This is a genomic window from Streptococcus hillyeri (genome assembly GCF_041081565.1).
In the GTDB taxonomy this organism is placed as follows: Bacteria; Bacillota; Bacilli; order Lactobacillales; family Streptococcaceae; genus Streptococcus; species Streptococcus hillyeri.
On the sequence record NZ_CP163513.1, the window covers coordinates 803,372 to 918,714 of the forward strand.

The window sequence follows — 115,343 nt, forward strand, 5'->3', positions numbered from 1 at the left end:
CGATTGCTGCAGAGGTTTCTGATAAAGCGATTACGCTTGTTAAAGCAAAACAAGAAGGCATTTTCCCAGTGACCCCAGAACGCTACAAACGTATCTTGTTAGTGGAAGTGGACGGCTATAAAGGTGGCTTTGGAGCCCTAATTAACTCAGGTAAAAAACGGGCATCAGATACGCTTAAAGAGCTTCTTGAAGCGCGTGAACATGAGGTTTCTATCTGGGAAAATACTGAAGAACGCATCAAAAAATTGCCAGAAGAAGAACGTCCAGCAGCCATTCAAAATGTTTATGCATCTAAACGCCCTATTTCACAAATCACTGACAACTATGATTTGATTATCAACCTTGTGGATGTCAATTCTGGTGGAACAACACAACGTATCATTTGGCCAGCTGCTAAAGGAACGCCAGATCAGCCATTCTATGTTCACGAAGTCCCAACCATTGTTGTTTCAGTGCAACATCCATTTGCCCTTGCAGATATGCCACAAGTTGGCACTTACATCAATGCTTACGATGGCATGCCAAGTACAATGGAAGCCTTGGTTAAGAAATTATCAGGGGAATCAGACTTTATAGGAGTATCGCCAGTTGATGCTTATTGTGGCTTGATTGACACACACATTTGGAGAAAATAGACTTCTAACAAGCTCTCATATTGATGGGGGCTTTTTAAAAACTTTTTACGATTTTACCAGTGAAGATTTTAAATATTAGCTATTTTAAACATGATTAGGAGAATAATGTTTTTATATGTTGGTATGTCATTTTATTCAATAGTAGGAGCATAATTTTTATAAATATGTTACAATAATGATTATTACTTGTAAAAGGAGAATACGATGTTTCAAGCTTATAAAAAGTATTGGTTAAATTATGCGAATTTTGAAGGAAAATCAAGCCGTGCAGATTTTTGGTGGGTTGTTTTGTGCAACACCTTGATTAGCTTACCGTTTTATTTAATTGGTTTCTTTTTATTCTTTTTTAATATGCTTAGTGTTATTGCTTCAGATCCTGTAACCTACGAATACATGTCTGATGAAGAGGCTGCGGCTTTTGTGTTAGAGATGTTCGGTTCAACCTTGCCAATCGTGGTTGTTTTTGTGATTTGGGGTCTGGCTATTTTGATTCCTAACTTGGCGCTAGAAGTTCGTCGCTATCGTGATGCTGGACTGAGTTGGGCTTTTATCTTTCTTAACTTAGGTGCTTTCGCTTTTGTTGTACCATTTTTTGGATGGTTGATTTCATTAGGATGTCAGATTGCCCGTTTGGTTCTTTTAGTTCAACCTAGTAAGGCGGATTTTGGAAATTCCTCACCAAAAGAAGATGCTTTTCAAACTGAAAACAGCAAAGATGCTTCGCTTTCAAACGTTTTTGAAGACTAAGAAGACTAATAAGGATTGTAACTCACTCTTTAAAATTGGAGTGAGTTTTTGTTTTCTTGTGTTAAATTATGGTAAAATAATAGTATGATAAATCGAATGAAACAGTTGGTTGAAGATCTCAACCGCTATGCCAAAGAATACTATACCAATGATGCTCCGAGTATCTCAGATAGCGAGTATGACAAACTCTATCGTGAGCTTGTTCAACTTGAAGAAGAGCATCCTGAGTTGATTTTGCCAGATAGTCCGACGCATCGTGTCGGAGGACGTGTCTTGGAAGGGTTTGAAAAGTTTGAGCATGAGTATCCGCTTTTCTCTCTTCAAGATGCTTTTTTGCGTGAAGAATTAGATGAATTTGATAGACGAATTAAGGCGGAATTTCCACAAGCTTCTTATTTAGCAGAGCTAAAAATTGATGGTCTGTCTCTTTCTTTGACCTATGTTGGTGGTGTTTTGCAGGTGGCTGCGACACGTGGTGATGGTAGTGTTGGTGAAAATATCACTGAAAATGTTAAGCGAATTAAGGATGTTCCTTTGACCTTGCCTAATGGTGAGACACTGACTGTTCGAGGTGAGGCTTATTTGCCGCGCGCCGCCTTTGCCAAAATTAACCAAGAACGTCAAGAAAATGGTGAATCTGAATTTGCCAATCCTCGAAATGCAGCCGCTGGAACCTTGCGTCAGTTGGACACAGCGGTCGTGGCGAAACGTAATCTTGCGACCTTTATCTATCAAGAAGCGGGTGAAACGACTTTCGAAACGCAAGAGGCCGTACTTGAGGGCTTTGAAGCCTTAGGTTTTGTGGTCAACCCACGTCGTCTTGTCACGTCGTCAATGGATGAGATTTGGGACTTTATCCAAGAAATCCAAGCAGAGCGCGATCATCTTGCCTATGATATTGATGGCATTGTGATTAAGGTGAACAGCCTTGCTATGCAGGAAGAATTAGGGTTTACTGTAAAAGCACCTCGTTGGGCAGTTGCCTATAAGTTTCCGGCTGAGGAAAAAGAGGCAGAGCTTCTTTCTGTGGATTGGCAGGTTGGTCGTACAGGAGTGATTACGCCGACAGCCAATCTCAGGCCAGTTCAATTAGCGGGGACAACGGTTTCTCGTGCGACTCTGCATAATGTTGATTACATTGCGGAAAAAGATATCCGAATTGGAGACACTGTCATTGTTTATAAGGCAGGGGATATTATTCCAGCAGTGTTAAGAGTAGTAGAAGGCAAGCGTACCAATCAAGAACCTATGGTTATCCCAAGCGCCTGCCCATCTTGTCAATCAGAATTAGTGCATTATGAAGATGAGGTTGCACTTCGTTGTATCAATCCGTTGTGCCCGAGTCAAGTGCAACGACGTTTAGAACATTTTGCGAGTCGTGATGCCATGAATATTGCTGGCCTAGGAAGTTCTATCGTTGAAAAATTGTTTAAGGCTAATCTCATTCATGATGTGGCAGATATTTACCGCTTGACGGTGGAGGATTTGCTGACTTTGGAAGGATTTAAAGAAAAATCAGCTGAGAAACTGTTTACAGCCATTCAAGCTTCTAAGACCAATTCAGCTGAGAAATTGCTCTTTGGATTGGGCATTCGTCATGTCGGTGCCAAAGCCTCAAAACTCCTTTTGGAAGTGTTTGGACACGTGACAGCCTTAGCAGAAGCAGATGAAGAAGCAATTGCCAAGATTGAAGGTCTGGGGGGCGTTATTGCTAAAAGCCTGCGCAGCTATTTTGATAAAAAGGAGAGCAAGACGCTTATCGAAGAACTAGCCAGTTACGGTGTCAACCTCTCTTATCTCGGTAAAAAAGTGGCACAAGATGCAGCCCTTTCAGGAATGACCGTCGTCTTGACTGGAAAATTAGAACAGATGGGACGCAAAGAAGCCAAGGAAAAATTGGAAAATCTGGGCGCTAAAGTAACAGGTTCGGTATCCAAGAAAACAGATTTAGTTGTGGCTGGTAGCGACGCAGGAAGCAAACTAACAAAGGCTCAAGACTTAGGCATCAGGATAGAAGATGAGGCTTGGTTGCTAGACTTATAGAAATAGAAAATGTGATGATATGGTAAAACAGCGTAAACGTGCCCGTTTGATTTACAATCCAACATCTGGGCAAGAAATTATGAAGAAAAATGTGGCTGAAGTTCTCAATATCTTAGAAGGTTTCGGCTATGAAACATCAGCTTTTCAGACAACTGCTGAAAAAAATTCAGCCATGGATGAAGCGACTCGTGCTGGTCTCATGGGCTTTGATTTGGTCATCGCAGCAGGTGGTGACGGCACGATCAATGAAGTGGTCAATGGTATTGCACCTCTTGAAAACCGCCCTGCCATGGCCATTATTCCAACTGGAACGACAAATGATTTTGCTCGAGCCTTAAAAATTCCACGCGGCAATCCAATTGAAGCAGCTAAAATGATTGGTAAAAATCAAACCATTGCAATGGATGTTGGTCGTGCCTACGGAGAACGGTATTTTATCAATATTGCAGCAGCGGGAAGTCTTAGTGAATTAACTTACAGTGTCCCAAGTCAATTAAAAACCATGTTTGGTTACTTAGCTTATTTGGCTAAAGGTGTTGAATTATTACCGCAGATACGCAATGTTCCTGTCAAAATCACACATGATGGTGGCGTGTTTGAGGGTGAAGTGTCAATGATTTTTGCTGCCATTACCAATTCGGTCGGTGGCTTTGAGCAAATTGCGCCTGACGCCAAATTAGATGATGGTAATTTTACATTGATTTTAGTCAAAACAGCCAATCTGATGGAAATTTTACACTTAACCCGCTTGGTTTTAGATGGTGGTAAACATATCACCGATAAACGTGTGGAGTATATCAAAACGAGCTACATCAAGATTGAGCCACAGAGCACTAAGCGAATGATGATTAACCTAGATGGTGAGTATGGTGGGGATGCTCCAATTACCTTAGAAAACCTCAAAAATCATATCACCTTCTTTGCCAATACAGATGATATTGCAGATGATGCTCTTGTCTCTGAAGATGACAGAGAGCGTGAAGCATTTGCCCAACGATTTACACATGAAATTGATGACTTTGAAAAGGAGAGTAACCAGTAGATGATGTTAGACAATGCGACAATTGTCCACTTTCATAGTCAGGAGGAAAATTACTTTGACCTTAGAGTGTGGCAATGGCAGATAGGTGGTCTTGGGCATGAGGCTTATTTTAACCTTTTTGATAGCTTTGGTGTCAAGGCGACATTGATTTATCCTGCGCCGCATTTTCTTGGAGAAGTTGGTGTTCTGGTCATGAAAAAAGACTGGTCTGCAAAGACCAAGGACTACCACGTTCAGCGTCATTACGGAGTTGATAAGACCGAAGTTTGGCTGGTAGACGGCGATGATACCGTCTATTATTCACGTCAGGCAGCAGTAGCTAGTCCTCACTATGGAAGGCGTCAAGCGCATGCTTTTGATATGGGAACCAATAGCAGAGCTTTTGATAAAAAATGGGGCTTCGATGGTTGGCTTGGCTTTAACTACCAGCAAGAGGCAACAGAGTTTAGACTTTGGGCACCAACGGCAGAATTAGTGGAATTGGTTCTCTATTCATCGACCAATCAAGATGCCAGTGTTGCACAAGTCTATCCTATGCGCCGTGGAGAGCAATACAATCCAGAAAAACATACTGAAAATACTCATGGTGTCTGGTACCTAAACCTCTCAGGGGATTACAATTACACAGCTTATAGTTACCGTGTTCATTACCGCAGACGGACATTTAGAGACAGCCGTGACCCTTATAGCATTGCCACAACAGCAGATGGTAAGCGCTCAATTGTTATTTCCAATGAAGACTTGAGACCGCAAGGTTTCAGAGTGACACACGGTGAAAAGGCGCCGTGGCGACTATCAAATCCAAACCAAGCCGTCATTTGTGAGATGCATATCCGCGATTTTACAAAATCTGAAACCTCAGGTGTTGACGAGGATAAACGTGGGAAATTCCTTGGTGCCATTCAGACAGGGACAAAAAATGCTTTTGGAGACGCCACAGGTTTTGATTATATCAAGCACATGGGCTATAATTACATCCAACTTCAACCTGTATTTGACCACCATCAGACCATTTTGGAAGATGGAAGCTATGCTTATAACTGGGGTTATGATCCTGAAAATTATAATGTTCCAGAGGCAAGTTTTACCTCTAATCCCGAAGAACCTGCAACACGTATTTTAGAATTAAAAGAGCTGATTCAGGCTTATCATGAAGCAGGGATAGGTGTGATTTTAGATGTGGTTTACAACCATACCTATGCCACGCAAGATTCCGTTTTTCAATTAGTTGTTCCTGATTATTATTATCGGATGAATGCAGATGGCTCTTTTCAAAATGGCTCTGGTTGTGGCAATGAAACGGCTTCTGAGAAGGAAATGTTCCGTAAGTACATAATTGATTCCTTGACTTATTGGGTTACAGAGTATGGTGTTGATGGCTTTCGTTTTGATTTGATGGGGCTTCATGATGTGGAAACTATGAATGCCATTCGCTCAGCAATGGACAAAATTGATCCTAACATTCTTCTTTATGGAGAAGGTTGGGATATGGGCGTTGGGCTGATGCCAGAGGATAAGGCGAAAAAGGAAAATGCTTGGCAGATGCCAAGAATTGGCTTTTTCAATGATGATGCCCGAGATGCCATTAAAGGTGCAGAAGTTTATGGCTATTTTGAAAGAGGATTTGTTTCTGGCGAGGCCACAGAGGATGTGCTTGCTAAGGCATTTTTAGGCAGTGATGAATTAAATCATTACCTAAGCCCTAGTCAAGTGGTGAATTATGTCGAAGCACACGATAATTATAATCTTAACGATTTGATGTGGCATCTTCATCCCTATGATGATTTAGAAACGCATAAAAAAAGAATAGCGCTTGCTAGTGAAATGAACCTCACCTTGCAAGGTATTTGCTTTATGCAATTGGGTCAAGAATTCATGAGAACGAAACTTTATCCAACAGGGGAAAATGGTGAACTCACTCAAGAAGATAGAGAGCGAGCGATGAATTCTTATAATGCCCCTGATGAAGTGAATCAAGTGGATTGGAACCTTGTGACTGAGCATGCGGATTTAGTCGCTAAAATTCGTCTTTTTATTTCCGAAAAACGTGAAAATATGATTTTTTCAATTGATGAATTTCCGAAAGTTCGTGAATTAGTTTTTGTAGAGCGTGCGGTACCTGGTAGTGGTCACCTGGTTGTTCGCTACGGAGATGAGAAGCATACCTCTCTAAAACTTAACAATATTGAAAAAGTTTTGGAAATTTCATGACAAATAAAATAAAATATGGTAAACTTATTTTAAAGCGTTTTCTTGATAGAAAATGTGTACATTGAAATGGGGATAATCTTAATACGTTAAGATTATCCCCATTTTTTGATCTATTCAACAATTTATAATATAGTCGAATGAATTAGTTTTAAGACAAAGAACTGAAATGCAGACAGTACTTGAGTATGGCAAGTCGAAAGTGACGATGTATTAAAGTTAATGTATATGACTATAAATGTATCAATTTTCAGGATTGGGGGTATTTATGGACGATAAAGATAGGCTTTATCAGTTTGGTATGGGAGAAAATTTTCATGCTCAGCATTATTTCGGTGCCCATCCTAAGGGAGAGGGGTACCAATTTAGAGTATGGGCACCCAATGCCAGAGATATTGCCGTTATCGGTGATTTTACAAACTGGACTGCTCAGCCTTTTTCTTTAGAAAAAAATGAAGCAGGTGTCTGGGAAGGCGTTATCCCAGAAGCAAAGACTGGTCAACTCTATAAATATCTGGTGACACGGCACAACGGTCAACAGGTTGAAAAATTGGATCCATTTGCGTATTACCTTGAAGATCGTCCGAGTACAGCGGCGATTTTAAGACCATTTTCAGAACACAAGTGGAAAGATGGTCTTTGGATGGGAAGACGGAAACGCTTTGGCTTTAAGAAACGCCCGGTCACTATTTATGAGGTGCATGCTTCATCTTGGAAGAAAGGGATGACCTTCAAAGACCTCACTCGTGAGTTAATTCCTTATTTGGCTAAGATGAATTATACGCATGTTGAGTTTATGCCACTGATGGCTCACCCTCTAGGAGCATCGTGGGGCTATCAATTAATGGGGTATTTTGCTTTTGAGCATACCTACGGGACACCAGAGGAATTCCAAGAGTTTGTCGATACCTGTCATCAACATAATATCGGCGTTATCGTCGACTGGGTTCCAGGGCATTTCACTCAAAATGATGATGCTTTAGCTTATTTTGATGGGACACCGACTTTTGAGTATCAGGATTCTGATCGTGCGAAAAATGTACGATGGGGAGCCTTGAATTTTGACCTCGGAAAAAATCAAGTTCAGTCCTTCTTAATCTCCTCAGCCCTCTTTTGGGTCGAGCATTACCACATTGATGGTATTCGTGTAGATGCTGTTTCCAACATGCTTTACAGAGATTATGATGAAGGACCTTGGACACCAAATGTTTATGGTGGCAATCGTAATTTAGAGGGGTATGATTTCCTTCGTCGTCTTAATGGTATCATGAAAGACAGACATCCAGATGTGATGATGATTGCTGAAGAATCAACAGCAGCAACGCCAATCACCAAGGATTTAGAAGAAGATGGCCTCGGATTTGATTATAAATGGAATATGGGATGGATGAATGATATTCTTCGTTTCTATGAAAGTGATCCCATCTATCGCCAATACGATTTTAATCTTGTCACCTTTAGCTTCATGTACTGTTTTAACGAACGGTTTGTCCTACCATTTTCACATGACGAAGTGGTTCATGGGAAAAAATCTTTAATGCATAAAATGTGGGGAGATCGTTATAATCAATTTGCAGGTTTGCGAAACCTTCTCGCCTATCAAATTTGTCATCCTGGTAAGAAACTGCTCTTCATGGGATCAGAGTTTGGACAATTTTTGGAATGGAAATGTGATCACCAATTAGAATGGCAAAATCTCTCCGAAGAAGATCAACTGAACCAGAAAATGCAAGATTTCACCAGCCACCTGAATCAGTTCTATAAAAATCACAAAGCACTTTGGCAAAATGATGAAACCTATGATGGCTTGGAAATCATCGATGCCGATAATACCGCAGAGACGGTACTGAGCTTTATTCGCAAAGATGATAAGGGTGATATCCTTGTCTGCGTCTTTAATATGACTCCAGTCGAACGTCAAAACTTTACGATAGGAGTGCCCTATGCAGGTATTTATGAAGAAGTTCTCAACACCGAAATGGAAACCTTTGGAGGTGTTTGGAAGGAGCATAATCCGCAAATGAGAACACAAGCTCATCAGTGGAAAAATTATCAAAATACACTTAGTTTCACCCTACCAGCTTTAGGGGCTAGTATCTGGAAGATTAAGCGTAAGTTGAAAAAATAATAGTTTTGGGTGATATTGTGTTTTAGCTTTAAAATAGTAAACTCGTTTAAGATAAAATGTCTCAGTCACAATGAATTCCTCTTCAATATATGGTTGTTTTATAATATTTTATTGCTGGTATTTTCTGCAATCATTACGAGCGACGAAGTCGCCACAACTAGCACTTTCCGCAGTGGTGATTACTCTAAAACTAATAAGTTTCAGCTTGAGCTTAGAAACCAGAGAGCGAAGGAGACCTAGGCTTGCCAAGAAGGAATGGAACTCTGTAGGAGGGGAGGTTCTGACACTGACTTCGTCAGCTTCATTTCCCACCTCAAAAGGTCTCCTAGACCTTAACGATTGAGACGAACTTCGTTCGCCTTATTCCCCACCTCAAAAGGTCTCTTAGACCTTTTGAGCGCCCCACACCACATTAGGAGAAGTGCTGACAAAAATACTAAATAAAAGCTAATTGACTTTAACTTTTGTTAGAAGGAATTCTGTGAAGAAATATCACTTTCGTCGCTCCATTTAGATTATGACGACAGTTGTCGTTATAGCTAAAGGTCAACTTGTAGAGATTAGTGATGTGATATTAAAAAATATCAGCAAAATCTCTTGAATATTACTTTCATTTAAGGAAGGAAACAATATGAAAAATGAAATGTTAGCTTTAATTCTTGCCGGTGGGCAAGGTACTCGTCTTGGTAAGTTGACTCAAAGTATTGCTAAGCCTGCTGTGCAATTTGGTGGTCGCTACCGCATTATTGATTTTGCTTTGTCAAATTGTGCCAATTCAGGGATTAATAATGTCGGTGTTATCACGCAATACCAACCCCTTGCACTTAATAGCCATATCGGAAATGGTTCTTCATGAGGGTTAGATGGTATTGATAGTGGAGCAACCATCTTGCAACCGTACTCAGCTACAGAAGGTAACCGTTGGTTTCTAGGTACCAGCCATGCCATTTATCAAAATATTGACTATATTGATAGCATTAATCCAGAATACGTTCTGATTTTATCTGGTGACCATATTTATAAAATGGACTACGATGACATGCTCCAAACGCATAAAGATAACCAAGCAAGCCTAACGGTTGCGGTTATCGATGTGCCGCTCAAAGAAGCAAGCCGTTTTGGTATCATGAATACCGATACTAACGATCGTATCGTTGAATTTGAAGAAAAACCTGCTAATCCAAAATCAACCAAAGCTTCTATGGGTATTTACATTTTCACCTGGGATAAACTCCGTAAAATGTTAGTAGACGCTGAAAAGAATGACGTGGATATGTCAGACTTCGGTCAAAATGTTATCCCAGCTTATCTTGATCAAGGTGAGGCTGTTTATACTTACAACTTTGCTGGTTATTGGAAAGATGTGGGTACCATCGAATCACTTTGGGAAGCGAATATGGAGTATATCGGTGAAGATAACGAGCTCAATAGCCGTGACCGTTCTTGGAAAATCTATTCTAAAAACCATATTGCACCACCAAACTTCCTTGCAGATACCGCTAATGTCAAAGACAGTCTCGTTGTAGACGGTTGCTTTGTGGCGGGTGATGTTGACCATTCAATCTTGTCAACAAATGTTAAAGTTGAAGAAGGTGCAGTGGTTAAAGATAGTTTTATCATGAGTGGTGTAACGATAAAAGCTGGTGCTAAGATTACACGTGCCATTATTGGTGAAGGCGCAGTGATTAGTGAAAATGTTGAAATTGATGGAACAGAAGACGTTCAAGTAGTAGGCTACAATGAAGTAGTGGGGGTGCCAAATGAAGATTGATAAATACACAGCTATTTTAGGAAATACTATCGGCTATCCAGATATGGAAAGCTTGACAGCAAATCGTCCATTGGCAAACCTGCCATTTGATGGAAAGTATCGCTTGATTGACTTCCAATTATCAAGCATTGCTAATGCGGGGATTAGAAGTGTCTATGGTATTTTCCGTGGGCAAAATATCCGCTCTATTTTCGACCACATTCGTTCAGGTCGTGAGTGGGGTCTCAATACCCTGCTTAGCCATTATTTCTTAGGATTTTATAATACGAGTGATGAAAGTAAAACCGCTGACGCTGATTACTATGATCAAATTCTGAATTACTTGAAACGCTCTGGCTCAGACCAAACGGTTTACATGTCTTGTGATATTTTAGCTAATATCAATTTAAAACAGGTTCTTCATGTGCATTCAGCCAATAAGCGTGAAATGACTGTTATTTATAAAAAAGTTGCGAAATCAAACCTCTCATCTGACAATGAGTTGCTTGCCATCGATGAAACAGATACGGTTGTTGGGAAAATTTCTGTTGAGAAAAGTGACGAGCCAGTTCCAATGTCAGCAGATATTTATGTGGTGAACACGCCTTACTTGATTGAAAAATTGGAAGAGGAAGCCCAAAAAGAAACCCCTCGTAAAATTCGTTTCGTGCTCCGCGATTTAATTGTAGAAGCTGGCGCTTTAGCCTTCGAACACACAGGATATCTAGCTAACATCACTTCTGTAAAATCATACTATGATGCCAATATGGATATGCTTGACCCACAGAAATTCTATACCCTTTTCTATGGCAATCAAAAAGTTTACACCAAAGTGAAGAATGAAGAATCAACTTACTTTGATGAACAGTCAACAGTATCTAATTCACAATTTGCTTCTGGCTCAATTATTAAAGGAAATGTGAACCGCTCGATTATTTCGCGTTCTTGCCGTGTTGAAGAAGGGGCAACCGTTGCTCACTCAGTAGTTTTCCCTAAAGTAAAAATTGGAGCTGGCGCGACAATTGAGTATGCTATCATTGATAAAAATGTTACCGTACCAGCAGGTGTAACGCTTCGTGGTTCAGCTGAAAAACCACTGGTAATCGCAAAAGGTCGTGAAATCACAGGAGATATTATTCAATGAAAATCATGTTTGTAGCGGCAGAAGGAGCGCCTTTTGCCAAAACAGGTGGTTTGGGAGATGTTATTGGAGCTCTCCCAAAATCCCTTGTTAAAAAAGGGCATGAAGTGGCGGTGGTTTTACCCTATTACGATCTTGTCGCTAATAAATTTTGGAATCAGGTAGAGGATGTTCTCTATTTTTACATCTCTTTAGGATGGCGCCGTCAATACGTTGGCGTTAAACGTATTATCCGAGATGGGGTTACCTTCTATTTTATCGACAATGAACAGTATTTCCACCGTGGAAAAGTTTACGGGGAATGGGATGATGGTGAACGCTTTGCCTTCTTCCAATTAGCAGCCTTAGAACTGATGGAAAAAGTTGCGTTTATTCCTGATGTCCTTCATGTTCACGATTATCATACGGCGATGATTCCTTATCTATTGAAGGAAAAATATCGTTGGATTAATGCCTACAAAGACATTAAAACAGTCTTCACAATCCACAACATTGAATTTCAAGGCCAGTTTGATGCAGGAATGCTTGGGGATCTCTTTGGTGTAGGCGATGAGCGCTATACTGATGGTACTCTACGTTGGAATGACTGTCTTAACTGGATGAAAGCAGCTGTGCTTTACAGTGATCGCGTGACAACTGTTTCACCAAGTTATGCTGAAGAAATTAAAACTCCAGCCTTTGGGAAAGGCTTAGACCAAGTCATGCGGATGGAATCAGGAAAGTTAACAGGTATTGTGAATGGTATTGATACGGAACTCTTTGATCCAGAAACGGACAAACTTATCCCACATCATTTTTCAATCAACGACTTATCTGGTAAAATCAAGAATAAAGTAGCCTTGCAAGAACGCTTAGGTCTGCCTGTCCGTGAAACTGTTCCTGTAATCGGTATGGTTTCTCGCCTCACAGATCAAAAAGGGTTTGATTTAGTGGTCAATGAATTGCATAACCTCCTACAACATGATGTGCAAATCATTTTGCTAGGAACAGGCTATGCGGAGTATGAAAATGCTTTTTCGTGGTTTGGACAAACCTATCCAGATAAGGTTTCTGCCAACATCACTTTTGACCTAGGATTGGCGCAGCAAATTTATGCTAGCTCGGATATTTTCCTCATGCCTTCGGCTTTTGAGCCATGTGGTTTATCACAAATGATGTCCATGCGCTACGGAACATTGCCAATCGTTTCAGAGGTGGGTGGTTTACGTGACACCGTTCAACCTTATAATGCCTATGATAAGACAGGAACAGGCTTTAGCTTTGGAGAGTTTTCTAGCTATTGGATGAGCAAAACGATCGAACTTGCCTTGGATGTTTACTATCATCATCCAGAAGATTGGAAACAGTTGCAAATCAATGCGATGACTAAGGATTTTTCATGGGATACCGCATGTGAAGCCTACCTAGACCTTTATAAAACGCTTAAATAACGAACATTGACATAAAAGCACCTCTCTTAAAAAGACAGCAGGTGCTTTTTTAGATATAATAGCTAGGAAAGTAATCTTTATTGCCAATGTCAGACTTGTTTTGCTAGCCCAAAGGAAAATTTCTGAACTAGTAGCTAATTTTACGGACAGGATATTTGATCGTCTACCTAAGGCTTTCAATTGAGAAATAAGAGTTAAAAAGAGATGTAGTGACAGCTTGACGCAATGGATTTTTTCAAACAGAGATTAAATATAAAGAAGTGATGAAGAATGGTTTTAAACCAATGTCTTCAGCTTCACTATCAAAAGATAATTGATTAGAAAGGGTTTTATGGAACTCAAACATTTAACAAAAGAACAATTTATTCGTGATTTTAAAGATACATTACATGAAGAGCAGTTGATTAAGGTCCCACGCGCAACACCTTCTGAGCTTTTCACAACTTTAGCTAAATTGATTCGCAAATATTATACAGACACTTGGATTGCCCGTAATCATAAATTATCTGGGAATCAGGAAAAAATAGCCTACTATTTTTCAATTGAATTCTTACCAGGTCGCATGCTTGAGACCAATCTTCTGAACCTAGGCATTCTGGACCTTGTTAAAGAAGGTTTTGCTGATCTTGAGGTTGATTTTGAAGAAGTGGTCCAAGCAGAGCATGACATGGCACTTGGTAATGGTGGTCTTGGTCGTTTAGCGGCAGCCTTTATGGATTCTTTGGCGACAACAGGTTATCCAGGTTTTGGTAATGGGTTACGCTGCCAGTATGGTCTTTTCAAACAACGCATTGTTAATGGCTACCAAGTTGAATTACCAGATTCATGGTTTGGGTCAATTGGAAATGTTTGGGAAGTCCGTAAAGATCATGATGTGGTAGATGTGAAACTTTTTGGGGATGTCTACCTTCAGGCCAATGAAGAGGGACGTATCGTACCAGTTCACAATAATGCTCAGGTACTTCGCGCTGTTCCCTACGACGTTCCACAAATTGGTTTTGAAAATAATGTCATTAACAATTTGCGACTCTGGGATGTTGAAATTCCAGAAGAGTATGAATTGTATTACCCAACCTTAGACGCTAGACGTCGTGTGCAAGATATCACAGCAATCTTGTACCCTGATGACACTAGCTATGAAGGTAAAGAGCTTCGCTTGATTCAAGAATACTTCATGACAAGTGCCGGTCTTCAGACAATTATCAAGTCTTATCTTAAAATGGGATTGCCACTGGAAAAGATTCACGAAAAAGTTTCTGTCCACATCAACGATACGCACCCAGCAGTCGCACCAGCAGAATCTATGCGCCTCTTGCTTGATGAATATGGATTAGAATGGGATGCTGCATGGAATGCGACTGTTCAAACCATGAGTTATACCAACCATACCATTTTGTCAGAGGCTTTAGAAAAATGGGACGCAGGGCTATTTAAACATGTCTTGCCACGCGTTTACCAAATTATTCTTGAAATTGATCATCGTTTTGTGTCAAACTTGGCTCAAAATCATGTTGATGCAGGTTTGATTGAACGCACTCGTATTGTGAAAAATGGTCAAATCCATATGGCAAATCTTGCCATTATTGGTGGGCACTCAGTCAACGGTGTTGCTAAATTGCACACGGAACTTCTAAAAGAGGATACGCTTCACGATTTCTATGTGCTCTATCCAGAGAAATTCAATAACAAGACCAATGGTATTGTGCAGCGCCGTTGGACCCAAATTGCAGCTCCAGAATTATCACAGGCTATTGACCAAACAATTGGCAAAGGATGGCGCAAGGATATCCATGAACTTGAGAAATTGACTGCTTATGCAGATGACGAACAAGTACTTAACACATTCTACCAAGTGAAGAAAGAAGCTAAGGCGCGTCTTGCAGCCTACATTAAAGAGACAACGGGTGTCGAAGTCTCTACTGATGCTATCTTTGATGTCCAAGTTAAACGACTCCATGCTTATAAGCGCCAACTTCTTAATGTTCTTCATATCCTCAAACTTTACCATGACTTGAAGGACAATCCAGAGAAAAATATGGTTCCTCGCGTCTTTATTTTTGGGGCAAAAGCTGCGCCAGGCTATCATTTTGCAAAATCTGTTATTAAGCTAATCAATGAGATTGCTAATCTTATTAATCACGATGCCTCACTTCAAGGAAAACTTAAAGTGGTCTTCCTTGAAAACTATAATGTGAGCCTTGCTGAGCTTATTGTCCCAGCAGCGGATGTCTCAGAGCAAATTTCACTTGCGTCTAAAGAAGCATCAGGAACATCTAATATGAAATTTATGATGACAGGAGCAGTTACCCTTGCAACCCTTGATGGGGCTAATATCGAAATCAAGGACGAAGTTGGTGATGAAAATATCGTTATCTTTGGTATGGATAAGGATGCGGTATATGCTCACTATGCAGCTCATGATTATTATTCACGTGGTCTCTATGAGAGTAATCCTGTTATTCGCCGTGTCGTTGACAGTTTTGTTAATGGGACTATCTCAAATGCTCAGAGCGAAGGCGCAGAGATTTATGAAGCTCTCATTACTCACAATGACGAATACTTCTTGCTTGAAGATTTCACGTCCTATGTCGCAGCTCAAGAACGTATTGATGCCCTTTATCGTGATCAAAAATCTTGGGCAAAAGTTAGTCTGATGAACATTGCAAAATCGCATAAGTTTACTTCAGATGACACCATTACTGAGTATGCTGAAGATATTTGGAATTTGAAAAAATAATTATTAGCGGATTGAGGGGCGGAACAAGTTTCCAGCCTCTCTTAGTTTGATATTAGTCAATGTTGGTCAAAGAACCTAGACTAAATCGAACCGAAAGCGCCAACAATTCTTATATTTCGTTGACATTTGAAGGAAATAGGACTAAAATGGCTAGGTAAAAAAATTTTTAAGGAGAAATTCTAATGAATCTTGGTATTTTGGCGCTCGGTTTAGCTGCTCTTGGGGGATCAGTCGGTATTGGTCTCTTGGTAAGTAGTGTGTTACAATCTTCTGCTCGCCAACCTGAGATGTTCGGAAAATTCCAAACAACAATGTTCCTCGGAATTGCCTTTATTGAAGGGATGTTCTTTATCACACTCGCTATGGCATTTGCTATGCGGTAGAGCAAAAGATGGTTTATAATAGATAAGGAGAACTGACAATGGATCATTCAACTCCAAGTGTCCACCTAGGCCCAATTGTCATTGACCTCACCATTTTAAGTATGTCTCTTTTAACGGTACTTTTAGCCTTTGGCTTTATTTTCTGGGCGAGTCGCAAGATGACCCTAAAACCTGTTGGTAAGCAGAATGTTTTGGAATATGCCTATGAATTTGTTTATGGTGTGGCTAAGGGAAACCTAGGAGAAACTTACGCTAGAAAATACTTGCTTTTTTTATTTAGCCTTTTTATGTTTCTCCTCATAGGAAATAATATTGGTCTAGTAACCAAGTTGGAATCTGGTTCGGGAGAAAATCTCTGGATGTCTCCGACAGCCAACATGATGTTCGACTTTGGTTTGTCTTTAATTGTTACAGTGGTTTGCCATGTAGAAGGAGTTCGCCAGCGTGGTTTTAAAGCCTATCTTAAGGGATTTGTGACTCCGGCATATATGACCCCAATGAATATCATTGAAGAGTTTGCCAATTTCTTATCTTTGGCCCTTCGTCTTTATGGTAATATCTTTGCAGGGGAAGTGTTGATTGGACTTTTGGTTCAGTTAAGTCAGGCACATGTTCTATGGCAGCCAATTTCATTTCTGCTCACAGTGTTGTGGATTGCCTTTTCAGTATTTGTCTCTTGTTTGCAGGCGTATGTGTTTACAATGCTGACGTCGCTTTATCTTGGCAATAAGGTCAATGGACACGGACACTAATAAAAGCATAAGGAGTTTTTCATGTTAATAATGCATGGTGTTTCATTCGGAACACTTTTAGGTAATTTTATCATTGTGACAGGTTCGTTTTTGACCTTGCTGGTTTTGATTCGCATTTTTGCTTGGTCGAAAATTACAGGTATTTTTGAGGAGCGTGCGAAGCAGATTTCTGATGATCTTGCAAAGGCAGAAGACGCGCGACTAAAGGCTGAGGATTTTGTTTCTGAACAAGAGCAGGTGCTAAAAGATAGTCGTTTAGAGGCTAGTCAGATTATTGGTCAGGCAAATGCACGTGCAGCACATGATAAGGAAGCGATTTTAGTACAGGCTAAGGAAGAAGCGCAAGCGATCAAGGATAAGGCGCGTGAAGATGCGGAAGCAATCAAAGTAGAAGCTGTTGAATCTGCTAAAGAAGAAATTGCAGCTTTGGCCATTGATTTGGCAGAGCGCATTCTTGTTAATAAATTAGATGCTTCAGAGAAAACGACTTTGGTTGATCGCTATTTGGACCGTTTAGGAGAAGACTAATGGACTTAAAAAAAGATGCTCTGGTTCATAAATATGCCCAGGAGTTGGTTCAGGATGCGAAATTCCGTGACCAATTGACTGTTCTTTATGAGAATACTTCTGGCCTTATTGATATCTTTGTTGAGACAAAGCTGGATGCTGTTCTAGGTTCAGATAAGTTTGATTCTTCTGAAAAAGCGGGGCTTCTTCGTCGTTTGAATCGTCCAGAGTCCCCTCTTCTGAATACATTTTTGGACACTGCTATTGCAGAAAAAGAATTTGGGATGATTTTACCAGTTTTACAAGAAGTCCTTGTTAAGATTGGTGAGGAAACTCAGATTTTTGATATGGAAGTGGTTGTTGCTCAGCCATTGACCCAAGCCCAAAAAGAGCGCATCCGTAAAATTGTGGAAACAAAATTTTTGATTAAGACCCATCATCTGATTGAAACCGTAGATGACAGTTTAATTGGTGGTTTTATCATTAAGGTCAATAATCAAATTATTGATGCCAGTGTGCGAACACAAATTCAAGATATTAAACAAAAATTGTAAAAAGAGGATGTTAGACAAAGAGTCTATCTTAGTTTCCAGCGAGATGTTATGACTATCATGATTGTGTAGGTAACTGTTATCTCAACATACATCCTAAAGCTCTCCTCAGGAGAGTTTTAATTCGTAGAAATAGCATTTCAATGATTCTCTAAACCATAGAATAAAACGATTTTTAGATAGAAAGTGGTGTAAGCTTGGCTATAAATGCGCAAGAAATCAGTGCCCTTATTAAGGCACAAATTGATAACTTTCAGCCAAATTTTGAAATTACCGAAACTGGTATTGTGACCTATGTTGGTGACGGGATTGCTCGTGCTAGTGGTCTCAATGCTGCGATGAGTGGAGAACTTTTAGAGTTTTCTAATGGTTCTTACGGTATGGCACAAAATTTAGAAACTTCTGATGTCGGAATTATCATCCTTGGAGATTTTTCTGATATTCGTGAAGGTGATATTGTTAAACGTACTGGAAAAATTATGGAAGTCCCAGTCGGAGAAGCTTTAATCGGACGCGTGGTTAATCCCTTGGGGCAACCAGTAGATGGCCTTGGAGAAATTGCAACGACTGGTTTTAGACCTGTCGAGACACCTGCTCCAGGTGTTATGCAACGTAAGTCTGTTTCTGAGCCGATGCAAACAGGCCTTAAAGCGATTGATGCCTTAGTGCCAATTGGTCGTGGTCAACGTGAGTTGATTATCGGTGACCGTCAGACTGGTAAAACCTCAATCGCTATTGATGCGATCCTTAATCAAAAGGGAAATGATGTTATCTGTATCTACGTTGCGATTGGTCAAAAAGAATCAACTGTTCGTACGCAGGTGGAAACCTTGCGCAAGTACGGGGCGCTTGATTATACAATCGTTGTGACGGCGTCTGCTTCTCAACCATCACCATTACTTTATATCGCTCCGTATGCTGGTGTGGCAATGGCTGAAGAATTTATGTATAACGGTAAGCACGTTTTGATTGTTTATGATGACTTGTCAAAACAGGCTGTCGCTTATCGTGAACTTTCTCTTCTTCTTCGCCGTCCTCCAGGTCGTGAAGCTTATCCAGGAGATGTGTTCTACCTTCATTCACGTCTTCTTGAGCGTTCTGCTAAGGTTTCAGATGAGTTGGGCGGTGGTTCAATCACAGCTCTGCCATTTATCGAAACACAAGCAGGAGATATCTCAGCCTATATTGCGACCAATGTGATTTCGATTACTGATGGACAAATCTTCTTACAGGAGAATTTGTTTAACTCAGGTATTCGTCCAGCGATTGATGCGGGTTCATCAGTATCTCGTGTTGGTGGTTCAGCGCAGATTAAGGCAATGAAAAAGGTTGCTGGTACACTGCGTTTAGACTTGGCTTCTTATCGTGAGCTTGAAGCCTTTACGCAATTCGGTTCAGATCTTGATGCAGCAACTCAGGCAAAACTGAATCGTGGTCGCCGTACGGTAGAAGTGTTGAAACAACCAATCCACAAGCCGTTGCCAGTTGAAAAGCAGGTTGTCATTTTATATGCCTTGACGCACGGTTTCCTTGATGACATCCCAGTCAATGATATTTTAAAATTTGAAGAAGAATTATATCACTATTTTGATATGCACTATAGCTATATCTTTGATACGATTCGTACGACAAAAGATTTGCCTGAAGATGGTGTTCTTGATACGGCTATTCAAGATTTCAAAGATCAGTCGTTTTTTAACGCTTAAGGAGGACTGACAGATGGCAGGATCTCTTAGTGAAATTAAGGCAAAAATTCTTTCAACAGAAAAAACAAGTAAGATAACTAGTGCTATGCGGATGGTGTCATCAGCTAAGTTGGTAAAGGCAGAGCAAGCTGCTAAAGATTATCAAGTTTATGCTGCGAAAATTCGTCAAATCACCACTGATTTTCTAAAGACAGAATTGACCTCAGGCTCAGACAATCCAATGCTTGCTTCACGTCCTATTAAAAAGACGGGATATATTGTGATAACTTCTGATAAGGGACTTGTTGGTGGCTACAATGCTAAGCTGCTCAAGGCTGTTTTAGAATTGATTGCAGACTATCACGAGCCTAATGCTGATGACTATTCCATCATTTCAATTGGGTCCATCGGTTCTGACTTTTTCAAAACAAGAGGACTACCTGTTTGTTTTGAAATGCGTGGTCTTGAAGACCAACCGTCATTTGATCAGGTGAGTCGTATCATTTCTCAATCCGTTGAAATGTATAAAGAGGAATTTTTCGATGAGCTCTATGTTTGTTACAATCACCATGTCAACAGTTTGACTAGTCAGGTTCGTGTACAGAAAATGTTGCCTCTTTCAGACCTTGTCGCTGAAGAAGCGACAGATGAAGGTGTGACAGGTTTTGATTTGGAGCCTAGCCGTGAAGCGATTTTAGAGCAATTATTGCCTCAATATACAGAGAGTTTGATTTATGGTGCGATTGTTGATGCGAAAACAGCAGAGCATGCTGCGGGGATGACTGCTATGCAAACGGCAACAGACAACGCTGAGAAAGTGATTAGTGACTTGACGATTCAATATAATAGAGCTCGCCAAACAGCTATTACACAAGAAATTACGGAGATTGTTGCGGGTGCGAATGCCCTGGAATGATTTTCTAATCGTGTGAAAGATAATAAAAACAGTTGTCCCAGTGGCAAAGTTTTTACAAAATTAACAGAAAGGATAGTTCAGCTAGAGTGCCAAGTGATGGTACAATAGACTGAACAACCCTCAAATAGTATTTCAGGAAAACAGGTGTATGGCTTAAAACATGTGCCAGTAACTTTATCTCTGAATACTATTTTGATGGGATTTGTATCTTAATTATGAGTTCAGGAAAAATTGCTCAGGTTGTTGGACCTGTTGTAGACGTGAAGTTTGCAGCTGGTGACAAGTTACCAGAGATAAATAATGCCCTTGTTGTTTACAAAAATGGGGATAAAAAGCAGAAGATTGTTCTTGAAGTGGCCCTTGAATTGGGAGATGGTCTGGTTCGTACCATTGCGATGGAATCTACGGATGGTTTGACCAGAGGACTTGAAGTTTTGGATACAGGTCGTCCCATTTCTGTGCCAGTTGGTAAAGAAACGCTAGGTCGTGTTTTCAACGTTCTTGGAGATACCATTGACCTTGAAGAGCCTTTTAGCGAAGATGCGGAGCGTGAACCCATTCATAAAAAAGCGCCAGCTTTTGACGAACTGTCAACCTCATCTGAGATTTTAGAGACTGGTATTAAAGTCATTGACCTTCTTGCGCCCTATTTAAAAGGTGGTAAGGTTGGTCTCTTTGGGGGAGCAGGTGTTGGTAAAACCGTTCTGATTCAAGAATTGATTCACAACATTGCTCAAGAGCATGGTGGGATTTCAGTATTTACTGGTGTCGGTGAACGTACTCGTGAAGGAAATGACCTTTACTGGGAAATGAAGGAATCTGGTGTTATTGAAAAGACAGCCATGGTCTTTGGTCAGATGAATGAGCCACCTGGGGCACGTATGCGTGTCGCTCTGACTGGTTTAACGATTGCGGAGTATTTCCGTGATGTGGAAGGCCAAGACGTGTTGCTCTTTATTGATAATATCTTCCGTTTCACTCAGGCGGGTTCAGAAGTGTCAGCGCTTCTTGGTCGTATGCCGTCTGCCGTTGGTTACCAACCAACATTGGCAACAGAGATGGGACAATTACAAGAGCGGATCACTTCAACGAAAAAAGGTTCCGTTACCTCAATTCAGGCAATTTATGTTCCTGCCGATGACTACACTGACCCAGCACCAGCTACAGCCTTTGCGCACTTGGATTCAACGACAAACCTTGAGCGTAAGTTAACACAAATGGGGATTTATCCAGCGGTTGACCCGTTGGCATCTTCATCACGTGCCCTTTCACCAGGAATCGTTGGTGAGGAACACTATCAAGTGGCGACAGAGGTTCAACGTATTTTACAACGTTACCGTGAATTACAAGACATCATTGCAATCCTTGGTATGGATGAATTGTCGGATGATGAAAAGGTGCTTGTCAGCCGTGCTCGTCGCATTCAATTCTTCCTGTCACAAAACTTTAATGTGGCGGAGCAATTTACTGGTCAACCAGGTTCTTATGTGCCTGTTGTTGAAACGGTTCGTGGCTTTAAAGAAATTCTTGAAGGAAAACATGACATGTTACCAGAAGATGCTTTCCGTAATGTTGGGCCAATTGGTGATGTGATTGAAAAGGCTAAGAAAATGGGTTATTAAGGAGAACTGTAGATGACGTGTATGACAGTTCAGGTCGTTACACCTGATGGTATCAAATACGACCACCATGCCAACTATATTTCTGTGAGAACTACAGATGGGGAGATGGGGATTTTACCTGGTCACCTTAATATTATCGCTTCTTTGGATGTTCACGAGATGAAAATTCGTCGGATTGACGATGATAATCACGTGGACTGGGTTGCCATAAATGGCGGTATCATAGAGGTCAAAAATGATTTTGTGACGATTGTCGCCAACTCTGCCGAACGTGAGCGAGACATTGACGTCAGTCGTGCTGAGCGGGCAAAAATCCGTGCCGAACGTGAATTGGAAGAGGCACAGTCTACCAAAGACATCGACCAAGTGCGTCGTGCCAAGGTCGCACTACAGCGTGCCCTTAACCGAATCAATGTCGGAACCCACCAATAAAGTAATGAAAAAAGCCATCAGATATCTTGCTGATGGCTTTTTTCGTACGTTAATTTTTAAGGAAGTTTATAAGTGATACTTAACAAAAATCAAAAATTACTTTTGTGCTTTTTTCTAAAAAGTGCGGACGCTCCAAAGGTCTGGGAGACCTTTAGAGGTGGGAAATAGAGTTGACAAAGTCAACATCAAAACCTCCTACGGAGTTTCGTTGCTACTTTTTGAACCTCTCTATCGCAGTAGATGATTGGCTGTACTTGTCGACTACTCGACAGCGCCCAACCTAATCAACCTTGCAGGGGAAATACCACTATAGCGAAAGAAACATTTTTTCTCGCTACGCTCGTCACTATCTCAATAATTGTAGAGGTTCTAAAATTCTAATTTTGATTTTGAATGAGTATGATAAAGGTTACAAACTGTTTTCATTGACTGAGAAGGTGTCTCCGTGTTGGATATCGCCGTAGTGATAACCTCGGTCAAACCAGCGTTTACGTTGCTCAGAGGTTCCGTGGGTAAAACTATCAGGTACTACGCGTCCGCTATGCTTTTTTTGTAAGTGGTCGTCACCAACAGCATGCGCAGCAGTCATGGCTTCATCAATATCTCCGATATCTAATAGCCCTTGACCGTCAACATAGTGAGCCCAGGCTCCAGCATAGTAATCGGCTTGAAGCTCTAAGCGGACGTTGAGCTTATTAGCTTCGGTTTCGGACAAGCCACGACGGGCTTTAGCATATTGGCTCATTGTTCCTAATTGATTTTGAACGTGGTGTCCGACTTCGTGGGCAATCACATAGGCCATGGCAAAATCTCCGGGTGCACCGTATTTGGTTTTTAATTCTTCGTAAAAACTTAGGTCAAGGTAAACCTTGTTGTCAGCAGAACAATAAAATGGTCCAGATGGAGCAGAACCCGCGCCACAACCTGTTTGAATATAATCTGTGTATAGAGCTAATTTTGGAGATTCATAGGTAAGTCCATTACGTTCAAATTCTTGTTTCCAATAATCTTCGGTAAATGCAAGAACTTTTGAAATAAATTCGCCATCTTCATCAGAAACTTCGGCAGAACCAGTTTTTGAGACTTGAGTTGACTGATAGTTGCTCGATGTTCCGCCGCCTAAGATATTTCCAAGACCTGATCCGCCACCGAGAAAGAGGAGGAGAAGGATAAGGACAATTTTGGTTTTCCATCCTGTGCGTGAGAAAAGGAGTTGGAGAAGTAGACCGCTACCAGCACCTCCCATATTTAAGCCCCCGCCAGAGGATGGTTGACCACGATAGTCTTCGATATTTTTACTTTTTCTTAAATCATCAATTTTCATAGTGTCGTGTGTGAGCCTATAAGGGGTAATGGCAACTTGTTTTCGATTGTTTGATAGCTACTGCCTTTCTTATAGGGCATGTTTTGTTTACGGGAAACGAAAACATTCCTTTCTTCATATTAATCCTCTTTATTATACTTGAATTTTAGGATTTCGCCTAGTAAAGTGCAACGTTTGACAACAGAAAAGCCAGTTAGTTTTTGTTATAATAGAAAGATAGAATGGGGGATCAGATGAAACTCTTATATACAGATATTAAACAGGATTTGACGGTTGTTTTAGCTAAAGAAGCAGAGCAATACGCCAAGCGTGGTAAGCGTGTGTTTTATATTGCGCCAAACTCACTGTCTTTTGAGAAGGAGAAAAAGGTTTTAGTCAATTTACCACAAGGGGCTTCTTTTCGGATTACGGTGACGCGTTTTGGGCAGATGGCCCGTTATTTTTTACTGAATCATGCTGGAGCCAAAGAGAGCATTGATGAGAATGGCTTGGCAATGATTTTTTACCGTGCCTTGTCTGGACTTTCAGAGTCAGAGTTACGGGTTTATGGCAAATTAAAGCAGGACACGTCTTTTATTGAACAGTTAGTTGACCTTTACCAAGAATTGAAATCAGCCAACATGTCCTTACTTGATTTGGAAGGTCTGGATAATGAAGCGAAGCGGTCGGATTTACTAACGATTTTTGCGGCTGTTGAGGACCTTTTGCGTCAGCATGACTTTGATAATCAAAGCAAGCTCAGCCATTTTGCCCAAGAAATCAGAAGTGGTGGTCTTGATAAAGCTTTGGCGGAGACGGTTGTGGTGATTGACGGTTTCTCACGTTTTTCAGCTGAAGAAGAGATGGTGGTAAACCTTTTGCATGAAAAGGGTGTGGAGGTTATCATTGGGGCTTACATGAGCAAGGAAGCCTATTCATCTAATCTCACCGTTGGAAATAGCTACCAAGCTTCTATTGATTTTATCCGTTCCTTAGCAAAAGCTTACACGACAAAGCCAATCTATCTCCCTAGTGAAGATTTGGAAGAGACTCCTTTTTCTCGTCTGAGTCGTCTGGTGGAGCACCAGCATGATTTTACCGAGACGGACGAGGTCTTTTTGGAAGAGGACAAGGCGGCTATTACCATCTGGGAAGTCGTTAATCAGCGTGAAGAAATCACTCAGGTGGCTAAACGGATTCGCTACCTTTTGGCGCAAGGGGGTCGCTATAAGGACATTTGGGTTTTACTTGGCGATGTGGAATCCTATCAGTTACAAGTTGGTAAGATTTTTGAAAAGTTTGATATTCCTTTTTACATTGGTAAGGCTGAGAGCATGTCTACCCACCCTCTTGTCAATGTGATGGATGCCCTGTGTCGTCTGAAACGTTATCATTATCGCTCAGAAGATTTGCTTAATCTTTTAAAATCAGGTCTTATTGGAAATTTTTCACAAAAAAGGATTGACCGTTTTGAACAGTACGTGCGCTATGCAGATGTTAAAGGCTATAGCCGATTTAACCGAGAGTTTACCGCTAATATTGTGCTGCGAACGCAATTAAATGAAGATGGCACTCAAACAGAGGTTTACCGCTACGATTTGACTGCTATCAATCAGATGCGCCGGCAAATTATGGCCTCCTTGACGAGTCTCTTGTCAGCTAAGAAGCAAAAAGGGAAGAATCTTTTGACTAAGCTCAGCACCTTTTTTGAAGACAGTCATTTGATGGCAAATTTATCTGCAATGACAGAAGAGGCAGGTGTTAAAGAACGGGATCAACATGAGCAGGTCTGGGCAACATTTTCGAGACTACTGGAGCAATTTTATCAGATTTTCGGTGACGAAACCTTGTCGGTTGAGGAATGTCTTTCTTTAATCACTACAGGAATGTTATCTGCCCAGTACCGAACAGTTCCAGCGACTGTGGATGTGGTGATGGTAAAATCCTATGATTTGATTGAACCGCACTCAGCTCCTTATGTGTTTGCCTTAGGACTGTCTCAGGCTAATTTTCCTAAAATTGCGGTTAATAAATCCCTGTTATCGGATGAGGAGCGCAGCCATTTGAATGAGGTGACGGGAGACGCCGCTAAATTTGACATTGCTTCACGTGAAAACCTCAAGAAAAATCATTTTACAGCCTTGTCGCTTTACAATTCAGCAACAAAAGAATTGGTTTTATCCAGTCCTCAGCTGTCAGGAGACAGCACTAATGAGTTGTCGTCTTACTTAAAGGAGTTGAAAGAACTTGGTGTTCCAAGTGAGGAGCGTGGTCTGCATTTCGAAGCAAAAGGTGAGGAAATTGGGCATTACAAGGATGTGCTTGCGACTGCATTAGCGATTAATCGTGGCGAGTTAGACCGTGAATTAACCAAGGAAGAGCAAACCTTTTGGTCAGTTGCCGTTCGTTATTTACGTCAAAAACTGACCGAAAAGGCAGTATTGGTTCCTAGTATTTTAGATGAGGTCAAGACCAAACGGGTATCACCTGAGGTGATGGAAGTCCGTTTTCCTTTAGAAGACCCGATTCGATTATCCATTTCAGGATTGTCTACCTACTACAACAACCAGTATCTTTACTTTATCCGCTATATTTTGGGGCTAGAGGAAAAACTGTCCATTCATCCGGATGCTAGTATTCACGGTCAGTATTTGCATAGGGTCTTGGAGCGCCTACTCAGCGAAGCGTCAGCTTCTGAGGATTTTGATGGGGCTTTGGAAAAAGCTATCGCAGATACCAATCGTGAGACCAGCTTTGCCTTTGTCTATAGTCCAGAGGACCAAGAAAGTCAACTAGCTAGAAGCATCTTAGAAGATGTCGCTAGAAGTACAGCCAGCCTTTTCAAGAATGAGCGTCAGCTGGAAATCTTGTCTCAAGAAGACCGCTTTAATTTTGACATTGGACATGAGATTACCGTCAATGGGATTATTGACCGAGTGGATAGACTTTCTGACGGTAGTCTTGGGGTTGTGGATTATAAGTCTAGCGAGACCAAGTTTGACCTTGAACGGTTTTATAATGGGCTGAATAGTCAGCTGGTGACTTATTTACAGGCTTTGAAAGAGCGTTACGGTATTGACACGGAACAACTTTTTGGTGCCATGTACTTGCACATGAAGACGCCTTCTGCCAAGTTATCAGATATGAAATCAGCGGATGATATTCTCTCTCAAAATATGACTAGTCTCATTTATCAAGGTTTGTTTGCAGAGGGAGAAAAAGAGCATTTGGTAGGCGGACCTTATAAAACAACAAATCAGCTCTATGACAAGGCAGAGCTTGATACCTTATTAACCTATAATCAAAAATTGTTCCAAGAAGCGGTGAAAGGGATTCGTTCGGGTAGCTTTGCTATTAATCCTTATACGACAGATTTGAAATCAGTACAGGGAGAACAGTTGAAAAACATAACGCATTTTGAAGCAGATCGCCATATGTTAACTCATGCGAGACGATTAGAAAAATTACCTCGCAAAGGAAGAACGATTGACAAGGCTCAAGCTTTATCACTAATGACAATGGAGGAGGACACAGATGAACTTTAAAGAATGGATTTGGACAAGAGAGCCCAAAACGTATCGTATTTCAGACAATGACATTACTGTAACTACCCAGCCTCATACCGATTTGTGGCAACGGACTTATTATCATTTTCGTAATGATAACGCTCCAGTTTTTCAGATGGAGACGGATGAGCAGTTTTTTAGCTTTGTCGTTAAGACAGATTTTTCAGGTGCTCACCATCGCTTTGACCAGTGTGGTGTTGTTATGTATTTGGACAGTGATAACTGGTTAAAGGCTTCTGTTGAGTATGAAAATGATGAGTTTCAGCATCTCGGTAGTGTTGTGACCAATGGAGGCTATTCAGACTGGGCAACCACAGAAATTGATACCTCTCAACGAGTGATGTGGTACCGTTTTAGCCGTCGTGGTGATGATTTTTGCATTGAAAATTCATTGGATGGTGTGACCTTTCATCAGATGAGAATCTGTCACATGGCAAAGGCACAGGGAACGATTCAATTTGGGATTTATGCCTGCTCACCAGAGGAATCATCCTTTGAGGCGGTTTTCTCTGACTTTGCCTTGTTAGATTGTCAATGGCAGGCACATGATGGGCAAGCACCTGATGCGGGAGAGGATGATGAGAATTAAACCCTTTTTAACATCTGAGGAAATTGCTGCGCGTGTAGCAGAGGAGATAAGTTCAGATAATCCACGTAAATTAACACCAGAACAAATTGAGGCCATTTATAGCAATGGGACTAATATTTTGGTTTCTGCCTCAGCGGGTTCAGGAAAGACCTTTGTCATGGTGCGACGCATTTTGGATATGATTAACCGTGGTGTGTCTGTTGATAGGCTCTTTATCTCGACCTTTACTGTTAAGGCAGCAGGCGAGCTCAAGGAGCGCTTGCAGACAGGCTTGATGGAGCTTTTACAAGAAACGACTGACGAAGAGACCAAGGTGTATTTGTCAGAGCAGTTAGCCCTTTTACCGACTGCTGACATTGGGACAATGGATGCCTTCACGCAAAAATTAGTCAGCCAGTATGGCTATCTCCTAGGGCTATCTCCTGTCTTTCGCATTATGGCTGACGCGTCTGAGCAGGCTCTGCTTCGTAACGATGTCTATGCAGACCTTTTCTCAGATTACATGACTGGCAAAGATGCTAATACCTTTAAGCAGTTGGTGAAAAATTTTTCTGGGACCAGCAAGAGTAGTAACAAATTTCGTGATTTGGTCTATCAGATTTATTATTTTAGTCAGGCGACAGCAAGTCCTAAACATTGGTTAGCTGATCAGTTTTTAGCCTCTAATCGTGTGCCAATAGCAGAGCAGGTTGAAACTTATTTGGCTGATTATATATCACCAACGGTTTTAGATAAGGTTATCTCTGAAGCGCTAGCTTTTTTCCAAAACCACTACGAAACGGTGACCAAGGAATTTCAAAAATCCTATAAGTACCTAACGGCTGTGGAGGAATTACTGGACCTGTTAAATGGGCTTGATATTTTGGGTCCACAGGAGTATTTATCAGACCAGCTAGAGAAAATCACTGCCCTATCCAGCCAGTTAACCATGCGGGTGGGGAATGTCAAGGATGAGGAACTCAAGCTCTTTGCCAAAGAATACAATCAAAATCGTCCAGCGTATCTTGCTCCGTTTTTAAATGCTAAGCAGGCCTTGATGGAAGCGACATTTCTAACCAAATACCAGCCAGAAACGATGCCGTTATTGGAACTCTTAAGAAACTTTGTGGTTGATTTTTCTGATCAATATTTGCAGGCAAAAATTCAGGAAAATGCCTTTGAATTTCATGATATTGCCCATTTTGCGATTGAGATTTTAGAAGAGTTTCCAGAGGTGGCTAGGTCTTATCAAGACCATTTCCACGAGGTCATGGTGGATGAGTATCAGGATAACAGTCACATCCAGGAACGTATGCTGGAACTTCTATCTAATGGTCACAATCGCTTTATGGTGGGAGACATTAAGCAGTCCATTTACCGTTTTCGTCAGGCAGACCCTCAGATTTTCAATCAAAAATTTAAGTTATTTCAGGAAAATGCAGACGCAGGAAAATTGATTTTGCTCAAGGAAAATTTCCGTTCCAGTTCAGAAGTTTTAGATGCCACAAATGATCTTTTTAGCCACATCATGGATGAAGAAGTGGGAGACATTCGTTACGATGACTTGCATTTATTAGTCGCAGGTTCTGAACAGCAAAAAGAAAAGCATCCTAACAACAAGACGCAACTGCTCATTTATAACACCGATAGTTGTGAGACCTCTGAGGAAGAAAATTCCGATGAGTCAACGATTTCTCAGGATGAAGTCGCCATTGTTATCAAAGAAATTATCCGTCTTCACAATGAACAAAAGGTCCCTTTTAAGGATATGACGCTTCTGGTAAGGTCCCGTACACGAAACGATTTGTTGTTGGCGACTTTTGAAGAACACGGTATTCCTCTGGTTGCTGACGGTGGTCAAAGTAACTATCTCCAGTCGCTTGAAGTCATGATTATGTTGGATACCTTGCGGGCGATAAATAACCCTTTAGATGACTACGCTCTAGTATCACTTTTACGCTCGCCCATGTTCCAATTTGATGAGGACGACCTCGCTAGGATAGCCATTCAAGCTAAGCACGGTGACTTTTATGACAAACTAGAGCTTGCTCAGGAGAGACGCGGTGCCCATGCAGACTTGGTGACAGATGACCTCAAGAAAAAGCTGGATATCTTTATGGAGACCTTCCTTTCTTGGCGGTCTTTGGCAAAAAGGCTGGCGCTTTATGACCTGATTTGGACCATCTATAATGACCGTTTTTACTATGATTATGTTGGAGCCCTACCACGTGCAGAGCAGAGACAGGCAAACTTGTATGCCCTAGCCCTTCGTGCCCATGCCTATGAAAAATCAGGTTTCAAAGGTTTGTCTCGCTTTATTACCATGATTGACCGTATCTTGGAAAATGACCATGACTTGGCAAATGTAGAAGTTGCCCCACCTAAAAATGCTGTCCAGCTCATGACCATTCACAAATCGAAAGGGCTGGAATTCAAGTATGTCTTTATCTTGGGAGCAGATAAACCGTTTTTCAATGCCCAAACCAGTGACCAATATCAGGACATTATCCTCAGTCGTGAGAAGGGGATTGGCATCAAATATCAGGCAGATGTAAAATCTGAATTTCCAGATGCTGTATTACCAAAAGTCCAAGTCAAGCTAGAGACGATTCCTTTCCAAGCGAACAAGAAAGAGGCAAAAATTGCCGCCCTGTCTGAACTGATGAGGCTCCTCTATGTTGGTATGACACGTGCTGAGAAACGTCTTTATCTTGTCGGTAAAGGCAGTCAAGAAAAATTGACTAACAAATATGATGGCGAATCCCAAAATGGCTTTATTCCAGCTTCACTCCGAGAAGAAATGTTGACCTTCCAAGATTGGTTTTTAGCGGTAGAAGCAGCCTTTGGAAAACAAGATTTGGCTTTTGATGTGGTTTATAGTGATCAAGCAGAGCTTACTGGTGATAAGATTGGACGATTAGAGATGACCGAGGAAATTAATCCTGATGACCTGTCTCAAAATCGTCAGTCAGAAGACATCAAACAAGCCTTAACGGTACTTGAATCAGTAGATGAGCTTAATCAACAATACCGCTCTGCTATTGGCCTACCAACTCTAAGAACGCCTAGTCAAATCAAGCAATTCTACGAGCCTGTGATGGATACGGATGGTGTGGAAGTGATGGAAGAAGCCAGTGCTGAACGTAAACAAGAAAGGTTAACTTTTGCTCTACCTGACTTTGGAAATAAGGCTTCACACAGTGCTGCTGCAGTTGGTTCAGCTACCCATGAACTCATGCAACGCCTAGATGTGACTCAACCAATCACCGAAAAAGCTATCAAGCAAGCTCTTCAAGAAGTGCAAGCGGATAAAGAGGTGAAAGCGAAGGTTAAGGTTGATAAGATTTTAGCCTTCTTTGAAACGGATTTAGGGCAGGAAATCTTGAGGAATACTGAGAACCTGTATCGTGAAGCGCCTTTTGCTATGCTGACTAAGGATAAGAGTAGCGGTGAAGCATTCGTTGTCCGTGGGATTGTTGATGGTTATCTTCTCTATGAGGATCATATTGTCCTCTTTGATTATAAGACAGATAAATTCACAGACAGCCAAGTCATTGTCCAACGCTATCAAAATCAAATGGCCCTTTATGCCCAAGCTCTCAGCCAATCTTATGGGATTGCTAAGGTTGACAAATACCTAGTGTTATTGGGTGGTGAGACTTTTGAAGTCGTGAAGGTAGACTAATCAAAAAATCGAGCTGTATAGCTCGATTTTTTAATGTAAGACAAAGTGTTCGATATGGATATCGTGGTCAGGATAGTTGTTGTGGAGGTGGTCAGCAATTTCTTCGTAGAGGGCTTTGACTTCCGCAATTTTTTCTGGTTGGTCTGAACCGATATAGTGGAATTGACACTCGATAGTCAAGAAGAGCTGATGGAAGAGGTCGTTCATTCTTTCTAACTGATCAAGGAGTTCCTGGTCGTTTTGGATAAAATCAGGGATTGCCTTGCGTTCGTCAGCATAGGCATCCTTTGGGGTTAATGGGTAGGTACCGTATTCTAGGCATAGTTCATAAGTCATGGGAATATCTCCTTGGAATTTCTTACTTCCACTATACCACAGGCGGTGGGGAATGTGAAACTATCTGCTCTGCTTTTTCCAAAACCAAAAGAAGCATTGAAAGAATATGACATCTGGTAGGTGACTATCCTCTTTGAAAAGAATGCGCTTTATTTTTGTGAAAAAAACCACAAGCAAAACCCTTTGGAAGAGAGTGAAAGCACGGTATAATAGAAACCTATTATGAACTCGTATGAGAAAAGGAGACTAACATGTCAAACGACATTCGTGTATTACTTTACTATAAATATGTTCCAATTGAAAATGCTAAGGAATATGCTGCTGAGCACCTTGCTTTCTGTAAATCTATCGGACTTAAAGGTCGTATCTTAATTGCAGATGAGGGAATCAATGGTACCGTATCTGGTGACTACGAAACCACTCAGAAGTACATGGACTGGGTGCACTCTGATGAGCGTTTTGCGGATCTCTGGTTTAAAATTGACGAAGAGCCACAAGACGCCTTCAAGAAAATGTTTGTACGTTATAAAAAAGAAATCGTTCACCTTGGTTTAGAGGACAACGATTTTGATAGTGACATCAATCCGCTTGAAACAACTGGTGAATACCTTAACCCGCAACAATTCAAGGAAGCTCTGCTTGATGAAAACACAGTGGTTCTTGACACACGTAATGACTACGAATATGATCTTGGTCACTTCCGTGGCGCAATTCGTCCAGATATCCGTAACTTCCGTGAGTTACCACAATGGGTCCGTGATAACAAAGAAAAATTCATGGAAAAACGCGTTGTCGTTTACTGTACAGGTGGTGTCCGCTGTGAGAAATTCTCTGGTTGGATGGTTCGTGAAGGATTCAAAGATGTTGGTCAGCTCCACGGTGGTATTGTCACTTATGGTAAAGACCCAGAAGTGATGGGTGAACTTTGGGATGGGGCAATGTACGTCTTTGACGAGCGTATCTCAGTCCCTGTAAATCGTGTGAATCCAACTGTTATCGGTCGTGACCACATTACTGGTGAAGAGTGTGAGCGTTATGTCAACTGTGCAAACCCATACTGTAACAAACAAATCTTCATGTCAGAAGAAACAGAAAGCAAATACGTTCGTGGTTGTTCAGCAGAATGCCGTGCGCATGAACGTAACCGCTACGTGGCTGAAAATGGCTTAACACGCCAAGAGTGGGCAACACGTTTAGAAGCGATTGGTGAAACATTGCCAGGAGTGGTTATGGCATAAAGTAAAAAATTAAAACTGAGATGGACATTCATGAGAGCTGAGCAATCATGAGTGTTTGTCTCTTTTTTGTTTTTATCTCAATAATTTTTAATGCAGAATGTCAAAAATGCTATAATAAGTTTTAACGTAATCAAAGGAGATGGAGACATGAGATTAGAAAAGGCACCTTTGGCAACTTCTGGACTGATTTTAGGATTGTTAGGGTTGGGAAATTTGTTAAAAGAATTTTCTGTTTTGGCAACTGCCGTATGTGCTATTGTGGCGGTGCTGTTATGGTTATACTTGTTTTATTCGATGTTGTCCGATCGTAAAAGTGTTCAAAACCAGTGGCGAAGTTCTCTTGTGCAATCAGTTTTTACGACTTTTTTCATGTCAGGTTTGCTCAGTTTGACTTATTTGAAGCATTTCTTTGGGGGTTATGAACCAATTGCTGAGCTCTTGAAACCGCTGTGGTTTATATGGCTAGTAGCATTAATCGGTCATATGGTACTCTTTTCTAAGAAGTATCTCCTTAACTTATCACTCCAAAACGTTTTTCCCTCATGGACAGTCCTTTATGTTGGTATTGGTGTGGCAGCTTTAACAGCACCACTCAGTCAACAATTTTTCATAGGAAAACTTATTGTAATTTATGGCATTGTGGCAACTATTTTAGTTTTACCGCTCATTTTCTATCGGTTGAAAAAGCATCCGCTGGAAACAGCGATGAAACCAAACACGGCAACAATTTGTGCCCCATTTTCTCTTGTCACAGCAGCTTACGTTAGCAATGTTGAAACTCCTAATAAGCTAGTTTTAGGAATTTTATTGGTAGCAGCACAGCTTTTCTATTTTTATATCTTGCTCCAATTACCCAAACTGCTTAAACGACGGTTCACACCAGCTTTCTCAGCTTTTACCTTTCCATTGGTCATTTCTGCGACAGCTCTAAAAAGTAGTGTCAAGATACTGGTTTTACCTGTGCCAAGTATCTGGCAGATGTTAGTCTTATTTGAAATAATTGTAGCCACATTTATGGTTAGTTACGTTTTGATGGGTTATATTGGATTTTTGACGGGGCAAAAGCTACGCTAGAAGCATAAAAAGCACGAAAACGTGCTTTTTTACTTTTCAAATTCTGCCTTGCTTTTAACGTCTCCGTATTCTTCAGCGACTTCTAGGCTGAGAATATCTTGATAGCTAGGCAAGGTGATATCCTGACCGTATTTATTACGAAGTGCTGTTGTGACTAAGCGATAGGCTAAGTTAGCATTGCGTGACAGAATAGGACCGTGGAAATAGGAACCATATACGTTTTTGTAGTGGACACCTTCAGTACCATCTTCGTTATTATTTCCTTTACCATAAATCACTTTACCAAGTGGCTTTTCATCATCTGAGAGGAAGGTGCGGCCTTGATGGTTTTCAAACCCGTAGTAGGTTTCGTTAAATTCTTCATTGTGAATTTTGACATCACCGATAAAACGATTATTTTCCTGATTGAGGGTATAATGCCCCATCACTCCAATGCCATCAATGCGAACACCATTTGCCTGAATATAATATTGTCCGAGTAACTGGAAGCCACCACAGATGGCTAGGATAACCTTGTCATTTTGAATGAAACGGTCAATTGGTTCACGTTTGCTTGGTAAGTCTTTGGCAACGATTGATTGTTCATAGTCTTGCCCACCACCGAAGAAAACCATATCGTAGTAATTGTCATCAAATTCATCACCGACAGACACAATATCAAAGGTCATTTTTGCCCCTAATTTTTCCCCGACGTACTTCATCATGAGAACATTTCCATTATCACCATAAGTATTGAGGAGATTTCCGTAGAGATGGGCGACATTGAGCTCGTATTGGTAATCCTTGTCGGCAGGAGATTGTAGTGAGGTATAAGTCATTAGTTCATCTCCTTTCCAACAGCATGGCGCTGAGCTAAGAGCTCTCGGAATTCTAGCATAGCAGTGTAAGTAGCAAGAATATAAGCATAATCACTCTCTTGATTTTCAATCAAGGTCATAATGTCTTCCAGTTTCTCAGCTTGGGTAATTTTAGTTTCATTGTAACCAGTCACGCGCAAGCGACGAGCAATTTCAGAATGACGAACACCACCAGCGTTGATTTCTGTAATATCCATCTCATTGATGAGTTCAAAATTAGCATCCCAAATCCAACTGGTATCAATGCCATCAGCATAGTTTGCATTGAGAAGGACTGACAAGCTAAAAGGATAATCAGCTAGTTTAATCATCTCGAGAGCTTGGCTTGCTCCGACCGGATTTTTAATGAGAACCAGTGTACATGATTTGTTACCAATCTTAAAGGTTTCTTGACGTCCAAAAACGGCACGAGATTTGTCAAAACCAGCCTTGATTTTCTCTGGAGATACCCCGAAATATTCAGCGACAGAGACAGCGGCAAGGGCATTGTAGATATTATAAAGTCCCCCGACATTGATTTTGTAATCCTGCCCATCAATGACAAATTCAGAAGCAGTATTGGTGATTGTTTTTAGTTCTGTTAATTTGTAATTGAGTTCAGGTCGTTTGAAGTTACAGTTGGGACAGATATAGTCACCTAGATTCGCATAGGTATTAAGAGTGTACTGCAGGATGCCTTCACAGTTTGGACAGACAATTCCTTCTGTGTTGTAGTGGGCCAAAGCTGGCGCAGCTTTTTCAGTATCAAAACTGTAAAATTGAACGGGATTTACCACTTTTTTAGAATTGAAAAGTGGGCTGTCGCCATTAGCCAAAATCGTCGCTTGAGGTGCTTTTGCTGCACCATCTAAAATCATTTGGTAAGTGGTATAAATCTCTCCATAGCGATCCATCTGGTCACGGAAAATATTGGTAAAGACGAAAAGGCTTGGTGTGATGTATTCGGTAATCTTTGGAAGGCTAGCTTCGTCAATTTCGAGCACCGCAATTTTTTTACCAGATTTTCCTTTTTTAGCAGTTAAAAAAGTTGACGTAATCCCTGTAATCATATTAGCACCGCTTGGGTTAGTCACAATCTCTCCGAAGGCTTCTTTGAGAATACCGACAGTGAGAGCAGTTGTGAGAGTTTTACCATTAGTGCCTGTGACAACAACGATTTCATAATCTTGAGCTAAGCTATTTAAAATATCTTTATCAAATTTAAGGGCAATTTTTCCAGGAAGCGTTGAACCGCGTCCCAATTTTGAAAGGATAAAATGAGCTGATTTACCAGCTAAAATTCCTAGAGTTGTTTTTATAGTCATGAGCATATTTTACCATAAAAGATGTAGAGAGTTAAGGAAAAATGGTCTGATTTGTGCTATAATTAAGAAAGAATTTTTGAAAGAACAAGTGACGACAGATGAAATTATTATCACATATTGATGCTAATTATTGGGCATCACTGGTTTCAAGTCCTTGGGTTTTGGCGATTAATATCTTAGATATTGTCATTGTTGCCTATTTGATTTACCGTTCGATAAAAGCCTTGGCGGGAACCAAGGTGATGACACTTATTCAAGGAACGGTATTTTTTGTTCTGACCAAATTTGTGGCAGAATGGCTAGGCTTTGCGACGATTTCTTATTTGATGAATCAAGTCATTACCTATGGAATTATCGCAGGTGTCGTGATTTTTGCTCCTGAGATTAGGGCAGGATTGGAACGCTTTGGACGAGCTACGAATGTTTTTATTGGGACACAGGTTGTTAAAGATGAGGAAAAAGTGATTGAGGCTTTGGTCAAGTCAGTCGCTTATATGAGTCCTCGGAAAATTGGGGCTCTGATGTCCATTGAGGGCACACAGACCTTAAGAGAGTATAAAATGAGTGGGATTCCCCTCAATGCTGATATCTCAAGCCAGCTTCTTATCAATATCTTTATCCCCAACACCCCATTGCATGATGGTGCTGTCATTATTGAAGGAAATAAAGTAGCTACTGCATGTTCCTATCTCCCACTCTCAGAATCTCAAGCCATTTCTAAAGAATTTGGGACAAGACATAGAGCAGCAATCGGTTTATCAGAACATTCAGATGCTTTAACCGTCATCGTCTCAGAAGAAATGGGGGCCATTTCGGTTGCTTACAAGGATAACTTTATCCATGATTTAAGTGTTGAAAAATTCGAAGCCTTGCTCAGAAGTCTTTTGGTTACTGAGGAAGTTCAAGAGAGTTTCTGGAAACGGTGGTTTGGAGGTAAGAAGGTATGAGAAAACGACTTTTTACAAAAAACTCTGGTATCGGGCTCGTTTCGTTATTATTTGCCCTGTTGCTTTTTTTTGCAGCAACATCTAGTAACTATAACAGCACTCAAGGGCAGTTTGATCGAACCACAGAGACTTACAGTCATACCTTAGAAAATATTCCGATTGATATTAAATATGATAGTGATAAATACTTTATTTCAGGTTATTCTTATGAAACGGAAGTGTACCTCACTTCAACCAATCGTTTGAAGCTTGATTCAGAGATTAATAAGTCAACACGAACTTTTAAAGTTGTTGCCGATTTGACCAATTTGAGCGAAGGGACAAGTAAGGTAACGCTTCAAGTGAAAGATTTACCAGATGATGTCTCTGCAACAGTTTCTCCAGTCAGTATGTCGGTTACCATTGGTAAGAAAAAAACAGAAACATTTCCTGTGAGAGTTGAATTGACTGAGGACCAGTTTGAAGATGGTTATGCATTGGAGTCTTATGAATTAAGCTTAACAAAGGTCAAAGTCACAAGTGATGAGACAAATATTGGTCAAATTGACCATGTGGTGGCTGCTCTTCCAGATGGAACGCGACTTGATGAGGATTATAACGATGGTGTAACCCTACAGGCAGTTTCTCAAAATGGTATGATTTTACCAGCAGTCGTTGAACCTGCTAGTGCAAATCTGAAAATCAAAGTCAAACCAGTGACGAAAACTGTTCCTATCAGGGTTGAGTATATCGGTAATATGAGCAGTGAAGTATCAGATATAAAATATGGCTTATCCTTTGATAAGGCAGTGATTCAAGGAACTCAAAAAGCAATAGAGTCTATAGATGAACTGGTTATCTTTGTTGATATCACTGATTTAAAAGAATCAGCGATTCACACCATGCCTCTTGAAGCAGACGGTGTCAGTGTAACACCAGAAGTAGTAGATGTGACACTTAATGTTGTGAAGAAGAAATAGTTTAGTTATCTTTTTGACACACAGAAAGTTTAGACTAAGATGGTATTTATAAGAGTGGATTTTCATAAAAGGGAGTTTAGGCTCCTGATTGTGTGAAAATTATGTCGACATTCTTATGGAAACTTGAAGGGTAATGAGGTTGTTAGGCTAGACATTTGAACTCAGTCTACGCCTCAAACTTTTCGCAAGAGAATTTAATTAGTAATATAATAGAAAATTAGAGAAAGGAAATGTTTGATACCAGCTAATTGTGGTTGGAATTGAACACGGGACGCTAAAAAAAGTGTCTTATTTCCGAAGTGATTTAGCCAATAACTGGCAAAAAATTAATATAAAAGAAAGGTAATGAGGTTGTTAGGCTAGACATTTGAACTCAGTCTAAAAGCGTCGAGAAAATGATAAACTCTCCTAGTGTCTCTAGGACACTTCGTTGAGTTTCCTATTTTCTTCTCGCTTTCTTAACGACCTCTGTATCATAAAGATGGGTAAATATTTTGGGACGGATGGTGTCCGTGGTGAAGCTAATGTTGAATTGACGCCAGAATTGGCTTTTAAGCTTGGGCGTTTTGGTGGTTACGTTCTTAGTCAGCATGAGACAGGGCGTCCGAAAGTTTTTGTGGCGCGTGACACACGTATTTCAGGTGAGATGCTTGAGTCTGCTTTGATTGCAGGTTTGCTTTCAGTTGGTATTGAAGTTTATAAGCTAGGTGTTTTAGCGACACCAGGTGTTTCTTATTTGGTGCGTACGGAAAATGCTAGCGCAGGAGTCATGATTTCAGCTAGTCACAACCCAGCATTGGATAATGGAATCAAATTCTTTGGTGGTGATGGGTTTAAGTTAGCTGATGATCAAGAAGCAGAGATTGAAGAACTTCTTGATGCTGCAGAAGACACTCTCCCACGTCCATCAGCAGAAGGGCTAGGAACTCTTGTTGACTATCCGGAAGGGCTTCGTAAATATGAAAAATTCATGGTTTCAACGGGACTTTCTTTAGATGGCATGAAGGTTGCCCTTGATACGGCAAATGGTGCTGCGGCAGCTTCGGCACGCAATATTTTCTTGGATTTAGGTGCAGAAATTACGGTGATAGGTGATAAACCTGACGGGCTTAATATCAATGCTGGTGTCGGTTCAACTCACCCTGAACAATTGCAAGAAGTGGTGAAAGAATCTGGCTCTGCTATTGGCCTTGCCTTTGATGGTGATAGTGATCGTCTGATCGCTGTTGATGAAAATGGGGAGATTGTTGACGGTGATAAAATCATGTACATTATCGGTAAGTACATGTCTGAAAAAGGTCAGTTGGCACAAAATACCATTGTCACGACAGTCATGTCCAACCTTGGTTTCCATAAGGCGCTTGATCGCGAGGGAATTGCTAAGGCTGTAACGGCTGTTGGTGACCGATATGTGGTCGAAGAAATGCGTAAAAATGGCTATAATCTCGGTGGTGAGCAGTCTGGTCATGTGATTATCATGGATTATAACACGACTGGTGATGGGCAATTAACAGCAATTCAGTTGACAAAAGTGATGCAAGAAACTGGGAAATCTCTTTCTGAGTTGGCTTCTGAAGTGACGATTTACCCGCAAAAATTGGTTAATATCCGTGTTGAAAATAGCATGAAAGATAAGGCGATGGAAGTCCCAGCTATTGCAGCTATCATTGAAAAAATGGAAAACGAAATGAATGGCAATGGTCGCATCTTGGTACGTCCAAGTGGAACTGAGCCTTTGCTCCGTGTCATGGCAGAAGCACCAACACATGAGCAAGTAGATTACTACGTTGACACCATTGCAGATGTTGTCCGTGTAGAAATTGGAATTGATTAATAGGAATTGAAAGGTTGGTATTGCCCAGCCTTTTTACTATGGTGTATAGGATATTTTCGTTTTAGGATTGTTTCAGATGTTAGCTCTGCCTTTTTCCAAATCTATGATATAATAGAAGAAATCTAACAAAGAAAAGAGAAATTGAAATGACATTCAAATCAGGATTCGTAGCCATTCTTGGTCGTCCAAACGTTGGGAAATCGACCTTTCTAAACCACGTCATGGGGCAGAAAATTGCCATCATGAGTGACAAGGCGCAAACAACGCGCAATAAAATCATGGGGATTTACACGACAGAAACTGAGCAAATCGTCTTCATTGACACCCCAGGTATTCACAAGCCAAAAACGGCGCTTGGCGATTTCATGGTGGAATCTGCCTACTCAACCCTTAGAGAAGTTGAAACCGTGCTTTTCATGGTGCCTGCTGATGAGGCGCGTGGTAAAGGGGATGACATGATTATTGAGCGCCTAAAGGCTGCTAAAATCCCTGTTATCCTTGTGATTAACAAGATTGACAAGGTTCATCCAGACCAATTGCTAGCGCAGATTGATGATTTCCGTAGTCAAATGGACTTCAAAGAAATTATCCCAATCTCAGCTCTTCAAGGTAATAATGTGGACACCTTGCTCCGTATCTTGACAGATAATCTGGAAGAAGGTTTCCAATATTTCCCAGAAGACCAAATCACAGACCACCCAGAGCGCTTCCTTGTGTCAGAAATGATCCGTGAGAAAGTCTTGCACCTAACTCAACAGGAAGTTCCACACTCAGTAGCCGTAGTGATTGAATCAATGAAGCGTGACGAGGAGACAGATAAGGTTCACATCCGTGCAACAATCATGGTTGAACGTGATAGCCAAAAAGGCATTATCATCGGCAAACAAGGCGCCATGCTCAAAAAGATTGGCAAAATGGCACGTCGCGATATCGAAATCATGCTTGGTGACAAAGTTTACCTAGAAACTTGGGTCAAAGTTAAGAAAAACTGGCGAGACAAAAAACTCGACCTCGCTGACTTTGGCTATAATGAGAAAGAGTATTAAAGATTAACTCTATATCTTTATTTAGAAAGAGATGAAAGATGACAGTATCACTAGAAGCAGAGCAAGTTTTAAAAGATATCATTGATAATGAGGATACGGGTAATTACTGGCGTAATCGATTTGAAAAGTTGAATAGAAAAGACGATACCATCCTTCGAGGATGTTTTAAAGAATTAAAAGAAGCTGGATTGATTTCAGTAACTTGGGCTGATAACATACCTTATTATCTCCAAGTTTTAAAAGATGGTTACTCTTATGAGAGAACTAAAGAAATGAAAGAAGTAAATATGTCTTACAAAACTACCTCTGCCTATGATGTTTTTCTATCACATGCGAACAAAGATAAACTAGATTTTGTTGATGAATTAAATCGCTCTCTGGAGAAGTTCGGTGTCAATATTTTTTATGATAAGAATTCTTTAGAGTGGGGAGATAATTGGAAGCAACGCATATTAGATGGTGTAAAGAAAGCAACTTTTGCAATTATTGTTATTTCTGAAAATTTTTTTGATAGAGAGTGGACTGAAAAAGAGTTAAATGAGTTTTTAACTAGACAAACTAGCGAGGGACAAAAATTAATTTTGCCTATAATTCATAATATTTCTCATGATGATTTACATGATAAATATCCCGAAGTTGGAGAGATTCAAGTAATCTCTTCTAACTCGTATAGTTCTGATGAAATTGCATTATTATTTGCTAAGCAATTAATTAAGCGACTAAAAGGGCGATAGCATTGAAGAAATCGACCAGCTAGAGTCTGTATCTACTAAACATCGCCTCATGTTGGAGGAGTATGTCACAGGCGGGTTTGCCTTGGGGCATTAAACGAATCAACGCACCAATTTTGGTGCGTTTTTGTTTTTTATGATATAATAAACCTTGAATAGAGGAGGGACTTATGATTGGAGAAAATATCAAATCCTTACGAAAAACACATGATTTGACACAACCAGAGTTCGCTAAAATAGTGGGGATTTCACGTAATAGCCTTAGCCGTTATGAAAATGGAACGAGTTCTGTCTCGATAGAGCTAATAGATTGTATTTGTCAGAAATTCAATGTTTCTTATGTCGATATTGTAGGAGAAGAAAAAATGCTAACACCAGTAGAAGATTATCAATTGACGCTAAAAATAGAAGTCATCAAAGAGCGTGGCGCAGCTATTTTATCTCAACTATATCGCTATCAAGATAGTCAAGGAATCGCTTTTGACGATGAGACCAATCCTTGGATTTTAATGAGTGATGACTTGTCAGACCTTATCAATACCAAGATTTACCTTGTTAATACGTTTGATGAAGTGGAGCGTTACAATGGTTATTTAGATGGTATTGAGCGAATGTTGGAGCTTGCTCGTCATCAGGTGGTGGCTTAATGGCACTGGCAGACTATCATCAAGATGATTTTGACTTTGCCTTAAAACGAACCATTCGTTCCTTAACTCGTGGCAAAGAGACATCAGTTAACCCAAAAGCTATCTTACTTGGTGGGCAAAGCGGAGCAGGTAAGACAACGATACACCGTATCAAGCAGAAAGAGTTCCAAGGGAATATCATCATTATTGACGGTGATAGCTATCGCTCTTTACACCCGAATTATCTAGCCTTGCAGGAAGAATACGGTAAAGATAGCGTGGATTATACCAAAGGTTTTGCAGGAAAAATGGTGGAACACCTTGTTGATGAACTCAGCAAGCAAGGTTATCATTTGTTAATTGAAGGAACCTTGAGAACGGCAGAAGTCCCACGAAAAACAGCTCAGTTATTGAAATCAAGAGGCTATCAAGTCTCGTTAGCTTTGATAGCAACCAAACCTGAATTGTCCTATCTCAGCACCTTAATCCGTTACGAGGAAGTCTATGCCGTAAATCCAAGCCAAGCTAGAGCAACTCCTAAAGAACATCACGATGGTATTGTAGAGCATTTAGTCGATAATCTAAGAGAGTTAGAAAACGATAAACTCTTTGACCAGATTCAAATCTATCAGAGAGATAGAACATGTGTCTATGATTCTGAAATGGATGATGGTCCAGCGGCAGAAGTGCTACAAGAATGCCTCTTTGGAAAATGGAGTAGGGTGGAGGAAGAGATGATGAAGGTGGGTAAAATTCAACTTAATGAATTGATTGAGAAAAATAGACATTGATATTTTACAGATAAAAATTACCTAAGAAATATTGAGAGCTATCCAGTTCTCTTTTTTCTTTCTCAATTTCTAGAATAGGAATTTTCTCCTTCAAATAAAAAACAGTCGATTATAAAAATGACTGTTTTTTTGTTGCGCGTGTTCAATCCGCTTGAATAATGGTGGTGCTTTGTCCGAATTCATCCAGCTGTTCTTGGGTGATTTGATTATCGGTAATGATAGCATCTAGCTGGTCTAATGTATAAAAGTTAAAGAAGTCATAGCGGTTAAATTTTGTACTATCAACCAACAAGATTTTTTCAACAGCATTATCAAGTGCTAATTGTTGAATTTCTCCTTCAACATCACTATAAGTAGCAATGGCGTTATCTGAAACAGCATTGGCACTTACAAAGGCTTTAGAGAATCGCAAGGTTTTTAAGTTAGCTGTTGCCATTGAGCCAATAAAAGCACCGGTGACTTCTCTATACTCTCCACCAATTAATAAAAGGTCTATGGTTTGACTATGGTTGAGGATAAGGAAAACTGGAAGACTGTTGGTGATCACGCGGATATTGCGAGATTTTAACTCAATAGCTAAATGTTCAAGGGTAGTACCTGGTCCAATAAAAATGGTTTCGCCATCTGTGATTAGTGAGTTAGCTTTTTGAGCAATGCGTTTTTTCTCTTTGGTTTGAAGTACTTTTTTTTCAATATGTGTTTTTTCATGAGGTTCTTCAGGATTATAGATACGTTGAGCTCCTCCATGTGTACGGGTCAAAAGACCTTCTTCGGCTAAAGCGTCCAAATCTCTACGGGCAGTCATATCAGAAATGTTTAATTCTTTTATCATTTCTTTAACAGTGATAATACCGTCAACTTTTAACATATCTAAGATACGTTCATGCCTTTCTTTTTTTATCATAATTTATTCCCTTTCAATTGTATTAAAAGATTTATTGTTACTATTTTACCATAAAACAAACAAATAAACAATAAAACGAAACAAAACAAACACAAAAGAAAATTAATGATACGTTGTAGTTAACTATAAGTAAAAATCGAATTATTTCTAGCTTTCAATTAATAATGAATATCAATGTTAAATGAAATTCTAACTAAAAAACACATAAAACTAACAAAACAAACATAAAATATTAAAAAAGATAAAAAATAAACAAAAAAGTGTTGACTTTTGTTTTTGTTGGTGATATTATAATGCCATAGAAATAATGAAAGCGTTATTTCAAACAGTTTTGCAAAAATTTATCGTCGATGTAGCTACATTCAATTATTTTCTAATGTAACAGGAGAAAGAAAATGGCAGTAATTATTGGTGCTGATAAAGCAGGTACAGAACTTAAAGAGACAGTTAAATCATACTTGATTGAACTTGGTAAAGAAGTTGTTGATGTGAGTAAAGTTGGTCAAGACTTCGTAGATGTAACTTTAGCAGTTGCTAAAGAAGTGACTTCTAACGATTCAAACTTAGGAATCGTAGTTGATGCGTATGGTGTGGGACCTTTCATGACAGCAACTAAAATCAAAGGGATGATTGCTGCGGAAGTTTCAGATGAACGCTCTGCTTATATGACACGTGGTCACAATAACTCACGTATCATTACCATTGGTTCTGAAATTGTAGGACCTGGTGTTGCCAAAAATATCGCTAAAGGATTTGTTGAAGGTGAGTACGATGGAGGTCGCCACCAAATTCGTGTTGATATGTTGAATAAAATGTGCTAAAGAATCAAAAGTTAAAATTAGAGGAGAAAACAAATGAAAATTGCAGTAGGCTGTGACCATATTGTTACAAACGATAAAATTGCGGTAGTAGACTATTTGAAAACTCAAGGTTATGAAGTGATTGACTGTGGTACTTACGATAACATTCGCACACACTACCCAATCTTTGGTAAAAAAGTTGGTGAGGCAGTAGCGAGTGGTGAGGCCGATCTTGGTGTATGTATCTGTGGGACTGGTGTTGGAATTAACAATGCTGTCAATAAAGTTCCTGGTATTCGCTCAGCTCTTGTTCGTGATATGACATCAGCTATCTATGCTAAAGAAGAATTGAACGCTAACGTCATTGGTTTTGGTGGTAAAATCACTGGTGGTTTATTGATGACAGATATTATTGAAGCGTTTATTCATGCAGAATATAAACCAACAGAAGAAAACAAAAAACTGATTGAAAAAATTCAACATGTTGAAACTCTCAATCAAGGACAAGCTGATCCACACTTCTTTGATGAATTCCTAGAAAAATGGAATCGTGGTGAATATCACGACTAAGAGGTAAGGTTATGATTCTGACAATAACAATGAATCCGTCAGTTGACATTTCTTATCCGCTTGAACAATTCAAATTAGATACCGTGAATCGTGTTGCTAAAACGCACAAAACACCTGGTGGAAAGGGCTTAAATGTTACTCGAGTTCTTTCCCAACTGGGAGATGATGTGATTGCAAGTGGCTTGTTAGGCGGTAAAATTGGAGAATTCATAGAGAGTGAACTAGATAAGTCAAGTGTAAAACATTCGTTTTATAAGATAGCCGGGGAAACAAGAAACTGTATTGCTATTTTACATGATGGCAATCAAACAGAAATTCTTGAACAAGGTCCTACGATTAGTGAAGAAGAAGCAACAGGGTTCTTAAACTATTTTGAAAAACTGGTTCCAGATTTAGGAATTGTAGCTATCTCAGGTAGTCTCCCAAAAGGTCTTGATACAAACTTTTATTCTCGTATGGTGGGAATTTGTAATAAATATAATATCCCAGTTGTATTAGATTGTTCAGGAGAGGCCCTTCTAAATGTACTTGATGGACAAGAAAAACCAACAGTTATTAAACCAAATACTGAGGAACTTTCTCAACTAGTAGGAACGGAAGTGACTGATGATATTGATAGTTTGAAATCAGTTCTTCACAATTCTCTTTTCGATGGGATTGAATGGGTGATTGTTTCACTTGGTTCAAAAGGAGCCTTTGCAAAACATCATGATGTTTTCTATAAGGTATCTATCCCTAAAATTGAAGTGGTCAATCCTGTTGGCTCAGGAGACTCAACGGTAGCTGGTATTACATCTGCTTTAGTTCATAACGATAGTGATGAGAATTTATTGAAAAAAGCAAATGTACTTGGTATGTTGAATGCTCAAGAAGCGCTAACAGGTCATGTCAATCTTAACAATTACGATAATTTATTTAATCAAATAGAAGTAACAGAGGTATAAAAATGGTATTAACAGCACAAAAACGTTCATTGATGGAAAAAGTCAGCGATAAAAATGGTGTTATTTCAGCATTGGCTTTTGACCAACGTGGAGCTCTTAAAAAAATGATGGCAAAACATCAAACTGAAGAACCAACGGTTGAACAGATCGAAACATTGAAAACAATTGTTTCAGAAGAATTGACAAAGTATGCGTCCTCTATTCTTCTTGATCCAGAGTACGGTTTACCAGCATCTAAAGCTCGTGCAGACGAAGCAGGACTATTACTTGCTTATGAAAAAACAGGATACGATGCAAGCACAACGAGTCGTTTACCAGATTGTTTGGATGATTGGTCAGTCAAACGCCTTAAAGAACAGGGTGCCGATACACTGAAATTTTTGCTATACTATGATGTAGATGGTGATGAGCAAGTAAACCGTCAAAAACAAGCATACATTGAACGTATTGGTTCTGAATGTAAGGCAGAAGATATTCCGTTCTTCCTTGAAATTCTGTCTTATGACGAAGGTATTGCAGACAACACAGGTGTTGAGTTCGCCAAAGTAAAACCTCGTAAAGTGAATGAAGCGATGAAAGTCTTCTCAGATGAGCGTTTCGGTATTGATGTTCTTAAGGTTGAAGTTCCAGTCAATATGAATTTCGTTGAAGGTTTTGGTGATGGTGAAGTTGTTTACACTAAGGAAGAAGCAGCACAACACTTCCGTGACCAGGAAGCTTCAACACACCTACCTTATATCTATTTAAGTGCGGGTGTTTCTGCTAAATTATTCCAAGATACCTTAGTATTTGCGGCAGAATCAGGTGCAAAATTCAATGGTGTTCTTTGTGGACGTGCAACATGGGCTGGATCAGTTCAAGTTTTCATTGAACAAGGGGAAGAAGCAGCTCGTGAATGGTTACGTACAATTGGATTCCAAAATATTGATGAATTGAACAAAGTTTTGGAAAAAACTGCTAGTCCTTGGACTGCAAAAGTATAATCATAAAAATTTTCGGAGGAAAATATCATGAATAGAGAAGAAATCACTCTTTTAGGATTTGAAATTGTTGCTTATGCTGGAGATGCGCGCTCTAAGTTTTTAGAGGCTCTCAAAGCAGCTCAAGCAGGCGACTATGCTAAAGCTGAAGAATTGATTGCAGCTGGTGGTGAGTGCTTAAATGATGCACACAATGCTCAGACAAGTCTTCTACAAAAAGAAGCAGCTGGTGAGGATCTTGCCTTTAGTGTTACCTTAATGCATGGTCAAGATCACTTGATGACTACAATCTTACTTCAAGACCTAATGAAACATATGATTGAGTTGTATAAGAGAGGAGCCAAATAATGAAAGGGTTGATTGCTCAAATTGAGAAAGGGAAACCTTTCTTTGAGAAGATTTCTCGGAATATTTACCTCCGTGCTATTCGTGATGGCTTTATCGCTGGTATGCCAGTCATTCTTTTCTCAAGTATTTTCATCTTAATTGCTTATGTTCCTAATGCTTGGGGATTCAAATGGAGCGCTGATATTGAAACACTTTTGATGACTCCATACAATTACTCAATGGGAATTCTTGGATTGTTTGTTGCTGGTACAACTGCAAAAGCATTAACCGATTCAATGAACCGCTCATTGCCTAGTACAAATCAAATTAACTTCATTTCTACAATGCTTGCAGCAATTGTTGGATTCCTGTTGATGGCTGCTAATCCAGCAAAAGATGGTGGTTTCTTAACTGGATTTATGGGTACTAAAGGTTTGCTTACAGCCTTCATTGCAGCCTTTATTACAGTGAATGTTTACAAGGTTTGTGTGAAAAATAATGTTACCATTCGTATGCCTGATGAAGTTCCACCGAATATTTCACAAGTATTTAAAGATTTAATCCCATTTACTGTCTCAGTCGTATTGCTTTACGCTATTGAACTTCTTGTACATAATGCACTAGGTGTAAATGTTGCGGAATCAATTGGTAAATTATTAGCTCCGTTGTTCCAAGCAGCAGATGGTTATGTTGGTATTACCATTATCTTTGGTGCCTTTGCATTCTTCTGGTTTGTTGGTATCCACGGACCTTCAATTGTTGAGCCAGCTATCGCAGCTATTACCTATGCCAATGCTGAAGCTAACTTACAATTGCTTCAAGCAGGGGAACATGCTGATAAGATTTTGACATCAGGTACTCAAATGTTCATCGTTACGATGGGGGGTACTGGTGCAACATTGGTTGTTCCGTTCATGTTTATGTGGTTGACGAAATCGAAACGTAATAAAGCGATTGGACGTGCGTCTGTTGTTCCTACTTTCTTTGGAGTTAACGAACCAATTTTGTTCGGAGCTCCACTGGTATTGAACCCAATTTTCTTCATTCCATTTATCTTAACTCCAATTGTTAACGTTTGGATTTTCAAATTCTTTATTGATAGTCTAGGAATGAACAGTTTTACTGCAAACTTACCTTGGACAACACCAGCTCCCCTAGGACTTGTACTAGGTACTAACTTCCAGGTTCTATCATTCATCTTAGCTGCTGTTTTGATAGTTGTTGATGTTGCCATTTACTACCCATTCTTGAAGGTTTATGACCAACAAATTCTTGAAGAAGAACGAACTGGTAAATCTTTAGATGAGTTGAAAGAAAAAGTAGCTGCAAACTTCAATACAGCAAAAGCTGATGCTATTCTTGAAAAAGCAGGAGCAACTGAAACTGTGGAATCAAAAGAAATTACTGAACAAACAAATGTTTTGGTTCTCTGTGCTGGTGGAGGAACAAGTGGACTTCTTGCAAATGCTTTGACAAAAGCAGCTAAAGAATATGGTGTTCCAGTTACTGCAGCAGCAGGAAGCTATGGTGGTCACCGTGAAATCTTGCCGCAATATCAACTCGTTATCCTTGCTCCTCAAGTAGCGTCAAACTATGAAGATTTGAAAGTAGAAACAGATAAACTTGGTATCAAATTAGCTAAAACTGAAGGTGCACAATACATCAAATTGACTCGTGATGGACAAGGCGCATTGGACTTTGTTAAACAACAAATGGAAAATTAAAATATGATTTAGGGAAGGTTTGGGGAGTAAAACTGTCTGTTAGACAGTTTTAGCCCGAGCCTTGAAATGAGGAAGCGAGGGAGCTTCCTTTTCTAAAACAAACAAAGAGGAAAAATAAATGTCAAAAACATTACCTAAAGATTTTATTTTCGGTGGTGCAACAGCAGCATATCAAGCCGAAGGTGCTACTAAAACAGACGGTAAAGGTCCAGTTGCTTGGGACAAATACCTAGAAGATAATTACTGGTATACGGCTGAGCCAGCAAGTGATTTCTATAATCGCTATCCTGTTGACTTGAAGTTATCTGAAGAATTTGGTGTTAATGGAATCCGTATTTCAATCGCTTGGTCTCGTATTTTCCCAACAGGATTTGGACTAGTCAATGAAAAAGGTGTTGAATTCTATCATAATCTTTTTGCTGAGTGTCATAAGCGTGGCGTTGAGCCATTTGTAACTCTTCACCACTTTGATACTCCTGAAGCTTTACATTCAAATGGCGATTTCTTAAACCGTGAAAATATTGACCATTTTGTTAACTATGCAGAATTCTGTTTTAAAGAATTTACAGAAGTTAACTATTGGACTACTTTCAACGAGATTGGACCAATTGGTGATGGACAATATCTTGTTGGTAAATTCCCACCAGGTATCAAATACGATCTTGCTAAAGTCTTCCAATCACACCATAACATGATGGTTTCTCATGCTCGTGCTGTGAAACTGTTTAAAGATGGTGGATATAAGGGTGAAATTGGAGTAGTACATGCTCTACCTACAAAATATCCGTTTGATAAAAACAACCCAGATGATGTTAGAGCGGCGGAACTTGAAGATATTATCCATAATAAATTCATTCTTGATGCAACTTATTTAGGTGGTTACTCAGAGAAAACATTGGAAGGTGTTAATCATATTCTTGCACTTAATGGAGGTACACTAGATCTTCGTGATGAAGATTTTGAAGCACTTGAAGCTGCAAAAGATTTGAATGATTTCCTTGGTATTAATTATTACATGAGTGACTGGATGCAGGCTTTTGATGGACCAACGGAAATTATCCATAACGGTAAAGGTGAAAAAGGAAGCTCTAAGTACCAAATTAAAGGTGTCGGACGCCGTGAAGCACCAGTTGATGTACCTAAGACGGATTGGGACTGGATTATATATCCGCAAGGTCTGTATGATCAAATTATGCGAGTAAAACGAGACTATCCAAATTACAAGAAAATTTATATCACTGAAAATGGTTTGGGATATAAAGATGAATTTGTTGATAACACGGTGTATGACGATGGACGTATTGACTATGTGAAGAAACACTTAGAAGTCATTTCAGATGCGATCGAAGATGGAGCCAATGTTAAAGGATACTTTATTTGGTCCTTGATGGATGTTTTCTCATGGTCAAATGGTTATGAAAAACGCTATGGTCTCTTCTATGTAGATTTTGAGACACAGGAACGTTATCCGAAAAAATCAGCCTACTGGTATAAACAAGTAGCAGAAACTCAGGTTATTGAATAGATAGTATTCTTCTTAAAAATTTCTAACGCAAGATAAGAGTGTGGGTTTAATACTGACGCTCTTGTTTTGTATAACGGAGGGAAAGATATGGTTATTGAATTAAAAAATGAACAGTTAACAGTACAGTTTTCGGAGTTTGGTGGTGCTTTATCTTCTATTAAAGATAAAGATGGAGTTGAATACCTTTGGCAAGGTAATCCAGAATATTGGAGTGGACAAGCGCCAGTTTTATTTCCGATTTGTGGTAGTGTAAGGGATGATAAAGTGTTTATAGATGAAAAAGTGAGAAATATCCCGAGACATGGATTGGTTAGAAAGGAAAATTTTGATTATTGTAAGATAGATGACAGCACAGTGTCCTTTAGTTTTAAGGCTAATGAAAAAACACTTAAAGAATATCCTTATCATTTTGTGTTGAATATTATATATAAATTACATGGTTCAACAATAACAACGGAATATCAGGTGACAAGCAGTGAAATTGAACGTTCAATTCCTTACTTTATTGGAGGTCACCCAGGATTTAATTGCCCTTTAGAAAATAACGAGAAATACGAAGATTATTATTTAGAATTTTCTGAACATGAAACATGTAGCATTCCAAAGAGTTTCCCAGATACTGGATTACTTGATTTACAAGATAGAACCCCTTTTCTTGAAAATCAAAATAAACTAGATTTGAATTATTCTTTGTTTTCACACAATGCTATTACCCTAGATCAACTAAAGTCACGTAGTGTCAGTTTGAAGTCTAAAAAAAGTAATAAGGGAATTAAGGTGGATTTTAAAGATTTTCCACATTTAATTATTTGGTCTACCACTAATCAAAGTCCATTTATAGCCTTAGAGCCATGGAGTGGATTATCAACATCATTAGAGGAATCAGATATATTGGAAGAGAAACAGGGGGTTACAGTTGTAGAACCAAGTCAAACGAGTATTAAATCATTTGCTATTACAATATTGTGACGAAAGTGTTGTTTGAAAAAAACTTTTCTTGTAAAAATGACAGATAGCAAGTATGATAGAAAACCTCAACTCGAATCGGTATCTGGCAAACACCGCCTCAGTTGGAGGAGTATTTTACAGGTGAATTTGCTTTGGGATGTTAAGAAAGATGAAAAGTTAGCTCAGCTTTTTAGTTATTCGTGTGAACAAGTATCGAACTATTCCCACTGTTCTTCCTCCCAGTCCTATCAAACGATTGGAAGACTATAAAAATAAAAATCGTCACATGATATTAACGTTTTAGCTTATCAACTTATAGAAGAATATCCATTTTTCAAAATTATCGCCACAAAGTTTTGGCGTTTTCAGATATAAAGGTAATTGAAATTGTTGGTGTAAGGACAGTTGGATCGCGCATAATATGGGTTATTTGGTTGTTTTTTCAAATAATTGACTTTTCTATCCTGAAATCACTCATTGAAATTAGTAACTACGGGAATGATTCGTATCAAAGTCAAGTTTTTGCATAGCAATATCCATGTTTTTTGACATGGATTTTTTTTATACTTAGTGTACAAATTAAGAAAGAGGTGTTGACATGGAAGGAATGATTCTATTTTCCTTATCTGTTTTTATTGCTGGGTTACTTTCATTTTTCTCTCCCTGTATTTTCCCCTTGCTTCCAGTGTATATGGGCATTTTATTAGACTCTAGTGAGGAGAGACAGGTGCGTTTCTTAGGTCTGACCATTAATTGGTATAGCCTTATCAAGACACTTAGCTTTATGCTTGGCTTATCGTCTGTTTTTCTGATTTTAGGGTTTGGTGCAGCCAGCCTAGGTCAAGTTTTAAATAGTCCAATTTTTCGTATCGTCATGGGAGCTATTATGTTGCTCTTAGGATTGCACCAGATGGATTTACTGACAATTGCTCTTTTGCAAAAACAAAAGAAATTGCAACTTTCCATTCAAGATAAAAAAGGAGCATGGTCTGCCTTTCTATTAGGGTTAACCTTTAGTTTTGGTTGGACTCCTTGTGTTGGTCCCATTTTAGGGTCAGTTTTAGGACTTGCAGCTTCTGGTGGTGGCAGTTCGCTACAAGGAGGGATGTTATTACTGATTTATACCTTGGGGTTATCTTTTCCATTTTTACTGCTCAGCCTTTCTACAACAGTAATGATGCGCTATTTTACAAAACTCAAGCCTCATATGTTACGGATGAAAAAAATGGGCGGAGCGCTTATTATCATTATGGGACTTTTACTCATGCTTGGAAAAGTTGATACTATAACAGCATTTTTTGAAACATTATTTTAAATGAATAAAAGGAGAACACACATGAAATCAACAAAAACACTCACAACAATGGCACTATTACTTATCTCAACAGGTCTATTAACAGCTTGTTCGACAACACAAAAGATGGAAGATAAAAAAGCTGAGACCACAATGATGGAAAAATCAGATAAAATGATGGACGACAAGAAAATGTCAGGAGACAAAATGATGGACGACGAGAAGATGTCAGAAGATAAAATGATGGATGGCAAGAAATAAGCCTCATCATAAAAGAACGACATGACAAGTTAGAAAATCTTGACTCAAAGGAGGAGGAAGAAATGAAGAAATTACAGTTACTAGCAACCGTAGTTGCGTGTGCAGGTGTCATGACTGCCTGCTCGGCACAGTCAGGTAAGGGCGACGAAAATGGTGCTAAAATGTCTAAAACAATGCCTACACAGTCAGATAAGTCTCAGAAAATTGTTGCAGAAGGTATGGATTTTCAATTGACCGGTATTGATGGAAAGACTTACCACTTGTCAGATTATAAAGGAAAAAAAGTTTATCTTAAATACTGGGCCTCTTGGTGTCCAATCTGTTTAGCAGGTCTTGAAGAATTAGATCAGCTTGCTAAAGAGGCACCAGAAGATACAGTCATTCTATCAGTGGTATCTCCTGATCATAAGGGAGAACAATCCACAGAAGACTTCAAAAAATGGTACAAGGAACTTGGTTATAAGCATTTACCAGTTCTTCTTGATCCTGATGGCACGCTTATTTCTGAACAAGGTGTAAGGGTTTACCCGACATCCAGTTTTATCAATGAAAAGGGAGAATTTGTCAAGACCCAACCAGGTCATTTAGAATCTGATGACATTTTGGAACAATTAGCAAATTTGTAATGCTATCTATAATCAGTGAAGGAGTTATCCCATATGGTACTTAAACAGTTACTTGCCAGTTTAGCACTGGTCATTATCCTTATCCTAGGTTATCTAACGCTTCAGACGAAAGGAAATACGAAAACAATGTCAAAATCAGAGATGACTCTTCCAAAAGTGGAGAAAATGGCTCAAAAAGTAAAACCTGTTGCACCAGAAAACCTGAAAGATATTTATCTAGCAGGAGGGTGTTTCTGGGGCGTTGAAGAATATTTTGCGCGTGTGGATGGTGTGGTTGATGTCACTGTTGGTTATGCGAATGGAAAGAGTGAGACGACCAACTATAAGCTTATTGGCCAAACAGGTCATGCCGAAACGGTTCATGTTCAGTACGATAAGAGTTGCATTTCTTTACGTGATTTATTACTTCATTATTTTCGTATCATCAATCCTACGAGTGTCAATAAGCAGGGCAACGATGTAGGTGCCCAATATCGAACCGGTATTTATTACACCGATGATCAGGATTTACCAATTATCGAAAAAGCTTTAGCTGAATTGGCTAAGAAGTATGATAAACCCATTGCGATTGAGAAAGAACCTTTGAAACACTATATTTTAGCTGAGGATTACCATCAAGATTATTTAGCAAAAAATCCGAATGGCTATTGTCATATCAACGTGAATGCGGCAGCTTATCCAGTGATTGATGACACCTTATACCATAAGCCTAGTGACGAAGAATTGAAAACCTTATTAAGTGCTGAAGAATATAATGTAACCCAGAAAAATGGGACAGAACGCGCCTTTTCAAATCGTTACTGGGACCAATTTGAACCAGGTATCTATGTTGATGTGGTAACAGGTGAACCCCTCTTTTCATCAAGAGATAAGTTCGAATCAGGTTGTGGGTGGCCAAGTTTTTCTCGCCCGATCAGTCCTGATGTGATGGTTTATAAGGAAGATACGAGTTTTAACATGACACGTACAGAAGTACGTAGCCGTGTGGGTGACTCTCACTTGGGGCATGTCTTTACAGATGGTCCAGAGGACAAGGGAGGTCTTCGCTACTGTATCAACAGCTTGTCTATTCGATTTATTCCTAAAGCAGAAATGGAAAAAAATGGCTACGGTTACTTACTAGACTACGTTGAATAAGTTAAGAGACTAGGTAACCAATGTGCTATCTATTAGAAAGGGGTTGAACATTAAACAGCTCCTTTTCTTTATATTATCTTAATAAAACTATGATAAAATAAATTGGTTTAAGAGTTATGGCTAAGATACTTTATGTGAGGTGAAGATGTATTCAATTTTAATTGTAGAAGATGAGTATTTAGTCCGTCGGGGGATTTGTTCACTCATTGATTTCAAGTCTTTTCAGATTGATCGTGTAGCTGAAGCTGAAAATGGACGTAAGGCTTGGGAATTATTTCAAGCGGAGCCTTTTGACATTGTCCTGACAGATATCAACATGCCTAAGATGAATGGGATTCAGTTGGCTCAAGCGATTAAAGAAAAACACCCTTCTTGTCATGTTATTTTTTTGACTGGTTATAATGAGTTTGATTATGCCTTATCGGCTGTTAAACTTGGAGTGGAAGATTACCTCTTAAAACCCTTTAGTAAAGAAGATGTTGAGAAGATGTTGGTAAGTGTTCTTGAAAAATTACAAGCAGAGCAGAAAAGACATCAAGTAGAGACCTATATTGTTCATGATGAAGCTAGTGATTTGAAAAAACGTATTGAAAAACACTTGGGAGAAAGTGATTTCTCTTTGAAACAGTTAGCGGAAGAGCTGGGCTTTAGCCCGAATCATCTGAGCGTGCGTATCAAAAAAGAATTAGGAATGACTTTTCAAGATTACCTCATTCAAGAGCGTATGCGTCAGGCAAAATTATTATTGCTGACGACAGAATTAAAAATTTATGAAGTGGCAGAGAGTGTTGGTTTTTGGGACATGAATTATTTTTCGCAGCGCTTTAAGCAAGTCGTTGGAGTGACACCTAGACAATTCCGTAAGGGGGAGGGGAAATGAAACGGTTATCCTTAGCCACTCAGTTTTTTGTTTATAGTTTTCTGGTGATGTTGCTTTTGTTAGGGGGTGTTGGAACTTTTTATTATCAGACCAGCTCGTCTGAGATTAGTCGCTTGATTGATCAGAAAACGCAGGATAGCTTGCAGCAGTCGAATCAATTCATCAGTTCCTACTTAGACAAATTAAAGCAAACAACCACTAGCCTCACTCAGAATCATCTGTTACATCGCTATATCACAACACCTAATGAGGTTAATAAGGAAAGCCTCTTGTTTCTGATGTCAAGCGTGGTGGCTAGCGATACTGATTTGGTATCAGCGGTCTTGGTGACTAAGCAAGGAGAGGTTGTGTCAACAGATGATAAGATTGTGATGAAAACCTCCCAGGATATGATGTCTGAGGCATGGTATCAGGCGGCAATTCATCAAAAAGCCATGCCTGTTTTGACACCTGTTCGTAAAGAAGCCTTATCAAAAGAGGGGGAGCAGTGGGTTATCTCAGTGACGCAAGAAATTGTAGATTCTTCTGGGCAAAATCAAGGAGTATTGCGTTTGGATATTGCCTACAAGAGCTTGGAGGACTATCTGGATCGTCTCAAATTGGGTAAGTCAGGGTTTACCTTTATCATTGATGAGAAGCAGGAATTTGTCTATCACCCCAAACAGTCGGTCTATTCGTCACCTGAGGAAATGTCTGAGATGAAAGCCTATCTTTGCTCAGAAGATGGCAAAACCGAAGGGGAGCGGGTATTGGTTTACCAGCTGTCTATTCCCAACAGTCATTGGACCTTGGTTGGTGTCGCGTCGTTAGATGAATTGCACATGGTGCAGCAGCAAATGCTTTTAACCTTTGTGGTAGCAGGTCTTGTTGCGTTGCTTATCTCAGCTATTGGAAGTGCTTTGGTCATTCGGATTTGGTTGAAACCCATACGAGATTTGCAGGAGGTCATTGTAGCAGTTGGAAATGGTAACTCTAAGTTCAGAGCCAAGGAAGTGGGGACGGTTGAAGTGTTAGACCTCTCTCGCTATTTTAATCAAATGTTAGACCAAATCGACCAATTGATGTTCTCTATAAAGGAACAGGAGCAGAATATTCGTGAGTATGAGCTTATTGCCCTTGCGAGCCAAATCAATCCGCATTTCCTCTACAATACGCTAGATACGATTATTTGGATGACCGAATTTAATGATCGTGAGCGTGTGGTTGCTCTGACCAAGGCTTTGGCTAACTATTTCCGACTGGCTTTAAATAATGGAAATGAGCAAATCGCCTTAAAGGATGAGTTAGAACACGTGAAACAGTATCTCTTTATTCAAAAGCAACGGTACGGAGAACAGTTACAATATGACTTCCAAGAGTTACCAGCTTGGGATAATTACCAAATTCCTAAATTGATACTGCAACCAATTGTGGAAAATGCGATTTATCACGGTATTAAAGAGGTTGACCGTCAGGGGATGATTAAGATAGCAGTTTCTGATACCGAAGACCATCTCATCGTCAGTATCGAAGATAATGGGAAAGGTTTTGATAGCCTGACTAAGTCAGATAGTGATGAGCCTAAAATGAAGCAAGGTGGTGTTGGCTTAAAAAATGTTGACCAGCGCTTACGTTTACAATTTGGAGAAGCCTATCACATGGTTATTGCTTCAGAAAAGGATTGTTTTACACGAATTGAACTCTTTTTATCTAAAATGGCAGTAAAAAATGAGATAATAGGCCATTAGCAGAGTGACTTAATAATTAATGTTTCTCTGGTAATGAGTATTTCAGTCTGAAAAAATGAAGAGTTAGACAAGATTATCAAAACTGAAAAGTTGGGCTTTGCTCAGCTTTTTTGGTAGAATGGTGTATAGAAAGAAGAGAGAAAGGAGCGAGCTAGCGAGCTCAACTGAACTCGCCTACAAGGCTTGGAAAAAAGATAAGATATCCTAGGTGTAAGCACCTGCGTCATCTTCCTATTTTTCTGTGCCTTGCTTAACGGCTCTGTATCTTAATTTATGCCAGAGTTACCAGAAGTAGAGACGGTTCGCCGTGGTTTGGAGCGGTTGATTGTGGGTCGGACGATTACAGCTGTTAAGATTTTATATTCTCCCATGGTCAAGACAGGTGCCGAAGAGTTTAGCTTATATTTGTTGGGGTTACAGATTGAGGCGATGCGCCGCCGTGGCAAGTATTTGATTTTTGATTTGGGACAAGCGGTGCTGATTTCTCATTTACGGATGGAAGGGAAGTACTTGGTCTTTTCAGATAAGGATCAGGTACCTGACAACAAGCATTTTCATGCCTTTTTCACTTTGGACAATGGCGCTGTGCTAGTTTATCAAGACGTCCGTAAGTTTGGAACGATGGAGCTCTTGGCAAAGGCTGAGGAAGCTGATTATTTTATCAAAAAGAAAATTGGTCCTGAGCCGACCAAAGAAGCCTTTAAGCTGAAACCTTTTGAAGAAGCTCTGCTATTGTCCCAAAAACTCATCAAACCCTATCTCTTGGAGCAAAGTCTGGTCGCAGGGCTTGGCAATATCTATGTGGATGAGGTCTTGTGGGCGGCTAAGGTGCATCCTGAGCGGGTGGCGAGTAGTCTCAAAAAGACGGAAATCAAGCGGCTGCATGATGAGACGATTCGTATCTTGCAGCTGGGGATTGAAAAAGGTGGCTCAACCATTCGGACCTATCAGAATGCCTTGGGGCTTAATGGAACCATGCAGGAGTATCATCAGGTGTATGGTAAGACAGGCGAGCCTTGTGCCCGTTGTGGCCGTGAGATTGTGAAAATTCAAGTGAGAGGGCGGGGCAGTCATTTCTGTCCAAGGTGTCAGAAGTTATGAAAAAAGTGATTGGTCTGACAGGAGGGATCGCTTCTGGAAAATCAACGGTGTCCGCTTATTTAAGAGAGAAAGGCTATGCAGTGGTTGATGCTGATCAGGTGGTTCGAGACTTGCAGCAAAAAGGCGGCGCTCTTTATCAGGTTTTACTGGAGTGGCTTGGAGAAGGGATTTTACAAGCAGATGGTGAGCTGAATCGTTCGGAAATAGGGAAGCGACTGTTTGCTTCTAAGGAAATGTTGGCAGCGTCTGCAGAGCGTCAAAATCCGATCATTAGACAAGCCTTGTGGGAGCAAAAAGAAGCACTTCTAGCGACGGAAGCGGTGGTTATTCTTGATATTCCGCTCTTATTTGAACAAGGGTATGAGAGTTGGTGTGATGAGGTTTGGTTGGTCTGGGTTGACGAACAAACTCAGCTAACCCGCTTGATGGTACGAAACGGTTATACCGAAGCAGAAGCGAAGCAACGGATCGCAGCGCAAATGCCTTTAGCTGATAAGAAAGAAAAAGCCAGCCACTGGATTGACAATAATGGGAAGCTGGCAGAAACCTTTGCACAGGTAGATGCTTTATTGCGATAGAAGAGGGAGTCAGCTCCCTCTTTTGTCTTGTTTGTTTTGTATGACTTTGCTATAATAACGTTAAAAGAAAAGGAGATGATGAGATGAAATTGATTGTTCGGGAATTGCAAAAATCATTTCAAGAAAAAGACGTGCTCAAGGGAGTCACTTATACCTTTTCATCAGGAGAGATTACGGGGCTTTTAGGGAGAAATGGTGCTGGAAAGACAACTTTCTTCAATGTGCTTTACGGGGATCTTATGGCTGATGGCGGTGAGCTCTTTCTTGAAGAAAATGGGGTTGAACGTCCGCTACAAGTTGAAGATGTAGGCATGGTATTTTCGGAAAATTACCTGCCAGAATTTTTAACAGGGTATGAATTTATCACCTTTTACATGGACTTGCATGTGACAAATCCGCATAAGCGAGGGCAAACTGTTGATGACTACCTTGACTTTATGGAGATTTCTGAGGAGGACCGTCATCGGATTATCAAGGGGTATTCTGACGGTATGAAGAGTAAATTATCCCTGCTCTGCCTATTGATTTCACGCCCTAAAGTTATTTTACTGGATGAGCCTTTGACGGCCGTAGATGTGGTGTCAAGTATTGCCATCAAGAGGTTATTGTTAACCTTAAAAGATGACCATATTTTGATTTTATCGACGCATATTATGGCACTGGCAGAAGATTTGTGTGATACGATTGCTCTTTTGGATAAAGGGGAAATGTCGCCTCTTGACTTGGAAGGGCACAAGGAGCAATTTGAAGAGAAAGTTTTGGAAGCCTTGCAAGGAGGTATTTATGAAACTTAGTCAGATGATGAGAGTTTTGTTTCAGGTTAACAATGCCAAGCAGTACAATTCATTGATTCATTTTTTACAAAAGATGCCATGGTTAGGTAAAAAGATTCCTAATCGCTGGTATAGAGCCAATGACGTTAAGGTCGTGATGATGATTCTTAAGGGCTTACTGATACCAGTTGACCTCTTTGGCAAGTCGATTATCTATATCTTTTTTTGCCTAGGCTCTGGTTTCGTCTTGAAGGAATTGCTCCCTAAATTTTTGGATTTGGAAAAAGCTTCCGCAGATCACTATTCTTTAACCTTAATGATTATTTTTTCAGTCCTATTTGCCACCATTTTTGAGATGAAATGGGTTGAAAAATCAGATGTGGAATCCAGTCAAGCCATCCGTATTTTTAAGATTCTTCCTAGAAACTATTTACTGGCTCGAGAAGTAATGGCATTTGGGCGGGGACTGATAGCAAGAAGTGTTGTGTTTGGTGTTTATTTTGTGACACTTGGAATGCCTTTTTGGTACGGTTTGACGTTTGCCCTGTTGCTCTCTGGATTTCGTATTGGTGTAAAAGTGATGGGCATTCCTTTTTATGTTTGGAATCACGAAAAAGCTGACAAGCTGATAACGAGGGGACAAATTATTGGAGTCTTCGTTGTACTTGGTCTTGGGGGAGCCTTAGTTTTTCTAGGAGAACAGTTTTCACCTCAGATATTTATGGGGTTACCTGCTGGGCTAATTGGGTTAGTGATGTGGTCATTTTCTTATCACTATCTTAAAAATCATCCTCAGATTAATCAGCTAACGCGCAGCCTTTTGACCCATGCAGCTCTAAAAGAAAGTGCAACAGCTGTTGAAAATATCGAAACTGCTGCAATGGAGGTCAAGGATAAGGATTTTGAGATTGATCATCAGAAGGTAATCAGAGATGATTTAACAGGAGTTGCTTATCTCAATACCATTTTCATGCAACGTCTTGGAAAACACCTCAAAAGAGAAATTAAATGGCGCTTGATTATTATTGGTGGGATAGGTGCTCTGATTTTAATCGTTAAGACGTTTTTTGAATCCAATAAACAAGTCATCACAGATGATACATTTTTCTGGCAGAGTTTATTTGTGACAGTGGTGATTGGCTACCTTCTTTATGTGGGGGAATCCTATGTCAAGTTTTGTTTCTATCATCTAGACAGACCGCTTCTAAAATACCATTATTACCGTAGAAAAGATGTGATTCTAGCAACTTTCCTAGAACGGTTTAAAAGCTATCTACGCCATAATTTTCCTATCTTTTTATTGCTGTCGGTCATTTATTGTCTGATTTACATGGCATTTTTTGATTGGAAAATATCAGGGCTTCTGATGATTATTGTCGGTCAAATCTTATCGGTTACCTTTTTTAGTCTGTATTTCCTTTATTTTTATTTCCTCCTTCAACCATTTAACGATGGCATGAAATTAAAAAGTAAGGTATATAATATTTTAACGGGAATCATTTATTACGCAGGTTATCAGATCATCCGACTGGCGAATCATATGACATTCCCAATTTTGATGGGGATTTTGTTAGGAATTGCCATTTTTCTTATAGCTGGTTTCTTTGCGGTGCTCCGCTTTGCTCCCAAAACCTTTAAATTAAGGTCTTAAGGAAATTTATAATGTGAAAGTTTGGCTAGTCAAATATCAGAGATGGGAAAATGGGGCGAATACCTGTTTTCCCATCTCTATTTTTTAACGCTATCTTAAATATGTGTTATAATATAAGAGTTGATAAGCAGAAGATAAGGTGTTTGTCTCATCATGAGGTGATGATTACTGACCTTTTCATAAAAATTTATAACATCAAGGAAGTAAACGGATGTCTACAGTAAGGATTGCTAAAAATGAAACCACAGATGTTGCCATCCAGCTGGCAATGCTCAATCGTCACGGCCTCATTGCAGGTGCCACAGGAACAGGTAAAACGGTCACGCTAAAAGTCATTGCGGAACAGCTTAGTTTAGCAGGGGTTCCTGTCTTTTTAGCCGACATCAAAGGGGACTTGACCAACCTTGCGAAAGAAGGCGAGGTGACAGAGAAGTTAGCCGCGCGTCTTGACAAACTTGGGATTAGTGACTACGAGCCACAGGCCTTTCCTGTGCGTCTTTGGGATGTCTTTGGTGAGCAGGGGCATCCTGTGCGTGCCACCATTTCTGAGATGGGACCGCTCTTGTTGTCTCGCCTACTTGGGCTTAACGATACGCAAACTGGCATTTTAAACATCGCTTTTAAGATTGCGGATGAAAAAGGCTGGCTTCTGATTGATCTGAAGGATTTACAGTCTCTTTTACGGGAAATAGCAGAGCATGCCAGTGAGTATTCCGCAGTATATGGGAACATTGCTAAACAGTCTGTAGCAGCTATTCAGCGAAGCTTATTAGTATTAGAGCAAGAGGGTGGTGAGCTTTTCTTTGGAGAACCTGCCTTGGACTTGAAGGACTTTATGAGCCTTGACGAACACGGTCAGGGAGTCATTAACATTCTTAATGCGACCAAACTCTTCCAAGCCCCAACACTCTATGCGACCTTCCTCTTATGGCTCTTGTCAGAGCTCTATGAAAACCTACCAGAAGTTGGTGACCTTGACAAGCCAAAATTTGTCTTCTTCTTTGATGAAGCTCACTTGCTCTTTAAGGATGCTCCAAAAGTCTTTGTGGAAAAAATCGAGCAGATGGTTCGCCTCATTCGCTCCAAAGGTGTGGGAATTTTCTTTATCACCCAAAATCCGATGGATTTGCCAGAAACGGTCTTAGCTCAATTAGGAAATCGTGTCCAGCACGCTCTTCGTGCCTATACGCCAAAAGAAATCAAAGCCGTTAAAACAGCTGCGGAGACCTTCCGACAAAATCCAGAGCTTGATGTTGTGACGGCTATTACCGAATTACAGGTTGGTGAAGCCTTGATTTCCCTTCTGAATGAAGAGGCTCAGCCAACAGCAGTCGAACGTGCCTTTGTCATGCCACCTAAGAGTAGCTTTGATGTTCTTAGCGCCCTAGAAGTACAGGCTATCGTTGGCAATTCACCATTTGATGAGAAATACCGTGAGATTGTTGATCGAGAATCGGCTCACGAACTGTTGGCCAAAAAAGTTTTGCAAGAAGCAGAAGCAGCTAAACAAGCTGAAGAGCGCAAGCAATTGGAAAAAGAAAAAGCAGCTTTGGAAAAAGCGAAAGCTAAAACGGCAAGTGGGGCTGGACGTCAACGAAAATCAACGGTTGAAAAAGCAGCGGATGCTTTTTTAACAACAGCCGTTCGTACCATTGGTCGTGAGCTTGTTCGGGGACTTTTTGGAAGTCTTAAAAAACGCAGATAAGAGAAAGTGTGACTATTATCGCCAGTATCAATTGGAAAAACAATATGCGAATTGCCTGGTTAGGCAATTTTCTAACAGGGGCAAGCTATTCACTAGTTATGCCCTTTATGGCGCTTTATGTGGAAGAACTTGGAGCGCCACAAGGAACGGTTGAATTTTACGCTGGATTGGCAGTAGCTCTAGCAGCTCTAGCTTCGGGTGTCTGTGCCCCTATTTGGGGGCGTTTGGCAGATCGTTATGGGCGTAAAATCATGATGGTCAGAGCGGCTTTTGTCATGACCTTTACCATGGGAGGGCTCGCCTTTGTGCCTAATGTTTTTTGGCTTTTGGTCTTACGGCTGTTAAATGGGATGTTTTCTGGCTATGTGCCAAATGCCAATGCGTTGGTTGCTTCTCAAGCGCCAAAAGATCAATCAGGTTATGCCCTTGGTAGTCTGGCGACAGGAGTGATTGGCGGCAGTCTAATTGGTCCTATTTTCGGTGGTCTCCTTGCTGAGGTCATGGGTATTAGAAATGTCTTTCTGTTTGTGGGAGCTTTACTTTTTGTTGTGACCCTCTTGACTGTTTTTTTCGTGGAAGAGGAGTTTACCCCTGTCACTCGTGACCAGCAGTTATCAACAAAACAGGTTTTCCAATCTGTCAGAGACAGGCAAATGTTAGTTGGACTTTTCATCACAAGCATGATTATCCAAATTTCAGCTCAGTCAGTTTCTCCGATTCTATCCCTCTACATTCGCTATCTTGGAACGACGGAAAATCTCATGTTTGTTTCTGGCGCAATCGTATCAGCTATGGGGCTTTCCAGTATGATATCCAGCGGTCGTCTCGGACGTGTGGGGGATAAAATTGGCAATCATAGGCTGATTTTAGCAGGCCTTTGCTACTGTGGTGTCCTCTACCTCTTTTTAGCTCAGGCGGAAAATGCCGTGCAGTTAGGGATATTACGTTTTCTCTTTGGATTTGGAACAGGTGCACTCATGCCGTCTGTAAATGCCCTGCTGACAAAAATTACTCCAAAAGAACATATCTCAACTATTTTTAGTTATAATCAAATGATGACCAATTTTGGTCAAGTCATCGGTCCATTTGTTGGGGCTACAGAGGCTACCATTTTAGGGTTTAGATGGGTCTTTTACGTGACCGCAGCCATCGTCTTTTTTAACCTTATCTGGAGCCTTATCAATTTTAGAAATTATCTTGGAAGTCGAGAAATCTAGTGCGTGTAAAAATAACTCTTAAATGTCAGGAATGTGGTAGTAAAAATTACTTGACCAGTAAAAATAAAACGAACCACCCTGATAAGATTCAAGTTTTAAAATATTGTCCAAAAGAGAGAAAAGTGACCTTACATGTTGAAAACTAAGGGAACTTATGGTAAACTATTAGAGACTATTCTAGGGGGAAACTCATGTATAATACACTATTGACCATTTTATTGATTTTATCAGTCGTATTGATTTTTGCTATTTTTATGCAACCACAAAAGAATCCAAGCTCAAATGTTTTTGACAGCAGCGGTTCAGAAGCGCTTTTTGAACGTTCAAAACCTCGTGGTTTTGAGGCTTTCATGCAACGTTTAACAGCTGTATTGGTCTTCTTGTGGCTAGCAGATGCTTTAATCTTGGCAATCTTGTCAAGTCGTTAATGATGAAGATAGATAAAAATGGGCTGACAAAACAGTCCATTTTTTACGATTTTGTCCCTTGATTTACTAATGAAAGGATTATTCAGTTCGTTATCTTCGAGCTGAACAAGGGCTACATGCTGATAAAACATTTCTAATGATTGTTTTTGGAAAGGAACCCTTGATATACATAAATGAAAGAACACATTATAACTTATTTAAAGGAGCAGGGCAGGTCAAATGTGAATGACCTTGCCGAGGCTCTTGATATGGCAGGAAGTCAAAAATTTCCTGTCTTGATTAAAGAAATTTCTAAGATGGAGAGCCAAAAAGAGCTCCGCTTTTCAGACGATGGGACCATCAGTCTCCGTCCGAAGTCAGATAAGAAAGAGCAAATTACCATCCAAGGTACTTTTCGTGCTAATAAGGCCGGTTTTGGTTTTCTTTTTGTGGATGAGAATGAAGACGATATGTTTATCGGTCGCAATGATGTTGGCTATGCCATTGACGGTGATTTGGTTGAAGTGGTCATTAAAAAGCCAGCAGATCGTCTTAAAGGCACAGCGGCAGAAGCGCGTGTCGTCGGCATTGTCGAACGCAGTCTCAAAACAGTTGTTGGGAAATTCATTTTGGATGATGAAAAGCCTAAATATGCCGGTTACATCAAGTCTAAAAATCAAAAAATCCAGCAAAAAATTTACATCAAAAAAGAACCTGTGGTGTTGGACGGAACTGAAATCATCAAGGTAGATATTGACAAATACCCAACACGTGGTCACGATTACTTTGTAGGAAATGTCCGTGATATCGTGGGTCATCAAGGTGATGTCGGCATTGATGTCCTTGAAGTGTTAGAGTCCATGGATATCGTGTCTGAATTTCCAGAGGATGTTTTGGCGCAAGCTAATAGTATCCCTGAGGCACCGACTGAAAAAGATTTGATTGGTCGTGTGGATTTAAGAGGAGAAATTACCTTTACCATTGACGGTGCCGATGCCAAGGACCTAGATGATGCGGTGCATATTAAGTTGCTGGACAATGGGAATTTTGAACTTGGAGTTCACATTGCGGATGTTTCCTATTATGTGACGGAAGGCTCTGCCTTGGACCGTGAAGCGATTGTGCGTGGTACATCGGTCTATGTGACTGACCGTGTGGTACCAATGTTACCAGAACGTCTGTCAAATGGGATTTGCTCCCTTAATCCGAATGTTGACCGCTTGACGCAATCTGCCTTGATGGAAATTAACCGCCAAGGTAAGGTGATTAACTATCAAATTTGTCAGTCTGTCATTAAGACCACTTGCCGTATGACCTACAGCCGTGTTAACGATATGCTTGCGGGAGATGAAGAAGCTCTTGCAGAGTATGACGCTATCGTTCCGAGTGTTCGTTACATGGCGGAGCTACATAACATTTTGGAAGACATGCGTATCCGCCGTGGCGCTTTGAATTTTGATACTTCTGAGGCTAAAATTATCGTTAATGATAAGGGAATGCCGGTTGATATTGTGGTGCGTCAGCGTGGCATTGCCGAGCGGATGATTGAATCCTTTATGTTAGCCGCCAATGAGTGCGTTGCTGAGCATTTTTCAAAACACCAACTGCCATTTATCTACCGTATTCACGAAGAGCCTAAGGCAGAGAAATTGCAGAAGTTCATTGATTTTGCGAGCGTGATGGGGGCTCAGGTACATGGGACAGCGAATAAGATGACCCAGTCTGCCTTGCAACAATTCATGGCAAGTTTTGATGGTAAGCCAGGGACAGAAGTCCTCAATATGATGTTATTGCGATCTATGCAACAGGCACGTTATTCTGAGCACAATCATGGTCACTACGGGCTTGCGGCTGAATACTATACGCATTTTACGAGCCCGATTCGCCGTTACCCAGACCTTTTAGTACACCGCATGATTCGTGAGTATACTAAAAATTCCTCTCAAGAAGTTCAAGACCACTTTGCACAAGTTGTTCCAGAATTGGCGACGTCATCTTCAAATCTTGAACGCCGTGCCATTGATGCGGAACGTGTCGTTGAAGCCATGAAAAAAGCTGAATACATGGAGGAGCATGTTGGCGAGGAATTTGAAGGTATTGTTTCTAGTGTTGTTAAATTCGGCTTGTTTGTGGAATTGCCAAACACCATTGAAGGCCTGATTCATGTGACAAGTCTCCCTGAATTTTATCATTACAACGAACGAAACCTCACACTTCAAGGCGAGAAGTCAGGCGTTGTCTTCAAAGTCGGTCAGCCGATTCGTGTCAAATTGGTCAAGGCGGATAAGGAAACTGGTGATATTGATTTTGAGTATCTGCCTAGTGATTACGATGTCGTTGAAAAGACTGCTAAATCTGATAGACGTGATCGTCGTGGCGGTCGTTCTAAGGGAAATAGCAGAGCTAATCGTGATGAGAAGTGTAGTACCGAAGAAAAGAGCAACCACTCTCGAGGTGGTTCTGGCAAGCGGAAATCATCTGATAAGCGTAGCCATTCTTCCAAAACAAAATCTAAAAAGAAAAAGCCTTTTTATAAGGAAGCGGTCAAAAAATCAAGTAAGAAAAGGAAAAAATGATGCCAAAAGGACTTTCTGATAACGTTCTTGCGCAAAATAAAAAAGCAAGGCATGATTATAGTATTGTAGATACTTTTGAAGCAGGAGTTGTGTTGACGGGGACAGAAATCAAATCTGTTCGTGCAGCTCGTATCCAGCTTAAAGATGGTTATGCTCAAGTTAAAAATGGTGAGGCTTGGCTTGTTAATGTTCACATTTCTCCTTTTGAACAGGGAAATATCTGGAACCAAGACCCAACCCGCACCCGCAAACTTCTTCTTAAGAAGAAGGAAATTGCCAGATTGGAAAATGAATTAAAAGGAACAGGTATGACCCTCGTTCCTCTCAAGGTTTATTTAAAAAATGGCTTTGCTAAAATCCTTATCGGATTAGCTAAAGGGAAGCACGACTATGACAAACGCGAGTCTATCAAGCGTCGTGACCAAGAACGTGACATTAAGCGTGTCATGAAAAGTGTCAATGCGAGATAAACGTATTTTTAGCATTAAAAACCTCACTAGATTTATCTAGTGAGGACTTTTGTCATTCTACTTATTTCTTAAAAATTAAAAATTTGCTGATGAGATAATTAGTGAGCATAATCAAGACTTGGCCGATTAAGGAGACGATGGAGTCAACAGTACCAATCTTGTGATTAACAAATTGGCCGATGATTTCAGGATATTTGTCAACTAAAAAGAAAGAAAGTAAGACATCAATTCCCATAGAAGATAGTCTGGCAATAAAAAATTTGATTAGGCGTGCAAGCCAGCCTTTTCTTTCTTGAGTAAAGACCCAAATATCATTAAGAACAAATGCCACTAAGATAGCAAGACCATTTGCTAGAGTTGTCGAAAAAATCACATGATGGCTAAGTCCAAAAAGGATTTTTCGTGTTATAAAATAAAAGATGGTTGTGATAACACCTGCAACTAAATATTTAAAGGCATCATTTTTGAGAAGGGATTTTAAATAGTTCATGATATAAGCATACCAAAAAATGACATAAAAGACGATAGGGAAGTCCAAAAAATGCTTGAAAATAAAAGAGAAGGTACAAAAAGCTGATAATTGTCAAAGAAATTCAAAATATGCTATAATGACTTAGTATTAAGGCGTATAGATAAAGGAGTTAAATGAAATGAAAAAAATTCTTACCTTAGTATTTACTGCAGCAGCTCTGCTTTTTTTAGGAGCATGCTCAAATGACAAAACAAGCCAGGCTGTATCATCAAAAGAAACAACAACAGTTAGTGATAATACAATGGCTACAGAAGTAACGGAGACTTATAAAAAGACACAAGAAATCAATGGTGGTAAGCAGGAGATTTATATTGACGTTACCTATACAGGTGATACCTATCAATCTCTTGTATTACGCTATGAAACCATTTACGAAGGCGATGCTTTAGTGAATTTTCAAACTCAAGGGCGTGAAGCTGTCGAAGCGAATTTCAATGAGCACCTTGATGCCTTGATTCCGGGGGTTAATGCCATCAAAGATTTAGAAGGTGTTGACGTGACATCGACAGTTGATGAAAACTTCATTTGGAAATTGTCAGTCAGTTTAGACCCTAATGTTGTTAACTTTGAAGACCTTGCAACAAAAGGCGATAACTTTGCTTACTTGGCAAAAATTGAAAAGATGCCACCAAGTCAGTTGATTGCAGGTTTTAACATCATTGGATTTGAAAAAATAACGCAGTAAAGTGTAAAAAGCAACGGTAAAGGTTGCTTTTTAATTTGTTTTTATGATAGAATATTCAAGTTGCTTAGCAACCCTTGGTGCTTAGTTCTTCTTTCGCCAAGCATATTACACGCGGTTTAGCCGCTAAAGAGGAGAAATTTATGTCAAAATATACTGTTCGTGATTACGTGCAAATTGCTTTGGTTGCTGCCATTTATGTGGTCTTAACCATCACCCCACCGCTCAATGCCATTTCTTACGGTGCTTATCAGTTCCGCATTTCTGAAATGTTGAACTTCCTTGCTTTTTATAATCGTAAGTATATTTGGTCGTTGACAATTGGTTGTATGATTGCAAATTTCTTTAGCTTTGGTATGATTGATGTTGTGGTAGGTGGGCTATCTACCCTAGTTTTTGTCACTTTGGGTGTTATTCTACTAGAGCGATTTAAAGGTCAAGACGTGTTTGGTGGTCTATTTGATAAGGCTCACTTTTACTTTGCCTTCTTTTTTGCGGCTAGTATGTTTACTGTAGCCGCAGAGTTAGCAATCATTGCTGAATTACCATTTTTCTGGACTTGGTTTACCACAGCAGTGGGAGAATTAGCTTCTCTCTTAGTTGGAGCAGTAGTGATTAAAAAAATAGCAGAGCGTATTGATTTAACAAACTAAAAAGATTTGGAGAAGCTTCTCCAAATCTTTTTACTTACTCTTATTTTTGATGTAATCTAATTTTTCTTGTCTGCTTTTACGTTTTTTGAACAAGGCTTCCGCAGACATTGCTTCTTGTTTACTCGGAAAGGTTTCTTGGTAAATGAGTTTGACTGGCAAGCGAGGCTTGGTGTACTTGGCTCCTTTACCGGCATTATGAGCTTTTAATCGCTTTTCGACATCTGTGGTATATCCTGTATAGAGCGTTCCATCGGCGCATTCTAGGACATACATATAGGCTTCCTTGTCAGCTTTTGGCTCTGCCTTTTTTCCAAAATAAATCTCAAAAATCTCATCGGTATAGTCGCCATTTTCTTTGTGAACAAAGAGTGGAGGTAGGATTTTTAGTCCGTCTGTTGAACCATCTTTAATGGCTTCAATGAGGAGCATATTTGCGTCTTTTCCTTCCTTAGGATAGACAAACTGTACTCGCTTGGGGGCAAGGTTATAGCGACGCAGGGTATCAATGATATCCAAGAAGCGGTCGGGACGGTGTACCATGGCAAGGCGACCATTGGATTTAAGGGCGTGACGAGCTACCTCGCAAATCTCTTCTAGATTAGTTGTGATTTCGTGGCGAGCAAGGAGATAATGCTCAGAAATATTCTTTTTGGAGGTTTCAGTTGCCTTGAAGTAAGGTGGATTGCAGAGGATAAGGTCAACTTGGCTACGCGGTACATGGTCTAGAAGATGTTTCAAATCATCGTTAATCATCGTCACCTGATCTTCTAGCTGGTTCAGCTGAATCGAACGCTCTGCCATGTCAGCCAAACGAGGCTGTAATTCAACAAGTTTAATCGGTGCCTTGGTTTTTGTGCTGGCAAAGAGTCCCACGGCACCATTGCCAGAGCAGAGGTCAACAATCAGTCCTTTTTTAGGGATTTTTGGGAAGCGAGAAAGCAGAACGCTGTCGATAGAGTAACTAAAGACAGCCTTGTTTTGAATAATTTTGACATCAGTTGAGAAGAGCTGGTCAATGCGCTCTCCGTCTTTTAAAATCTTAGTAGTCATACTTAACATTATAGCAAAAATTTGGTAAAATATACCATTAGATGACGTAAAGGAAAGGACAATCATACATGTTTTACGCTTACCTTCGTGGGCTAGTCATGTTTTTGCTTTGGGTAGCAAATGGCAATGCACACTTTCATAATACCGAAAAAATCCTAAGTGAAGATGAGAATTATATCTTAGTGGCACCCCATCGCACTTTTTGGGACCCTGTTTATATGGCTTTTGCGGCGAGACCTAAGAAATTTATTTTTATGGCTAAAAAAGAACTGTTCAGTAATCGGATGTTTGGCTGGTGGATTCGTATGTGCGGTGCTTTTCCGATTGACCGTGATAATCCTGGGCAAGAAGCTTTGCGCTATCCAATCAACACCTTGAAAAAAGGTGATAGAAGTCTGGTCATGTTTCCAAGTGGAAGTCGTCATTCTTCAGATGTTAAAGGCGGTGTCGCTGTGATTGCTAAAATGGCTAAGGTCAAAATCATGCCAGCTGCTTATCAAGGACCTCTGAAATTTGGTGACTTTCTAAAAGGTGAGCGCGTGGATATGAACTTTGGTAATGCCATTGATATTTCAGATATCAAAAAGATGAATGATGAAGGGATTGCAGAAGTTGCGAATCGTATTCAGTCTGAATTTGACCGCTTAGACGCTGAAAATGCTAGCTATTCTAATGGTAAGCGCGTGAACCCATTAACTTACCTCATCCGTATCCCAGCAGGCGTCATTGCTTTTGTGCTGGTTCTTCTAACCGTTATCTTTAGCTATCTCGCTAGCTTTGTTTACAAACCTTGGGAGAAAAAGAACTAAGCTACACTCAGTGAGTATCTCTTTCAAAATATAAAGGAAAATCTTCTAGTTTTAGGAGATTTTTTTATTTATTTTCGAATAATAAGGTAAGGAGGCTGTTATGCGAGACAAAAGTGTCAGTGTCATTGTTGGTTTGTTGCTGCTGGTCATTCTATCTTATCTAATAATCGCGCAGTTGGGGACGATGGTGTTGCTACCTTCTCTGACTCCAAATGTGGTATTAACTTAGGAGGGATTATGGAAACAATCATTGAAAAGGTAAGAGAACACGCTATTCTCTCTGGTGTGGGTGGAGGCTTGCTCATTTTGGTGTGTATCATTGGGTTTCTGATGTTGAAACCAAAGGAGGAAGCGCCAGCCTTTCCAGTCGTAGAAGAAGTCACACAAGTGGTCACAGAAAAGGAAGAGGAGAGTAGCTCTGCCTTTTCTCAGGAAAGTGAAAAAATCCTTGTCGATGTCAAAGGTGCTGTCGTATCTGAAGGAGTCTATGAATTGTCGCTGGGAGACCGTGTGCGTGATGCGATTGAACTGGCAGGTGGTCTGTCTCCTCAAGCTGATAAGCAGTCGGTCAATTTTGCGCAGAAACTAACTGATGAAGCTGTTGTTTATGTGGCCAAGATTGGCGAAGTTGAACACTCAGCACCTGCAGTTGCTGGGGACCCACAGGCAGCGTCTGGCAAAGTCAATATCAATAAAGCGACCGCGGCAGAATTAACAACTGTCTCTGGTATTGGTGAAAAGAGGGCTCAAGATATTATCGCTTATCGTGAAGAGCACGGGAAATTTTCTAGTCTTGATGACTTGACCAATGTTTCTGGTATTGGTGCTAAGACTCTTGAAAAGCTGAAATCGGAGCTGACCATTGATTAGGCGCCTCCCTCTTCCAGCTATCTATCTCGCCTTTCTACTGGTGTGGCTTTATTTTGCTATCGTCTCTGGTGAAAAGCTGGCGCTGTTGGGTTTGGTATGCTTATTGGTATGTTGCTTTCGGTTTTATCCTTTGAAAAAAGTGGGGCAGTTGCTCCTTATCCTAACTCTCTTTGCTTCATATATCAGTTATCAAGAATGGCTACAGACTATAAAAGCCGATAGCGCTCCGCAGACGATTCAGAGGATACAGGTACTTCCAGATACCATTTCTGTAAATGGCGATAAGCTGTCTTTTAGAGGTCATTGGGATAATCAGACCTACCAAGCCTTTTACAAACTGACTTCTGAAAAGGAGCAGCGCTTTTTCAAAACATTAACTCAGAGTGTCGTTTTGGATATAGAGGCTGAATTGACAGAACCAGAGGGACAACGAAATTTCAAAGGATTTGACTACTCGACTTATTTAAAAAGTCAGGGAATTTATCGCTTAGTACAGATTGATACGATTAAAACAGTTCATAAGGCGAAGCGGTTAAGTTTGTTTGAAATCATCAGGGGATGGCGACGAAAGGCTCTGGTGCATATCTATGACCATTTTCCGTCCCCAATGAAACATTACATGACTGGTCTTCTTTTTGGACATCTTAGTAAGGAATTTGAGGAAATGAGTGATCTCTATAGCAGTCTTGGGATTATTCATCTTTTTGCCTTATCTGGTATGCAAGTCGGCTTTTTTGCGGGCGCTTTTCGTTATCTCTTTTTATGGCTGGGACTACGAAAGGACTGGGTTGATTGGCTGACGGTTCCTTTTTCGCTAGTCTATGCAGGCATGACAGGTTTTTCAGTTTCTGTTATTCGTAGCCTAATTCAGCTTAATCTATCTAGCTTAGGATTTAGAGGGCTTGACAATTTTGCGGCTACCGTTATGGTGATGTTTCTCATCATGCCAAATTTTTTATTGACCACAGGTGGTGTTCTAAGTTTCGCCTATTCTTTTATTCTAGCCATGACAGATTTTAAGGAAATGAAGCACCCGCGCTTAGCTGAGATGCTGACCATTAATCTTGGCATTTTACCGCTATTGATGTGGTATTTTGCCAGTTTTCAACCTCTCGCCATCTTGCTGACAGCGGTAGTTTCGATTGCTTTTGATAGCTTGATTTTACCCTTGCTGAGCCTAATATTCATCTGCTCGCCCTTGGTTAGGATTGACTTTGTTAATTTTCTCTTTGTATTTTTGGAAAAAGGGCTGACGCTGATTGGACAGTTTTTTAACAGACCAGTTATTTTTGGCAGTCCTAGTTTAATTGTCTTAGTGCTCGTCTTAGTCTGTCTAGGCTTGCTGTACGATGTTCTCCGTTGTAAGAAATGGGCTATAGGACTGAGTCTCATGGTAGCTCTGCTATTTATCATCACCAAACACCCTATTGAAAATGAAGTGACGGTTGTTGATATTGGTCAGGGGGACAGTATTTTTCTACGCGATATGACTGGGAAGACTTTGCTGATTGATGTTGGTGGCAAGGCTGATTTTGCGCCTAAGGAGGCTTGGAGAAAGGGAAAAAGTGATGCCAATGCGGAGCGGACCCTAATTCCATATTTGAAAAGCCGTGGGGTTCATCAGATTGATCAGCTTTTATTGACCCATACCGACACAGACCATATTGGAGATATGGAAGTAGTTGCTAAAGCTTTTTCTATTGGAGAAATTATTGTCAGTCAGGGGAGTTTGACTGTTCCTAGTTTTGTGGAGAGACTGAAAGCCTTACATGTTCCTGTTAAGGCGATGGCTGCTGGTGATAAAATTTCCATCATGGGAAGTCAGCTACAAGTGCTTTACCCAGCTACCGTTGGAAATGGTGAAAATAATGATTCCTTGGTCTTGTATGGAAAACTCTTGGACAAACGATTTTTATTTACAGGAGACCTTGAAGAGGGGGAGCTAGACTTGATTAAAAGGTACCCAAACTTACCTGTTGATATTTTAAAAGCAGGGCACCATGGCTCAAAAGGATCATCCTATCCTGAATTTTTAAACCACATTGGAGCGGAAGTAGCGCTTGTCTCTGCTGGTAAAAATAACCGGTACAAACACCCTCATCAAGAAACCTTAGAACGATTTAAAAAAGAAAATATGACAGTCTATCGCACAGACCAACAAGGTGCCATCCGTTTCCACGGTTGGCAGAAGTGGCAAGTCGAGACAGTGAGGTGAGAAAATGCCCCCCAAAAGCATGACATCAGACCCGATGTTGTGCTTTTTTCTGTTTAGTGAAATTATCCAGTAGATCGTTTCAGCCTGCATTTAGAAATCAAAAGGAGAAGTAATTCGCTTGATAAGAATAGATTTTTGGGAGAACTACTGAGAAAGAAACTCAAGTAATTTTGTTACAGAATGTAGACAAGACTATTTCGTTCAATAGGAATAATCCTCGAGGCTCTGCAGATTTTTTTATTAAGTTCCTATTTTTACGAGCGATAGCGAGCAAAAAAAGATACTTCCGCGTGATAAAAGTGTCAGAAATCGCTAAAATTCAATATTTCTGACACTCGGAATATTTGAGACTAATTGAACACGCCTACAATGCTATGAATTTAGACTCACTTTCCTAGATACTTACGGCATCTTCGTCAAGCTCCCTAAAATTTTTTGCATTGCTTAACAGCTTTGTATCTTAAATTAGGATCAAATATTAGTCATGTTCAAATAGTCCAGTGGACTATTTGAGGTTGGAAATAAAATAGGCTACAGCCTGTGTCAAATACCCGTAGGAAGTCTGCTTGTGTCTGTTAAAACTGTCCAGTGGACAGTTTTAAGTTTGATCTTAGAAATTAGAAAGCGAGAAAAGATACAAAGGAAAGTATCAAAAAAACTTTTTCTTCAATCTAGAACAAAACGTCATTTTTGTTAAGTATTACGCGATACAACTCCAGTGATTTTGTTAGAATTGTTTAAATAATAATAGGATTGACAATATTCTGAAAATTAATTAATATGTTAGATATTAATGAGAAAAGGAGTGTTGGATGATAGAAAAATTATAAGTGATAGGGAGAAGTACATTAGGCTTTGTTTTTGATATCATTGTCAAAATTGAAGGCAGTGTTACTAGGAGAGTTCGTTCCACTCTTAAAAAAGGACGACATCAATTATTAAGGAGAAACGATGGAAAAGAGAAAACGAAAAAGAGAAGGCTTACTCCTGCTATCGTCAGCTGTGCTATTGGCTTGGACCTTGTCCAGTCAATCTGTTTATGCTTCCGAGTTTGTTCAGCCTCAGGTTGAACACACAAGTGTTGGAGTAGCAGAAGTAACAACAGTTGAGATTGGTCAACCTATTCTAGAGGAGACAAGCAGAGCAAGTGAAGATAGCCCAGCTATTTCAGGGGAGACGCTTTCTACAGAAGCAAGTATCTCAGTGGCTACCGAGGAAAAAGTAGCAGCTAGTGAACCAGTAGCTGAAGACAAGACTGACATGGATACCACAGAAACGGTTACAGACACGGTGGTGTCATTGTCGGTAGAACAACCCTTGTCAAAGAAGAGCAATGCTATTGTCAATACGCAACCTCTTTGGGATTCTAATATTAAGGGTCAGGGAATGGTTGTTGCGGTCATTGACACTGGCTTAGATGTGGACCATGATGTCTTACACATCAGTGATATGACCAAGGCGAAGTATCAGAAACCAGAAGATATTGAACGTGCCAAACAGGAAGCAGGTATTGGTTACGGGAAATGGTACAGTGATAAAGTTGTCTTTGGTTACAACTATGCAGATTCAAATGATATCTTAAAACAAAAAGATGTCGAGTCTCACGGCATGCACGTGGCTGGTATTGCAGTTGGAAATCCTACCAAATCTCATAGTAGTGGGGATTACATTTACGGTGTTGCACCAGAAGCACAGCTAATGTTCATGCGCGTGTTTTCTGATAAAACAGGTGGTGGTACTAGTCCCTTCTTATATGCGCGTGCTATTGAAGATGCCATCAAACTTGGTGCCGATACCATTAACCTGAGCCTAGGTTCTGCTAATGGTATCTTAAACGATTGAAGCTGCTATCAAAAAAGCAAACGAAGCTGGGATTACCGTTGTTATCGCAGGAGGAAATGACACGGCATTTGGTGAGGGACATGCCAATCCAGACGCTGATAAACCTGACTATGGTCTAGTTGGTGACCCTTCTGCTGCTAGAGATAGTCTCTCAGTGGCTTCATATAATAACACTCATGTCACCAATGAAGTGCTAACGATTAATGGGGCAGAGACGACAGAGGTAGTATTTTCACGCCCTAACCTCGAAACGCCAGCATTTGATGCCACGAAACATTACAACTATGTCTTTGTTGGAAAAGGCACAGAGAACGATTTTGCAACTTCAGGTGATGTAACTGGAAAAATTGTTGTCATTGAGCGTGGTGATATTACATTTGGTGCTAAAGTTGAAAATGCTCAACGCCATCAAGCAGCAGGTGTCATTATTTTCAATAATACAGATGGTGACGCTCATTCCGTCCGCATGACACTGACTGAGGAAGCGACCAAAATTCCATCCCTATTTATTGATCGTAAATCAGGACAATTATTGGTTTCCAATGCAGCTGATGGCAAGTATACCATTACAGTAGATGGGAAATATCGTCTAGAAAGCAATCCCAAAGCTAATCGCATGTCAGATTTCTCAAGTTGGGGACTAACAGCGGATGGTGAATTAAAACCGGATATCACAGCTCCAGGTGGCGATATTTTTTCTTCCATTAATGATAATAAATATGGCACGATGGGCGGAACAAGTATGGCAGCCCCTCATGTTGCAGGCTTGTCTGTTTTAGTGAAGCAAGTATTGGCAGAGCGTTTCCCTAACATCAAAGGAAAAGAGTTGTCTACTCTCATTAAGCACCTATTAATGAGTACAGCTGTTCCTCATATCAATGATGAGACGAAAGCGCACACTTCTCCACGCCAACAAGGTGCAGGGATTGCCAATGTTTCAAAAGCAGCGCATTCAGATTTTTACCTTACAGGCGATGAAGGCTTGAGCAGCATTTCTTTGGGAAATGTTGGTGAAACCTTTACTTTCAATGTTACCATCCATAATTTGTCTGACCAAGAAAAGGTTGTCAAATATGTTACCGATGTTAATACTGATCAAGTGGAGAACGGTAAGGTAACCCTTAAACCTCGAAAATTGGCTGAATTTGCAGGTGAAACCATCACTGTTTCGGCTAAAGGGAGTGTGACAGTTCCTATTTCAGTGAACACAGCTCAGTTTACCAAAGAATTGACTGAGTTAATGACCAATGGTTACTATCTTGAAGGATTTGTCCGCTTTTTGAATACGGAAGATGATGGCGAATTGGTCAGTCTTCCTTATGTCGGCTTTAAAGGAAAATTCCAAGATTTAGCCATTATTGAAAAGCCTGTTTATGATTATAAACCAGGTGAAAACCCATTCTACACTGATTTGACTAAGGTTACATCTTATACACAGGAAGAGGATTCTCATTACACAGCAGTCTTAATCGGTGAAAAAGAATTTAACCATTTGACCAATTCTTACACAGACACCTTAGGTTTAACAGCTGGTGCCTTTAAAGATGAGAACGGGAACTATGTCATTCGTCGTGATGCTGATGGAAATCCTATTATTGCCATTTCACCAAATGGTGACGGTAACCGAGATGCTCTTGCTTTCCGTGGAACCTTTTTAAGAAATTATAAAGAGCTCCGCATTGCCATTTACAAAGCCGAAGATACAGCATTTGAAACGCCATTGTGGATTAGTGATAAGGCGTCAGGCGATAAAAACTACTATAGTAGCAACCCATCTAATCCTAAGTCAACACTTATTGATACCAGTGAGTGGGCCGGTAGAGATTCAGAAGGGAAATTGTTACCTGATGGTAAATACAAATATGTGGTTGAACACTATTCTGTTGTACCGGGGGCACAAAAACAACGCCTAGTATTTGATGTGGTCTTGGATACCTCAACACCAGTTGTTGTGACTGGTGTTTATGATGAAGCAACACGTCGCTTTAAACCTCGTGCAACTAAGGAAGAGGGAGTGGGTGTTTATCGTGAACAAATGTATTATGTGTTAGATAAATTTTATATTGGAGATGAAGCCTTTGATGATTCATTCTTCATCACAGATCCAACTCGTAAAGAATACATCAAGAAAAATGCTGACGGAACTTACACGATACCAGAAAAAGATTTATATGATAGACCAATTTCTGATGAAAACATTTGGTTTATGGTAGAAGATTTTGCTGGAAATACCATGCGTACAAACCTTGCAGAATTTAAAATGATTGGTAATACTTCTGGCGTGGTTAACGTTAGACTGATGGATAATAAACTGAATATGTCCCTAGACATGCTAGGCTACCGTTACAGCATTAAAGATGAAGCTGGAAATGTTGTGACAGATAGCACATCTGTCGGAAGAAATCTACACATTTTACCATTTGGAACCTATACAGTTGAACTCATTTTATTTGATGAAGAATATGCTAAATTATTGGATAATGAAACGGTCAAAACGATTGTGGTTGATGAAAACCATACCGAACTTGCTGTTGATTTTGCCACTAAATTAGTGTTGTACAGTACTTTAACTGTTGACTTTGATACAGAATTACCAGCTGGTGTGCAGGTTTATGCTATTGATTCAAATGGCAACCGTACGGTGCTAACCAAAGGACGCTACATCACGGATGTTTTTGAAAAACGTCTGGTGTACAATGAAAAATACACCATTGTTGTCGAAACGCCTAAAGGCTACTTTGTCGCTGGAGAAGATATGACCGCAGATATGGTAGAAAATCATGTGGTGAAAGTCTTGTCGCTTTGGGCTAAAGGGGATATTGAGCAGGATGGTAAAGCTCTAGAATTAGAAACTAAGCCAGAAATCGATCTTACAGCAGACCCTGACCAAGATGGCTTCACAACTGAGGAAGAATTGAAAGGTCAAAGCGATCCATTTGATGGGACTTCGGTACCAGAAGTGAGTGAAACAGGTGCCGGAGTCACAGCTGACGCCAAACCCGAAATTGACCTTGCATCAGACACCGACCAAGATGGTTTCACAACCGAGGAAGAATTAAAAGGTCAAAGCGATCCATTTGATACGACTTCAGTGCCATTTATTTGGGAGACAGGAACAGGGGTTACGGCTTCTGAGAAACCAATCATTAGTTTTGAAACTGAGAAAAAAGGTCACCTAGAATATCAGCCATTATCAGTGTCAAATACAAAAGATGAGGCGCCTGCTGATGTCGAAACAGTGTCACATACCCCAATGAGTGAGAAATCTTTAAATCAATTTTCTAAATCATTGACTAAAGAAGCGTTACCAAAAACAGGTCAAACCGACTCATTCTTGACAATCTTATGTGGAACAATGGTTATCATCTCAGCTATGGTAGTTATTAAACTTAAGTCAAAAAATGACTAATCTTTAGAAAATATCATCATTTAAAAAACGAGTAAATCCAATAAGGACTACTCGTTTTTTTTTTATTTAAATGAGTATTAATATAAATAACTATAGCAGGGTCAATAACTAACATGATATTGGAAAAATGACAGTCAAAATGTATAAAATAATCAGTCCTACCTCAAATTCTTTTGTGCGTTTGTCTGGTAAAAATAATTATGCTATTGATTTGTTTGTTCGCTTTTTGTATAATGTAACCGTATTAACTATTTGGAGGAAATAAAATGTTCGGAAAAAGAGCGATTCGAGATAATGCCCAACGCTTTTCGATTAAAAAGTACAGCATTGGTGTTGTCTCTGTCCTTTTAGGATTAGCTTTCCTAGGCGGAACAGTTGTTCAAGCAGAGGAGTCAGCCAATTTAGGAAGCCAGCTTGTACAGCCTAGTGATAACACCTCTCTACAAGGTTTGGAAGAAGCTCAACCTGTTTCTGTGGTGCCAGATTCTAATGCGGTATCAGATAGTATTTCTACAGAGGTAGCTCCAGAAACGCTCACTACCCCAGCCCCTGTTGCAGAAGCAGAAGTTAGTCAATCATCAGTTGTTAGCGTAGAAGACTATCAAAAAATGACAGCTAACAAGCAAGAGGTTACTGTCGAGGGCTATATTACAGGGTCTTTAAAATTAGGAAATGCCTATGGCAGTGAGTACTCCAACCTAGCTCTTGGTGCAACCAAAGACGCAGCAGCTAAAGATACGATTCCTGTTCAATTAGTCGGTAAGTCAGATGTTAGAAAAGCCTATAATGTCAAGGATAACCCTCAGTACATCGGTAAGAAGGCAAGAGTAACAGGAATTTCAGAAAACTATTTTAATAAAATTGGTATAAAATCTACGAGCAAGATTGAAATTATTGAAGATGATAGTATTTCTGAGGAAACAAAACCTGTTGAAACCCCAGCACCACTAGAACCAGCGAGTCCAGACCTTACCCCAATTGCTCATTTGAGAACATCTGAACAGGGGAAAGAATATAGCTTTGCAGGAAAAGTTATCAGTCCTATCAATGCTTGGGGCGGTCAAGGCTTTTACGTTCAAGATAAGTCTGGCGCAGGCATTTATGTTTATCCGAAAAAAGACTTATCCTTAAAACAAGGTGATGTTGTTGAACTAAGCGGAAAATTATCGCAATACGGCAGCGAGTTACAAGTTGTTGACATCACAGCAAGTAAAAAAATTGCAGACGACATTAACACGCCACTGACTACCTTAACCATTCCCACATTGAGTGCTGACAAACAGTCTACGCTAGTCAAATTAGAGAATGTCAAAGTTGGAACGATTTCAAGTGATTCCTTTGATAATGCGACTTTTGATGTCACTGATAAAGATGGTAATGTTGTGTCTATCCGTCTTGACAGTCGTTCTGGCATTACAGCAACTACTCTAAAAGAAAAAATCACTACCAATGATGAGATTAATGTCACAGGCATTTTATCTAGTTTTAAAGAAGCTAATCAAGTAAAACCTTTCTCTCTTGGACATTTTGAAATTGTGAAAAAAGCAGAAGCAATTCCAGCTGTTGAAGCAAGAGTTTCTGATATTCAGGGGGAAGGCCATGTCTCTCCACTGGTAGGCAAAGCAGTCACTGTTAAAGATGTCGTTGTTACCTATGTTGAAAAAGATAATAAATTCTATGTGCAGGATTTAGTCTCTGATGATAACGTGAAAACTTCTGATGCTATCGCTGTCTTTTTGCCAAAACACAAGGTCAAAGTTGGTGATAAATTGGAAATTACTGGTGAAGTTGAAGAATATTTAGGAGACGGCTATTCAGATAAATCCGAAACAGACCTTACCGTTACTCAAATCAAAGCTAAAAAAGCAACAGTTGTAGGGACAGCAGAAGTGCCAAAATCAGTTGTTTTGGGAGTAGATCGTGTGGCTCCGACAAAGGTCATTGATGACGATGCCTTCAAAGACTTTGATCCAGAAAATGATGCCCTTGATTTCTGGGAATCGCTAGAAGGACAGTTGGTTACAGTCAAAGGAGCAAGAGTCTTAGGCCCACAAAGATATGGTGAAATCTATGTCGTACCAGGAAATGACACCACTAAGAAAAATAATTCTGGTGGTATCACCTTGCAAACACTAACTATAAATTATTAGTTGATAATAAGGCCTTGGATTCTCATCAAGATGGCGGATTGAAACCTGAAGTTAGTCGCATTGTTAAAGACCCTGAAAAATTAATGATTGCTTCTTACAATATTGAAAACTTCTCTGCCAATAAAAAAGGCACCAAAGATGAAAAAGTAGCAAGGATTGCAAAATCGTTTGTCTCTGACTTGCATTCACCAGACATTATTACTTTAATTGAAGTTCAAGATAATAACGGAGAAACCAATGACGGTACGACAGATGCGACGAAATCTGCACAACGTTTGATTGATGCCATTGCGGCTTTAGGCGGCCCAGCTTACAAGTACATTGACTTTGCACCTGAAAATAATGCCGATGGTGGGGCACCTGGTGGTAACATTAGAACAGGGTTCTTGTACAATTCTGAAAGAGTTAAATTATCTGATAAACCAGTAGCCCAGCCAAATGAATCAGCAACTTGGGAAAATGGGGAGCTGAAATACAGTGTCGCAAGACTCAACCCAACAAGTCCTGTATGGGAAGGCACACGAAAAGTTCCAGTAGCTGAATTTGAATTTAATGGTGAAAAAGTTGTTCTGCTAGGGCTTCACTTAAATTCTAAACGTGGTGATATGGGCGTCTTTGGCAAGATTCAACCACCACAGTTCAAGTCAGAAGCCAAACGTCATCAGATGGCAGAAGACATTAAAGCATTTGTCGAAACTGGGTTTTCTCAAAATGAACGAGCGAATATCGTTATCCTAGGTGATTATAACGATTATGAGTTCACTAAGACTCTGTCTATCATTGAATCAGCAGGACTAAGAAATCTCGTCAAAAATCATGAAGAATCAGATAGATATTCTTACTTCCATCAAGGAAATAATCAAACTTTGGACCAAGCTATGATTTCAGGCCACCTAGCTGATAATTATGAGTTTGATATGGTTCATGTGAATGCTGCCTTTATGGAAGAACATGGCAGAGCTTCGGATCATGACCCATTATTGCTACAAATTGACATCAGAAAAGTCAATGAAGTGCCAAAAGATTTTCCAACAGTGGATAAGAAACCTGAATTGACATTGCCATTATCTTTGACACCTAAAAACGAGAAAGCTAATACTCCTCGTACGCAAACAGAGGTGAAACCATCACCAGTTACGAAAGAAGGGCAACAAACAGCAAGTGGAGCGAAACAAGATATCTTTAACGATTCAAAAGCAGAAAGCCTACCAGCGACATCAGATTCTGACACTCAATTGATAACAGTCATGGGTGGAGGACTTATCTTGTTGAGCAGTCTTGCAATTGCAAGCCATAAACGTAAAGAATACTAAGCAGTTTCTAAGAAACACTATTTGTGTATCTGATGGTAGCATAACTAAAGAGACCAAATTCTAAATCAAGAATAAGGTCTCTTTTTTATGTTTGTGAGAGATTAATTGTTTAGATCTGTCAACATTTGAGTTGTGGCTTTGGACTTTTATTGGTCTGCACCTGCTTTTTCCAATAGAAAATGAGGAATAAAAAGACTTGCTATGATACTAGCCAAACCAAACCAAGTGATAATAGCCATGATCCACGTTCCAGGAGAAAAAATAAATTGCCCAAAGAGGATAGCCAAAACACCACCCCAAAACGTTAGAGCGTGCATAGTATTATCTTTAATAATAACGATATCACTATTTGAGACAGAAATTCTAGATTTTTTACTGCCACGAACGGTGAGCAAACTTTCAGAAGTAGGAAGACTCAAGTCAACCTCCTCATTTTCCATAATACGAGCAACAGTTTTCCCATTCAGTTTCAGGTAAATAGGAGCAAAGGCGCGAATATACTTCGTACGACGTTTAATGGTAATAGACATGATAAACCTTTCGAGATTACTTTTCCTTATTATAGCGTGAAACGAAAAGGAGGGCAAGGAAGAGGGTGACGTCGTGAGGAGGCATGAGAAATTTAGTGCGTAAATTTTTAGAAGAATTCTTCATTGTATACTTTGCGGAGTACGCTATTTTTGCTTTTTATATGTTACAATGAGGGATAACGAAACAGGAAGTACTTAACAGGATAATAGATGATTATTTGCTTTGTACGAGGTGACTGATGAACACACATTTAAAGAAATATTTAGAAATCTATGAAAAATTTCCTTTAAATGCTTATTTTTCCAAAGAGCAAAGGAAAGTTCGTCACAAGATGATGACTAGTTGGGAAAAGGAAGCAGTAGACGAGTATCCAAGTTTAGACGAGCTGATGGATTTTGTGACTCAGTATAAAAACAACATTCACATTACGCCACAGTTTTTTCAAAAATTTCAATCTGTGTGGAGAGAAGATTTTAACCATGGCTATCAGTTTTCTGAATTTTTATTGGAAATGGATTTAGAGGAATTGATATGGAAATTTGACCTTTCATCTATGCATTTGGCAAATCAAGTCTTAAAACGTCATCAAAATCATGTCAAAGCCTTAAAACTTAAATTAAAATTGTTAGTCCGTTACCACGATTTTTGCTTACACGAACTTACTTGGGGAGTATTAGCAGAAGGAAATAGAGAAGAAGAATTAAACTCAGTAACAGAGATGGAAGAAACGGCTAAGAAACTCAATTTTCAAGCTAAAAACTTTGAAATATTATGCCATAATTGTAAACGGTATTATCCACTCTGGTTTGAATATTTAGAAGAAAAAACTAAATGTGGCTTTAAAGAGTTTTTAGAGCTAAAAGGTGTAGATACCGAGAGTATTTATCTACCTTACATAATGATTTAGAAATGTTAACCTTTGGGATGAATAGTAGGAATAAAAAGTGATTTTTATCCGCAAATGTTTCTTTTTCGAGAGCTTGCCTGAGGTGCGCTTTTTTAACTTTTTATATGTTATAATGGAAGTTAGAAAGCGGATGCGAAATTGGCATTCCTAGAATAGAAATTGGTGATATTGTATGATTAAATTGATAGCAACAGATTTAGACGGTACTTTTTTGACGAAGCAGCATACTTATGATAAGGCTTTATTTGCAAGGGTTTTAGATAAGTGTGAAGAGCAGGGAATATTATTTACGGTGGCTAGCGGTCGTCCGATGCTGAGTGTGCAAAGGTTATTTGCAGATGTTTTGGATAGGATTGCGATTATTGCTGAGAACGGTGGTGTTGTTTCCTACAAGGGTAAAGTGATTTCAGAGCACCTGATGACTTCCGAACAGTACCTGTCTATGGCTGGTCAGCTAGAAGTCCTTGATGACTGTAAGGGCTACTTATTATCAGGGCGTGTAGGGGCATATGCGCCACTAACAATTGATGATGTTTATTTTAATCATGTTTCCAATTATTATGAAAACACTCAGAAAGTACACTTAGCTGAGGTGACAGACGATATTTATAAGCTAACGGCTCAATTTTCGGATGAGTTTATTGCGGAACATAGCAGAGCTTTAACGGAGGCTAATCCTGGTTTGGCGGCTGTTGTCACAGGATTTGGTGGGATGGATATTATCTTAGAAGGCATTACAAAAGCTACTGGACTGTCAGCCTTATGTGAGCGTTTAGAATATACCCCTTCTGATGTGATTGCATTTGGAGATAATTTTAACGACGCAGAGATGTTGTCGTTTGCAGGCACAGCTATTGCTACCGCCAATGCGCGTGAAGGGATTAAAGAAATGGCTGATCAAGTAATTGGTTCTTGTGAAGATGGAGCCGTATTGACTTATTTAGAAGGAATGTTAAAAAATGACTGAGATTAAATTACTAGCCTTAGATATGGATGGCACCCTTTTTACAACTGAAAAAACCATTACTGAGGAAAATAAACAAGCTTTGAAAAAGGCACAAGAAATGGGGGTCCAGGTTGTGATTACCACAGGTCGTCCTTTAAAAGCGATTTCTTATGTTTTAGATGAGCTGAATCTTAACAATGCAGAAAATTATAGCATCACCTTTAATGGTGGACTCGTTCAGCGTAATAATGGAGAGATTTTGGATGCCAGTGCTCTATCTTTTGATGAGTTAGACATCATCTATTCAACTTTGGAACCCCTCAGTTTACCGATGGATGTCATTAGTGATGGGACAGTATATAGCATTCCTAGTCATGGAGTGCATTCCCAATATTATCAGGCAAATCCGATGCTTACCTTTGTGGAGTTGGACACGCTTAATGACTTACCAAGAGATATTAGTTATAATAAAGTAGTCGTTGTGACAGAGGCTGACTTTTTAGATACTCAGATTCCTAAAATTCCTTCAGAGTTGCATAAGGCTTTTGAGATTTTTAAATCACGTGAGATTATTCTTGAAATTATGCCTAAAGGTATTCATAAAGCAGTTGGGCTTGAGATTTTGACAAAGCATTTAGGGTTAAAGGCGGAGCAGGTGATGGCAGTGGGGGATGAAGAAAACGATGTCACCATGCTAAAATGGGCTGGTTTAGGCGTTGCTATGGCGAATGGCTCTGCTATTGCTAAAGAAAGTGCTAAGGCGGTCACAACGAAAACGAATGACCAATCAGGAGTCGCTGAAGCGGTCGAAAAATATATCGTGAATGGAGAATGACATGGGCTTATTTGATAAGTTATTTGGAAACAAAGAAGAAAAAGCTGTCGAGGAAGTGGCAGAGGTAGCGAGTGAAGAAGTTGTCAATGCTGATAATGACCAGCAAGATGAATTAGTAATTGAGGAAACATCAGAAGAAGTCTCTGAAGAAAACATTGAAGTATCAGCTGAGCAAACGCAAGCCGTTGATAATGCCTTTTCATCAGTCATGGCAGATTATTACGCCAAAAAAGCCGCTGCCAAAGCCGCAGCTGAAAAGGGTGAAGAAATTCATTTTGAAGCTATAGAAACGAGACAAGTAGAGCGTGAACCAGAGCCAGTTATAGAAGTTCCAGCTGTTGAAACAACAGAGGAAAAATATAATCGCAGTTTAGAGAAAACACGTACTGGTTTTGGTGCTCGTCTCAATGCCTTTTTGGCAAATTTCCGTCGTGTGGATGAAGACTTTTTTGAAGAATTAGAAGAATTATTGATTTTATCCGATGTTGGGGTTAGCGTTGCAACAAACCTAACTGAGGAGCTCCGCTATGAAGCGAAGTTAGAAAAAGCTAAGAAACCAGAAGAACTCCGTCGTGTCATCATCGAAAAATTGGTGGATATTTACGAAAAAGACGGTAACTTTAACGAGAAAATCAATTTCCAAGATGGTTTGACAGTCATGCTCTTTGTTGGGGTTAATGGCGTCGGCAAGACAACTTCTATTGGTAAACTTGCCCATAAATATAAGTCCGAAGGAAAAAAGGTGATGCTTGTAGCAGCCGATACCTTCCGTGCAGGTGCCGTTGCCCAGCTTGTTGAGTGGGGTCGCCGTGTGGATGTCCCAGTTGTCGTTGGTCCAGAAAAAGCTGATCCTGCCTCAGTTGTTTTTGACGGTATGGAAAAAGCTGTCGCAGAAGGAGTAGATGTCCTCTTGATTGACACTGCTGGTCGCCTACAAAACAAAGATAACCTCATGGCAGAGCTTGAAAAAATTGGTCGTATCATTAAACGTGTTATCCCAGAAGCGCCACATGAAACCCTATTGGCTCTAGATGCTTCAACTGGTCAAAACGCCCTTAGCCAGGCCAAGGAATTTTCAAAAATCACACCATTGACAGGACTTGTCTTAACTAAAATTGACGGAACTGCAAAAGGTGGTGTTGTTCTTGCCATCCGTGAAGAATTAGACATTCCAGTGAAACTCATCGGCTTTGGTGAGAAAATTGATGACATCGGACAATTCAACTCAGAAGACTTTATGACAGGACTTCTAGCAGAAATTCTATAAGAACTAGAAAAAGATTGCTTCGGCAGTCTTTTTTGGCTAAAACAATGAATTTTATAGGAAACAAGAGCTTTGTAACAACTGAAAACATTTACATAAAGATTAGAACAGTCATTTTTTAAAAATTGTGATACAATAGTTAGGTTAAAAATAAGAGTAAGAGGATTTTATGACAAACTTAAGAAATGATATCCGTAACGTAGCCATTATTGCCCACGTTGACCACGGAAAAACAACCCTCGTAGATGAGCTTTTGAAGCAATCACAAACACTTGATGAGCGTAAAGAGCTTGAAGAGCGTGCGATGGACTCAAACGATATTGAGAAAGAGCGCGGTATTACAATCCTTGCCAAAAACACAGCCGTTGCTTATAACGATACTCGTATCAATATCATGGATACCCCAGGACACGCGGACTTCGGTGGTGAAGTTGAACGTATCATGAAAATGGTTGATGGTGTTGTCCTTGTTGTTGACGCTTACGAAGGAACAATGCCACAGACTCGTTTTGTGTTGAAAAAAGCCCTTGAGCAAAACTTGACACCAATCGTTGTTGTTAACAAAATTGATAAACCATCAGCTCGTCCAGCAGAAGTTGTTGATGAAGTGTTGGAACTTTTCATCGAGCTTGGTGCGGATGATGATCAGCTTGAATTCCCAGTAGTGTATGCGTCAGCGATTAATGGAACATCATCACTTTCAGATAACCCAGCTGATCAAGAAAAAACAATGGCACCAATCTTTGATACTATTATTGAGCACATTCCAGCGCCAGTTGACAATTCAGATGAGCCACTTCAATTCCAAGTTTCCCTTCTTGACTACAATGAGTTCGTAGGACGTATCGGTATTGGACGTGTCTTCCGTGGAACGGTCAAAGTTGGTGACCAAGTTACCCTTTCAAAACTTGACGGGACAACTAAAAACTTCCGTGTGACAAAACTTTTCGGTTTCTTTGGTCTTGAGCGTAAAGAAATTCAAGAAGCTAAAGCTGGTGATTTGATTGCTGTTTCTGGTATGGAAGATATCTTCGTTGGAGAAACTGTAACACCAACAGATGCAATCGAGCCACTTCCAGTTCTTCGTATTGATGAACCAACGCTTCAAATGACTTTCTTGGCAAATAACTCACCATTTGCAGGTCGTGAAGGTAAGCACGTGACATCACGTAAAGTTGAAGAGCGTCTCATGGCTGAGCTTCAAACAGACGTTTCTCTCCGTGTTGAAAACACAGAGTCACCAGATAAATGGATCGTATCAGGTCGTGGTGAGCTTCACTTGTCAATTCTTATCGAAACAATGCGTCGTGAAGGCTACGAGCTTCAAGTATCAAAACCAGAAGTTATCATCAAAGAGATTGATGGCGTGAAATGTGAACCATTTGAGCGTGTTCAAATCGATACACCAGAAGAATACCAAGGTTCAATCATCCAGGCCCTTTCAGAGCGTAAAGGTGATATGCTTGATATGCAAATGGTTGGTAATGGACAAACTCGTCTTATCTTCTTGATCCCAGCGCGTGGTTTGATTGGATTCTCGACAGAGTTCTTGTCAATGACACGTGGTTATGGTATCATGAACCACACCTTTGACCAGTACCTTCCATACATTGATGCTGAAATCGGTGGACGTCACCGCGGAGCTTTGGTTTCAATTGACCAAGGTAAAGCAACGACTTACTCAATCATGCGTATCGAAGAACGTGGTACAATCTTTGTCAACCCAGGTACAGAAGTATATGAGGGAATGATCATCGGTGAGAATGCCCGTGAAAATGACTTGACTGTTAACATCACAACTGCAAAACAAATGACTAACGTTCGTTCAGCAACAAAAGACCAAACAGCAGTGATTAAAACACCACGTATCTTGACACTTGAAGAATCTATCGAGTTCCTTGACTACGATGAGTACATGGAAGTAACCCCTGAGTCAATTCGTCTTCGTAAACAAATTCTTAATAAAAACGAACGCGAAAAAGCCAATAAAAAGAAAAAACAAGCTGAATAGTAGCTCTCAGAGTTATAGGTACCAGCTAGAAAGGAATGACAACGAGTTTTCAAGAGCGTCAGTTGTAGCGCTATTAAAGGGGAATGATGGTGATTATTGCTAGGCAGAGATAACTCGTTTAACCTTTGTTATGTTTTATCTGATTATTGCGATATTAATTGTACTTTATTACTTTTTCCGAGCACCTAAAACCATTAAAAATACGCTGAGTATTATCTTAGTCGTTGGTTTAATCGCTCTGTTGCTAGTTTTAGCAAGCATGACCTTTATGAAAATTCTACAATCCCCACCAGAACTTTTCATAGGAATTGGCATGCTAGTGCTAGCCCATCGAACCTTAAAGGATATTAATAATCTTTCAGAAAAATAAAGGCTTTTGTAACTTAGTAGGAGTTCTTACGACAATTATAGAGCCATAAAAAGGCGCTCTTCCGAAAGGATGGGCGCTTTTTAAAATCTCAAGATGATATTAAAAAAAGCCGTGCAGAAATAGCACGACTTGGCGTAATCTAAAAACTTATACTCATTCAAAATCAAAATTAGATTTTTATAGCCTTTATTTTGATGGGTTAGTGAAAGTAAGGGGGTAAACCGTTTCTTTCACCACAGTGGACAGTTCCCATAATATCTACTTTGTCATCTTGGACACTGTAGCCGTATAAGTAGAAAGCGATAATTCTCAACTCTCCTAGTAGCTAAAGCTATAAATCCACAGTTTTGTTGGAGTGCCAGCCGCATGAGAAGACTTTAGAGAAAAGAAAATATTTTTGTATCCATCTAATTTTGATTTTTATAGAGTATTATTTGATAAACATGGCATCACCGAATGAGAAGAAGCGGTACTTTTCATCAACAGCATGTTTATAGGCTTCTAGGACAAATTCTCGTCCTGCGAAGGCAGAAACTAGCATGACAAGTGTTGATTTTGGAAGGTGGAAGTTTGTTGAGAAGGCATCAACAACTTTAAAGTCATAACCTGGTTTAATAAAGATTTTTGTCCATCCTGAATCCGCTTGGACTTTCCCATCGAATTTTTGTCCGATGGTTTCAAGTGTTCGAATGGAAGTGGTTCCAACAGCAACGATACGACCGCCAGCAGCTTTCACTTGATTGATAGTGTCGGCTGCTTCTTGACTGAGGCTATAAAATTCAGAGTGCATGTCATGTTCATCGACATTGTCGACCGAAACTGGTCGGAAGGTTCCTAGCCCAACATGAAGTGTAAGGTAGACTAATTTAACGCCTTTGGCTTGTATTTTTTCTAAAAGCTCGGTTGTAAAGTGGAGACCAGCAGTCGGTGCAGCAGCGGAGCCATTTTCCTTAGCGTAAACCGTCTGGTAACGGTCACGGTCATCTAATTTTTCATGGATATAGGGTGGCAGTGGCATTTCACCTAGACTTTCAAGGATTTCAAGAAAAATCCCTTCATAATGGAATTCAACAATACGCCCACCGTGCTCAAGTTCTTCAACGATAGTAGCGGTCAAACGGCCATCACCAAAACTAATTTTTGCACCCGTTTTAAGGCGTTTAGCAGGTTTAGCTAAAACTTCCCACTGGTCACCTTGGGTGTTTTTAAGTAGTAAAAGTTCCACGTGACCATGAGTATCTGGCTTTTCACCGTATAGGCGAGCTGGGAGGACACGTGTGTTGTTCATCACGAGAGCATCACCAGGGTTAAGTTGGTCAATGATGTGGTCAAAATGACTATCGACCATTGTTTTTTGTTCTCGGTCTAAAACCAAAAGACGAGAACTATCACGTTTTTCAAGAGGTGTCTGAGCAATCAATTCCTCTGGTAAGTAAAAATCAAAATCATTAGTGTTCATAAATTCTCCAATATCAATTCAAAAGATGCCTTTCTATTATACCACGTTGCTAAAAATAATGAAAAGAACTTCTTTGGGTTGACAGTTATAGGTTAATATATTAAAATAAAAACAAGAGTAATTGGTATATACCAAAAAAGGGGGAACAATGGATATTTTTATCGTTAAAACTCAAGAAGAAGGCGGAGCACTTGCTTTTGACTTATTAAAGAAAGCAGTTGATGAAGGCGCAAAGACCTTAGGACTTGCGACGGGCTCAACTCCTTTGGCATTTTATAAGCAAATCAGAGAATCTGACCTTGATTTTTCAGAGATGACCTCAATCAATTTGGATGAATATGTTGGGCTTGATGCTCAAAGTAAGCAGTCCTATCATTATTTTATGGTGGAGGAACTCTTTAATCATAAACCCTTCAAGGCACACCATGTTCCTAACGGGATGGCAACAGACTTGGAGGAGGCGACTAAAGATTACGATCGTTTGATTGAAGAGCATCCTATTGATTTTCAAATTTTAGGAATTGGGCGTAATGGTCACATCGGTTTCAATGAACCAGGCACTGCTTTTACCATCAAGACTCATGTCGTAGATCTTGATGCTTCCACCATTGAAGCTAATGCTCGCTTTTTTGAAGATGAAAGCCAAGTGCCTCGCCAAGCGATTTCAATGGGGATTGCCTCTATTATGTCTGCCAAAAAAATTGTGTTGATGGCCTATGGTTCTGAAAAAGCTGACGCTATTTACAAAATGGTTCACGGGACTGTTACGGAGGACGTACCAGCTAGTGTTCTCCAAAATCATGACAATGTTGTTCTCATTATTGACGAAGCAGCAGCAGAAAAACTAGGTTAGAACTGTTTCGAAAATAATATGGCAAAATGCTTAGGGACAAAGGTCTGATTCCTAAGCGTTTTAATTTATAGACAAATAAAAAACTAGCTTCTTGTGAAACTAGCGTTTGAGTAAATCAATTAGAAAATAGAAAATCGCTGTAAGGATGCTTCCCATCACCATAGCGATAGGAAATGCGAGAAGAGGAGTAACGCTGGCTGTCAGCAACGTCAAGCAAGAGAATACAGTACAGATGGTAAAAGAAACGATTCGTCCGAAGAAGACTAAGTCCTTGAACTTCGTTGCATTTGGATTAATAGCATCGTATGTTTTGAATTTTGGCTCAGTTTTTTTACTGATTGAGACGACCTTATCAGATTGGTCCTGATGCTTTAATGGTGCAGCCATTGTGACTCCTTTCTATTGTGATACTCTTTTGTGCAAATGACAGTAATATTATCATACCATAAAATAGTATCATACTTTGTTACAAAAAGGTTACAAGTGTGACAAGTGTTCATTTGTAGCGGTTTTGTTGAGATAATATGTCCTTTTTAGCTGGGTGACAAGGGCTAAAAACCGTTTTAGTGTTTTGTATAAAAATTCCTAGGCAAATGACTTGTTTTTTGCTAGAATATTATGGTATGGAAAAAATTATTATTACTGCTACGGCAGAGAGTTTAGAGCAGGCCCAAGCTCTTTTGGAGCTAGGTGTTGACCGGATTTATATCGGAGAGATGGCTTATGGCCTTCGTTTGCCAAAAAATCTCTCTTTGGCTGAAATGCGAAAGATTGCGCAGCTTGTCCATGAGAAAGGAAAAGAGCTAACTGTCGCGGTGAATGCTTTAATGCACCAAGCGATGATGGATGCTCTTCCTGAGTACCTAGATTTTCTTGAGGAAATTGGAGTCGACTATATTACTGTTGGTGATGCGGGCGTCTTTTACATTTGTAAACGTGATAATCGTCCGTTTAAAACGATTTATGACGCTTCAACCATGGTGACGTCAAGCCGTCAAATCAATTTCTGGGGCAAAACAGCTGGCGCTTCTGAGGCGGTTCTGGCACGTGAAATTCCAGCAGCAGAGCTTTTTGTGATGGGAGAAAAATTAGAAATTCCAGGAGAAGTTCTCGTTTACGGTGCTAGCATTATCCACCATTCGAAGCGACCGCTTTTGCATAATTACTATAATTTCATCAAGACTGAGGAACGTGTGACTAAGGAGCGTGATTTATTTTTAGCAGAGCCTGGGGATGCGGATTCCCACTACTCAGTCTATGAAGATAATCATGGAACGCATATCTTTGCCAATAATGACCTTGATATGATGACGAAGCTCTTAGAACTTCACGAACATGGTTTTAATCATTGGAAGTTAGATGGTGTTTATTGTCCAGGTGACAATTTTGTTAACATCGCTGAGTACTTTGTCAAAGCGCGTGATTTGATTGCTGCGGGAGAGTTTTCTCAGGATCAAGCCTATGTTTTTGATGAAGCCATTCGTAAATTACACCCTGCGAACCGTGGTCTTAGCACAGGTTTCTATGACTACGAACCGGATCGTGTCAAATAAGATACAATACCATATTCCGAGAGTGAGTTTTTCTATTTCAGGGCTCGGAATGGTCTCTTACTACTCATCACTTTTATCTTGTAAATAGAAGGAAATGTAAACTATGTCAAATGTAAAACGTCGTCCAGAGGTTCTAGCACCTGCTGGGACATTGGAAAAATTGAAAGTCGCTGTTGATTACGGTGCAGATGCTGTTTTTGTTGGGGGACAAGCCTACGGACTACGTAGTCGTGCAGGAAATTTCTCAATGGAAGAAATGCGTGAAGGAATTGACTACGCCCATGCACGCGGTGCCAAGGTCTATGTTGCTGCTAACATGGTAACGCATGAGGGAAATGAAGAAGGAGCGGGAGCTTGGTTCCGTGAGCTTCGCGACATGGGACTTGACGCTGTTATCGTTTCAGACCCAGCTCTTATTGAAATCTGTGCAACTGAATCACCTGGTCTTGAAATCCACTTGTCAACTCAAGCCTCTGCAACCAATGTGGAGACCTTCCATTTTTGGAAAGAATACGGCTTGACACGTGTGGTGTTGGCGCGTGAAGTTTCTATGGAAGAATTGGCAGAAATTCGTCGTCGTACTGACCTTGAAATTGAAGCCTTTGTGCATGGTGCCATGTGTATTTCATACTCAGGTCGTTGTACGCTTTCAAACCACATGTCTGACCGTGATGCCAACCGTGGTGGCTGTTCACAATCTTGCCGCTGGAAATACGACCTTTACGATATGCCATTTGGTAGAGAGCGCAAGAGTATCCAAGGAGAAGTACCAGAAGCCTTTTCAATGTCAGCGGTTGATATGTCAATGATTGACCACATTCCAGATATGATTGAAAACGGTGTTGACAGTCTGAAAATTGAAGGGCGTATGAAATCTATTCACTATGTGTCAACGGTTGCTAACTGTTATAAAGCTGCTGTGGATGCTTATATGGAAAGCCCAGAGAAATTTGAAGCAATCAAACAAGACCTTGTTGACGAAATGTGGAAGGTTGCCCAACGTGAGTTGGCGACAGGTTTCTACTACGGTACTCCTAGCGAAAATGAGCAATTGTTTGGTGCTCGCCGTAAAATTCCACAATATAAATTTGTTGGAGAAGTTGTTGCCTTTAACGAAAGCAATATGACAGCAACGATTCGTCAACGTAACGTTATCATGGAAGGTGACCGTGTTGAGTTTTATGGACCAGGTTTCCGTCATTTTGAATGCTTTATCGAAGATTTGCATGATGATAAAGGAAACAAGATTGACCGTGCGCCAAATCCAATGGAATTGTTGACGATTACAGTTCCGCAAGCTGTTAAACCAGGTGATATGATTCGAGCCTGCAAAGAAGGTCTTATTAACCTTTACCAAGAAGATGGGACTTCAAAGACAGTACGTGCTTAAAAATGCGTTTTAAGATATAAAAAAACTGGCTGAGGAATCAGTCAGTTTTATGCTGTGCTTTGGTAATGTTTTTGGGAACTAGGGTTAGCTTTTGAAGGTCTTCCATTGCAATGATGGTAGAAACCTTGTTAGCTCCATTTTTCAAAATGAGTTTGTCATTGATAGGATCATATTTGCTAACATGACCTGTAAAGCTTTTATCTTGGTAAATGGCATGAAGCGCTAGCTTTTCTTTTTGGGCTTTAACAATGATATGTGCCAGCTGATTTTTTCTAAGATTGATATTGGAAGGTTTGGGACTTGGTTCGATAAATTCTTTGACTTGAAACAAGATTTTTTTGACAATATTTTCCATAGCATTTTCCTCGAAATCTTGATACAATTATTATATCAGAAAATAGTAAAAAAATTTTTAAAAAAGGTTAATTATTTTTTGGCATTACGAATAGTAATGTAGGAAGAGATGAGTTATCTTATTTCCCAAATAACAATTGAAAGGAAGGTTTGGTTCTCGTTGAACCAAACTAGGATGATGTTTTTTATGAAAATGTTGTCCCATGGTATTAAAAATGGCAGATTTTACGTTTGAAATCGAAGAAAAACTTTTGGTGCTTTCAACAGCTGAAAATGGTTGGACAAAAGAGCTTAATCGCGTTAGCTTTAATGGTGCTGAAGCTAAGTGGGATCTCCGTTCTTGGAGCCCTGACCACACGAAGATGGGGAAAGGCATTACGCTAACAAATGAAGAGTTTAAAACCATTTTGGCTGCTTTCAGAAGATAAGTTCTGAAATAATAGCAGAGCAGTATCAAAAAATCGTAGCGATAGACTTTATACTCAACCAAAATCAAAAACGAGCAGTCCAATGGTGGATTTGCTCGTTTTCTTTTTAGGATGGCAATGTCAAATTGGTATTTTGAAAATGATGTTACCAATCTTTTATTTCTTAGTTGGAATTGAAATTTCGATGAGACGTGGTGTATGGATGGTATTGATTTGATCCATACGGCAAATGTCCTGGTCGATTTTTCGACGCATGAAAAAGTCTCTGATTTGTTCAATTTCTTTATCTTGTATAGCACGATGCTTATTGGTGATAAGAAGTTCGTAGTGGCGAGGTGCCTGAGTAAAAATCACATCGGTATTTCCTGCCGAATAGACCTCTACTAAGGTCGCATCGGTATTACGAAGTTGGTTAACAACCAGTTCTGCATGGCTATTTGTTGTGTTAATCAATCTCATAAGCAACCTCCTGATGGCTCTATTATAGCACTATTTTTCTTAAAATAGTGTTTTTTTGTGTCTTTTTTGCCATTCTTGAACGCCCCATTTGTGGCTACCGCGTTTGAGTTTTTCGATGGCTTCGTCAATTGGGAACCAAGAAAGGTGATTAAAGTCTTCCAAGGGTTTTCCAGCGACTTCAAAATGGGTCACTTCGTAGATATAAGCTGGATTGTAGTAGTGGGTGTCGCGGTGGCGTGAGTAAAAATACTCATCTGCTTGTCCGTAGTATTCTCCCACTTCAGCTGTAAATCCAAGTTCTTCAATCAATTCACGTTCAAGGGCAGTCAAATGATTTTCTCCTTCTTCAATTTCTCCACCTGGAAGGAACCAAGCGCCATTTGGTGCCTGAACAAGGATAATATTGTCATGGGTATTATCTGGGATAACAGCATAAACTCCGTAGCGGTTTTGATAGGTAACACCGTCAATCTTGTTGCCAAATGTTGGATTTGTCATGGTAAATCTCCTAGTTTTTCAATTATTATACTAAAAAGATTTTAGGTTGTCATAAGGAAAAGTCTAAAAAATTGTCATATAGATTCTGTATGTGAAATATGCTATAATGAATGATATTTTTTAGGAGGAGTCGGTTTATGGGCGCAATTGTCAATGCCATCTGTATCGTTGTAGGGGCAGGTTTAGGTTTAGTGATTCAAAAGGGATTATCCCAACGTTTTCATGATATTTTGATGAAGGGAATGAGCCTTTGTGTTGTCGTTATCGGAATTCAAGGAGCTATTGAGGCAAGTAATACCATGTTGCTTATTTTAGCATTGTTGTTCGGTGCCCTACTTGGTGAGGCGCTCAACATTGAAAAAGCCATGGAAGACCTCTCTTATAAATTGGAGAAAACGCTGGTAAAAAATCCGAAAGAGTCTCAGTTTGCGCAAGGATTTCTGTCTGCGATTATGATTTTCTGCGTGGGAGCTATGGCGATCGTGGGAAGCCTCCAAAGTGGCTTACTTGGTGATCACAGCATGCTCTACAGCAAGGGGATCATCGACGGGATTATTGCTGTTCTACTCGCTTCTACCAACGGTGTAGGTGTCCTCTTTTCAGCAATAGCGGTGCTGCTATACGAGGTTACTATGACCTTATTAGCAGGCGTTTTAGGAACTTACTTGAGTGAGGACGTTATCTCTGCTATGTCATCTACAGGTTCTGTTCTCCTCATTGCGCTAGGATTTAATATGCTAGACATCACCAAGTTCAAAGTGATGAACTATATTCCTGCGGTCTTTTTACCCATCCTCCTCTTACCAATCCTTAAGTGGTTAGGGTTATTCTAACTATCATTGAAAAGTTGAGTTTGCTCAGCTTTTTCTTTTTGTCCAATGCCTGACAAATGTCATATCATGTCATGACAAAATGGGCTAAAAAGCTCTGCTATTTTTCAGTAGAATAACAGTATCAAAAGAAAGGACTATTACAATGAAAAGAAAAATGTGTTTTGCTCTTGTGATGATGATTTTAGGAACATTGGTTGAATATTATACTCACTTTTTTACGGATTATGCGAGTGTGTTTTACGGTATGATTGGAATAACGTGGGGATTATTTGGGGGCTTAGGTATCCTAGATAGAGATAGTGGGAGAAAACATCATGATTAAGAGGATAACAGTCAGACAACTCTGTCAAGTGATGAAGTGCAATCTGATTTTAGGACTCATCATCCTTACAATCGCTGGCGCTCTCATCAGTCTGATGGTTAAGGCATCTGGAGTACGTCCTTCGCAACCTCTGATCTGGGGAATGGGAACGATTTGGTTTTTACTATTTTTACGCTATGGTTTAGGGTCTATGATTGTTAGTCACGAAAAGAAAGGAAGTGATCAGGTATGACCAAGGTTATTGAAGTGAGCAATCTTAGTAAGACGATTAAAGGCAAGTCTGTTTTGACAGATCTTCGTTTTACGCTTTATCAGGGAGACTGTGTGGCTCTGATTGGCCCAAATGGTGCTGGGAAAACAACGCTCATGTCTTGTTTGTTGGGGGATTATCGGACAAAGGCTGGTCAGGTGACGGTATTAGGTTTAGCTCCAACGGATAACATATTGAAAGAAAAGATTGCTGTTCTCTTTCAGGACAATGTTATCGAAAGTGATTTGAAAGTTAAAGAAATCCTTGCCTTTCAACGGGCGATTTATCCAAATCCCTTATCTGAGGAAGCTATTGATGATTTACTTGGTTTTAGTCCTGCTCAAAAAGAACAGTTTGCGGATAAATTGTCTGGCGGGCAAAGACGCCTGCTGTCTTTTGTCAAAATCTTAATTGGGCAACCAGACATCATTATTTTGGATGAGCCGACAGCTGGTATGGATACTAGCACTCGTAAACGTTTCTGGGAAATTGTTGGAGAGTTGAAAAAGGCTGGCAAGACTATCCTCTATTCGTCCCATTATATTGAAGAAGTGGAGCATACCGCTGAGCGGATTTTATTGTTGAATCAAGGAAAATTGATTCGTGACACGACTCCTTATGACTTGCAGCGGGAGGATCAGGAAAAATGCTTTAGTTTTCCTGAGAGCTATTTAGCTAGCCTGACGGATTGTCCTTTTTACGATGTTGCTATCAAAGCAGGGCGTGCAACCGTGATGACCAAGGCACCGGAGCAGGTTTTACAAGCCTTATTGAAGGGCAACTGCCCTGTTTCTGCCATTGAAATGACGAATAGAAGTTTACTAACAACCTTATTTATGAAAGCAGGTAATGACGATGACACGATTGACAGCTTTGCTTAAACGGGAGTGGCTTTTAGCCATCCGCTCTTGGAAGTCTCTGATATTGACCCTGGGAATGCCTGTTGGCTTCTTCCTTCTTTTTTCGGCAACCAATGATGTTTCAGACTTGCCGGTGGCTGTTCAAAATCAGATTTTTAAACAGGTCTTAATGATGATGACCATTTCATCTGTTTTAAGCCTTGTGTTTTACAATCTCCCCTATTTACTCCAAGAAGATCGGATGAGAAATCGGCTGAAAGCTATTTTGCACACGCCTGTGACCTATTGGGAATATTATCTGGTGAAAACCTTGCGACTGCTTTTTTTCTTTGGGATTTCAATTAGTGTGGTATTTACTGTAGGTTATGTGGTGAAGGATATTCAGATGTCGCTGGTTGAATGGGTGATGTCTATTGTGCTTATCTTACTGGGGACATTTTTAATGTTGCCGCTAGGTATTCTACTAGGGCAAATCAAGTCCAGTGAAACCTTGTCCCTCTTTTCAAATCTTTGCTACATGGGGTTGGCTATTTTAGGTGGTTTATGGTATCCGATGGAATCATTTCCAGCTTGGTTACAAAAAGTGACGAAACTGACCCCAACCCACCATTTTCTTAATCTCTTAGTGTCTTATTACGATAAAGACTTTTCTTGGCGCTCACTTGCAATTCTTACTGGTTATGGGATAATACTGTTAGGAATAATCGCCTTGATTAAGAAGAGACAGGATGTGTATTAGATGTTTTACCCTTTTCAGAAAAATTTTCTTCCGTACTATGTCGGATTAGTTTTTGTTAGCTTTCCTCTCTTGGGCTTGAAATATTTTGGCTATCCCATGTGGACGTCACCGTTGACGTTTTTATTTGTTGTGGCGTATATGGGACTCGTTCATCTAAAGCCGAGACATCGCTTCTTAGAAGAAGTCTTCTGGCATTACCTTTTGTTTTATATTGTCCTGATGTCCTCTGTTGTTAACGGCAACATGATGTGGTTCTTTTTCTTTCCTTCTAATCTTTTGGTTTGGCGGTTTGAAAAAGGCTGGCGCTCCTATCGTGGGTATTCCTTATTAGTTGCTATTTTGATAATGATTGGAGTTTTCATCACCTATTCTCCAACCATGACGGATAAGGTGGCAATTGTTTTAGTCACCCTCTTTATTTTAGGAATGACAACGTTTCAAATGCAGACCAGAGAGGAAGAAGCGTTAAAAGACCTTCTTTATCGTCAGAGCCAAGAAAACCAAGTTCTGGTTGCGGAAAATGAACGCAATCGCATTGGCCGTGATTTGCATGACACCTTGGGTCACACCTTTGCCATGATGAGCCTGAAAACGGAGCTGGCGCTCAAACAATTGGATAAGGACAATATAGAAGCTGTGCGAAAAGAATTGGAAGAGATCAATCAAATTAGCCGCACAAGTATGCAGGAGGTGAGAACCCTTATCAATCATCTCAAATACCGTAGTTTGGAAGAAGAATTGCTCGCTTTACAAGAATTACTAACCATGTCTCATATTGAGGTTAGCCTGGATAATCAATTAGAAGGGGAAGTTCTTCTCCCTATGGTGTCATCCAGTTTAGTCATGATTTTAAGAGAATTGGTGACCAATATTATCAAACATGCTGAGGCTAGCCAGTGCCAGATTTGTTTAAAGCGTGACAACGGAATTGTAGTGCTGGTTTCTGACAATGGCAAAGGTTTTTCAAGTCTAACGGGAACAGAATTACACTCTGTCAGGGAACGTTTAACCTTAGTCTCTGGGGAGATGGAGATTGTCTCACCCAAAGCGCCTACCTTGATTCACATTCGTTTAGAAGAAGGAGTTAACGCATGAGAATACTATTAGCTGAAGACCAATCCATGCTCCGAGATGCGCTGTGCCAACTGTTACTTATGGAAGAAGATGTTGAGGCTGTTTTACCAGCTAAAGATGGAGCAGAAGCGCTAGCCATGTTACAAAAAGAAACTGTCGATGTGGCTATCCTTGATGTGGAGATGCCTGTGAAGTCTGGGCTTGATGTCCTTGAGTGGATTAAAGCTAATAGCGCTACCAAGGTCATTATCGTGACGACCTTTAAACGGGCGGGCTATTTCCAACGAGCAGTGAAAGCGGGTGTGGATGCTTATGTTCTAAAGGAGCGCTCCATTTCAGAGTTGATGGCAACCATTCATAAGGTGCTTGCGGGTGGGAAGGAATATTCGCCTGAACTTATGGAGACGATCGTTCAAGAAGAACAGCTGCTTAGTGCGCGTGAACGTGACGTCCTCAAACTGCTGGCCAAAGGCTTGTCAAACAAAGAAATCGCTAGCCAGCTTTATCTCTCTGACGGTACGGTGAGAAACTATGTCACATCACTAATGACAAAACTCGGTGCCAATAACCGCACAGAAGCCGTCCTCATCGCAACGGAGAAGAATTGGCTGTGACTGTTTAGATACGATAAAAACCCGACTAAGGTCAGCTCTGGTTTAGAAGAGCTGAACTTTGGTCGGGTTTTTGTGTATGAGAAAATAGAGGAATTTGTATTAAAGTGACAGTTGATACAGTAATTAGCGATAGTAGGGAGTGTTGTTGAGATTTTAAATATGTGATGGCGATGAAACGTTGGTAACGATAAAATAATGATTTCTTAGTATATGGTTTTTCATTTTATAAACATTTAGTGTTTTTATTAGTATTATCTTCGACTAGCACTTATTCTAATACGATGTGTCTTAGGAAATGAAACAGAATATACAGAATTCAATTCCTTTGTAGAAAAAAGCAACAATCGAACATTGTTAAGTTATCAGCTGAATCTTACTGAACATCTTGTGCCAGTTTTTAGTGTTTTTATAATAAGTAATTTTGAGAGTATTTTCTTCTTTAGGTGTTTTTTTCCAAAAAATGAAAATCCATTGTAAAAAGAAAACGTTTTAGTTATGATTGAAACAAACCTAGGTAAAAACATTAGGAGGTACTCATTTTGAGTAACAATAGAGAAACTGCAAAGCAGATTATTCAAATCATTGGTGAAGAAAATATTACATTTATGACACATTGTGCAACTCGTCTGAGATTAAATGTTACCAATGAAAGTACAGTTGACTTAAATGCTCTTGATCAAGTTGAAGGAGTCATTAAAGCACAAGTAAAGAATGGACAACTTCAAGTTATTATTGGAGCAAAAGTAGCTCAAGTTTTCGAAGAAGCTTCAAAACTAGTGAAACTTTCAGATGATCAAATTGAAAGTACTGAGGTCAAGAAAAATATCATTTCTCAACTTATTGAAGTTATTTCAGGATGTTTTGGACCAGTTATACCAGTTCTCATTGGCTGTGGTATGGTAAAATCTGTGGCAGCTATTTTAACGACATTTAAATTAGTAGAACCGACCAGTGGAACTTACCAAGTTATTGCCCTAATCGGGGATTTATTATTCTATTTCTTCCCATTCTTTTTGGCAGTGAGTGCGGCTAAGAAATTTAAAACTCATGAATTTTTAGCAATTGCTCTAGCGGGTGCATTGATGTACCCCACAATTCAAAATGGTGCGTTAAATGCTGCAGAGAGTGGCATTACAAGTCTATCATTTCTTGGTTTACCAGTGCTCTTTGTAAACTATAAGTCAACTATCATTCCTATTATTTTAAGTGTTTGGATGATGTCTTATGTGCACAAGTGGGTCAATAAAATTATTCCAGATACTTTTAAAGTTTTATTTGTTCCAATGATTGTACTATTTATCATGGTACCACTGGAGTTGATAGCAATTGGTCCTTTTGGTAGCTATATTGGTCAAGGAGTTGCTAAAGTAGTTAGCTACCTCTACACTACTAATGGTGTCATTGGAGCATTCCTATTTGGTACTTTCCGTCCATTACTAATTATTTTTGGTATGCATTATGCCATTACTCCAATCAACGCCCAATTGATTGCTGAATATGGATACTCTGTTATTTCTCCAGCTAATTTGACAGGTAACCTAGCTCAAGCTGGTGCGACATTGGCAACATTCTTACTACTTAAGAAAAAGACAGAAAAAACGGAAGCGTTGACAGCTGGTGCAACAGCACTCTTTGGTGTTACTGAGCCAGCTATGTTTGGATTTAACTTGAAATATAAAAAACCAATGATCTGTGCAATGGTTGCTGGTGGTATTGGTGCCGCCTACATTAACTTTTGGGGCGGTGGAGCGACTGCAGTTATTTTACCTGGTCTCCTAGCTCTGCCTACTTATATTGCTGATAACTACATTCATATTATTATTGGTATCTCAATCAGTATTGCGACAGCATTCATTGGTACACTTGTTTTAGGAATTGGTGAAAAAGAAGCGACTAAAGAAGATGTTATTGAAATCCATACAGATAAACTTGACGTTCTTCCATTTGCAAAAGGTTCAGTCCTTCCATTGGAAAAAGTGAATGATGCTGTTTTCTCAACTGGTGTCATGGGGAATGGATTTGCTATTGAACCCTCAGAAGGTAAAGTAGTTGCCCCATTTAATGGCAAGGTATCAATGGTATTTGAAACCAAACATGCTATCGGGATTCGTTCTGATAATGGTGTCGAAGTGCTGATTCATATTGGATTAGATACAGTTAATTTGAAAGGTAAGCACTTCAACGTTTATATTCAAGAAGGTGATACTATTGAAAAAGGACAATTATTAGTTGAATTTGATCTTGAAAAACTGAAAGAACTTGGTTACGATACGATTATTCCATTTATTGTAACAAATGGTGCTGAGTTCTCTAAAGTTACACCAAATATTAGTAATGAAATGGTTACAATTGATTTGGTATAAAAGGAGCAGTTATGACATTTCCTAAAAATTTTCTTTGGGGAGGTGCAGTAGCGGCAAATCAGGCAGAGGGCGCTTATTTAGAAAATAAACGCTCTCTATCTGTTATGGATGTAGTGCCTCTCGGAAATCAAAGACGTGCAATCAAGCAAGGATTTATAGATTATCGAACAGTTGATACTGAATCAGCGTACTACCCAAGTAGAACTGGAATCAAATTTTATGAGAAGTACGAAGATGATATTAAGTTATTGGCTGAGTTAGGTATTAAATGCTTTAGAATGAGTATTTCATGGACTCGACTATTTCCAACTGGCATTGAAGCTTCTCCAAATCAAGAAGGTTTAGACTTTTATAGGAAAGTATTCGAGTTATGTCAATCGTATCACATAGAGCCATTAGTAACTATTAGTCATTTTGATATCCCACTTTATTTGGTCGATAACCTTGGTGGTTGGAGAAATCGAGAAATGATTGCTCATTATACAAAATATGCCAGGGTACTATTTGAAACTTATAAAGACTTAGTTCAGTATTGGATAACCTTTAATGAAGTCAACGTCATTCTCCATAATTCCTTCTCTGGAGGTGGGCTAGAATTGATGGGGAAGGAAAATATTTCTCAAATTCGCTATCAAGCTGCACACAACCAATTACTAGCAAGTAGTGAAGCTATAAGAATAGCTCATGAGATAAATCCTAATAATAAAGTTGGCTGTATGCTAGCTGCTGGTGATTATTATCCCTATTCATGTCATCCACAAGATGTGATGATGGCACTTGATAAAAATAGAGAAAGCTATTTCTTTATTGATATCCAATGCCGCGGTAAATATCCTAATTATGCCAAACGAAAATTTGAAGAATTAGGAGTTAAACTCGACATCCACGAAAATGATGCTAAAATTTTGTCAGATAATACTGCGGACTTCGTAGCATTAAGCTACTATACCTCTCGTTGTATTTCACATAATAAACAAGATGAAACAGCTTCTAATTTAATGACATCAGTGAGAAACCCATATATCAAAAGTAGTGATTGGGGATGGCAAATTGATCCTCTTGGTTTACGGATTACCCTGAATACGCTCTATGATCGTTATCAAAAGCCACTATTCATTGTTGAAAATGGATTAGGTGCTAAAGATGCATTAGTTGATGGTTTTGTGCAAGATGATTATAGGATTGATTATTTATCCCAACATATCGACATGGTTGAAGAAGCTATCAAAGACGGTGTTGAAATAATAGGCTATCTCGTATGGGGAGTCATTGATTTAGTTGCTGCATCGACTGGTGAGATGGACAAACGTTACGGTCTGATTTATGTAGATGCAAATAATAAGGGAGAAGGTTCTTTTAAACGATACAAGAAAGCTTCTTTTGAATGGTATAAGAATTTAATCAGTCAAAAATAACTTTTTCCAGAATTTGGAAAAAGCTTCTAAAGTCAAATGTAAAATGATACACTAAAGAAAAAATGAAAGTAGGTAAAGTATGGTAAAAGTAGCAGTATTAGTTGCTCCTGGATTTGAAGAAGGAGAGACATTAACGATTGCAGATATTGTTCGTCGTGCAAATATTGAATGTGATCTAGTTGGAACAGAAGAAAACGTAACTGGTGCACATGATATTACTTTGAAGTGTGACAAAGTGATTGATGATACGCTTTCATCAGAGTATGATATGGTTGTGTTACCGGGAGGAAGACCAGGGGCTGATAACCTTAGAGATAATGAGTTGGTTATTAAAGCAGTTCGAGAAATGGATGAAAATGGTAAATGGGTGGCTGCAATGTGTGCGGCACCGATTGCTCTTGAAAAAGCCGGTATTTTAGAAGGTCGCGACTTTACAGGATACATCGGTTATGGAGAAGTTATCAAAACTGGTAACTTTAAAGAAGATATTGTTGTTGTTGATCGAAACCTTGTAACGAGTCGAGGTCCAGCGACTGCCTATGCGTTTGCCTATGCACTTGTTGATGTACTTGGTGGTGATTCGATTGCAGTTAAAAAACGCATGGTTTATACAAATTCATTTGACGTAGAGGAGGATAAAATTTATGGCTAAAGTAGCAGTATTGATGGCAGAAGGTTATGAAGAAGGGGAAACTCTTACCATTGTTGATATTTTGCGTCGAGCAGAAATTGAAACAGCTACTTTCTCTTTTGGGGAAGAATTTGTAAAAGGAATGCACAACATGTACATTAAAGCTGATAAAGTTTTCAGTGAAGAGGTCTATGATTATGATGTTGTTGTATTACCTGGTGGAAGACCAGGTGGTGCAAATTTATTGGCAAATTCTGATGTTATCAAATTGGTTCAGAAGTTCAATGAAACAGAAGGTAAGTATATTGCCGCCATGTGTTCGGGAACAGTTGTCCTTTCAGAAGCTAAGGTTATTGACGGTAAAAATGTAACAGGCTATACTGGATATGAAGAAAAATTAATTGGTGGGAATTTTAAACACGATGTTGTTGTATTCGACCAAAATATTATCACTAGTCAAGGACCAGCTACTCCATATCCATTCGCTTATAAAATAGTGGAAGTACTTGGTAAAGATACTTCAACTATGAGAGAACGTATGCTATATCATTTTGCTGGTGGTCGTTAGAAAAGGAATAAAATGATTTACGGAAAAATACCTGTTGTATTTTTAGGATTACTAGCTAGCGAGAAGAGTGGTTCCACAAATAGTATTATTGCTTCTTACATACTGGACAACTTAGATGATATGAAGAATATTGGCATTCAACAATTTGCTGAAGAATGTAATGTGTCTAGCTCATCTATTTCTCGTTTTTGTAGAGATATAGGACTAGATAGTTTTTCAGAATTAAAAATGCTCTTGACCCAAGCAAATTTAAAAAAAGGTCCGGAAGCGAGTAATGGAGATTTTGCTGAGAGAAAACGTGCTTATACTGGACAAACAATTGATGGTATTCAGCAGGTTTCAGATTCTCTTTCTGAAAATCTCATCAATGAATTAGTTCGAGATATCTATGACTATAAGGAGGTTGCTGCATTTGGTTTAATGAAAGCAGAAACTGCTGCGGTGATTTTGCAAAGTGACTTACTTATGTATGGAAAAAAGATATTTACTAATATATCATTTAAAGAGCAGATTGATTATTTACTAGAAGCAGATGAAAATAAATTAGTGATATTATTCTCATTTACTGGTTCATTTTTTGATTACACATCGCTTAAACCATTTTTAAAGAAGGCAAGGCATCCTAAAATTTGGATGATAACTGGTGGAAATGTTTGTGCTCCAACTTTTGTGCATAAGTGCATTAGGTTTTCTTCAAAGCAAACTCATTTTGAACATCCCAGTCAGCTTGATTTTGTAGCGACTATCATTGCTCAAGAGTATAATCATCAACTTAACAGATAGTTGTTTTAAATAAAACGAACCCCTAGTAGTCTCAATTGAGATTATTAGGGGTTCGTTTTTAGCCATATTTAGTCTTCAATCACTGTTTCAGCGACTTCAACTTTTTTACCAGATTTAATGATAATATTACCATTTGAACTCATTACAGCTTTGAATTCTTTTTCAGTTGGGTTTTCGAGATAGAAGTCTGTGATGGCATCTTCGATGTGATCTTGAATGGTGCGACGCAGCGGACGTGCCCCCATCTTAGGATCGTAGCCAAGGTCAACCAGTTTTTCTTTGACCTTATCTGTTACAGAAAGGCTGAGACCGTTGTGGCTGAGGCGTTCATTGACACTATCAAGCATGAGGTCAACGATAGAAAGGAGGTTTTCTTTGCTGAGGGCAGAGAATTCGATGATACCGTCAAAGCGATTCATGAATTCTGGGCTGAAGAAGTCTCCAAGTTGTCCAAGAACGGAATTGGTACGGCCTTCTCGAGCAGCACCAAAGCCAACAGAAGCTTCGACTTTACCAGTACCAGCATTTGAGGTCATGATGATAATGGTATCCTTGAAGCTCACCGTACGTCCTTGACCATCTGTGAGGCGACCATCATCAAGGACTTGTAAGAACATGTGCATGACATCTGGGTGAGCTTTTTCAACTTCGTCAAGAAGGATAAGTGAATAAGGGTTACGGCGCACTTTTTCAGTGAGTTGTCCAGCTTCTTCATAACCGACATATCCTGGAGGGGCTCCTACGAGTTTCGCAACGGCATGTTTTTCCATGTATTCAGACATATCAAAGCGAATCATGCTGTCTGCAGAGCCAAAGAGCTCAATTGCTAATTGCTTAGAAAGTTCTGTTTTACCAACCCCAGTTGGTCCGACAAAGAGGAAGCTACCGATTGGACGGTTTGGTGAACCGAGACCAACACGGTTACGGCGAATGGCTTTGGCAATCTTATCAACGGCATCGTCTTGACCGATAACGTGTGATTTCAAATCACTAGCAAGATTGATGAGCTGGCTTTGTTCTTTCTCCTTCAAATCACCGACAGGGATATTGGTTTTTTGCTCAATAATAGCCTCAATGTGTTTTTCAGTGATGACTGGCATATCTTGGTCGGTAATGGTTTGCTGCTGCATTTCTTTGTATTTAGCAATTTGATCACGGAAGTAGGCTGCTTTTTCAAAGTCTTCATCGCGTGTTGCTTGAGCTTTGAGGTTTTCAGCTTCCACAAGACGTTTGTCAATATCTTTAGGATCAACAAAGTTGAGGGTTAAATTCATTTTTGAACCAGCTTCGTCCAAGAGGTCAATTGCCTTATCAGGCAAGAAGCGGTCTTGAATGTAGCGGTTTGATAATTCAGCTGCAGCAACGATAGCATCATCGGTATATTTGACGTGATGGTAGTCCTGATATTTTGGTTGGATACCACGCAAGATGGTGATGGTTTCTTCAACAGAAGGTTCGTCAACTTTGACAGGTTGCATACGGCGTTCAAGTGCAGCATCTTTTTCGATGATACGGTACTCGTTGAGTGTAGTAGCACCAACCATTTGCAATTCCCCGCGAGCAAGGGCTGGTTTCAAGATGTTGCCAGCGTCCATATTGCCATCACCAGCAGAACCAGCACCAACGATTTCATGAATTTCATCGATGAAGAGAATGACATCCTTACGACTGCGGATTTCCTCCATCAATTTTTGCATGCGTTCTTCAAATTGCCCACGGATACCAGTCCCTTGAACGAGGCTAACGACATCAAGGCGAATCACTTGTTTACCTTGAAGTTTTTGTGGCACGTTACCGTCCACGATTTTCTGAGCAAGGCCTTCGACAACGGCTGTTTTACCGACCCCTGGCTCACCGATAAGGACAGGGTTGTTTTTGGTACGACGGTTTAGAATTTCGATCACACGGACAATTTCTTCGTCACGTCCAATAACAGGATCAATGTCTCCGTTTCGTGCAATGTCAGTCACATTCACACCGAATTCCTCAAGAAGGCCTTTTGGCTGCTGAGGCGCTTGTTGGCGTGCACCTTGAGGGCGATTAGGATTCCCACCGCCATTACCTGCTCCGCCATTGCCACCAAAACGTCCAGATTGAGTTTTTGGCGCATTTGGCAAATCAGGATTGAAGGCGCGGAAGTTATTGAGGTCACCAAAGAAATCTTCTAAGAAGGGATTTAGTGAACCTCCGTGTAGGAACATATCAGGTTCCCCAGAACCAGATTTCATGATTTGATAACAATGTTGGCAGAGGTCAACCTTTTTTTGTTGGCCATTAACATTAGTATAGAGATGAATGCTAGATTCATTAAGGTTACAATTTTGACATAGCATAATGAAGTACCAAGTTGAATAGTTTTAGAATCAACTATTCACTTTCCTTTCGTTTGGAAATAAGGAACCAAACTTTGATTAAAGGTCAAATTTGGTCAATGTTTATGATTTCATTATAGCACTCTAAACAAACAATGCAAGTAAAAAGTACGAAAAATTAGCAGTCTTTGATAGAGAGTGCTAAAACTATTATTTTTCCGTTTGAAGCTACTCTGATTCCTTTAGAAAGATCAACAAATTATTACATTTTCTATGAAATTCATTATCTTTTCTTGTTTATTTGTCCGTGTTTATGATAAAATAAGAGAGACGATAAATAGAAATAGGAGTTATTATATATTATGGAATCACATTTGGTAAGAATTATTAATCGCCTTGAAATGATGGCGGCTGATGGAGGCACTTTGAAGCGTAATTTTGAGCGTGACGGTGTCGTTGTAGCAGAAGTATCATTTGCTAACGATCCTGAAAATGGTCCAGTTTTCACATTACGTGATGTTGCGGCGCGTGAGTCTTATACGTTTGATAGCATTGACTTGATTGCGATGGAAATCTACGATTTACTGTACTAATTAACGACGAAACTCTCCTGAATGGGGAGTTTTTTGGTATTGATATCTCAAAAGTATTTTTGTGATGGGAAGGATTAGTATTATCTTGAACTTAGAAATGGGAGAGCGAAGAAAGTCAAGATTATGAAAAATTGGCTTCTGTCCACTCTCAGCCCTATCTTAGAAACTATAGCTAGGCGCGGCAAACAGAAAAGAAGTCCTGTAGAGAATGTTAACGGTGCCTTTAACAGCTCTTTTTCTAACCTCAAAAACTCTTCTAGGATTTTTTGAGCACCTCATATCCTCTCAGGTTAAGTGTTGAAAAACAAGAGCTATGACTAGCCCCAAATGATTTGATAGTATTCTTAATTTTTGCATAATATAGAAATATTTATTAATTTAAGCGAAATTAAATGTAAAATTAAGGTAAAATTTATTGAATTAATATTCAATTTTTGATAAACTATAAAATGTTCATTTTCTAGAATGATTTAGAAAGTAATTTAGGTTTAAAGAAAGGAAATAACGTTTTCGTAGAAGATAGTGCAGATGTTTAGTGATTAAACCTTGTCACTGTTTTCTGGGAAAACGTGGTATGTGTATGGATTTTTCATTTTTGGCTAAATATTGGTCTTATTTTAATTATGGGGCTGTTGTCACAATTATTATTTCAGCCTGTGTGGTTTTCTTTGGGTCGATCATCGGTGTGTTGATTGCTCTTGCGAAGCGTAGCAACATCAAGGTCTTGGATTGGATTGTGTCTTTCTATGTCTGGATTTTCCGTGGGACGCCGATGGTGGTTCAGATTTCCCTTGCTTTTGCCGTGATGCATTTTGGCAACCTGCCAATCATCCCCTTCGGCGTTTTAGACATGGATTTGTCCCGCTTGGTTCCAGGTATCTTGGTCATTTCACTCAATAGCGGAGCTTATATCTCTGAGTCCATCAGGGCAGGGATTGAGTCTGTTTCAAAAGGTCAGCTTGAGGCAGCTTACTCGCTGGGCATCAAACCTTTAAATGCCTATCGTTATGTCATTATGCCACAGGCTCTTAAAAATATCTTACCAGCGCTCGGAAATGAATTTATTACGATCATCAAGGATAGTTCACTCTTGCAAACGATTGGTGTCATGGAGCTTTGGAACGGTGCACAGTCTGTTGAAACAGCGACCTATTTACCATTTGAACCAAAATTATTTGCTGCCTTTTATTATTTGATTTTGACAACAATCTTGTCAGCAATTCTTAAAAAATATGAAAACTCTTTGAATGGAGGAAAGTAACGTGACAGAAAGTATTATTTCGATTAGAGACTTGCATAAATACTTTGGCAAAAATGAGGTCTTAAAAGGCATTGACCTTGATATTGAGCAAGGAGAAGTTGTTGTGATTATTGGACCTTCTGGTTCAGGGAAATCAACCTTTTTGCGCACCATGAATTTACTTGAAGTACCGACCAAAGGGGCGGTAACCTTTGAAGGTGTTGACATTACAGATAAGAAAAATGATATTTTCAAAATGCGTGAAAAAATGGGAATGGTTTTCCAACAATTTAACCTCTTTCCAAATATGACCGTTCTTGAGAACATCATTTTGTCCCCAGTTAAGACAAAAAAAATCAGTAAAGATGTGGCTGAGCAAAAGGCCTACGACCTTCTTGATAAAGTTGGGCTCCGTGATAAGGCTGACGCGATGCCAGCTAGTCTTTCTGGTGGTCAACAGCAACGTATTGCTATTGCACGTGGTTTGGCAATGGATCCAGATGTTTTATTATTTGATGAACCGACCTCTGCGCTTGATCCTGAAATGGTTGGTGAAGTGCTGACAGTTATGCAGGACTTGGCAAAATCAGGGATGACAATGGTTATCGTCACTCATGAAATGGGCTTTGCCCGTGAAGTTGCAGATCGTGTCATTTTCATGGATGGTGGTGTTATTGTAGAACAAGGAAGTCCTGAAGACATTTTTGGAAATCCTCAAGAGGCTCGTACTAAAGATTTTTTGAGCAAGGTATTGTAAGATTATTTATGTGATGACTATATGGCTTCAAGCTAGATTTCTTAGAGCAAAACTAAGAAATTACTAACTATAAGCCATTAAGACAAAGGGCTGAGTTGCAGACAGCTCAAAAGGTCCAAGTGAACTTTTGAGAATCTAGAAATGGGGAAAGCAGACTTTCTCTCAAAAAGTATGGCAAGCTGAAAGTGACGATGTATTACAGTTGATACAATTGACAATACATTGGTGAGTAACGATTTTACGCCCTATTATAAAAACCTCGCAAATCGCGAGGTTTTTTGGTATTAATTTTTTGTTTTCTTCTTATCTATTAAGAATAGGGAGAAGAGGGAGAGGACAGATATGATGGAAATGAATGTGCCAGTTGTCAGCCCCTGTGCTTTAAAGATAAGTTTAATTTTGTGCTCTCCTTGTGTGATTGGGAAGGAAAGGAGACTTCCCCAAGCTTCGGTTGTCTTGACTTCTTTACCATCAACAGTGACTGTCCAGCCCGGATTGTACGGAATGCTGGTCATCATCAATGTACTATCGTCTGTAATGGTGACTGAACCATCAATTTGAGTATTGGTCATTTTATCAACAGTCATACTCTGTGCTAGACGATTTGTCATCACTTGTTGGATAGCCTCGGTATCTGCTCTAACCAAGGAATAATTGGTTAGGTTAATTTCATCTTCAGATGACGTTGAAATCTCAAAAGTGATTTGTTTACCGGCTTCTTGGTGGGCAATTTGCCAGAGTTGAACTTGGTCAAACATTTGAGTGTAGTTGTACCATTGTCCATTGAGCATGATGTTCATTTTGCCCATTGATTTACGAAGAGAGTAAGGCGCTTGGAAGTAATAGGTCCAATTTGTCTGTGGCACAAAGGCAAATGAGATTTTTCCAGGTTTATTTTTATCCAAGCGGCGATAAATCTTTTGCCCATTACTGCTGTCAAGTTCAAGGTTGTCTAGCTTAATGTCATTGAAAGCGGCATGAACAAAGAAATCATAATCTTGCCCTGACATTGATTTGAGGATAATATTTTGATTTGAGACAGGATTGTTAGTCCCAAATTTGATATTATGTGTCACGTCATTTGTTCCGTAAGCTAGGCTAATCACATTCGGATTTTCATAGTACAGGAAGGTATCGTCTTCCTTGATAAGGTTGTAATAGCTTGCAATGTCTTTACGGGCAGATGTTTTACTAAAGAAATGTGATTTAGGATGTTGTTGAACATCTTCATTGGTGTAAGGTTTTCTGGCGACATGGTAGCGAACACCGAAGATGGTGTCAGTCAGAATTGTCCCATTGGTATAGAAAGTTGAAGCATTTCCTCCCATATCGCCCATAGAAGCCATCAAATTGATGGTAGAGCGTTCAAGGCTGGAAGAAAAATTGCTGAGACTGTTGTAGGAACCAAGAACTGGATCGTTTTTTGAGTAGAAAAAGTCTGTTCCAATGCGATAAAAGGGTTGATCTGACAATTCTTCAACGGTATTTCCCAAAGTATCCAATTTAACAGCTAAATCGCTAAACTTATAGGCGTCGGTATAGCCAATTCTTGATTGAGAAATATAGGCGTTTAGTCCAAGCTCAAAAATAGTGATACTAGCTAAGACGAGGCGGCCGATACTTTTGGGTTTATAGGTGTAAAATAGCAGAGCTGACAACCAGGTTAAACCAGTTAAGGTGACTTGTGTCAGTAAATAACCTTGTCTGATAAGGAAGAAACTCCCTACTGTAAATCCAGCACCAAATAAGATGTGAAGAGATTTTTGCCAGAAGTGTGCTTTGCTATTGAACCAATAAGCACAAGAAATAAGGAGAAAGAGTAAGCTAAAGAGTGCTAGCACTGTAAGTGTATTTTTTCCAACCCAGTCGGTCAGAGCAGGTAGTTGCTTATCCTCAAGAAAGGAGAA

Annotated in this window: 102 protein-coding genes, 2 pseudogenes and 1 riboswitch (2 of these 105 running past the window's edge); of the genes and pseudogenes, 89 read left to right on the plus strand and 15 right to left on the minus strand. The window is 39.8% G+C overall.

What is annotated here, in order from left to right:
- From AB6M99_RS03835 to AB6M99_RS03920, 18 genes and pseudogenes are all read left to right on the plus strand, one after another.
- Positions 1-635, plus strand: the final stretch of a protein-coding gene (locus AB6M99_RS03835) for a glycoside hydrolase family 3 protein (protein WP_369351258.1). It extends 1,153 nt beyond the left edge of the window; only the last 635 of its 1,788 coding nucleotides appear in the window; its start codon lies beyond the left edge, outside the window; the stop codon is at positions 633-635.
- Positions 636-839: 204 nt separating this feature from the next.
- Positions 840-1,382, plus strand: coding sequence for a DUF805 domain-containing protein (locus AB6M99_RS03840; RefSeq protein ID WP_121834289.1), 543 nt, complete (start codon positions 840-842; stop codon positions 1,380-1,382).
- An 84-nt stretch (positions 1,383-1,466) separates the two neighbouring features.
- Positions 1,467-3,425, plus strand: coding sequence for an NAD-dependent DNA ligase LigA (gene ligA / locus AB6M99_RS03845; RefSeq protein WP_121834290.1), 1,959 nt, complete (start codon positions 1,467-1,469; stop codon positions 3,423-3,425).
- 19 nt (positions 3,426-3,444) lie between these two features.
- Positions 3,445-4,467: a diacylglycerol kinase family lipid kinase gene (locus AB6M99_RS03850; RefSeq protein ID WP_121834291.1), complete on the plus strand. Its 1,023-nt coding sequence runs from the start codon at positions 3,445-3,447 to the stop codon at positions 4,465-4,467.
- A 3-nt stretch (positions 4,468-4,470) separates the two neighbouring features.
- Complete coding sequence (gene pulA, locus AB6M99_RS03855) at positions 4,471-6,678, plus strand: type I pullulanase (RefSeq protein WP_121834534.1); 2,208 nt, start codon at positions 4,471-4,473, stop codon at positions 6,676-6,678.
- Between the two features lie 265 nt (positions 6,679-6,943).
- Positions 6,944-8,803: a 1,4-alpha-glucan branching protein GlgB gene (glgB, locus tag AB6M99_RS03860; protein WP_121834292.1), complete on the plus strand. Its 1,860-nt coding sequence runs from the start codon at positions 6,944-6,946 to the stop codon at positions 8,801-8,803.
- Between the two features lie 631 nt (positions 8,804-9,434).
- Positions 9,435-10,574, plus strand: a pseudogene (locus tag AB6M99_RS03865) (glucose-1-phosphate adenylyltransferase).
- A complete protein-coding gene (gene glgD / locus AB6M99_RS03870; RefSeq protein ID WP_121834293.1) occupies positions 10,564-11,697 on the plus strand; it encodes a glucose-1-phosphate adenylyltransferase subunit GlgD in 1,134 nt (377 codons plus the stop codon). The pseudogene AB6M99_RS03865 and the gene glgD overlap by 11 nt, the downstream one beginning before the upstream one ends.
- Positions 11,694-13,124: a glycogen synthase GlgA gene (glgA, locus tag AB6M99_RS03875; RefSeq protein WP_121834294.1), complete on the plus strand. Its 1,431-nt coding sequence runs from the start codon at positions 11,694-11,696 to the stop codon at positions 13,122-13,124. Before glgD ends, glgA begins: the two co-directional genes overlap by 4 nt.
- 331 nt (positions 13,125-13,455) lie before the next feature.
- Complete coding sequence (locus tag AB6M99_RS03880; RefSeq protein ID WP_369351111.1) at positions 13,456-15,861, plus strand: glycogen/starch/alpha-glucan phosphorylase; 2,406 nt, start codon at positions 13,456-13,458, stop codon at positions 15,859-15,861.
- Between the two features lie 182 nt (positions 15,862-16,043).
- Positions 16,044-16,244 carry an ATP synthase F0 subunit C gene (gene atpE, locus AB6M99_RS03885; protein ID WP_121834296.1) on the plus strand — a complete coding sequence of 67 codons (201 nt, stop codon included), beginning with the start codon at positions 16,044-16,046 and terminating at the stop codon, positions 16,242-16,244.
- A gap of 38 nt (positions 16,245-16,282) precedes the next feature.
- A complete protein-coding gene (gene atpB, locus AB6M99_RS03890; protein ID WP_121834297.1) occupies positions 16,283-16,996 on the plus strand; it encodes a F0F1 ATP synthase subunit A in 714 nt (237 codons plus the stop codon).
- Between the two features lie 21 nt (positions 16,997-17,017).
- A complete protein-coding gene (atpF, locus tag AB6M99_RS03895; protein WP_183121624.1) occupies positions 17,018-17,524 on the plus strand; it encodes a F0F1 ATP synthase subunit B in 507 nt (168 codons plus the stop codon).
- A complete protein-coding gene (locus AB6M99_RS03900; RefSeq protein ID WP_121834299.1) occupies positions 17,524-18,057 on the plus strand; it encodes a F0F1 ATP synthase subunit delta in 534 nt (177 codons plus the stop codon). The genes atpF and AB6M99_RS03900 overlap by 1 nt, the downstream gene beginning before the upstream one ends.
- A 194-nt stretch (positions 18,058-18,251) precedes the next feature.
- Positions 18,252-19,760 (plus strand): F0F1 ATP synthase subunit alpha, encoded by a 1,509-nt coding sequence (atpA, locus tag AB6M99_RS03905; protein WP_121834300.1) that lies wholly within the window; start codon positions 18,252-18,254, stop codon positions 19,758-19,760.
- A 13-nt stretch (positions 19,761-19,773) separates the two neighbouring features.
- On the plus strand, positions 19,774-20,655 hold the full coding sequence (locus AB6M99_RS03910; RefSeq protein ID WP_121834301.1) for a F0F1 ATP synthase subunit gamma: 882 nt from the start codon (positions 19,774-19,776) through the stop codon (positions 20,653-20,655).
- 215 nt (positions 20,656-20,870) lie between these two features.
- The gene (gene atpD / locus AB6M99_RS03915) at positions 20,871-22,277 is read left to right on the plus strand and encodes a F0F1 ATP synthase subunit beta (protein WP_121834302.1); all 1,407 of its coding nucleotides are present in this window, start codon (positions 20,871-20,873) and stop codon (positions 22,275-22,277) included.
- A gap of 12 nt (positions 22,278-22,289) precedes the next feature.
- A complete protein-coding gene (locus AB6M99_RS03920) occupies positions 22,290-22,709 on the plus strand; it encodes a F0F1 ATP synthase subunit epsilon (protein ID WP_121834303.1) in 420 nt (139 codons plus the stop codon).
- A gap of 409 nt (positions 22,710-23,118) precedes the next feature.
- On the opposite strand, the gene AB6M99_RS03925 is transcribed toward AB6M99_RS03920, so the two are convergent.
- On the minus strand, positions 23,119-24,033 hold the full coding sequence (locus AB6M99_RS03925; protein WP_369351259.1) for a neutral zinc metallopeptidase: 915 nt from the start codon (positions 24,031-24,033) through the stop codon (positions 23,119-23,121).
- 233 nt (positions 24,034-24,266) lie between these two features.
- On the opposite strand from AB6M99_RS03925, the gene rexB reads away from it, so the two are divergent.
- From rexB to addA, 3 genes are read left to right on the plus strand one after another with little or no spacing between them, the layout of a single operon-like run.
- On the plus strand, positions 24,267-27,557 hold the full coding sequence (gene rexB, locus AB6M99_RS03930) for an ATP-dependent nuclease subunit B (protein WP_369351112.1): 3,291 nt from the start codon (positions 24,267-24,269) through the stop codon (positions 27,555-27,557).
- Positions 27,547-28,167: a DUF1349 domain-containing protein gene (locus AB6M99_RS03935; RefSeq protein WP_121834305.1), complete on the plus strand. Its 621-nt coding sequence runs from the start codon at positions 27,547-27,549 to the stop codon at positions 28,165-28,167. Before rexB ends, AB6M99_RS03935 begins: the two co-directional genes overlap by 11 nt.
- Positions 28,157-31,831, plus strand: a complete 3,675-nt coding sequence (gene addA / locus AB6M99_RS03940) for a helicase-exonuclease AddAB subunit AddA (RefSeq protein ID WP_369351196.1) — start codon at positions 28,157-28,159, stop codon at positions 31,829-31,831. Before AB6M99_RS03935 ends, addA begins: the two co-directional genes overlap by 11 nt.
- 30 nt (positions 31,832-31,861) lie before the next feature.
- On the opposite strand, the gene AB6M99_RS03945 is transcribed toward addA, so the two are convergent.
- Positions 31,862-32,167, minus strand: a complete 306-nt coding sequence (locus AB6M99_RS03945) for a hypothetical protein (protein ID WP_121834307.1) — start codon at positions 32,165-32,167, stop codon at positions 31,862-31,864.
- Positions 32,168-32,418: 251 nt separating this feature from the next.
- On the opposite strand from AB6M99_RS03945, the gene AB6M99_RS03950 reads away from it, so the two are divergent.
- On the plus strand, positions 32,419-33,405 hold the full coding sequence (locus tag AB6M99_RS03950) for a rhodanese-related sulfurtransferase (protein ID WP_121834308.1): 987 nt from the start codon (positions 32,419-32,421) through the stop codon (positions 33,403-33,405).
- 147 nt (positions 33,406-33,552) lie between these two features.
- Positions 33,553-34,479 carry a TDT family transporter gene (locus AB6M99_RS03955; RefSeq protein ID WP_121834309.1) on the plus strand — a complete coding sequence of 309 codons (927 nt, stop codon included), beginning with the start codon at positions 33,553-33,555 and terminating at the stop codon, positions 34,477-34,479.
- A gap of 29 nt (positions 34,480-34,508) precedes the next feature.
- Here the strand turns inward: AB6M99_RS03955 and gatD are convergent, their stop codons facing one another.
- Together gatD and murT are read right to left on the minus strand one after the other, a co-directional pair.
- Positions 34,509-35,297: a lipid II isoglutaminyl synthase subunit GatD gene (gene gatD, locus AB6M99_RS03960; protein ID WP_121834310.1), complete on the minus strand. Its 789-nt coding sequence runs from the start codon at positions 35,295-35,297 to the stop codon at positions 34,509-34,511.
- Positions 35,297-36,640, minus strand: a complete 1,344-nt coding sequence (gene murT / locus AB6M99_RS03965) for a lipid II isoglutaminyl synthase subunit MurT (protein WP_369351113.1) — start codon at positions 36,638-36,640, stop codon at positions 35,297-35,299. Before murT ends, gatD begins: the two co-directional genes overlap by 1 nt.
- 98 nt (positions 36,641-36,738) lie before the next feature.
- Between murT and cdaA the strand changes: the two genes are divergently transcribed.
- From cdaA to pezT, 8 genes and pseudogenes are all read left to right on the plus strand, one after another.
- Positions 36,739-37,587 (plus strand): diadenylate cyclase CdaA, encoded by an 849-nt coding sequence (gene cdaA, locus AB6M99_RS03970; protein ID WP_369351114.1) that lies wholly within the window; start codon positions 36,739-36,741, stop codon positions 37,585-37,587.
- Entirely contained in the window at positions 37,584-38,546 is a 963-nt protein-coding gene (locus AB6M99_RS03975; protein ID WP_121834312.1) for a YbbR-like domain-containing protein, read from the plus strand. The genes cdaA and AB6M99_RS03975 overlap by 4 nt, the downstream gene beginning before the upstream one ends.
- A gap of 481 nt (positions 38,547-39,027) precedes the next feature.
- Complete coding sequence (gene glmM, locus AB6M99_RS03980) at positions 39,028-40,380, plus strand: phosphoglucosamine mutase (RefSeq protein ID WP_121834313.1); 1,353 nt, start codon at positions 39,028-39,030, stop codon at positions 40,378-40,380.
- Positions 40,381-40,526: 146 nt separating this feature from the next.
- Positions 40,527-41,426 (plus strand): GTPase Era, encoded by a 900-nt coding sequence (era, locus tag AB6M99_RS03985; RefSeq protein WP_121834314.1) that lies wholly within the window; start codon positions 40,527-40,529, stop codon positions 41,424-41,426.
- A 287-nt stretch (positions 41,427-41,713) separates the two neighbouring features.
- On the plus strand, positions 41,714-42,160 hold the full coding sequence (locus tag AB6M99_RS03990) for a toll/interleukin-1 receptor domain-containing protein (RefSeq protein ID WP_369351197.1): 447 nt from the start codon (positions 41,714-41,716) through the stop codon (positions 42,158-42,160).
- Positions 42,159-42,254, plus strand: a pseudogene (locus tag AB6M99_RS03995) (DNA mismatch repair protein MutT); the annotation flags it as partial. The gene AB6M99_RS03990 and the pseudogene AB6M99_RS03995, both read left to right, overlap by 2 nt.
- A 73-nt stretch (positions 42,255-42,327) precedes the next feature.
- On the plus strand, positions 42,328-42,804 hold the full coding sequence (pezA, locus tag AB6M99_RS04000) for a type II toxin-antitoxin system antitoxin PezA (RefSeq protein WP_121834316.1): 477 nt from the start codon (positions 42,328-42,330) through the stop codon (positions 42,802-42,804).
- Positions 42,804-43,574: a type II toxin-antitoxin system toxin PezT gene (pezT, locus tag AB6M99_RS04005; protein WP_121834317.1), complete on the plus strand. Its 771-nt coding sequence runs from the start codon at positions 42,804-42,806 to the stop codon at positions 43,572-43,574. The genes pezA and pezT overlap by 1 nt, the downstream gene beginning before the upstream one ends.
- 142 nt (positions 43,575-43,716) lie before the next feature.
- Here the strand turns inward: pezT and AB6M99_RS04010 are convergent, their stop codons facing one another.
- Positions 43,717-44,478 carry a DeoR/GlpR family DNA-binding transcription regulator gene (locus AB6M99_RS04010; RefSeq protein ID WP_121834318.1) on the minus strand — a complete coding sequence of 254 codons (762 nt, stop codon included), beginning with the start codon at positions 44,476-44,478 and terminating at the stop codon, positions 43,717-43,719.
- Between the two features lie 395 nt (positions 44,479-44,873).
- Between AB6M99_RS04010 and lacA the strand changes: the two genes are divergently transcribed.
- The 24 genes from lacA (at position 44,874) to smpB (ending at position 68,699) form a co-directional block, all read left to right on the plus strand.
- A complete protein-coding gene (gene lacA, locus AB6M99_RS04015; RefSeq protein ID WP_121834319.1) occupies positions 44,874-45,299 on the plus strand; it encodes a galactose-6-phosphate isomerase subunit LacA in 426 nt (141 codons plus the stop codon).
- 33 nt (positions 45,300-45,332) lie between these two features.
- Positions 45,333-45,848 (plus strand): galactose-6-phosphate isomerase subunit LacB, encoded by a 516-nt coding sequence (lacB, locus tag AB6M99_RS04020; protein WP_121834320.1) that lies wholly within the window; start codon positions 45,333-45,335, stop codon positions 45,846-45,848.
- Positions 45,849-45,859: 11 nt separating this feature from the next.
- The gene (gene lacC / locus AB6M99_RS04025) at positions 45,860-46,792 is read left to right on the plus strand and encodes a tagatose-6-phosphate kinase (protein WP_012775547.1); all 933 of its coding nucleotides are present in this window, start codon (positions 45,860-45,862) and stop codon (positions 46,790-46,792) included.
- Complete coding sequence (lacD, locus tag AB6M99_RS04030) at positions 46,789-47,775, plus strand: tagatose-bisphosphate aldolase (protein ID WP_369351198.1); 987 nt, start codon at positions 46,789-46,791, stop codon at positions 47,773-47,775. Before lacC ends, lacD begins: the two co-directional genes overlap by 4 nt.
- 27 nt (positions 47,776-47,802) lie before the next feature.
- Positions 47,803-48,120 carry a PTS lactose/cellobiose transporter subunit IIA gene (locus tag AB6M99_RS04035; protein WP_024409319.1) on the plus strand — a complete coding sequence of 106 codons (318 nt, stop codon included), beginning with the start codon at positions 47,803-47,805 and terminating at the stop codon, positions 48,118-48,120.
- Entirely contained in the window at positions 48,120-49,823 is a 1,704-nt protein-coding gene (locus AB6M99_RS04040) for a lactose-specific PTS transporter subunit EIIC (RefSeq protein WP_121834322.1), read from the plus strand. The genes AB6M99_RS04035 and AB6M99_RS04040 overlap by 1 nt, the downstream gene beginning before the upstream one ends.
- 118 nt (positions 49,824-49,941) lie before the next feature.
- Entirely contained in the window at positions 49,942-51,348 is a 1,407-nt protein-coding gene (gene lacG / locus AB6M99_RS04045; RefSeq protein WP_121834323.1) for a 6-phospho-beta-galactosidase, read from the plus strand.
- An 87-nt stretch (positions 51,349-51,435) separates the two neighbouring features.
- Positions 51,436-52,317: an aldose 1-epimerase family protein gene (locus tag AB6M99_RS04050; RefSeq protein ID WP_369351261.1), complete on the plus strand. Its 882-nt coding sequence runs from the start codon at positions 51,436-51,438 to the stop codon at positions 52,315-52,317.
- 577 nt (positions 52,318-52,894) lie between these two features.
- Entirely contained in the window at positions 52,895-53,611 is a 717-nt protein-coding gene (gene ccdA2, locus AB6M99_RS04055; RefSeq protein WP_121834325.1) for a thiol-disulfide oxidoreductase-associated membrane protein CcdA2, read from the plus strand.
- Between the two features lie 21 nt (positions 53,612-53,632).
- On the plus strand, positions 53,633-53,851 hold the full coding sequence (locus AB6M99_RS04060) for a hypothetical protein (protein WP_121834326.1): 219 nt from the start codon (positions 53,633-53,635) through the stop codon (positions 53,849-53,851).
- Positions 53,852-53,913: 62 nt separating this feature from the next.
- The gene (locus AB6M99_RS04065) at positions 53,914-54,477 is read left to right on the plus strand and encodes a redoxin domain-containing protein (RefSeq protein ID WP_121834327.1); all 564 of its coding nucleotides are present in this window, start codon (positions 53,914-53,916) and stop codon (positions 54,475-54,477) included.
- 33 nt (positions 54,478-54,510) lie between these two features.
- Positions 54,511-55,614, plus strand: coding sequence for a peptide-methionine (R)-S-oxide reductase MsrB (gene msrB / locus AB6M99_RS04070; RefSeq protein WP_121834328.1), 1,104 nt, complete (start codon positions 54,511-54,513; stop codon positions 55,612-55,614).
- A gap of 145 nt (positions 55,615-55,759) precedes the next feature.
- The gene (locus tag AB6M99_RS04075) at positions 55,760-56,494 is read left to right on the plus strand and encodes a response regulator (protein WP_121834329.1); all 735 of its coding nucleotides are present in this window, start codon (positions 55,760-55,762) and stop codon (positions 56,492-56,494) included.
- The gene (locus tag AB6M99_RS04080) at positions 56,491-58,221 is read left to right on the plus strand and encodes a sensor histidine kinase (protein WP_369351115.1); all 1,731 of its coding nucleotides are present in this window, start codon (positions 56,491-56,493) and stop codon (positions 58,219-58,221) included. Before AB6M99_RS04075 ends, AB6M99_RS04080 begins: the two co-directional genes overlap by 4 nt.
- A 273-nt stretch (positions 58,222-58,494) precedes the next feature.
- Positions 58,495-59,322 carry a DNA-formamidopyrimidine glycosylase gene (gene mutM, locus AB6M99_RS04085; protein ID WP_121834331.1) on the plus strand — a complete coding sequence of 276 codons (828 nt, stop codon included), beginning with the start codon at positions 58,495-58,497 and terminating at the stop codon, positions 59,320-59,322.
- Positions 59,319-59,900, plus strand: a complete 582-nt coding sequence (coaE, locus tag AB6M99_RS04090) for a dephospho-CoA kinase (protein ID WP_121834332.1) — start codon at positions 59,319-59,321, stop codon at positions 59,898-59,900. Before mutM ends, coaE begins: the two co-directional genes overlap by 4 nt.
- An 83-nt stretch (positions 59,901-59,983) precedes the next feature.
- Positions 59,984-60,694, plus strand: a complete 711-nt coding sequence (locus AB6M99_RS04095) for an ABC transporter ATP-binding protein (RefSeq protein WP_121834333.1) — start codon at positions 59,984-59,986, stop codon at positions 60,692-60,694.
- Positions 60,684-62,324: a hypothetical protein gene (locus tag AB6M99_RS04100; RefSeq protein ID WP_121834334.1), complete on the plus strand. Its 1,641-nt coding sequence runs from the start codon at positions 60,684-60,686 to the stop codon at positions 62,322-62,324. The genes AB6M99_RS04095 and AB6M99_RS04100 overlap by 11 nt, the downstream gene beginning before the upstream one ends.
- Before the next feature lie 211 nt (positions 62,325-62,535).
- Positions 62,536-64,029, plus strand: coding sequence for a helicase HerA-like domain-containing protein (locus tag AB6M99_RS04105; protein WP_121834335.1), 1,494 nt, complete (start codon positions 62,536-62,538; stop codon positions 64,027-64,029).
- A 44-nt stretch (positions 64,030-64,073) separates the two neighbouring features.
- Complete coding sequence (locus tag AB6M99_RS04110; protein WP_121834336.1) at positions 64,074-65,246, plus strand: multidrug efflux MFS transporter; 1,173 nt, start codon at positions 64,074-64,076, stop codon at positions 65,244-65,246.
- The gene (gene rpmG / locus AB6M99_RS04115; protein WP_121834337.1) at positions 65,246-65,392 is read left to right on the plus strand and encodes a 50S ribosomal protein L33; all 147 of its coding nucleotides are present in this window, start codon (positions 65,246-65,248) and stop codon (positions 65,390-65,392) included. Before AB6M99_RS04110 ends, rpmG begins: the two co-directional genes overlap by 1 nt.
- Before the next feature lie 45 nt (positions 65,393-65,437).
- Positions 65,438-65,674, plus strand: a complete 237-nt coding sequence (secG, locus tag AB6M99_RS04120; RefSeq protein ID WP_121834338.1) for a preprotein translocase subunit SecG — start codon at positions 65,438-65,440, stop codon at positions 65,672-65,674.
- Between the two features lie 173 nt (positions 65,675-65,847).
- Positions 65,848-68,229 carry a ribonuclease R gene (gene rnr / locus AB6M99_RS04125; protein ID WP_121834339.1) on the plus strand — a complete coding sequence of 794 codons (2,382 nt, stop codon included), beginning with the start codon at positions 65,848-65,850 and terminating at the stop codon, positions 68,227-68,229.
- Complete coding sequence (gene smpB, locus AB6M99_RS04130; RefSeq protein ID WP_369351199.1) at positions 68,229-68,699, plus strand: SsrA-binding protein SmpB; 471 nt, start codon at positions 68,229-68,231, stop codon at positions 68,697-68,699. The genes rnr and smpB overlap by 1 nt, the downstream gene beginning before the upstream one ends.
- 61 nt (positions 68,700-68,760) lie before the next feature.
- Here smpB and AB6M99_RS04135 read toward each other — a convergent pair whose 3' ends face one another.
- On the minus strand, positions 68,761-69,189 hold the full coding sequence (locus AB6M99_RS04135; protein WP_121834341.1) for a GtrA family protein: 429 nt from the start codon (positions 69,187-69,189) through the stop codon (positions 68,761-68,763).
- Positions 69,190-69,349: 160 nt separating this feature from the next.
- Here AB6M99_RS04135 and AB6M99_RS04140 point away from each other — a divergent pair, with 160 nt between their 5' ends.
- Both AB6M99_RS04140 and AB6M99_RS04145 read left to right on the plus strand, forming a co-directional pair.
- The gene (locus tag AB6M99_RS04140; protein ID WP_369351116.1) at positions 69,350-69,916 is read left to right on the plus strand and encodes a hypothetical protein; all 567 of its coding nucleotides are present in this window, start codon (positions 69,350-69,352) and stop codon (positions 69,914-69,916) included.
- Positions 69,917-69,958: 42 nt separating this feature from the next.
- A riboswitch (PreQ1 riboswitch) is annotated at positions 69,959-70,059 on the plus strand.
- The gene (locus AB6M99_RS04145; RefSeq protein WP_121834343.1) at positions 70,057-70,566 is read left to right on the plus strand and encodes a QueT transporter family protein; all 510 of its coding nucleotides are present in this window, start codon (positions 70,057-70,059) and stop codon (positions 70,564-70,566) included. Its footprint overlaps the riboswitch before it by 3 nt.
- A gap of 30 nt (positions 70,567-70,596) precedes the next feature.
- Here the strand turns inward: AB6M99_RS04145 and AB6M99_RS04150 are convergent, their stop codons facing one another.
- Complete coding sequence (locus AB6M99_RS04150) at positions 70,597-71,616, minus strand: GIY-YIG nuclease family protein (protein WP_121834537.1); 1,020 nt, start codon at positions 71,614-71,616, stop codon at positions 70,597-70,599.
- A gap of 68 nt (positions 71,617-71,684) precedes the next feature.
- Here AB6M99_RS04150 and AB6M99_RS04155 point away from each other — a divergent pair, with 68 nt between their 5' ends.
- The 7 genes from AB6M99_RS04155 (at position 71,685) to AB6M99_RS04185 (ending at position 84,224) form a co-directional block, all read left to right on the plus strand.
- Positions 71,685-72,425 (plus strand): 1-acyl-sn-glycerol-3-phosphate acyltransferase, encoded by a 741-nt coding sequence (locus tag AB6M99_RS04155; RefSeq protein WP_121834344.1) that lies wholly within the window; start codon positions 71,685-71,687, stop codon positions 72,423-72,425.
- A gap of 237 nt (positions 72,426-72,662) precedes the next feature.
- Positions 72,663-73,295 (plus strand): helix-hairpin-helix domain-containing protein, encoded by a 633-nt coding sequence (locus AB6M99_RS04160; protein ID WP_121834345.1) that lies wholly within the window; start codon positions 72,663-72,665, stop codon positions 73,293-73,295.
- A complete protein-coding gene (locus AB6M99_RS04165) occupies positions 73,288-75,510 on the plus strand; it encodes a DNA internalization-related competence protein ComEC/Rec2 (protein WP_369351117.1) in 2,223 nt (740 codons plus the stop codon). The genes AB6M99_RS04160 and AB6M99_RS04165 overlap by 8 nt, the downstream gene beginning before the upstream one ends.
- A 951-nt stretch (positions 75,511-76,461) precedes the next feature.
- Positions 76,462-77,352 (plus strand): S8 family serine peptidase, encoded by an 891-nt coding sequence (locus tag AB6M99_RS04170; protein WP_369351118.1) that lies wholly within the window; start codon positions 76,462-76,464, stop codon positions 77,350-77,352.
- A 7-nt stretch (positions 77,353-77,359) separates the two neighbouring features.
- Positions 77,360-80,761, plus strand: a complete 3,402-nt coding sequence (locus AB6M99_RS04175; protein WP_369351200.1) for a S8 family serine peptidase — start codon at positions 77,360-77,362, stop codon at positions 80,759-80,761.
- 266 nt (positions 80,762-81,027) lie between these two features.
- Positions 81,028-82,911, plus strand: coding sequence for a DUF6359 domain-containing protein (locus AB6M99_RS04180; RefSeq protein WP_369351119.1), 1,884 nt, complete (start codon positions 81,028-81,030; stop codon positions 82,909-82,911).
- A 38-nt stretch (positions 82,912-82,949) separates the two neighbouring features.
- On the plus strand, positions 82,950-84,224 hold the full coding sequence (locus tag AB6M99_RS04185; RefSeq protein WP_369351121.1) for an endonuclease/exonuclease/phosphatase family protein: 1,275 nt from the start codon (positions 82,950-82,952) through the stop codon (positions 84,222-84,224).
- Between the two features lie 146 nt (positions 84,225-84,370).
- On the opposite strand, the gene AB6M99_RS04190 is transcribed toward AB6M99_RS04185, so the two are convergent.
- Positions 84,371-84,754, minus strand: coding sequence for a hypothetical protein (locus tag AB6M99_RS04190; RefSeq protein WP_121834349.1), 384 nt, complete (start codon positions 84,752-84,754; stop codon positions 84,371-84,373).
- Between the two features lie 239 nt (positions 84,755-84,993).
- Between AB6M99_RS04190 and AB6M99_RS04195 the strand changes: the two genes are divergently transcribed.
- The 6 genes from AB6M99_RS04195 (at position 84,994) to AB6M99_RS04220 (ending at position 91,088) form a co-directional block, all read left to right on the plus strand.
- On the plus strand, positions 84,994-85,662 hold the full coding sequence (locus tag AB6M99_RS04195) for a hypothetical protein (RefSeq protein ID WP_369351122.1): 669 nt from the start codon (positions 84,994-84,996) through the stop codon (positions 85,660-85,662).
- A 175-nt stretch (positions 85,663-85,837) separates the two neighbouring features.
- A complete protein-coding gene (locus AB6M99_RS04200; protein ID WP_121834538.1) occupies positions 85,838-86,629 on the plus strand; it encodes a Cof-type HAD-IIB family hydrolase in 792 nt (263 codons plus the stop codon).
- Complete coding sequence (locus AB6M99_RS04205; protein WP_121834351.1) at positions 86,622-87,443, plus strand: Cof-type HAD-IIB family hydrolase; 822 nt, start codon at positions 86,622-86,624, stop codon at positions 87,441-87,443. Before AB6M99_RS04200 ends, AB6M99_RS04205 begins: the two co-directional genes overlap by 8 nt.
- A 1-nt stretch (position 87,444) precedes the next feature.
- Positions 87,445-88,710: a signal recognition particle-docking protein FtsY gene (gene ftsY, locus AB6M99_RS04210; RefSeq protein WP_121834352.1), complete on the plus strand. Its 1,266-nt coding sequence runs from the start codon at positions 87,445-87,447 to the stop codon at positions 88,708-88,710.
- Between the two features lie 166 nt (positions 88,711-88,876).
- Entirely contained in the window at positions 88,877-90,718 is a 1,842-nt protein-coding gene (typA, locus tag AB6M99_RS04215; RefSeq protein WP_121834353.1) for a translational GTPase TypA, read from the plus strand.
- Between the two features lie 130 nt (positions 90,719-90,848).
- The gene (locus AB6M99_RS04220; RefSeq protein ID WP_121834354.1) at positions 90,849-91,088 is read left to right on the plus strand and encodes a DUF3165 family protein; all 240 of its coding nucleotides are present in this window, start codon (positions 90,849-90,851) and stop codon (positions 91,086-91,088) included.
- Positions 91,089-91,518: 430 nt separating this feature from the next.
- On the opposite strand, the gene queA is transcribed toward AB6M99_RS04220, so the two are convergent.
- Positions 91,519-92,547, minus strand: a complete 1,029-nt coding sequence (gene queA / locus AB6M99_RS04225; RefSeq protein WP_369351123.1) for a tRNA preQ1(34) S-adenosylmethionine ribosyltransferase-isomerase QueA — start codon at positions 92,545-92,547, stop codon at positions 91,519-91,521.
- A 148-nt stretch (positions 92,548-92,695) separates the two neighbouring features.
- On the opposite strand from queA, the gene nagB reads away from it, so the two are divergent.
- Positions 92,696-93,400 (plus strand): glucosamine-6-phosphate deaminase, encoded by a 705-nt coding sequence (nagB, locus tag AB6M99_RS04230; protein ID WP_121834356.1) that lies wholly within the window; start codon positions 92,696-92,698, stop codon positions 93,398-93,400.
- 99 nt (positions 93,401-93,499) lie between these two features.
- Here nagB and AB6M99_RS04235 read toward each other — a convergent pair whose 3' ends face one another.
- On the minus strand, positions 93,500-93,787 hold the full coding sequence (locus AB6M99_RS04235) for a DUF3270 family protein (RefSeq protein ID WP_121834357.1): 288 nt from the start codon (positions 93,785-93,787) through the stop codon (positions 93,500-93,502).
- A gap of 236 nt (positions 93,788-94,023) precedes the next feature.
- On the opposite strand from AB6M99_RS04235, the gene AB6M99_RS04240 reads away from it, so the two are divergent.
- Both AB6M99_RS04240 and AB6M99_RS04245 read left to right on the plus strand, forming a co-directional pair.
- Positions 94,024-94,953 (plus strand): peptidase U32 family protein, encoded by a 930-nt coding sequence (locus tag AB6M99_RS04240; protein WP_369351124.1) that lies wholly within the window; start codon positions 94,024-94,026, stop codon positions 94,951-94,953.
- Between the two features lie 103 nt (positions 94,954-95,056).
- A complete protein-coding gene (locus tag AB6M99_RS04245) occupies positions 95,057-96,343 on the plus strand; it encodes a U32 family peptidase (RefSeq protein ID WP_121834358.1) in 1,287 nt (428 codons plus the stop codon).
- A gap of 37 nt (positions 96,344-96,380) precedes the next feature.
- Here the strand turns inward: AB6M99_RS04245 and AB6M99_RS04250 are convergent, their stop codons facing one another.
- On the minus strand, positions 96,381-96,698 hold the full coding sequence (locus AB6M99_RS04250) for a hypothetical protein (RefSeq protein ID WP_121834359.1): 318 nt from the start codon (positions 96,696-96,698) through the stop codon (positions 96,381-96,383).
- Between the two features lie 214 nt (positions 96,699-96,912).
- Here AB6M99_RS04250 and AB6M99_RS04255 point away from each other — a divergent pair, with 214 nt between their 5' ends.
- On the plus strand, positions 96,913-97,125 hold the full coding sequence (locus tag AB6M99_RS04255) for a YdbC family protein (RefSeq protein WP_369351125.1): 213 nt from the start codon (positions 96,913-96,915) through the stop codon (positions 97,123-97,125).
- A 156-nt stretch (positions 97,126-97,281) separates the two neighbouring features.
- Here AB6M99_RS04255 and AB6M99_RS04260 read toward each other — a convergent pair whose 3' ends face one another.
- Positions 97,282-97,584: a DUF1827 family protein gene (locus tag AB6M99_RS04260; protein ID WP_121834361.1), complete on the minus strand. Its 303-nt coding sequence runs from the start codon at positions 97,582-97,584 to the stop codon at positions 97,282-97,284.
- 39 nt (positions 97,585-97,623) lie between these two features.
- Entirely contained in the window at positions 97,624-98,082 is a 459-nt protein-coding gene (locus AB6M99_RS04265) for an NUDIX hydrolase (protein ID WP_121834362.1), read from the minus strand.
- A gap of 137 nt (positions 98,083-98,219) precedes the next feature.
- On the opposite strand from AB6M99_RS04265, the gene AB6M99_RS04270 reads away from it, so the two are divergent.
- The 12 genes from AB6M99_RS04270 (at position 98,220) to AB6M99_RS04325 (ending at position 108,534) form a co-directional block, all read left to right on the plus strand.
- Positions 98,220-98,915 carry a DUF554 domain-containing protein gene (locus tag AB6M99_RS04270; RefSeq protein ID WP_121834363.1) on the plus strand — a complete coding sequence of 232 codons (696 nt, stop codon included), beginning with the start codon at positions 98,220-98,222 and terminating at the stop codon, positions 98,913-98,915.
- Positions 98,916-99,057: 142 nt separating this feature from the next.
- Positions 99,058-99,237 carry a hypothetical protein gene (locus AB6M99_RS04275; protein ID WP_121834364.1) on the plus strand — a complete coding sequence of 60 codons (180 nt, stop codon included), beginning with the start codon at positions 99,058-99,060 and terminating at the stop codon, positions 99,235-99,237.
- Positions 99,230-99,469, plus strand: a complete 240-nt coding sequence (locus AB6M99_RS04280) for a hypothetical protein (RefSeq protein WP_121834365.1) — start codon at positions 99,230-99,232, stop codon at positions 99,467-99,469. Before AB6M99_RS04275 ends, AB6M99_RS04280 begins: the two co-directional genes overlap by 8 nt.
- A complete protein-coding gene (locus AB6M99_RS04285) occupies positions 99,466-100,368 on the plus strand; it encodes an ABC transporter ATP-binding protein (RefSeq protein WP_121834366.1) in 903 nt (300 codons plus the stop codon). The genes AB6M99_RS04280 and AB6M99_RS04285 overlap by 4 nt, the downstream gene beginning before the upstream one ends.
- Complete coding sequence (locus tag AB6M99_RS04290) at positions 100,337-101,086, plus strand: ABC transporter permease (protein ID WP_369351127.1); 750 nt, start codon at positions 100,337-100,339, stop codon at positions 101,084-101,086. Before AB6M99_RS04285 ends, AB6M99_RS04290 begins: the two co-directional genes overlap by 32 nt.
- Positions 101,087-102,181, plus strand: coding sequence for a sensor histidine kinase (locus AB6M99_RS04295; RefSeq protein ID WP_121834369.1), 1,095 nt, complete (start codon positions 101,087-101,089; stop codon positions 102,179-102,181).
- Positions 102,178-102,774, plus strand: coding sequence for a response regulator transcription factor (locus AB6M99_RS04300; protein ID WP_121834370.1), 597 nt, complete (start codon positions 102,178-102,180; stop codon positions 102,772-102,774). The genes AB6M99_RS04295 and AB6M99_RS04300 overlap by 4 nt, the downstream gene beginning before the upstream one ends.
- Before the next feature lie 539 nt (positions 102,775-103,313).
- Positions 103,314-105,137 (plus strand): beta-glucoside-specific PTS transporter subunit IIABC, encoded by a 1,824-nt coding sequence (locus tag AB6M99_RS04305; RefSeq protein ID WP_369351128.1) that lies wholly within the window; start codon positions 103,314-103,316, stop codon positions 105,135-105,137.
- A gap of 11 nt (positions 105,138-105,148) precedes the next feature.
- A complete protein-coding gene (gene ascB / locus AB6M99_RS04310) occupies positions 105,149-106,552 on the plus strand; it encodes a 6-phospho-beta-glucosidase (protein WP_369351262.1) in 1,404 nt (467 codons plus the stop codon).
- Between the two features lie 79 nt (positions 106,553-106,631).
- Complete coding sequence (locus tag AB6M99_RS04315; protein WP_121834373.1) at positions 106,632-107,204, plus strand: DJ-1 family glyoxalase III; 573 nt, start codon at positions 106,632-106,634, stop codon at positions 107,202-107,204.
- Positions 107,197-107,751 carry a DJ-1 family glyoxalase III gene (locus tag AB6M99_RS04320; protein ID WP_121834374.1) on the plus strand — a complete coding sequence of 185 codons (555 nt, stop codon included), beginning with the start codon at positions 107,197-107,199 and terminating at the stop codon, positions 107,749-107,751. Before AB6M99_RS04315 ends, AB6M99_RS04320 begins: the two co-directional genes overlap by 8 nt.
- A 12-nt stretch (positions 107,752-107,763) precedes the next feature.
- A complete protein-coding gene (locus AB6M99_RS04325) occupies positions 107,764-108,534 on the plus strand; it encodes a MurR/RpiR family transcriptional regulator (protein WP_121834375.1) in 771 nt (256 codons plus the stop codon).
- A 68-nt stretch (positions 108,535-108,602) separates the two neighbouring features.
- On the opposite strand, the gene AB6M99_RS04330 is transcribed toward AB6M99_RS04325, so the two are convergent.
- A complete protein-coding gene (locus AB6M99_RS04330) occupies positions 108,603-110,867 on the minus strand; it encodes an ATP-dependent Clp protease ATP-binding subunit (protein WP_121834376.1) in 2,265 nt (754 codons plus the stop codon).
- A gap of 341 nt (positions 110,868-111,208) precedes the next feature.
- Between AB6M99_RS04330 and AB6M99_RS04335 the strand changes: the two genes are divergently transcribed.
- From AB6M99_RS04335 to AB6M99_RS04345, 3 genes are all read left to right on the plus strand, one after another.
- Complete coding sequence (locus tag AB6M99_RS04335) at positions 111,209-111,439, plus strand: DUF1797 family protein (RefSeq protein ID WP_121834377.1); 231 nt, start codon at positions 111,209-111,211, stop codon at positions 111,437-111,439.
- Between the two features lie 580 nt (positions 111,440-112,019).
- A complete protein-coding gene (locus AB6M99_RS04340; protein WP_121834378.1) occupies positions 112,020-112,700 on the plus strand; it encodes an amino acid ABC transporter permease in 681 nt (226 codons plus the stop codon).
- A 1-nt stretch (position 112,701) separates the two neighbouring features.
- Entirely contained in the window at positions 112,702-113,436 is a 735-nt protein-coding gene (locus AB6M99_RS04345; RefSeq protein WP_121834379.1) for an amino acid ABC transporter ATP-binding protein, read from the plus strand.
- A gap of 284 nt (positions 113,437-113,720) precedes the next feature.
- On the opposite strand, the gene AB6M99_RS04350 is transcribed toward AB6M99_RS04345, so the two are convergent.
- Positions 113,721-115,343, minus strand: the 3' portion of a protein-coding gene (locus AB6M99_RS04350) for a YfhO family protein (RefSeq protein ID WP_121834380.1). Its footprint extends 1,257 nt past the window's final position; the window shows 1,623 of its 2,880 coding nt (coding positions 1,258-2,880); the start codon falls outside the window, past its right edge; its stop codon occupies positions 113,721-113,723.

Excerpts from the sequence above, each read along its gene's own strand:
- addA (WP_369351196.1), top strand. The coding sequence starts at position 28,157 with ATGAGAATTAAACCCTTTTTAACATCTGAGGAAATTGCTGCGCGTGTA.
- gatD (WP_121834310.1), bottom strand. The coding sequence starts at position 35,297 with ATGACTTATACCTCACTACAATCTCCTGCCGACAAGGATTACCAATAC.
- glmM (WP_121834313.1), top strand. The coding sequence starts at position 39,028 with ATGGGTAAATATTTTGGGACGGATGGTGTCCGTGGTGAAGCTAATGTT.
- typA (WP_121834353.1), top strand. The coding sequence starts at position 88,877 with ATGACAAACTTAAGAAATGATATCCGTAACGTAGCCATTATTGCCCAC.
- cdaA (WP_369351114.1), top strand. The coding sequence starts at position 36,739 with ATGAAATTATTATCACATATTGATGCTAATTATTGGGCATCACTGGTT.
- AB6M99_RS03945 (WP_121834307.1), bottom strand. The coding sequence starts at position 32,167 with ATGACTTATGAACTATGCCTAGAATACGGTACCTACCCATTAACCCCA.
- ascB (WP_369351262.1), top strand. The coding sequence starts at position 105,149 with ATGACATTTCCTAAAAATTTTCTTTGGGGAGGTGCAGTAGCGGCAAAT.
- AB6M99_RS04150 (WP_121834537.1), bottom strand. The coding sequence starts at position 71,616 with ATGACTACTAAGATTTTAAAAGACGGAGAGCGCATTGACCAGCTCTTC.
- AB6M99_RS04285 (WP_121834366.1), top strand. The coding sequence starts at position 99,466 with ATGACCAAGGTTATTGAAGTGAGCAATCTTAGTAAGACGATTAAAGGC.
- AB6M99_RS03920 (WP_121834303.1), top strand. The coding sequence starts at position 22,290 with ATGACGTGTATGACAGTTCAGGTCGTTACACCTGATGGTATCAAATAC.
- atpB (WP_121834297.1), top strand. The coding sequence starts at position 16,283 with ATGGATCATTCAACTCCAAGTGTCCACCTAGGCCCAATTGTCATTGAC.
- AB6M99_RS04110 (WP_121834336.1), top strand. The coding sequence starts at position 64,074 with ATGCGAATTGCCTGGTTAGGCAATTTTCTAACAGGGGCAAGCTATTCA.
- glgB (WP_121834292.1), top strand. The coding sequence starts at position 6,944 with ATGGACGATAAAGATAGGCTTTATCAGTTTGGTATGGGAGAAAATTTT.
- AB6M99_RS04335 (WP_121834377.1), top strand. The coding sequence starts at position 111,209 with ATGGAATCACATTTGGTAAGAATTATTAATCGCCTTGAAATGATGGCG.
- lacA (WP_121834319.1), top strand. The coding sequence starts at position 44,874 with ATGGCAGTAATTATTGGTGCTGATAAAGCAGGTACAGAACTTAAAGAG.
- AB6M99_RS04325 (WP_121834375.1), top strand. The coding sequence starts at position 107,764 with ATGATTTACGGAAAAATACCTGTTGTATTTTTAGGATTACTAGCTAGC.
- AB6M99_RS04275 (WP_121834364.1), top strand. The coding sequence starts at position 99,058 with ATGAAAAGAAAAATGTGTTTTGCTCTTGTGATGATGATTTTAGGAACA.
- AB6M99_RS03925 (WP_369351259.1), bottom strand. The coding sequence starts at position 24,033 with ATGAAAATTGATGATTTAAGAAAAAGTAAAAATATCGAAGACTATCGT.
- AB6M99_RS04205 (WP_121834351.1), top strand. The coding sequence starts at position 86,622 with ATGACTGAGATTAAATTACTAGCCTTAGATATGGATGGCACCCTTTTT.
- AB6M99_RS04145 (WP_121834343.1), top strand. The coding sequence starts at position 70,057 with ATGTCAAAATATACTGTTCGTGATTACGTGCAAATTGCTTTGGTTGCT.
- atpE (WP_121834296.1), top strand. The coding sequence starts at position 16,044 with ATGAATCTTGGTATTTTGGCGCTCGGTTTAGCTGCTCTTGGGGGATCA.
- AB6M99_RS04190 (WP_121834349.1), bottom strand. The coding sequence starts at position 84,754 with ATGTCTATTACCATTAAACGTCGTACGAAGTATATTCGCGCCTTTGCT.
- AB6M99_RS04195 (WP_369351122.1), top strand. The coding sequence starts at position 84,994 with ATGAACACACATTTAAAGAAATATTTAGAAATCTATGAAAAATTTCCT.
- AB6M99_RS04270 (WP_121834363.1), top strand. The coding sequence starts at position 98,220 with ATGGGCGCAATTGTCAATGCCATCTGTATCGTTGTAGGGGCAGGTTTA.
- pezT (WP_121834317.1), top strand. The coding sequence starts at position 42,804 with ATGGCACTGGCAGACTATCATCAAGATGATTTTGACTTTGCCTTAAAA.
- AB6M99_RS04260 (WP_121834361.1), bottom strand. The coding sequence starts at position 97,584 with ATGAGATTGATTAACACAACAAATAGCCATGCAGAACTGGTTGTTAAC.
- atpD (WP_121834302.1), top strand. The coding sequence starts at position 20,871 with ATGAGTTCAGGAAAAATTGCTCAGGTTGTTGGACCTGTTGTAGACGTG.
- AB6M99_RS04100 (WP_121834334.1), top strand. The coding sequence starts at position 60,684 with ATGAAACTTAGTCAGATGATGAGAGTTTTGTTTCAGGTTAACAATGCC.
- lacC (WP_012775547.1), top strand. The coding sequence starts at position 45,860 with ATGATTCTGACAATAACAATGAATCCGTCAGTTGACATTTCTTATCCG.
- AB6M99_RS04080 (WP_369351115.1), top strand. The coding sequence starts at position 56,491 with ATGAAACGGTTATCCTTAGCCACTCAGTTTTTTGTTTATAGTTTTCTG.
- lacB (WP_121834320.1), top strand. The coding sequence starts at position 45,333 with ATGAAAATTGCAGTAGGCTGTGACCATATTGTTACAAACGATAAAATT.
- AB6M99_RS04250 (WP_121834359.1), bottom strand. The coding sequence starts at position 96,698 with ATGGAAAATATTGTCAAAAAAATCTTGTTTCAAGTCAAAGAATTTATC.
- AB6M99_RS04220 (WP_121834354.1), top strand. The coding sequence starts at position 90,849 with ATGTTTTATCTGATTATTGCGATATTAATTGTACTTTATTACTTTTTC.
- AB6M99_RS04060 (WP_121834326.1), top strand. The coding sequence starts at position 53,633 with ATGAAATCAACAAAAACACTCACAACAATGGCACTATTACTTATCTCA.
- AB6M99_RS04035 (WP_024409319.1), top strand. The coding sequence starts at position 47,803 with ATGAATAGAGAAGAAATCACTCTTTTAGGATTTGAAATTGTTGCTTAT.
- AB6M99_RS04075 (WP_121834329.1), top strand. The coding sequence starts at position 55,760 with ATGTATTCAATTTTAATTGTAGAAGATGAGTATTTAGTCCGTCGGGGG.
- mutM (WP_121834331.1), top strand. The coding sequence starts at position 58,495 with ATGCCAGAGTTACCAGAAGTAGAGACGGTTCGCCGTGGTTTGGAGCGG.
- AB6M99_RS04295 (WP_121834369.1), top strand. The coding sequence starts at position 101,087 with ATGTTTTACCCTTTTCAGAAAAATTTTCTTCCGTACTATGTCGGATTA.
- coaE (WP_121834332.1), top strand. The coding sequence starts at position 59,319 with ATGAAAAAAGTGATTGGTCTGACAGGAGGGATCGCTTCTGGAAAATCA.
- AB6M99_RS04180 (WP_369351119.1), top strand. The coding sequence starts at position 81,028 with ATGTTCGGAAAAAGAGCGATTCGAGATAATGCCCAACGCTTTTCGATT.
- era (WP_121834314.1), top strand. The coding sequence starts at position 40,527 with ATGACATTCAAATCAGGATTCGTAGCCATTCTTGGTCGTCCAAACGTT.
- ftsY (WP_121834352.1), top strand. The coding sequence starts at position 87,445 with ATGGGCTTATTTGATAAGTTATTTGGAAACAAAGAAGAAAAAGCTGTC.
- ccdA2 (WP_121834325.1), top strand. The coding sequence starts at position 52,895 with ATGGAAGGAATGATTCTATTTTCCTTATCTGTTTTTATTGCTGGGTTA.
- AB6M99_RS04315 (WP_121834373.1), top strand. The coding sequence starts at position 106,632 with ATGGTAAAAGTAGCAGTATTAGTTGCTCCTGGATTTGAAGAAGGAGAG.
- nagB (WP_121834356.1), top strand. The coding sequence starts at position 92,696 with ATGGATATTTTTATCGTTAAAACTCAAGAAGAAGGCGGAGCACTTGCT.
- AB6M99_RS04340 (WP_121834378.1), top strand. The coding sequence starts at position 112,020 with ATGGATTTTTCATTTTTGGCTAAATATTGGTCTTATTTTAATTATGGG.
- AB6M99_RS04010 (WP_121834318.1), bottom strand. The coding sequence starts at position 44,478 with ATGATAAAAAAAGAAAGGCATGAACGTATCTTAGATATGTTAAAAGTT.
- AB6M99_RS03910 (WP_121834301.1), top strand. The coding sequence starts at position 19,774 with ATGGCAGGATCTCTTAGTGAAATTAAGGCAAAAATTCTTTCAACAGAA.
- AB6M99_RS03840 (WP_121834289.1), top strand. The coding sequence starts at position 840 with ATGTTTCAAGCTTATAAAAAGTATTGGTTAAATTATGCGAATTTTGAA.
- glgA (WP_121834294.1), top strand. The coding sequence starts at position 11,694 with ATGAAAATCATGTTTGTAGCGGCAGAAGGAGCGCCTTTTGCCAAAACA.
- AB6M99_RS03880 (WP_369351111.1), top strand. The coding sequence starts at position 13,456 with ATGGAACTCAAACATTTAACAAAAGAACAATTTATTCGTGATTTTAAA.
- AB6M99_RS04105 (WP_121834335.1), top strand. The coding sequence starts at position 62,536 with ATGTCTACAGTAAGGATTGCTAAAAATGAAACCACAGATGTTGCCATC.
- AB6M99_RS04155 (WP_121834344.1), top strand. The coding sequence starts at position 71,685 with ATGTTTTACGCTTACCTTCGTGGGCTAGTCATGTTTTTGCTTTGGGTA.
- AB6M99_RS04135 (WP_121834341.1), bottom strand. The coding sequence starts at position 69,189 with ATGAACTATTTAAAATCCCTTCTCAAAAATGATGCCTTTAAATATTTA.
- AB6M99_RS03990 (WP_369351197.1), top strand. The coding sequence starts at position 41,714 with ATGTCTTACAAAACTACCTCTGCCTATGATGTTTTTCTATCACATGCG.
- AB6M99_RS04255 (WP_369351125.1), top strand. The coding sequence starts at position 96,913 with ATGGCAGATTTTACGTTTGAAATCGAAGAAAAACTTTTGGTGCTTTCA.
- AB6M99_RS04050 (WP_369351261.1), top strand. The coding sequence starts at position 51,436 with ATGGTTATTGAATTAAAAAATGAACAGTTAACAGTACAGTTTTCGGAG.
- rexB (WP_369351112.1), top strand. The coding sequence starts at position 24,267 with ATGAAACTCTTATATACAGATATTAAACAGGATTTGACGGTTGTTTTA.
- AB6M99_RS04330 (WP_121834376.1), bottom strand. The coding sequence starts at position 110,867 with ATGCTATGTCAAAATTGTAACCTTAATGAATCTAGCATTCATCTCTAT.
- AB6M99_RS04320 (WP_121834374.1), top strand. The coding sequence starts at position 107,197 with ATGGCTAAAGTAGCAGTATTGATGGCAGAAGGTTATGAAGAAGGGGAA.
- AB6M99_RS04160 (WP_121834345.1), top strand. The coding sequence starts at position 72,663 with ATGGAAACAATCATTGAAAAGGTAAGAGAACACGCTATTCTCTCTGGT.
- AB6M99_RS04140 (WP_369351116.1), top strand. The coding sequence starts at position 69,350 with ATGAAAAAAATTCTTACCTTAGTATTTACTGCAGCAGCTCTGCTTTTT.
- lacG (WP_121834323.1), top strand. The coding sequence starts at position 49,942 with ATGTCAAAAACATTACCTAAAGATTTTATTTTCGGTGGTGCAACAGCA.
- queA (WP_369351123.1), bottom strand. The coding sequence starts at position 92,547 with ATGAACACTAATGATTTTGATTTTTACTTACCAGAGGAATTGATTGCT.
- AB6M99_RS04240 (WP_369351124.1), top strand. The coding sequence starts at position 94,024 with ATGGAAAAAATTATTATTACTGCTACGGCAGAGAGTTTAGAGCAGGCC.
- AB6M99_RS04170 (WP_369351118.1), top strand. The coding sequence starts at position 76,462 with ATGGAAAAGAGAAAACGAAAAAGAGAAGGCTTACTCCTGCTATCGTCA.
- pulA (WP_121834534.1), top strand. The coding sequence starts at position 4,471 with ATGTTAGACAATGCGACAATTGTCCACTTTCATAGTCAGGAGGAAAAT.
- murT (WP_369351113.1), bottom strand. The coding sequence starts at position 36,640 with ATGACTATAAAAACAACTCTAGGAATTTTAGCTGGTAAATCAGCTCAT.
- AB6M99_RS03950 (WP_121834308.1), top strand. The coding sequence starts at position 32,419 with ATGTCAAACGACATTCGTGTATTACTTTACTATAAATATGTTCCAATT.
- atpF (WP_183121624.1), top strand. The coding sequence starts at position 17,018 with ATGTTAATAATGCATGGTGTTTCATTCGGAACACTTTTAGGTAATTTT.
- secG (WP_121834338.1), top strand. The coding sequence starts at position 65,438 with ATGTATAATACACTATTGACCATTTTATTGATTTTATCAGTCGTATTG.
- AB6M99_RS04280 (WP_121834365.1), top strand. The coding sequence starts at position 99,230 with ATGATTAAGAGGATAACAGTCAGACAACTCTGTCAAGTGATGAAGTGC.
- glgD (WP_121834293.1), top strand. The coding sequence starts at position 10,564 with ATGAAGATTGATAAATACACAGCTATTTTAGGAAATACTATCGGCTAT.
- AB6M99_RS04095 (WP_121834333.1), top strand. The coding sequence starts at position 59,984 with ATGAAATTGATTGTTCGGGAATTGCAAAAATCATTTCAAGAAAAAGAC.
- pezA (WP_121834316.1), top strand. The coding sequence starts at position 42,328 with ATGATTGGAGAAAATATCAAATCCTTACGAAAAACACATGATTTGACA.
- AB6M99_RS03850 (WP_121834291.1), top strand. The coding sequence starts at position 3,445 with ATGGTAAAACAGCGTAAACGTGCCCGTTTGATTTACAATCCAACATCT.
- rnr (WP_121834339.1), top strand. The coding sequence starts at position 65,848 with ATGAAAGAACACATTATAACTTATTTAAAGGAGCAGGGCAGGTCAAAT.
- AB6M99_RS03955 (WP_121834309.1), top strand. The coding sequence starts at position 33,553 with ATGAGATTAGAAAAGGCACCTTTGGCAACTTCTGGACTGATTTTAGGA.
- AB6M99_RS04040 (WP_121834322.1), top strand. The coding sequence starts at position 48,120 with ATGAAAGGGTTGATTGCTCAAATTGAGAAAGGGAAACCTTTCTTTGAG.
- AB6M99_RS04265 (WP_121834362.1), bottom strand. The coding sequence starts at position 98,082 with ATGACAAATCCAACATTTGGCAACAAGATTGACGGTGTTACCTATCAA.
- AB6M99_RS04300 (WP_121834370.1), top strand. The coding sequence starts at position 102,178 with ATGAGAATACTATTAGCTGAAGACCAATCCATGCTCCGAGATGCGCTG.
- AB6M99_RS03975 (WP_121834312.1), top strand. The coding sequence starts at position 37,584 with ATGAGAAAACGACTTTTTACAAAAAACTCTGGTATCGGGCTCGTTTCG.
- AB6M99_RS04245 (WP_121834358.1), top strand. The coding sequence starts at position 95,057 with ATGTCAAATGTAAAACGTCGTCCAGAGGTTCTAGCACCTGCTGGGACA.
- AB6M99_RS03900 (WP_121834299.1), top strand. The coding sequence starts at position 17,524 with ATGGACTTAAAAAAAGATGCTCTGGTTCATAAATATGCCCAGGAGTTG.
- AB6M99_RS04235 (WP_121834357.1), bottom strand. The coding sequence starts at position 93,787 with ATGGCTGCACCATTAAAGCATCAGGACCAATCTGATAAGGTCGTCTCA.
- AB6M99_RS04290 (WP_369351127.1), top strand. The coding sequence starts at position 100,337 with ATGACGATGACACGATTGACAGCTTTGCTTAAACGGGAGTGGCTTTTA.
- msrB (WP_121834328.1), top strand. The coding sequence starts at position 54,511 with ATGGTACTTAAACAGTTACTTGCCAGTTTAGCACTGGTCATTATCCTT.
- smpB (WP_369351199.1), top strand. The coding sequence starts at position 68,229 with ATGCCAAAAGGACTTTCTGATAACGTTCTTGCGCAAAATAAAAAAGCA.
- ligA (WP_121834290.1), top strand. The coding sequence starts at position 1,467 with ATGATAAATCGAATGAAACAGTTGGTTGAAGATCTCAACCGCTATGCC.
- AB6M99_RS03935 (WP_121834305.1), top strand. The coding sequence starts at position 27,547 with ATGAACTTTAAAGAATGGATTTGGACAAGAGAGCCCAAAACGTATCGT.
- AB6M99_RS04065 (WP_121834327.1), top strand. The coding sequence starts at position 53,914 with ATGAAGAAATTACAGTTACTAGCAACCGTAGTTGCGTGTGCAGGTGTC.